We start from the raw sequence: 114,219 nt of genomic DNA on the forward strand, positions 1-114,219 counted from the left end.
GTGCGGATGTCTGTGATGCTGGTGTCTTGGGCGGAGTGAATAGCTACTCGAAGACTAGAATCGGATTCATGAAATACCGACCTGTCCTGATCGTGGCCATGATCGGGGGCTTGATCGGCACAATACTGTCGAGTCCGTTCGCCGTGTACTTCGGCTTCGGCACTCCTGTGCTCGCTACCGCTATTGTTGGCGTGGGAATCTTGCTGGCGGGAGGCATAGGATTCGGCGGCCTGTGCGTTGCCCTGGCGTTGGCCGTCAGGGCTGACCGGCGCAGCGGTGGTTACCGCTGTCGCGGTAAGAGCCGGGCATAACTTTCCGAAGCTCCGGCCTGGCGGCGGTACGGCCAGGCAGCCGTGTAGGACACGGTAATCGGCTACTTCCGTGCGGCGCCCAACCACGGCGCTGTTGCCATCTCGTGCCGAGCGTCGCAAAGGTCATCGGCGGTAGTGCGCGGCGACGGAGTCCTGTCCGGTGTAGTTCGGTCCTGCGTGGTTGTCGGCGCCGAGGTACCGGAACTCCCAGCGGGGCAGGCCATATCCGGTGCGGGTGAGTCGATGGTTCCTGGCGTCGTACTGGAATCCGTTGCGACGCAGCGAGGTAGTGAATGGCCTACCGATTGGTGAACCGTCGTCCCACCGGATCGAGGAGGCATCGAAGTTGGCGACGAGCTGTCCGTCGGCGGTGAGCCAGGACGCCATCCGAGTCAGCGCGGCGATCTTGTCACCGACGTAGTGCAAGACGTGGACTGCGGTAATGAGTTCCACTGGTGCCTGCGGCTGCCACGTCAGCACCGACCCGGTGAGCAGGTCGACTCCGGGGCGTGAGGGTCCGGCGAAGAAGTCGACGAGGTCCAGGCCGATGATCTCGACATGCCCGGACAGTGACGCCGCCGCGTCGAAAAGAGCTCGGCCACTACCGCATCCCACATCCAACCACCGCTGTGGTGCCGGCCGCGCTGTCAGCCATGCCGTCGGATCGAAGCCGAGCTCTCGGCGATATGCGCCGATGCGGCGCTCGCGGTTCATCTCGGAGTTCGCCACTACCGCAGTCCGTTCCAAACGAGCGTCGTCGAGCAACTCGGTCACATCGACATCCTTCCCTGCCAGCCGATCGAGTGCACCGCCGACACCTATGCTCTGTATGGAAAAGCGACGTTCGCCCGCTGTGACATGCCCATTCGGGTAGCGCGCTACGCGGCATTTCAGTGCTTTCGGGCGGTCCCGGATGTCGATCCGATGTGCTCGGTGCCGAGGGCCACCTCGCCGCGCGGCAAGGATGGTCGCCAGTGGTAGCAAGTCCGGTGATCTGCCGACCCTGGCGGACCGGCCCGGCGAGCCGCTCGGATGTCAACGGAGCCACGGGAATTCCGCGCTGAGGACAGTGGGTCGATCAGGTGTTCCAGACGATCGATTAGTTGTCGGTGGGGTCTGCCACCATGACCCATATGGCGACAACTGATCCCCTGGCCCCACTCCAGTGGCTCAACGCATCCGAGAGCCAAGCGGACCCGCTGGGCGAGATCTTCAGTGTCGGCTTCTTCCGAAACCTTGACCCGTCGGAGGTGGTGCGCCGCTTCAGCAAAGGCGACGACTCCGGCCAGGAGTCGGACTTCGAAGAGCTCAACGACAGGATGGTCGAGTTCCTCGGCAAGACTGGCGGTGTGCACGGAGGCGGTCACGTGGGCGTGTTTCGGGCCGGTGCATGGAGCGTGGCCATCGAACCGGTCGGGTGGTGGATGACTGACCGCAAGACGCTGGCGGAACTATCGCGAGACTGTGAGGTCCTGGCGATCACCATCCACGGCTACGCCGAGCACAGCCTCGAGTACGCGATCGACGGGACGATCGTGACCGGCCACCGACTGGAGTACCCGCATATCCGTTGGGGTTGCGACCCCGACCGGCTCAACGACTACATGCGCGAGCTGGGCATGGAGCTGGACATGACCGACGATGACTATGTTTATGACGCCGATGAAGACGAGAGCGACTCGGACGCCTGGGACATCAGCTACAGCGCCGTCGTGCCGAGAGCCTTCGCCCTGGCGGCGAAGGTCACTGGAGTGTCGTTCACGGCAGACATGCTGGACCAGCCCATGCTCATCGGACCTATCGCCTACCGCATGTCGTACAGGTCGGGATAGTCACCTCCCGACCACACCACCGCTTGACCCGGTGCGCTTGCTGGTACGGCCGGTGAAGTCGTAGAACGCATCTCGTTCCGCTCTACATCCACCTGCCGGGCGACGTAGTCGACCGCAGCGTCGGCGATCTCGGCCCGGGCACGCGGAAACCGGCTCCGCTTGGTATAGAACCGCAGCATCAGCCCGAACCCGAGTTTCGTCGCGCCCCGCTTGGTGGCGTCCAGCTCTGGTTCCTTGCCCAGCCACGTCCACCGGTCGATCAGCTCGTCCTGGCCCAACTCCCTCATCACGCGGCAAGCTGTCTGCCTGGTGGTGCCGCGAAATCGTTCGATTCTCGATACTGGCGGGTTTCAAAACCATCCTGCATTCGGCATTTCAGGCTGCTCCGACCAACTCCGTGGTAGCGATGTGATCGAAGGCCGATCTGGAGGCTTCCGTCCGCGCCGGACCCGGTGTCCCCGGGGCCGCGGACCGGCGGGTAGCGGTTCCCCGACTGCCTGACCGATCAACCACGATCCGCGCTCTCACCACGCCGAATCATGGGGCCGCCTGCAAAGAGAGGTGACATCGTCGTCTGCCTCCCGTGTACGGGTATTCGAGGAGTGTGTAACCGACATCTCACCCCCGGCCAGATGTGCGCACTACGCCGATTCAGTCAGCGCCCAGGAGGCATTTCGAGTGCCAGACAGGCTGTCCGGCCGCACGATAGGCGGCCACGGATGGTCGAGATGTCATGTAGCTGAGGCCATGTAGGCGGACAGGATGTAGTCCAGGTGGCCTACCGAGCCGATCCAGAGATACGATTCCGTCGTACACAGGACATGTGGCTGGGTCTGCCACCAGGGGTACGCGCGTCCTGCGGCATCATCAGACGGTCTGCACCGCAGTGGATCTCACTGTCCAGATCGTCCGCCCAGCGGCATCAGCGGATACTTCCTCGGCGTTGGATCAGCTGACGGCAGGTCGAATCAGAGCCGCCTGCTGATCAGGCGACGACCATCGTTGTGGAAACCGCGTGCGAGATAGTATGCGAACAAATGCCCGACATCGCGGCCGTTCGGCGCGATGACCAACTCCAGACACCGGCAACCTCGCTCGCGCGCCCACCCGACACTGTCCTCGATGAGCTGTCCGGCCAGCCCGCGGCGCCGCTCAGCAGGCACCACGAACAGATCCTCGAGTTCGGCAACCAGTCCACTCTCCAGACCGAAGCTGGTAGTGGTGACGGCGAACCCGAGCAGCCGATCCGCAGAATGCGCCACCGCGACTCGCGCCGCAGGCGAGGCGAGCAACGTCGCGAGGTTGCCACGCAACTCGGGTTCGCCGGTGGCGAAACCGTCCTCGGAGTAGAACGCGACGGCCAACGCCAACACAGGCGACAGATCGACGGGACCGGCGGCACGCACGGTGGCAGATGTGATCGTCATATCGTCAGTACACCCGAGCCGCCTGGATCGGAGAACCGATTTCCACTCGCCGCGTGGTCCCAATCGCCGGGCGCCCGCCGCTACTTGTTGCGGAGTAGAAGTACAACCATCACTCGAAAGGACGGCGCCTGATCATCGACATTCGAGGATGCTTGCCGACTTGGTGGTAGCGATGTGGTCGAAGACCGATCTGGGGACATCCGTCCGCGCCTGTTCCGGGTCCTCGGACCGGCGGCAGCGGTTCCACCACTGCCTAACCGATCCATCAGGATTCGTGCTCTCGCCGCGCCGAATCACGGGGCTGCTGTAGGGAGAGGTGACATCGTCGTCTCCCTCCCGCAGGCGGGCATTTGAGGAGTGCGTAACCGACATGTCACCTCGGCCAGATGGCACACTACGTACTCCATGTCGCCTGAGCAGCGCGAAGAACAGCTCAGAATTCCTCTCTCAGTTCCACCACCAACCGGGTCGGCCGATTCAGTCAGCGCCCGGGAGGCATTTCGAGTGCCAGACAGGCTGTCCGACCGCGCGATAGGCGGCAATGTAAGTGCGTTCTCGACCCCCTGCGGTTGGCGCGAGCACGCAGGGGGCGGACGTTGCGGTGGATCTATTACTGCGAAGGTGGCGGTGCTGGCGTTAGGACACCACCCAGCGTGATTGTTATGAGTTAGCTGATGCACGATAGTTCCGGTATGTCGGAAAGCGGCGAACATGACGCCCACGAGACGGGCGGTGGGGGGCGTCCTGGTTGGCGAGGCCGGTTTCGGCGACAGACCCCGGGGGCCGGAGGAGGTCAGCCCGGTGCGCCGGCGCGGGGGTGGGTCGCACGGGTGGGCTGGCTGCTGCTGGTGGTCGCTGTAGTACTCGGGATCGTGGTGCCGGTTGGGCAATTGCTCGTGCTCGTACCGATTTCCTGGTCACATCCGCTGTTGAGGGTTTTGGCGGTGCAGGGGATCGTCATCGTCGTCGGCAATTTGCGTGACCTGCTGCGCGTCAGTCCGGCAGCCAGTGCAGCTCGTGTGCCAAGGTCTTGGCGACGGTACGGATGCGGCGGTGTAGTGGTGACTGCACGCGCGGGAGGACCAGGTGGATCGTCAAGGTGGGTGCGCCCCGCAGCGGTCGCCACGTGAGACCGGCCGGTGTGATCGTGACCGCGGCTTCACCGGCCGGGGCGAGGGTGAGCCCGTCGCGTAGGTCGCGCTGAGACGGGTCGAAAGAGACTGCGGGCGTGTGGAATCGGAGGTGTGGCCGGGTGTCGCGGAACACTGCGGACAGCTGATCGTGGATCACGGGGTTGGCGGTGCGGTCGGGGAGTCGCAGCGGATACGCGGCCGCATCGGCGATCTCGATCTCCGGGTGTTCGGCCAGCGGATGATGCTGCGCCAGCTGGACCCCGACGCGTACACGCCGCAGCAGGAACCGGCGCACGCCACGACCCGGCTGTTCACCGCGGGTGATCCCCGCATCGATGCGGCCGTCGGCGACCGCGGGAGAGATCTCCGGTGTCGCCATCGGGACCGCACCGACCTCGAGTCCCGGGCTGCTGCGAATGAGCCTGTCCACCAGGACCGGCGCCGTCTCGGCCCCCGCGCTGAGGCTGTATCCGATGCGCAGCGTGCCCAGTTCACCGGCCCCCGCATTCCGGGCGGTGTCCCATGCCCGGTCCAGCGCCGCCAGCGCGGGCGGCGCGGACTCCGCCAAAGCCGCACCGGCCGTGGTCAATACGACGCTACGCGTGTCACGAACCAGCAGGCTCGTACCGAGTTCCGCCTCCAATCGGCGCATCCGGGCACTGAGTGCGGGCTGCGCGATACCGATCCGTGCGGCCGCGCGGGTGAAGTTCAACTCCTGCGCCAGCACCAGAAAGTACCGCAGGCTCACCGTATCCGGCGCCACATGCCCTCCCCGTCGATTGATAACGATCCGTTCTGAGCCTATCGCGTCCCGGTCTTTCCCTCGACCACACATCAAGCCCTAACCTGCACATATGACGATTCAACCGACCGCGGTAGATGCAGGAGGCAGTCATGCATAAGCTGCTGGTCCTATATCCCAAGCCCGCCGACCCCGACCACTTCCGCGACTACTACGTGACCAAACACCTTCCACTGGTCATAGAGATGCCCGGCCTACTTGCGTGGCGCTACAGCTTCGACGTGGCGGCGACCAACGGAGAAGCGCCGTATTTCGCGGTCTTCGAAGCCGACTACGCTGACGCCGCCGCCATGGCCGCGGCGTCGGCGTCGCCGCAAGGCCAGCGGGCGGCCGCCGATGTCGTCAACTACGCCACCGGCGGTGCGGTCATCATCCACTATCCGGTGCAGGAGGGCACCGACTGAGGCAGGACGGCACGCTCCGGGACGCGTTCGGTCGGCCGTTGCGGCCAGGTCTGGCTCTCGGCGGAACGCCGTTCGCGGTTGCCGGTTCGTTGAGCGTCAAAGGTGGGCCGATGTCCTGGCCGGATGTCACGGTGGTTGATGCGCGCGTGCGGCTCGACGGCCGGGGCGGGAGCCCGCCAACCTCGGGCAGGCCCGGCATCGCCTTTCGAAGAACGGTCCAAGCGTTCCGAACCCAGTAAGGAATTCTGACTGTCAGCGGCAATATGGTGCGTTTGGCCGACCCAGATGTGCGGACATCCAGATCAGCGACGGCTATCAAACACCCTGCCAGCGCGTTAGTCGCTACGAGATACCGTGCCCTGAATCTGAGACGTGCTCGTTCCGCCGTAATCCGCATATTTGTAGGTCGCCGAAACCACCCGGCTACTGCCAGCCTCACAATTCGGAGCGCGCAGGTGAGTAAACGCGAACTCGTTGCCTGTACCAGGCTGATACAGCATCACTTCGGTTCCCGGCGGACCCGACCGTAATGGCAGCTCGTCTCGGAACGAGATCGCGGTCGGCGGGGTAGTTTCGACGCTGCCTGTGCCGTTACGCAGTGTGACCACGACCCCGAACACGTTGTCAGGCACATCCTTCGGCGGATACGACTGTGTCGCGCCGCCTGTGTAGACGGTCGTCTGTCCCTCGTCGGTCCAGTCCGACAAGTTCCTGCCGCAATGGGCGTCGGTGACGAGCCGAGCCAGGACACCGGACGGGGTGCCGCTGCCCGCGATCAGCGGCGGAATCGTGACCACCACACTGACGAGAATGGCAACTACCAGCACTGCTCCGCCTCGCATCGAGGCGGCGCGCGTCCGACCGGATCGGTTGCCATACAAGTGCAAGAAGGCTGCCGCGAACGCTGCGGCAAGTGCGAAGCACGCCGCGACGATGCTCGTGTCGAGGTGTCCGGATAACTCCGGCTTGTAATCGGACAAGTACAGCTCGGTCCCCACCCACTGAGCGAACAAACTGGCAACTACCCCACCCGCGATGGTGCCGCCAGGCGCGAACCGGTATGGCATCAGCCCGAAAATGCCAGTGACGACCAGCACCGGGCTAATCACAAGCAGGAACGGCCAATAGACCATGAGGTTGGCCGCGAAGCGGCCGCCCGCTTCGAACTCGAACCGTGGATCCGATCCCGGCTCCGAGTACAGTCCGAGCCCGATCGCCACCCACGCCACAGCCAGCACGCCGACGGCAACAACATGCAATAGGTACGCGAGACGGTTCAAGCGATTCCACGATGGATCACGAGCAAACACGCGGTCACTGTATCGACCAGTTGCGTCCGATCCGGTTACCAAATGTGGAGAAATCGTGTGGGTCCGGTAGGAGACTCCGAAGTCGCGGAGCCCGAACCCATTCAGAGGGCGTCGCGAGTGCAGCAGGATCGGCGGCAATTCAGGTATGCCCAGCGCGGGCCGAGGGCACCGACAATGGTGTTCGCCTCATGTCTTGGGCGGCACAGCGAATGCAGGTTGTTCGGGTCGTAGCGCTCGCCACCCATGCCCCTAGCCCTTTGAACATCCTCAACTCGGCAGAGGCGGACGTTCGTCAACCGCGCGCCCAGCGGCAGGAGAGTGCATTCTTCGGAACCAGTGCGCAGAAGCTCTCCTGGGTCCACAGCGCATCGCCCCCGATCCTTTCCACACGCCCACTGCTTGCCGAAGAACCAAACGACGGATCCGCGACGAATACGACGGAATCGAATACTGTTCGAGCATGTTCCCCACCTGGCGAATCGCTGCTGCCAAAGCGGAATTTCAGCACCGGCCCCGCCGTGCCACCATTGGGCTGGCGGGATGGATCGCGCTCCTCGGGTTTCCCGCAGCAGTCATCGGCGTCGCGGCTACAGCCGTATTTCCCTCCGCCGCAACCGAACTCATCGTTGGTGTCTGGCTGCTGATCGTGGTGGCCACCGTACTCGTCGCGGTCTGGCTCTGGGTGTGGCGCGTCAGCGAACTTGCCAGCAAGGAAAGCAGTGCACGCTATGACGTCCTGCGGGACATCGAAACCTCGCGGCTCACCCTGCGCCGACCGGCGCCGAAGGACGCAGTCCCGCTCGAGGCCACGATCGACGATGCGATGCTCGCCAGCAACGGTTGGACAGAACGAAATGGCCGGGCACTGATCAAGGCGGTCGGGCGCGGCCGCCCGACTCCCGGGCTTCTGGTGATCGAGTCGCGATCAGACGCAACCGTGATCGGTGGCGCGACTGTGCACCCCGGCGACGACCAGACGTCGTTCGCGTCGATCGGTTGGTGGATTGGCCCCAGTCACCGGCGAGCCGGCTATGCGAGCGAAGCGGTGGCCGCCCTCGTCGACGCGATCCACGACACCGGATACACCAGCGTAGAGATCGGCACGAACGAGTCGAATCTCGCGGTGCAGCGCATCTGCGACAAGATCGGCGCAACAGAAAAGGATCGGCGACCGCAGCCTTTGCCGGACGGATCGACCGTCCCTGGAATTTGGTACGAACATCACCGCGTGGTCACAGAACCAACGTGAATCAAGTGCGCTGTCCCAGATGTGAACGTGCCGCCGGTTCGAGCCGTTGCCGCTCGGCGGACCGTTAGCCGATTGCCAGTACGCATGGGTGGATCGCGTCACGAGCTGAGCACCTGACTTGGTGGTAGCAATGTGGTCGAAGACCGATCTGGGGACATCCGTCCGCGCCGGACCCCGTGTCCCGGGTCCGCGGACCGATGTTGGCGGTTCGACCACTGCCCAACCGATCAACCACGATCCGCGCTCTCGCCGCGCCGAATCATGGGGCTGCTGTAGGGAGTACGGGGAGGTGACATCGTCGTCTCCCTCCCCATACGCGGGCATTTGGGGAGTGTGTAACCGACATCTCACCCCGGCCAGCAGCGCCACCTCCTCACGCCGCAGCCCTGGCACCTGCCGTCGCACGCCGACGGGCAGACCGACATCGCGCGGTCCCACGCCAGCGCGCGCCTGCCGCAACAACGCGGCGAGCTCGATGCGGTCCATGACCCGATGATGCCGGACATCGGCGGCGGCGGGGTGGTACGGCCGATCCCAGGACATGGCGGTCCTGGCGCGCAGCGCGCCGCGCGGACACGCTCGGATCGTGAACTCCACCACGATCGCCCTGGTCACCGGGGCCAACAAGGGATTGGGCCGGGAGATGGTGCGCAGGCTGGCCGGACTCGGATGGCGCGTCTTCCTCGGCGCAAGGGACGCCGAGCGCGGCGAGCGGGCGGCGACCGAGCTTGCCGAATCGGGTCTCGACGTCGAATTCGTCGAGCTGGACGTGACGTCGGCGTCCTCCGTAGCCGCCGCCGTCGAGTCGGTCCGCGAGCGCGCCGACCACTTGGACGTGCTCGTCAACAACGCGGCGATCGGCGGCACTCTCGCCGCCCCGCCGGACTGCGTGGCCGCCGACTTCCGAGAAGTGTTCGAGACCAACGTCTTCGGCGTCGTCGAGGTGACCCACGCCTTTCTGCCGCTGCTGCGCGCGTCGTCGCACCCGCGAATCGTCATGGTCTCCAGCGGCATTGGATCGCTGACCCTGACTTCCGATCCCACCCGGCTGGAATCCACTCTGCTCGGCCTGCCCTACCCGTCGTCGAAGTCCGCGCTCAACGCGATCACCTCCCAGTACGCGCGGGCGCTGCCCGATTTCCGGGTCAACGCGGTCGATCCCGGCTATACCGCAACGGATTTGAACAACAACACGGGCGTGCAGACCGTTGCCGAAGGCACCGACGCCGTCGTGCGCCTGGCCTCCGGCGAACCGGGCGGACCCACGGGCGGGTTCTTCGACCGGCGCGGGCCGGTCCCTTGGTGAGGCACCGCTAGGATGCGCGCATGCATGTGCGGAAGTCGCGACGGCCGGACACGGTGTTCCGATCGATGCGGACGACGCTGGGAGTAGCGGCCGCCTGCCTGATGCTCGCCGTGATCTGCGTGGTCGCGATCGTGACCGGCACGGCGGTGATCGCGGGGAAGATCGGCGCACTGGTCTTCCTTGCGATCGGCGCCGAGATGGCGTGGTCCGGGCTGCGGCGCAGGCCGGATCTGGTCATCACCGACGAGGTCGTGGAACACCGGGCGTTCGGCCGGATCGCGTGGTCGATGGTGGATCACGTCCGGGTGCGCCGCTGCCCGAGCGGCGATGCCATCGATCTGGTACTCACACACCCGGATCAGGAGTTGGCGATCGCCACCGCGCCGTCGATTCCCATGACCTCGCTCTCGGTCCCGCTGCTCCAGGTCACCGAGGCGATGCGCAGGCACCGGCCGCACCTCGAGATCACCGCCGCCGACTGACCCGCCGCGCGCTCAGGCGGCCGCGTATTCGGTGAGCCAGGACGGGAATTCGGTCAGGTCGCCGAGAACGATGTCGGCTCCCGCCGCGCGCAGTTCGGCGGCGTCGCACGGTCCGGTGGTGACACCCACCGCGAACGCGTCGGCGGCTTTGGCGCCGCGCATGTCACCGGCGTGATCGCCGACGTAGACGGACGCACCTTGCGCGCGCAGCGCCTCGGCCTTGCCGGTGGACCACAGCCCGCCCGCCAGGTGGTCGATCCGCCAGCCCAGCTCGTCCAGATGGAGCTGCGCGTGCGGCTGGTACTTGCCGGTCACCACCATCAGCCGTCCGCTGCGCGCGGCCACCGCGGCCAGGGCCGCGGCCGCGCCGGGCATGGCGGGGATGCGTGGCACCACGTCCGGATACAGCTCGCGGTAGCGGGCGATGAGGGCGGGAATGAGCTCGTCGGGGGCGCCCGCGTCGGCCAGCAGCAGATCGAGCGGCGGGCCCAGTCGCTGCACGAAGTCGGCGCCGCGCAGCGGCAGCTGGAATTCCGCGGCGACGGTGTCGATGGCGAAAGAGACTCCCGGTCGCGAGTCGATCAGCGTCATGTCGAGGTCGAAACCGACGGTCCAGGTCACCCATCGACTCTAGAGGGGCGCGGCGGGACCGAGTCCGCCGGGAGCGCTGAAAGGGGAGGTGCGCGCGGGCCCGGTCAGTTCGTGCAACGGGTCCCGTCCGGGGGCAGCACGCCGTCGTAGAGGTAGGCGACGACGATGGCGTCCACGCAGGAGGAACCGTTGTCGAAGGCGATGTGACCGTCGTGTTCGTTGATCACGAGCACGGCGTCGGTCAGGGTGGCGGCGACGTTCTCGGCGTCTTCGAGCGGGGTGGCCGGGTCGCCGCTGTTGTTGAGCAGCAGGATGGGCGGCGCACCCGCCGCGTCCACGCCCTGTGACTTCTGCGTCGGCGGCACCGGCCAGAACAGGCACAGCGGGGTGCTGAACACGCGGTTCGCGCCGAACAGCGGTGACTGCCCGGCCACCCATTCGGCCTCGCGCGCCAGTTCCCCAAGGATCACGTCCTCGGACTTGGACCGCCACGCGTTCGGGTCGTCGTCGAGGCATTCCACGGCCCAGAACGCCGGATCCGACGAGCTGTAGCGCCCCTGGTCGCGGCCGACGTAGAGGTCGGCCAGCTCGGCGAGCCCGGTGCCGTCACCGCGCAGCGCGTCGGCGAACGCGCGCTCGAATCGCGGCCAGTAGCGTTCGTCGTAGGTCGCCTGGAAGATGCCGAGCAGCGCCAGATTGGAGCCGACTCTGCGGTCGTCGGTGGTGCGGATGGGCTCGGCGTCCACCCGGGCGATCAGGTCACGCAGCCGCCGCATGGCGGCGTCCGCGTCGTTGCCGACGGGGCAGTCCGTGCGCTGCGCGCACGCGTCGAGCATGGTGCGCACCAAGCGATCTCGCGGCGAGAGCTCGCCCGGTGCCGGGGTGCCGGACACGTCGAGCGCCTCCCACCGGTCGGTAGGCAGGCTCGGATCGTCCACGGAGTCGAGCACCATCCGACCGACCCGATCCGGGAACCGCTCGGCGTACAGCTGCCCGATCCGGGTGCCGTAGGAGAAGCCGAAGAAATTCAGCTTCGCCTCGCCGAGCGCCGAACGCATAATGTCCATGTCGCGCACCACGAACTCGGTGCCGACGAAACCGAGCAAGGTGCCGGTGTTGCGCAGGCACGCGGTGGCGTAGCGGCGGTGCGCCTCGGCGACCGACCGGCGGCCCGCGTCGTCGACCGGGGTGAAATCGGTGGCCAGGTAGTCGTCCATCGCGCGATCGCTCAGGCACTGCACAGGCGCGGTCCGGCCGACGCCGCGCGGGTCGAAACCGACCAGGTCGTAGCGGATGCGGAACTTGCGCAGACCGGTGTCCCGCGGGTCGAGCGCGGAAAGGACGTTCTCGTAACCGGATTCGCCGGGACCGCCGGGGTTGCTGGTGAGCACGCCGAGGCGCCGGGCGGGATTGGCGGCGCGTAAACGCACCAGCGGCATGGCGATGGCCGCAACTCCAGGGTGGTCGTAGTCGACAGGCACGCGGATCTCCCCGCAGTCCGCGCCCGGGTATCCGGCGCACGGCGCCCAGTCGATCCGCTGAGCCTCGTAATCCTGCAGTGTGGGCAGCGGGGCGGGGGAAGGCGTTGCCCGGCCATCCACCCTCGGCCCGATCACGCAGCCCGAGATCAGCAATCCCACGGCCGCAACCACGGCCACCAGTCCGCACCGATTCGCTCGCACTGTCGTCCCCCGATCCTCCGCGACGTCCTCCGGCGGATGTATCGCGCCGCGGCCACCGCGAATTGACGGCGAGCCCCTCTCGAAGATAGCGAGAAAGCGGCGATCCGCGTGGGTCTCAGCGCATCTCGGTGCCGGGGCCTGGTCGATCCAAGAGGTTGTTGCCGTTCGGTCAGTGCACGAAAGGGTCGAAGCGGCGCCCGGTGAGCCGGGCGGGGAGGGGCCCGTCGGCGACAGTGCCGTCCAGGTCCTGAAAAGTGGCGCTCGCCGTGCCGGTGAACTCAATATCGCCAACGGTCAGTTCGAATCGAACGACGCCCTTGCGTATCCGGCTCGGATCGTCGCGGTCGACCGTGAATTCCAGGAATGCGCCCGTGACCCGCGCTCCGTCGGCTCGCCAGACGCCCATGCCGTTGCTGTCGCTGGTGGCTCGGTTGCCGTGGTCGGGGTTCGACTGGAGTAAGGTGCCGTCCGCGTGAAATGTCATGACGTGGTGGGAGAACGGCGCGCCGTCGGCGACCACCTCCCACACGCCGATCACGCTCATCGCGACCCGCACAGGTCGGCCAGCAGGGCGATGCCGCGGTCGATGTCGTCCTGCGGCACGCCCGCGATGCTGAGTCGCATCGCATTGCGGGGCGCGTCGTCCTGGGCGTAGAACATGGTCCCCGGAATGAAGACCACCCCGGCCTCCCGCGCGGGCTGCGCGAGCGCCACGGCGTCGAAATCGGCGGGGCCCTCGATCCAGACGAACATGCCGCCGTCCGGGTCGGTCCAGGAGAAGCCGTCGGGGAAGTGCCGTTCCAGCGCGGTCGTGACCGCGTCCATTTCGGCGGCGTACACGGCGATGATGTGGTCCAGATGCGCGGATGCCGTTGCACTGTCGAGGAATTCGGCGGCGATCGCCTGGTTGAGGACCGAGGTCTGCATGTCGATGCCCTGTTTCAGGGCCAGCACCGGTTCGACGAGCTGATCCGGCAGCACGGTGATGCCGATGCGCAGCGCGGGGGCAAGGGTTTTCGACAGCGACGTGATGTAGACGGTGCTGTCGGGCGCGTAGAACCAGAACGCGGGCAGCAGCGCGGGGTCCGGCGCGCCTACGCCGAACGAGATCACCGTGGGATGGCGCGCCTGCGCGGCGAAGAGGTCATCGATCTGTCCGCTCGGGGCCGCCGCCCCTCGTTCGACGGTGACGCTCACGCGTGTGCCGGGGCGAGTTCCCGCCGCAACCGCGCGGCGATGTCGGCGGCCGCGATATCAGATTCCGGCGCCAGCACCAGATCGTCGCTGAAGAGCGGATCGGTGCGGATGTCGACGGCCGTCAATTCCTCGGTGTCGCTGAGGTTCACCGCCACGTGCACGACGCCCGCGGGGATGTAGGGGAATTCGCCGGGACCGTGCAGCTGCGGCGTCAGTTCCGGGCCGACCAGCGTCGCCGCTCGCCCCTGCAGGCACAGCACGATGGTCTCGCTGTGGGCGTGGTAATGCGCCCAAGCCACCTTGCCCGGCGCCATGGTGATCATGGCCGCCGAAATTCCCTCGGCGCCACAGGTTTCCGTCGTCACGCACGGGATCAGATGCTGGCCGTGCCTGCTTACCGTCATCGCGTGGTCCGCAGCGGCGATCACCCGTGCTGTCTTGAAGACATCGTTCATCGAAGCATTTCCCCAACATCAAGGCCGGTCGGTATGAGCCCGAACGTAAGTCATCCCGAGGTCCGGGGGAGAAGCCTCCCGACCCCGATTTCATCGGGCATTCGGCAGGACTTACCTCGGCGCAGACGGACGTTCATCTCGCGAGTGATCAAGATCAAATTCTCGGCGCCGCAAACATCAGCGCTACGAGCGGAACACGGCGACTGGAGCGGGCGGCCGCCACAGCAATGTCGTGGCATGCCAGACCGCCGCGACCACGGAGCGCGCGAACGACGGCGATCCGCGTGGATCTCCACGCGCGGCAGCGTCCGGCGGTACGTTGGTCTCCGACGCAGGTTTCGCCTCGCGGAAGGGCCGGAGATGGATTCGGATCTGCAGCAGCGGCTCGTGGCGTTGTTCCAGCGAACGGCGACGACCGTACCGGCCTATCGCGCCTTCCTCGACAGCCACGGCATCGACCCGGCGTCGGTCGCCGACGCCGCGGGATTCGCGCGAGTTCCGCTGATCACCAAGGAGAACTACCACCACCGCTATCCGCTGCCGCAGCGGTGCCGGGACGGCGATCTCGGCGCATGCGATCTGATCGCGGTGTCGTCCGGCTCGACGGGGACGCCCACCTTCTGGCCCCGTTCCGCCGCCGACGAAGCGGCCGCGACCCGGCGCTTCGAACAGGTCCTCGTGCACAGCTTCGACGCCACCCATCGGCGCACCCTCGCGGTGGTCTGCTTCCCGCTCGGCACCTGGGTCGGCGGTCTCTACACGCTGTCCTGCCTGCGCGGGCTGGCCGCCGAACTGGCCATGACGATTGTGGCACCGGGCAACAACAAGGCCGAGATCCTGCGCGTGGTACCGGAACTCGGTCCGCACTTCGACCAGGTGGTGCTGTTCGGTTATCCGCCTTTCCTCAAAGACGTTGTCGACACCGGCCTGCACGACGGCGTCGACTGGTCGCGCTTCGCGCTGAAGCTGGTGTGCGCGGGCGAGGTGTTCAGCGAGCAGTGGCGCGATCTGATGGGCAAGCGCGCCGGGCTGGATCCGGTCCGCGACGTCGCCGCGCTCTACGGCACCGCGGACGGCGGCGTGCTCGGCAACGAAACCCCGCTCAGTGTGCGCATCCGGCGGTTCCTCGCCGAGCATCCGGGTCCGGCGCGGGAACTGTTCGGCGGCGAGCGACTGCCGACCCTGTTGCAGTACAACCCGGCCGACCGCTATTTCGAAACCGTCGACGGCACACTGGCGTTCACCGCCGATTCCGGTGTGCCGCTGATCCGCTATCACATCGCCGACGACGGCGGCGTCATCCCGCACGAGCGCCTGGTGGAGTTCTGCAAGGCACACGGCTTCGAACCGGAGGAGGAGACCGGCCCGGATCTGCCGTTCGTCTTCGTCTTCGGCCGCGCCATCCACGCCGTCTCGGTGTTCGGCGCCAACGTCTTTCCGGAGACGGTGTCGCTCGGGCTGGAGCGGGCGGAGATCAGCGACTGGGTCACCGGGAAGTTCGTGCTGGAGGCGTGGGAGGACGCCGACCGCGACCGGCTGCTGCGCATCACGGTCGAGCTCGGGCCCGACGAGCCGAACACCGCCGACCGCACCCGGCTCGTCGCTGTCGCGATCCGTGACGAATTGCTCACGCACAACAGCGAATACGCGAACTACGTGCCCGCCGAGCGTCACCTGCCGCACGTCGAGCTGCGCCCGGCAGGCGACCCGGATTACTTCCCGGTGGGAGTCAAGCACCGCTACACGCGGTGACCGGGCCGAGATTCACACCCGTGCCAGATCGATCCGCCGAGCGGATTCCTACCGAAGACGCCTCAGCTCGATAATCGAGGCCGCCACAGCGCCCGACCTGATCACAGCCGGGTGCCGTTGACCACCAGCGCCACATCGATGTTGCCGCGCGTGGCGTTGGAGTACGGGCAGACCTGATGGGCCATCTCGACCAGCTCGATCGCCTGCTCGCTGGTGACGGAGGGTAGCGAGATCCGCAGTTCGACGCCGAGTTCGAAGCGGCCGCCGTCGATCGGGACAAGTGAGACCGATGAGTCGATCTGTGCGTCGTTCGCCTCGAGCTTGCCGCGCTGCCCGAGCAGGGCCAGTGTTGTGCCGAAACAAGCGGCGTACCCGATCGCGAAGAGTTGCTCGGGGTTTGTGCCCTCACCATCTCCGCCCAGTTCCTTGGGCTGGCGCAGGTCCAGATCCAATCGCCCATCGGATGTGCGCCCGTTGCCGTTCCTGCCGCCGGTGACGCGTGCCCCAGCCGTGTACAGCGCAGTGGCCATCGTTGAACTCCCTTCCTAGGTAACGCAATAGAACTTCTCACTTCTAAAATAGGAAGTCAATAGATCAATGTTTGGAAATGCCTAGTGGCGGAACGAAAATGCGGAGGATCGGCTACTTGCTGCCGACACGTGACCAGTCCGTACCGGGTGTGCATGAACCGAGGACGCCTGTCGTCCAGGCCCGGCGGGCGGAGGCAGCTCAGTCATTCAAGAACGAGAAGCGCGAAGTTTAGAGTGATGAAGTGGATCAGCGAACATACAACCAGTACTGCGCGACCGCGCGCACCCTCGATCTCGTCGGCGAGCGCTGGACGCTGCTGCTGATCCGCGAACTGCTGACCGGACCCAAGCGATTCAGCGACCTGCAGGCAAGCCTTCGCGGCCTCGGCACCGGTCTCCTCGCCGCCCGCCTGAAACATCTCGAACGCGAGGGGCTGGCCCACAAGATCACCCTCCCGCCGCCCGCCCGCACCCCCGCATACGCCCTGACCGACGCCGGCGAGGAACTCGAGCCCGCGATCCTCGCGCTGGCCAGGTGGGGTCTGAAGTGGGCGATGGGCGCACCGCGCCCCGCCGAAACGTTCCACCCGGGCTGGGCGGTCCTCGGACTGCGAGCCTGCTTCAACCCGCAGGCCGCCGTCGGACTCCGCGCGGTGTACGAGGTCCGCATCGATGACGAAGTCTTCCACGCCCGCGTCGATGACGGAACGATCGAAACGCTGCACGGCCCCGCCCAGTACCCCGACGCAGTCATCACCATCAGTGAGTCCGCGTTTCTCGACCTGACCAGCCAGGGCCTCACACTCGCCGAGGCGGTCGAAACCGGTGCCGCATCCGCGAGCGGTGACAGCGAGGCTCTGCGCAGGATCAAAGGGCTGTTCCGTCTGCCGCCACCACGCGCCCGAAAGGCAGACGAGTAGACCATCGACAACCAATTCTCGCGACGGCGCACGGATTCCGTCGGGGGTGCACGGATACCTCGATCGGCACAGTCGCGCCGGCGGACGGCAGGCCGAGCGCGATGAAAAGGCGAGGTTGACCAGGACTCTCGCGGTGCCGAGGGCCGTCAGTGCCGAGAGGGCGGTGACGCCGATGGCGGTGATCGCCAGGCCAAGTCGCCGCCGCCCTCGATCACGGCCGGGGTCGGTCGGCGGTCGCGGGGCCCAGGGTGTGCGTGCGGTCGCGAACCGGTAGCAGGTCGGGGCGTTTGGCGGTGCGGCCGTCGCCGGACGAGCGCCCGGTCAGCCTGCGGCCCAGCCAAGGCCCGAGAAAGGTTGCCGCCCAGCGCAGTTCGCTCGCCGCGGTGGACAGCGTGCCGCGGGCGGGCAGCGGCGGGTGCAGGGGTTCGGTCCAGCGGTCGTCGGCGCCGGGCAGTCGCAGCGCGTAGGCCAGGGCGTCGGCGATGCGCTGATGTCCGAGCGGGCCCGCGTGCAGCCGATCCGTGCTCCACAGGCGGGGGTCGGTGACGACGGGGTAGGGGGTCGTATCGGCGACGACGACGCCGTGCCGTTCGGCGGAGGCGCGGATGCGGTCGTTCATGGCGGTGACTCTGGCGCTGATCGGGCGCGCGAGCGGGGTGATTCGCGCGGCGTCGGGGAAGGTCAGCGTGGCCACGACCGCGCCGTGGGCGGTGAGCGCCGCGAACATGGCGTCCAGGTGCCCGGCGACCTCGTCGGCGTCGAATCCGGGGCGCAGCAGGTCGTTGAACCCCGCGACCACGGTGGCCAGATCGGGGCGCAGTGCCAGTGCGGCGTCGAGTTGTTCGGCGTGCACCTGATGGGCGAGTTTGCCGCGGACGGCGAGGTTGGCGTAGCGCAGGTCCGGGTCGATCGCGGCGAGCCGTTCGGCGAGTCGGTCGGCCAGACCGCGCACTCCGGTCCGGTCATCGCCGTCGCCGACGCCTTCGGTCTGGCTGTCGCCGAGAGCGACGTATCGCGAATAGGCGGTCATGCGGCACGCGCCGTCAGGTGCGGATGGTCGGCAAGCATGGCAAAATAGTAACTTACTCAATTATTTGCCTAAAGGATGGCTGTCACGGACTTCCCGTCGGCCGTCGGTGGGTGGAGCCGATCGCTCCACCCACCGACGGCTGCTCGCTCAGAAGGCGGCTTCGCCGAGCTTCATCACGTCGCCGTCGAGGTTCGACAGCACGGCTCGGGTGGCCGACAGCATCGGTAGCACGGTGCGGGCGAAGAACCGCGCGGCCGCGATCTTGCCCCGATAGAACGGCACGTCCGGTCCCGCAGTGCCCGCTCCGGCCAAGGCCGCGGCGGCGATCTCCGCCTGGTGCAGCAGTTGCCAGCCGATGAGCAGATCACCGACCGCGAGCAGGAATCGCACCGAACCGAGCCCGATGAGGTACAGCTGAGCCGGATCCTGCTGTGCCGCCATGAGGTGTCCGGTCAGGGCACCGGCCATGGCCTGGACGTCCTGCAAGGCCGTCTCCAAGAGTTTTCGCTCGGACGCGAAGTCGTTTGCGCCGTTGTCGACGAACTTCTGGATCTGTCCCGCGAGGTGCGCCAACGCCACACCCTTGTCACGAATGATCTTGCGGAAGAAGAAGTCCTGAGCCTGGATGGCGGTGGTGCCCTCGTAGACGGAGTCGATCTTGGCGTCGCGAATGTATTGCTCGAGCGGGTAGTCCTGCAGATATCCCGAGCCGCCGAAGGTTTGCAACGATTCACCGAGGTACTGATAGGCGCGTTCGGAGCCGACACCCTTGACGATCGGCAGCAGCAGGTCGTTGACGCGCGCCGCGATATCCGCGTCGGCGCCGGAAACCCGTTGGGCCACCAGTGGATCCTGGTGTGCCGCGGTGTAGAGATACACCGCGCGCAGCCCTTCGGCATACGCCTTCTGCAGCATCAGCGAGCGTCGGACGTCCGGATGGGCGATCACGGGCACGCGCGGCGCGGTGGGGTCGCCCATCCGGAGCAGATCGGCGCCCTGTATCCGGCTGCGCGCGTAGTCGCGGGCGTGCAGATAGCCCGTGGACAGTGTGGCGATGGCCTTGGTGCCCACCATCATTCGCGCGTTCTCGATGATGCGGAACATCTGCGCGATGCCGGTGTCCCTTTCCCCGATGAGCCAGCCCTTGGCCGGGATGCCGTGCCCGCCGAAGGTGAGTTCGCAGGTGGCCGAGACCTTCAGTCCCATCTTGTGTTCGACGCCGGTGACGAACACGCCGTTGCGTTCACCGAGTTCGCCTGTCTCCGGGTCGAAATGGAACTTCGGCACGAAGAACAGCGACAGGCCCTTGGTGCCGGGCCCCGCGCCTTCGGGACGGGCCAGCACCAGGTGGGCGATGTTGTCGAACAGATCGTCGGAGTCGCCCGAGCTGATGAACCGCTTGGCCCCTTCGAGATGCCAGGACCCGTCGGGTTGGGCGATCGCCTTGGTGCGCGCCGCGCCGACGTCGGATCCGGCGTCGGGTTCGGTGAGCACCATGGTGCCGCCCCAGCCGTTGTCGACAGCGGCGCGCACCATGCGCCGCTGCTCGTCGCCGCCGTGGTGGAACAGCGCGGCCATGCTCGGGCCGAGCGCGTAGATGAAGGCGGCGGGCTGGGCGCCGACGATCATCTCCGCCAGCGCCCAGTAGAGCGCCCTCGGCACGGGAGTGCCGCCCAGTTCCGCCGGAACCCCGATCTTCTCCCAGCCGATCTCGCGCAGCGCCCGGTAGCTGCGCTTGAACGACTCGGGCAGCGTGACCGAGTGCGTGTCGGGGTCGAACACCGGCGGCTCGCGGTCGGCGGCGGCGAACGACGCGCTCAGCGGACCTTCGGCGACGCGGCGCATTTCGGCGAGCATGGCGCGCACGGTGCCGGTGTCGAGGTCGCCGAACGCCTCGTCGTCGAGCAGTGCGTCCAGGCCGAGGACCTCGAACAGGTTGAATTCGAGATCGCGGAGATTGCTGCGGTAGTGGCTCGGGCTGGTGTCGCTCGAGGTCACAGGTCGAGCTCCACATCGCTGATCGGATAGGCGACACAGGAGTGGGTGTAGTCGAACTGCGCGTCGGAGAGGCGGAGTTTGGCCTCCTCCGCGGTGTGCACCTGGCCTTTCACGACGCGCACCCGGCACAGGCTGCATTCGCCGGAACGGCACGCCGCTTCGGGGCGAAGGTTGTTGTCCTCCAAAGCGTCCAGCAGCGGACGGTTGCGCGGTGTACGGAAGGAGGCACTGCCGACGGTGACGGTGACCTCACCGGCCGGATCCACCCCGGCGGGCCAATGCGGTTGAGCGGTGGGGTCGTTCGGAGCGCCGTTGGCCTCGAAGCGGATTCGCTTGCGCGCTTGGCCGAGCTCGGTCAGCTGGGCGAGGGCGTAGGGGTAGAGGGCCTGGGGGCCGCAGACATAGACCATCCGATTGTCGAGGGCGCCCGCGAGGGAGCGGATGGTGTCCGCGGTGAGAAAGCCGGTGGCGCCGATCCATTCGGCGTCGGGCTCCGCGATGACGTGGTCGACGTCGATGCCGGGGTGCGCGGCGGCGAGGGCGTCGAGCTCGGCACGGAAGATGACATCGCCTGCGTCGCGGGAACCGTAGATCAGGTGGAAGGTGCGGTCCAGGCCCGCCTCGGCGATCTCGCGGATCATGCTCATGGCGGGCGCGACACCGGAACCGCCCGCGAGGAAGACCACATCGTTGCCATGGAAGAGCGGGTTGAAGTGGAAGGTGCCCATCGGTCCTGTGCTGGTGAGCACCTGACCGACCTGGACGGTGTCGATGAGCAGGTTGCTGATGCGGCCGCCCGGCACCCGGCGCATGGTGAGGTCGTAGTGATCCAGCCGGGTGGGACTCGACGAGATGGCGTACGGGCGGCTGGTGCCGTCGACGAACAGGTTGACGTACTGACCGGCCAGGAACGGTGGCAGCGCGGCCTGGTCGTGGGCCTGTAGCCGGAACGTCTTGGTGGTGGCGGTCTCGTCGATGATCTCGGCGACGACCAGCTGCAGCCGCTTGGGGTGGTACGCGTCTATCGTGGCCCGAGTCTCGGCGAGGTAGTCACGAGTGTCGGGGATGCGGGAGTCGATCTCGGCGAGGATCTCGGCCGCGCCGTCGAATCGTTCTGCGAGAGGGTGTGACATCGGAATCCTCAGGGGTCAGGCGGCTTTGGTGCGCAGGAGACGGCGGGCAACGCGAGCGCCCGCTTCGAGGGTGGGTTGGAAGCCGCCGATTCCGGACCAGGATCCGGCCAGGTGCAGTCCGGGAACGTGGGTCCGGCGTTCGCTGTTGCGGAACAGCCAGCCCTCGGTGGAGTCCTGGTCGTAGCCGTAGATGGCGCCGCCTGGGTGGCCGAGGTAACGCGTCATCGTCAGCGGTGTCGCGACGTCGACCTCTTCGATCGCGTCCCGGATGCCGGGGGTGATGTTCTCGCACAGGTCGAGCAGGGTCTCGGCGTAGGCGAACTTGGTGCGCGCGTACTCCGATGGGGCGACGTTCTTCCAGATGTCCGCGTATTGCAGCGTCATCAGGCTGACGTGGGTGGCTCCGGAGGGCGCGAAGCCGATCGGCGCGACATCGTAGGAGCTGACGCAGATTCCGCGCGCGGGCTCGAACGACCGCCACGCGTTGTAGGTGCGGTCGTCGTCGGTGTCCATGTTGACGAAGGTGGTGCTCGTGGTGAACCCGAGTTCGGCGGGGGAGGCGTCCAGGCCCATGTGCAGCACGAAGCCCGACACGCCGATTCGCCTGGTGGCCAGGTCGTCTCGCACCGCGGCGGGCAGGTCGATGCCCTCGAGCATGCCGTAGGTGGTGGGTAGCGAGGCATTGGAGACCACATCGGTCGCGGTGACCTCGGTGCCGTCGTCCAGTCGCACGCCGAATGCTCGCCCGCCCGCGGTGAGGATGGCCTCCACGCCGGTGTTGAAGCGCACCTCGCCACCGGCGGCGAGGAAGGTGTCCAGGATGGCGGTGGACATGGCCTGCGAGCCGCCGCGCACGTGCCATGGCTTGAACTCGAAGTAGGCGAACAGCGTCAGCGCCAGGTCCTGGAACCGTAGTTTCGACGGCGGCTGCCCGAGATAGGTCCAGTACATGCCGAGCGCGACCTTGATGCGGTCGTCGTCGAAGTACTCGTCGAGCACATCCTTCAGCGGACGCAGCCCGTACTCGAACAGCACCGGGTCGATCTGTTCGACCGGCATGCCGCGCATGGCGGCGATCTGCCAGAAGGTCACCTGCTTGAGCAGTTCGAAGAACTTCGCGGCCCGATCCCGGTTGCCGGGGAACTCGGCCTCGATGGCGTCGACGGCGGCATCCCAATCGGCGGGCAGGGTCAGATCCAGCTGACCGGGAATCACCGCCCGGTAGAGGTCGTGCTCCTGCACGAACTCCAGTTTGTCGGCGATGCCGAGTTGCTGGAACAAGCCCTCGCGCAACGAGATCGGCTGACCCTCGACGCCCACGCCGGACAGCTGGTGCAGCGCCACCTCGAACTCGAACCGGCCGCGGCGGAACGAGGTGCCACAGCCGCCGGGGATGTTGTGCCGCTCCAGCAGCAGGGTGCGCGCGCCCGCACGCTGTAGCGTCGCCGCGGCGGTCAGGCCGGCATTGCCCGCGCCGATGACGATGGCGTCGTAGTCGGTCATGCGCCGGTCGCCTCTCGCTGGAGCTGCGCGGTGGCCTCGGCCTTGATGCGCTCGAACTGTTCGCCCATCCGCGCCGCCAGTGCCTGCGCCGCGGAGAGCGGGCGCACCATGACCATGAAGTCGTCGATCTTCCCGTCTTCGTCGAAGTGCAGGAAGTCGCAGCCGGTCAGCTGCTTTCCGTCGACCTTGGCCTCGAACACGAACGCGTGGTCGCGACCGTTGGCGTCGGCGATCTCGCGGACGTAGTGGAAGTCCTCGAAGACCCGGATCACCGCACGCAGGATGGCCGCGGTGATGGCCTTGCCCGGGTACGGCTTGAACGCCACCGGACTGGTGAACACCACGTTGTCTGCCAGCAACGCCTCGATGGCGGCGTCGTCGCGAGCTTCCACGGCTGCCCGGAAGGGATGCATATCCCACCTCTCATGGTCAATTAGTTGACTAATTGATTGGAACCGTAGTCCGCATTCTCAGGCATGTCCAGAGGTTGTGGGACAAATATTTGAATATTCTCCCTTAGTGGTAGCCTGGATGGATGGCGCTACGAAACGCGGTATTGGCCGCCCTGCTGGAGGGCGAGGCATCCGGCTATGACCTGGCCAAGGGCTTCGATGCCTCGGTGGCCAATTTCTGGATGGCCACGCCTCAGCAGCTCTACAAGGAACTGGAACGGATGGCGGCCGAAGGTCTCATCGAGACCCGGGTCGTGCAGCAGGAACGCCGTCCCAACAAGCGGCTGCACGCCATCACCCCGGCCGGGCGGGCGGCGCTGCACGAGTTCATCGCCGAGCCGGCCAAGCCCACCGCCATCCGCGACGAGCTGATGGTGAAGGTACAGGGCATGGACGCCGAGGACGCCCCGGCCGTGCGCGCCACGGTGTCCGACAAGCTGGCCTGGGCACAGGCGAAACTGGAACGATACGAACGCCTCCGCGCCCGGCTGCTCGATGGACGCAGCGAACAGGCGTACCTGGCCGAGGCCGATCGCGTCGGCCCCTACCTCACGTTGCTGCGGGGAATCTCGTTCGAGCAGGAGAACATTCGCTGGGCGGAGTTCGTGCTGTCGGTGATCGATCGGCGGATCGCCGCGCACGTGTAGCGCTCTCGCGCACACGGCTGTGCCGCCGACCGGATTTCCGGTGGCGGCACAGTCGTTTTCAGTGCGCGGTTTTCGCTGGGTCTTGGGTTGGCCTCGCGGCGGAGTGGACCGTTGCCTGGCGAGCGCGACCTGACCGGTGTCGTGCGTTCAGGTGCTTAACCCTCCAGGGGGGTGAGCCCTCGCGGGTGCGGACACGGATGGGGCCGGCAGGGGTGGTCGATGCCCGGCGAGTTCGATGGCCTGCGACGATGGTGAGTGTCGTTAGGATCGCGGCATGGAGAGTCGCATTGTCGATCGAACGTCTGGTGAGTCCGTCCGGCGTTCGGTTGTTTTGGGTGGGGGCGGCGTCGTCGGGGCGGCGTGGATGGGGGGTTTGGCCGCTGAATTGCGCCGCCGTGGAATCGATTTGGGCTCGGCCGACTCGATAGTCGGCACGTCCGCAGGCGCGATCGTCGGGGCCGCGCTGATAGCGGGGCGGGATCTGGACTCGTTTGCCGACGATCCACGTCCCCCCGACAGCACGCAACCACCGTCGGTGTTGAAGCCCGAGCTGCTTGCCACCGTTTTCTCGGTGCTGTCGGACCGGACGTTGGATCGTGATACGGCGCGGCGCAAGGTGGGTCGACTGGCGATGGCCGAGGAGCCTGCGCAACCGGCGCATATCGAACCGATGGAGTGGCTGGTCGGCGGCAACGACTGGCCGGATCACAGGCTGCGGATCGTCGTCGTGGACGCGGCCAGCGGTCAGCGCCAGGTCTGGGACAGCGCTAGCGGTGTGCCCCTGGCGACCGCCGTCGCCGCGAGCCGTTCCCTTCCGGGAGCCTTCCCACCTGTCGTTGTCGGAGACCGCTACTACATCGATGGCGGGGTCTGGTCGCCCACCAACGCGGACCTCGCCGCGGACTCGGACGTCGTTCTGGTCGTTGAGCCGTTTGCGCACCGGGTCCCGCCCGCACTGGTTCGGGCCGAACTCGCGACGACGGTGGCCGATACCGTCGTGCGGTTCAGCCCCGATGCGGCCACGATCGACATATTCAATGCGTCCGCGACCGATCCGGACGTTCTCGCGAGCTGGTCGGAAGCGTTCCAAGCCGGCATTCGCCAGGCAGACGGCCTGGCACAGCAGTTGATCGACGCGGGCTGGTTGTCGCCGAAGCGTTGATACGCACCCGGGCCGCACGATTGGCTTCGCAGGTCGGGTGCTGGTACCTGGTCGTGCACCAGCTCTCCGGTCACCGTTCTACGCAATATCCACTGCCCCAACATATTTCATAACTCTTAGGCGGGGGTGCGCATATGACACCAGACGCCAACGGTCCGCCGTCTGATGCTGAGCCCGCCAAGCCGAAGGCGCGAGTTGGGCTGACGTCGTTGTGCATTCGATCACTTGGTCTCGTGAAACGACTCGATCCCTACTTCATCCTGGATCGCTCGGCTTAGCGTCCTATCATGACCGGGTCTTCGCCAACCTCTTCACCACGGAATTCGTATTACACGCTACCCAACGAATGGGATTTCGCTGACGAACGCCTTGCACTGCTGGGCGCAGCCTACGACCCGGAAAGCATCGCGCTTGCTCAGCGACTGGGCGTGGGTGCGGGATGGCGATGCCTGGAAGCTGGAGCCGGCGGCGGGTCGTTCGCGCGATGGCTATGCAGTGCCACATTGCCAGGTGGTCGAGTCCTCGCGCTGGACGCTGACCCACGACACCTGACAGACCTGCCCGACCGTGGCGGCGAAGTAGCCCAGATCGACCTCGTCGCCGACGAACTCCCCGAAGGCGCATTCGATTTCGTCCACACACGATTCGTGCTGCTGCACATTGCCCACAGAGACATTGTTTTGCAGCGACTGGTCCGGGCGCTGGCGCCAGGCGGCGTTCTCCTGCTCGAGGAAGGCGACGGGCTCGGCGTCCGCAATGAAATGCCGGGCGCGTTCGGGGAGGTCTGGCGAGCCTTTGGACGTTCGACCGAGACCGCGGGTGCGGACCAAGCCTGGGCCCGGAACTTGCCCACACACCTGGACGCGCTTGGGCTCGTCGACGTCCACGCCGATGCGCAGATCCCGGTGTTTCGCGGCGGTTCGCCGATGGCGCGCATGTGGAACCTCACCTGGGCGCAGGTCCGCGAAACCTTGGTAGCGCTCGGGGTCTCACACAAGGTCATTGCCACTGCGCAGGCCGAGTTGCAGGACGAGCAGCGCTGGTTCTACGCCCCGCCCACGGTCCGCGCATGGGCCCGAGCCCCCCGAAAGCCATAGGGGTGCACGACACCGGCCAGGGGTGGTGCCGACGGATCATCGACCGGAAGGATCGGCCAGCGACTGCCACGAATACACGACGGTTCAATACGCGCCCCTGCCAGTCCGGAACCCCCTTCGGCCCCCAGATGAGTCTTCGACCGAAAGGTATGCCCTGGCGATGTACGACACCTGAATGCCCGAACTCGACATCCCTCTCGCCGAACAGCGAGTACGCGCCCGAGTAGAACGCGCCAAGGCCCGTGTAGCCCGTTCTCCTGGGCCGGTCAACGACGCCCGGCCCAGGAGCAACACCCCGTCGGTTTCAACCGCGGTGGATCGCCGCGAGAACGGCCTCGGCTTGGAAATCCGCACCGGCAGCATTCGGATGCAGCGGAAACGCGATCAGCCCCGGATTCCTGATCGAGAACGGGACAAACCCTTCGATGTAGCGCACCGTAGGCGCCTGGCACACGTCGTGGCCGACGCTCGGGGTGTAGACGTCGACCAACTCTGCGTTCGAAGCAGCCGCCTCGCGCGCCAGCATGTCGTTCAGCCGCGCCAATGTGTCGCGCAGGTAGACGACGTCGATGTCGGCCATCGGAATGAACGGCCGGCATCCCGTGCCGTCCACCGGCGCGACCGTGAGGTAGTTGACCACCAGAATCCTGGCCTGCGGCGATCGTTGCCCGATCTCGGCCAGCGCGGCGGCGATCTTCGGCGCGACCGCGGCGATGTTGTCCGCCATCCGGTCGACCCCGCTCCTGGTGTATTCGGCGACACAGCTGTCCTCCGGCGGCAGCACCGCGGCGGGATCGAGCGCCTTCGGATTCACGCACTCCGCCAGCAGCTCCTCCAAGCCGATGTCGTTGCCGCCGATGCCGATCGTCACCAGGTCGGTGGTCGCGGTCAGCCGATCGAACTGGGGCGGGTTGACCCCGAACGGCACTGTCTGCGGACCGGCCATATCCACGGTCCGCGCCCCTCCGCAACTCGCGTCACGGAACGTCTCGATCGCCAGCGCCGCCGCGACCTGATGCGGATAGTCCGTCGGCGACTGGTCACATCTGACCGGCGTCGATTCCGTGTTGGGCGGTAGCCCGGTGAGGACATCGGCGGTGTGCGAATCACCCAGCGCGACATACTCGCGATAAGTGGTCACGTCCGCTCCGGCGGATGGTGCGCCGGTTATGCAGGCGGCGACGAACAGAGCAACGATTGCGGGGGTCGATCTGATTCTGATCACGGATGTTTGATAACCACACCACCCCTGGTCGTTACCGATGTACATCACCTGGCGAACCCGACACAAGTGAACTAAATATCAAGCCGCACAATCGATCCGGAACTGGTGTATCTGGAAGGTATCGCCGGAGACGATCGAGCCGACCGTGTGGTGCTACTGGCAGATCCAAGGCTCCGCTGACCTTCTCCCACTAGCCCCGCGGCCGAACAGGGTTGTTGCGTCTACGAGGCGGGTGGCTCACCCCCTCGCGAAGCCGTATTCGGGACACGTAGTATCCCTATTCATGTTGATGAGCGAGGGAGTCGAGTGGGGCTTGCACTGCTGCATGGTGCTGGTGTGGCTCGATGACCGGGCGCCGATCTCGACCGCCAGGCTGGCGGAGATGTTCGAACTGCCGCCGGAGTATCTGAAGAAGCGGCTGCAACCGCTGGTGCGCGAAGGGATTCTCGAATCCACTCCCGGATCACGCGGTGGATACCGGTTGGCGCGGAGTCCGGAGCGCATCACGTTGATGGATGTCGTCGGTGCGGTCGAGGGGAGAACCGAAGCGTTTCGTTGCACCGAGATCCGCCGCCGTGGAGCCGGTTCGGCGGCGGCGAGCTCGGAATTCGCGAAGCCTTGTGGCATCGCAGGCGCGATGCGTCGCGCCGAGTTGGCGTGGCGCCGCGAACTGACGAAGCAGACCATCGCCGATCTGGTCGCCGACGCTCCGGCCAACGCGCCGACGCGGGCGCGGCGCTTCTACGATCGCCTCACCGCCTAGCGGCGATCACCGCGTCTGCGAAAACCACCCGGCCTTCCGGCCGGGTTTTCTTCGAAGGAGAACCGGGACAATGGGTATCCCGAATATGCAACTCCAGATGGGAACCGCACCTCGGATCGCCGAGTCGCCGAATGGGTTGCAGCGCACGGTGATTCTGGCGTTGGGCACTTTCGCCGTCGGCACCGATGCGTTCATCCTGGCAGGATTCCTTCCCGACATGGCCACAGCGCTGGGGGTGTCCACGGCGACCGCCGGTGCGGCGGTGACGGTGTTCGCGGCGGCCTACGCACTGTTGTCGCCGGTGCTGGCCACCGTGACCGCGCAGCTGCCGCGCCGGGCCCTGCTGGTGACGGCGCTGGTGGTGCTCGGTCTGGCCAATCTGGGGTCGGCGGCGGCTCCGAGTTTCGCGGTTCTGCTGGCCACCCGGGTGCTGGCGGCGGTGGGTGCGGCGGCGTTCACCCCGAACGCCGGCGCGGTGGCCTCGGCCCTGGTGCGTCCGCAGGCGCGGGCGCGCGCGTTGGCGGTGGTCGTGGGCGGGTTGACGATCGCGACCGCGCTGGGCGTGCCGCTCGGTGATGCGATCGGGCAGTGGCTGGGTTGGCGTGCGGCCTTGGTCGCGGTCGCGTTCGTGTGCCTGCTGGCCGCGGCGGGAGTGGCGGTGTGGGTGCCGTTCGTGCCCGGAAATTCGCCGGTGCGGCTGGCCACCCGGCTGGCGGTAGTGCGAGACCGATCGGTGGCGAAGGTACTGCCGCTGACCGTGCTGGGCATGGGCGCGGCATACGTGGTCTACGCCTACTGCGTGCCCGCGCTGGCGGCCTCGGGCATCGACGCGTCCGCGACGGCCTGGGTGCTGGCGCTGTATGGATTCGGCGCGATAGCAGGCAATTCGGCATCCGGGTATGCCACCGACCGGTGGGGCGCGACCCGGGTGCTCACCGGCGGCTACGTGGTGATGGCCACCGCGCTGGGGCTCATGGGTACGCTGGCGGCCACTCACGTCAGGGCGGCGTGGCTGGTGGGCGTGCTCGCCGCGGCGTGGGGTGCGGCCAGCTGGTGCCAAACCCCGGCGCAGCAGCATCGCCTCATCAGCGCGGCCCCGCAGGAAGCGGGGTTGGTGGTGGCGCTGAACGCCTCCTGCATCTATCTGGGCATCGGTGCGGGCACGCTGCTCGGCGGTTTCACCATCGGGCACGGTGCGACCGCCATGTATGCCCTCGGCACCGCCTTGGCCCTGGTGGCACTGGCATACCTGCACATCACCGCGAGGGCGGCGGCAGCACCGCGTCCACGCCCGCTGAGATGACGCCTCGCCGTTGTCTGGCAACGACATTCAGTGCTCGACCTGAACCGTCGAACCGCGACGCCCGAGGCGGCGGTGGGCCCGGCCGAGGTGGTGACCGTCAAATGTCAAGGGCGGCGCGGTGGCGTGGGAACTGCTGCGCGCGGCAGCTCCGGCGCGATCGTCGCGCTGGAGCTGTCTGTGCGCCGCGGCGAGCTCGTCCGCACGCCTATCGCGCACGAGCCGCCGCTGACCGCGCGGCCGAGTCAGTCCAGGCAGAACTCGTTGCCTTCGGGGTCGGTCATCACGATGAAGCCCGCGCTCAGCGGCGGTTCGGGCTCGTGGCGACGTTCCCGTTTCGCTCCCAGCGCGACGAGCCGGTCGCACTCGGCCTCCAGCGCCGCCATCCGCTCCTCGCCTTGGAGCCCGGGAGCCGCACGGACGTCGAGGTGGACGCGATTCTTGGCGACTTTGTCCTCCGGCACCTGCTGGAAGAACAGTCGTGGGCCGTGCCCGTCCGGGTCCTCGATGGCCGATCTCGTATTGCGCAGCTCCGGCGGTACGCCGATACGAGCGAGGAACTCGTCCCATGCGGCCAGCGGGTCGGCGCCGGCGGGCAGGTCGACTCCAGGCGGCCCGGGGTGGACATAGCCCAGTACCTCGCGCCAGAACGTCGACAGCGCCTTCGGATCGTGGGCGTCGAAGGTGATCTGGAGGTGGCGGCTCATCGAGTTGCTCCGTTCGCGGTGGGTTGCGTGTGCAGGTAGAGGTCGCGCAGTAGACAGACCTCGGACAGGTGGTGGATCAGTTCGCGGTGGATGTGTAGCACCAGGTCGGCCATGGACGCCTCAGGATAGGGCTCCTTCGGACCGACCGGGAGCCGCAAACCGGCGTCGCCGAGGTTGCGTACCCCGGCGAGCCACACGCCGAGCTGGGTGTCGAGCTGGTCGAGTGCGGCGGCCGCGTTGCCCGCGTATGTCCAGGTTTCGTAGGACGCGGCCGGAGCGCCGAAGTGCGCCGCGTTGCGCGCGGCGAGCACGCCGACGATGACGTGACCGAGTCGCCACGCGATCGTGGTGAACGCCGCGGGACCCGGCCCGGGAACGGCGTAGTCGATCGTGAAGTCTCCGGCGCCCGCCTGCACGGGCGCGGTCGAACTGCCGCGCGGCCGCACATTCCAGGCGTCGGGCACCGGCGACCAGAAGTACTCGTCGTCGGTGAGACCGTCGAGCCTGCCGCGCAATTGATTGTCCCAGTGGACCTCCCACTGCTCGCGCAGCGTGCGGTTCCATTCGAGTTGGTCTGCGTCCATGCGGCTACCCTGACATCGAAACCGGACAGCATCGGTCCGCTATTTCCGGCAGGCTTGGCGAGGTGGACATGGCAGGCGGCGACGAGCGGGGTACGACCGAGCGGGTGCTCACCTTGCTCGGGTTGTTGCAGCAACGCCAGGTGTGGACCGGTCCCGAGCTCGCCGACCGGCTCGGCGTCACGCCGCGCACGGTACGGCGCGATGTCGAACGACTGCGCACCCTCGGCTATCCGGTGCACGCCTGCCAGGGTGTCGGCGGCGGCTACCGGCTCGGACCGGGACAGGATCTGCCACCACTGCTGCTCGACGACGAGGAAGCAATCGCCACCGCCGTCTCGCTGCTCGTGGGTGCGGGTGGCGCGGTCACCGGCGCCGGCGACGCCGCGCTGCGGGCGCTGACCAAACTCGACCGGGTGCTACCCGCCCGGCTACGGCGCGAGGTGCGCGCGCTGGCCGACTCGGTCGAGTCCTTCGGCGCGGGCCGCACTCCGGTGGATCCCGAGGCGTTCATGACGCTGGCCAGAGCGTGCCGCGACGAGGTCGAGGCCGGATTCGACTACCCGTCCGCCAATCGGCCGACGCGGCGGCGGGTCGAGCCCTATCGTCTGGTCGCCTCCGATCGGCGCTGGTATCTGCTCGCCTACGACCTCGATCGCGACGACTGGCGCAGCTTCCGTGTCGACCGGATGACCGATGTGGCCGCACGGACCTGGCGGTTCCGCGCGCGCCCTGCGCCCGACGCGGCGACGTACGTGCAGGAGGGCGTGGCGAGTCGGGTCTACCCGCACCGGGCGCGCTTTCTCGTGCACGCGTCGGCCGACACAGTGCGCGCGCAGATTCCGGCGTCGGCGGCGGTCGTGCACCAGCGCGACAGCGAGCGCTGCGAGGTCGTCAGCGGGGCCGCCAACCTCGACGCCGTACTCATGCACGTGCTCCTGCTCGGGCACGCCTTCGAGGTACTCGACCCGCCGGAGCTGGCGGCGCGCTGTCACGTGCTGGCGCAGCGGCTACGGACGGCAGGCGCGACGATCTCATCGATGCCGGACGTGCCGGGTACGTGAGCGGCGACGAGTGTGATCCGGGACCCCGATCCATACCGCCGCACCGGTTTTCGGCGGCTTCCCGAGAGAGCGCCCGACACGGAGCGCTGCGACCGATGCGCCACCGGCAAGCCCTCGCCGAATTCCGTTGGAAACCGTTGTGATTCACGTGGAACTCCGGTTGCACTCGATGCCACGATGAGGGAAAGCCGCCGCGCGACAGCGGATCCGCATCGAGTGCAGAACGGCATCGCGTGTGCTTCCGCGCGCCGGAGATCGCTGGCAGTGTGGACGCCCATGACCCTCGGTTCCGACACCAAGATCCTCTCCATCGGCCTGCATCCCAGCCAGCTCGACTACAGGAAGCACGCCGGACTGGACGAAGCCGAGCTCACCGCGCGCGTCGAGGCGGGGACGGCGGCGCTGCGCGATTCGGGCCTCGACGTCGTGTCGTGCTCGGTTCCGGCCGATCCCGACGCGGCCGAGGACCTCGTCAAGAGCAGGCTCGGGGAGGCGACCTACGGGCTGGCGATGATCGGCGGCGGCGTCCGGATGCTCCCGGAGCAGACCTTGCTGTTCGAACGCATCGTGAATGTGCTGACCGAGTCGGCGCCCGGCATCAGGCTCTGCTTCAACACGTCCCCGGAAACGACGGTGGACGCATTGCTGCGCTGGGTGCAGCCCGCCGGGCGCGGCTAACTCGCAGGGCCTGTGGGAACGCGGGCCTGGGACGTCTCGGACGTGGCGAAGGTCGAATGCCTGCGTCCGTACCCGAGGTAGACCGCGACGCCGACCGCGACCCAGACGGCGAACCGCACCCAGGTCAGCACGTCGAGGGTGAACGCCATCAGCGCGCATCCGATCAGCGCGAGAATCGGCACCAGCGGCACGAGCGGGGTGCGGAACGGACGTTCCCGGTTCGGCTCCTGTTTGCGTAGCACCAGCACGCCGACGCACACGACCGCGAATGCCGACAGCGCGCCGATGTTCACCAGTTCGACCACGATGTCGATGGGCAGCAGTCCGGCGATGGCGGCGCAGCACACCCCGAGCACCAGCGTCAGCCGCACCGGCGTCGAGCGCTTGCCGGTCGCGGCCAGCCTGCGGGGCAGCAGACCGTCGCGGCACATCGCGAAACTCAGCCGCACCTGGGCGTAGACGATGAGCAGCAGACCCTTGGTGAGCGCGATGACCGAGGCCACGATGATGACGTTGCCGATCCAGCCGATGTGCAGCGCGCCGAAGGCGGTGGCGATCGGTGCGCCGTTGTTCAGGGTCGGGAACGGGGCGACGCCGGTGAGCACGGCGCTGACGAGCGCGTAGAGCAGCGTCGCGATCAGCACGGTGCCGATGATGGCGAAGGGCACGTCGCGCTTGGGGTTGCGCGCCTCCTCGGCGGAGGCGGCGACCACGTCGAAACCGAGGAAGGCGAAGAACGCGATGGCCGCGCCGCCGATGACGCCGCTCCAGCCGAACGGCGCGAACGGGACCCAGTTGCCCGGGTCGATGTGCGGTGCGCCGACGGCGATCACCAGCACCAGCACGCCGATGGTCACCGCGACCAGCGCCTTGGTGATGCGTGCGGTGAGCGACACTTCGCCGACCAGCACGGCCACGATCGCGGCGATGATCAGCACCGCGGGCAGGTTCACCACCCCGCCCTCACCGGGCCCCGCGGTGATGGCGTGCGGCAGCGTGATGCCGAACATCGAGTCCAGCGCCGACACCGTCGTCCCGGACCAGCCGATCGCCACGGCCGCGCCCGCGATGACGAATTCGAGCAGCAGATTCCAGCCGACCAGGAACGCGGGACCTTCACCGAGCGTGGCGTAGGTGTAGGTGTAGGCGCTGCCCGAGACCGGGACCATCGCGGCGAGCTCGCTGTAGCACAGCGCGACGAGCACGCAGACCAGACCGGCCAGTCCGAAGGACAGCACGATGGCCGGTCCCGCCTTCTCCGCGGCCGCCACGCCGGTGATGACGAAGATGCCCGCACCGACGATGGTGCCGACGCCCATGGCGGTCAGGTCGACCCGCCCGAGGCTCCGTTTGAGCGCCACGCCGGACGGGTTCGAGTCGGGCGCGCGGCGGCGCCACCGTTGTTCAGCTGCGCGGGTCATCGATTTCCTCTCGGGGCGTGGTCCACCCCAGTACGAAAAATGGATCCTCGGCTCGGCCTTCGTGGGCCGGAGCCGGGGACCCATTCTCGTGGGTGCCGCGACGGCAGCGATAACCGGGGGTTTGCAGGCGCTGCATACAGGCAGCGGGCGCACCCCGGCGGCGCGCGCTCAGCTGGACGACGAGGTTGCGAACGGAGTGCCGACGCGGACCGGCGCCGCGCGGTGCGGATGCCGCCACAGACCCTTGCGCTCCAGGATCGGCAGCACCCCCTCGCCGAACCAGTACGCCTCCTCGAGGTGCGGATAGCCGGACAGGATGAAGTGGGTGATGCCGAGGCGCGAGTACTCGACCAGCCGCTCGGCGACCTCCTCGTGCGAGCCGACGAGCGCGGTGCCCGCGCCGCCGCGCACCAGTCCGACACCGGCCCACAGGTTCGGCGCGATCTCCAGCCGCTCGCTGCTGCCGCCGTGTAGCTCGAGCATCCGGCGCTGCCCCTCGGACTCGCTGCGGGCGAGGTTCGCCTGCACCCGTTCGACGTCGGCGGGATCGATGCCCTGTAGCAGCCGCTCGGCCTCGGCCCACGCCTGTTCGGAGGTGTCGCGACTGATGACGTGGATGCGCAGGCCGTAGTCGAGGACGCGGCCGTGGTCGACGGCGAGACGCCGGATCCACTCCAGCTTCCTGCTCACCGCGAGCAGCGGCTCGCCCCAGGTGAGGTAGGTGTCGGCGTAGCGGGCGGCCACCGGCCCGGCGGGCGCCGACGAGCCGCCGAAGAACACCGGCGGGATCGGGTCGGGCCGGTTGCTCAGCAGGGCCTCGCGGACCCGGATGTGCTCGCCCTCGAAGGTCAGCGGCTCGGTCGATCGCCACAGCTCCCGCACGACGTGCAGGAATTCGCCGGTGCGGGCATAGCGCTGATCCTTGTCGAGGAAATCGCCGTAGGCCTGCTGCTCGTGCGGTTCGCCGCCGGTCACCACGTTGAGCAGCAGCCGGCCGCGCGAATGGCGCTGGAAGGTGCCCGCCATCTGGGCGGCCAACGTCGGGCTGATCAGGCCGGGGCGGAAGGCGACCAGGAATTTCAGCGTCTCGGTGGTCTCCACCAGCATCGCGGTGGTGAGCCAGGCGTCCTCGCACCAGGCGCCGGTCGGCGTCAGCACCGCCTCGAAGCCGTTGTCCTCGGCGGCGGCGCCGATCTGATTCAGGTAGCGCAGCGAGGCAGGACGGTCGCCGGACATGAAGGTGCCGTGGCCGCCCGCGACCAGACCGCGCGAATCACCGTAGGTGGGCAGGAACCAGTGGAACGACAGACTCATGCGTGCGTCACTTCCTTCGGGCGTGGGAGTCGTGGGCATGCCGCAGTGGTTCATGGTGCTGACCGCACGTCCTGGGGTCACGGTTTGCGACCACCATGGTTTTTATCGCCGATCAGGGGATTCGCGTTATAGACGTTACTTCTAATAACATGTACCCTCGATGAACACGCTCGGACGACGTCGCCCGGGTGCGAGACCAGACGAAACGAGTACCTCAATGACGCGGCATGTCGACGTACTGATCATCGGCGCTGGCCTGTCCGGAATCGGGATGGCCTGCCATCTCACCCGCGAGCAGACCGGACGCAGCTACGCGATCCTGGAACGGCGCAGCGCCATCGGCGGGACCTGGGACCTGTTCAAATACCCGGGCATTCGCTCCGACTCGGACATGTACACCTTCGGCTACGGCTTCCGCCCGTGGCACGGCACCAAGGTGCTCGCCGACGGACCGCACATCCGCCAGTACATCGAGGACACCGCCGCCGAGTACGGCGTCACCGAGCACATCCGGTTCGGCCGCAAGGTGACCGTCGCGCGCTGGTCCAGCGAAGCCGAGCTGTGGACCGTCACCGCGATCGACGAGCGGACCGGCGCGACCGAGGAGTGGACCAGCAACTTCCTGGTCGGCTGCACCGGCTACTACGACTACGACAACGGCTTCCGCCCCGAGTTCCCCGGCGAGCAGGACTACCGCGGGCAGATCGTGCACCCGCAGCACTGGCCCGAGGATCTGGACTACCGCGGTAAGCGCGTGGTCGTCATCGGCAGCGGCGCCACCGCGATCACCCTCATCCCGGCGATGAGCGAAGACGCCGCGCACGTGACCATGCTGCAGCGCTCGCCCACCTACATCACCGCGTTGCCCGCCGACGACCCGGTCGCGGTCGGCATGAAGGCGGCCAAGGTGCCCGCGAAACTCGCCTACCGGATCGGCCGCGCGCGCAATATCGCCTTGCAGCGCGCCAGTTTCCAGCTCTCCCGCACCAATCCGGCGGCGGCCAAGAAGCTGTTGCTCGCCGCAGTCCGGCTGCAGGTCGGCGCGGATCTGGACATGCGCCATTTCACGCCGTCCTACAACCCGTGGGACCAGCGCCTGTGCGTGGTGCCCAACGGCGACCTGTTCAAGGTGCTGCGCAGCGGTAAGGCCTCGATCGTCACCGATCGCATCGAGACCTTCACCGAGACCGGCATCCGGCTGGCCTCCGGCGAGGAACTCGAGGCCGACATCGTCATCAGCGCGACGGGCCTTTCGGTACAGATGCTCGGCGGTGCGTCGCTCGAGATCGACGGCGAGCCGGTGGTGACCCGCGATCGCGTGGTCTACAAGGGCGCGCTGCTCGACGGCGTGCCCAACGCCATGATGGTGCTCGGCTACACCAACGCGTCGTGGACGCTGAAGGCCGATCTGGCCGCCGAGTACTTCTGCCGTCTGCTCAATCACCTGAAGTCCAAGGGCCTCACCAAGTTCGTCGCGGTGGCCGAGGAGGGCGACCGCGGCGCCGCTTCGGTGATGGGCGGCGCGCTGACCTCGGGCTACATCAAGCGCGGCGACGCGGTGATGCCGCGCCAGGGCACCAACGGCCCGTGGCAGGTGATCAACAACTACTTCCGCGACCGCGCCCTGTTGCGCAAGGCGTCGCTCGAGGACGGCGTGCTGCGCTTCAGCGGAGCCACCGACCGGCCCGCCGCGCTGCTGGACAGCCGCAGCGCCTGATCCACTCCGACCACCGCTCTCGGCCCGCCGACTCTTCGGCGGGCCGAAGTCGTGTCACGGCATGCCGAGCAATGTCTCGGCGATGGTGTAGACGTTGCGTAGATACGCGTCCCACACCGCCGCGTCCGCGTCGCGACGTACCAGTGCGCCGCGGGTCAGCGAATACCCGACGGTCTCGGCGACCACGCGCGGCTCGGCGACCGGCGAGATCGCCGCGGCCTGCTGTTGGCGCTCGATCCACCGGGTGAAACGGCGGGTCGGACGCTCGGTGATCTCGCCAACGAGTCCGGCCAACGCCGGATCGATGGCGCCGCGCTCCTCGAGCATCCGCAGCAACGGACCGGTCTTGCGGACCGCGATCGCGAAGGCGTCGATGGTGGCGCGCAACGTCTTTCGCGGATCGTCGCCGGTGAGGCCGGGTTCTTGCGCGGCGAGGAAGTCGTCACGCACCCGGACGGCGAGCGCGTGGAAGATCTCGTCTTTCGAGGCGAAGTACACATACAGCGTGGCGCGCGCGACGCCCGCCTCCGCGGTGATGGCCGCGACGGTGGTCTCGGCGTAGCCGCGCGCGGTGAAGACCCGGGCGGCGGCGTCGAGCAGATCACGGTGGCGGTCGGTGTGCGAGCGTTCGCGCGCGCCGCGAACCGACCAGGCGGAGGAGGTCACGACAATATGGTCATTGACGTTGACGTCAATGTCAACGAAACTGGGCGGCATGTACGTCGTCGTGGCCAATAGAGGAGAAATCGCGGTCCGCGTCCTGCGGACCGCCCGTGAGCGCGGATACCGCACGCTAGCGGTGTACACCGCCGACGAACGCGAGGCCATGCACGTCCGCCTCGCCGACGACGCGGTGGAACTGAACGGACACGGCGCGGCCGCCTACCTGGACGTCGCGGGCATCGTGGCCGCGGCGCGGAAGGCCGAGTCCGGCGCGTTGGTTCATCCCGGCTACGGATTCCTCAGCGAGAGCGCGGATTTGGCGGCCGCGTGCGCCGCGGCGGACGCGGTGTTCGTCGGTCCGTCGCCGGAGGTGTTGCGCACCTTCGGCGACAAGACCGCCGCGCGCGCCGCGGCCGAACGCGCGGGCGTGCGCGTTCTGCCCGCCACGCCCGCGGGTTCCGGCGTGGACGAGATCACCGAGCTGCTCGCCCGCTATCCGGAAGGCGTCATGGTCAAGGCCGCGGCCGGTGGCGGCGGGCGCGGCATGCGCGTGGTGCGCGACCCCGCCGAATTGCCCGCCGCCTACGAGTACTGCCGGGCCGAGGCGCGCGCGGGATTCGGCGACGACACCGTCTACGCGGAGGCGCTGGTGCCCGCGGCCAGGCACATCGAGGTGCAGGTCGTCGCGGACGGCGCCGTGGCGATGGCGCTCGGCGACCGCGATTGCAGCGTGCAGCGGCGCCACCAGAAACTGATCGAGATCGCGCCCGCGCCCGGGCTGGACTCGGCCGTGCGCGAGCAGTTGCACGCCGATGCCGTCGCGCTCGCCGAATCGGTGCGTTGTCGCGGCGTGATCACCGTCGAATTCCTCGTCAGCGGAACGCACTACTGGTTCCTGGAGGTGAATCCGCGGCTCCAGGTGGAGCACACCGTGACCGAGGAGGTCACCGGAGCCGACCTCGTCGCGCTCCAGTTCGATCTGGCGCGCGGCGCCTCGCTCGCCGAGCTCGACCTGCCCGATCCCGCGCCACGCGGCTGTGCCGTCCAGGCCCGGGTGAACGCCGAAATCGTCACGGCCGGTGGGGAAGTGCTGCCTGCCTCCGGCACCGTCACCCGGTTCGCCGCGCCGACCGGCGTCGGTGTGCGGGTCGACACCGGCCTGTACGCCGGACTGCGGCACGGCGTGCACTTCGATTCGCTGCTGGCGAAGGTGATCGCGCGCGCGGGGTCGTATCCTGCCGCGCTGCGGCGCTGCGCGGACGCGCTGGCCGAGACCGTCGTCGCCGGAGTGGACACCAACGCGACCGTGCTGCGGGCGGTACTCGACGAGCTCGGCCACAGTGGCGCGGTCACCACCTCGTGGTTCGAGCAGCATGCCGCCGAATTCGCCGCGCGCGCAGCCGATCTCGCCACCGCACTGCCCTCGGTCGATACCGCCGCCGATACCGTGGCCGCACGCGAGCCCGACCCGCTGTTCGACGGCGAGACAGCGCTGTCGACGCCGATGGGCGGCACGGTCGTGAGCCTGGTCGAAGCGGGCGCCGTCGTCCCCGCCGGTGGCGAAGTGGCGGTGCTGGAAGCCATGAAGATGCAACACGTGCTGCGCGCCGAACAGCCGCTGCGCGTGCTGCGGCACCTCGTCGCGCCCGGCGACACCGTCGACCCGCACGCCGCGCTACTGGTCTGGGCCGCGAGCGAGCACGACGGCGAAACGGACGACGTCGCCGCCGTCGACCTGGACGCGATCCGCGCCGATCTCGCCGAAGTCCACGAGCGGCATCGCATCGGCCTGGACGCCGCCCGGCCCGAGGCCGTCGCCAAACGCCACCGGCTCGGCCGCCGCACCGCCCGCGAGAACATCGCCGATCTGGTCGACGCGGACAGCTTCCTCGAATACGGGGCGCTGGCGGTCGCCGCGCAACGCTCGCGCCGCAGCCCTGAGGACCTCATCGCCAACACACCGGCGGACGGCCTGATCACCGGCGTGGCGACGATCAACGCCGACAGTTTCGGCGCGGACGCGGCCCGCGCGGTCGTCCTCTCCTACGACTACACGGTGCTCGCGGGCACCCAGGGCATGCGCAACCACGTCAAGACCGACCGCATGCTGGAACTGGCTCGTGAACAACGACTTCCGGTGCTGTTCTTCACCGAAGGCGGTGGCGGCCGTCCCGGCGACACCGACTACGCGGGCATCTCGGGCCTGGACGTCACCACCTTCCGCGCCATGGGCGCGCTGTCCGGCAGGGTGCCGCTGATCGGCATCGTCTCCGGCCGCTGCTTCGCGGGCAACGCCGCCCTGCTCGGCATGTGCGATGTCGTGATCGCCACCCCCGACGCGAACATCGGCATGGGCGGGCCCGCCATGATCGAAGGCGGCGGCCTCGGCGTCTATGCGCCGGAGGACATCGGGCCGATCGAGGTGCAGCGCCGCAACGGCGTGGTGCACCTGGTCGCGGCCGACGAAGCCGAAGCGGTCGCCCTGGCGCGCCGCTATCTGGGCTACTTCCAAGGCGGCGAGACCGAATGGACGGCACCCGATCCTCGGCTCGCGCGCCATGTGGTGCCCGAGAATCGCCTGCGCGCCTTCGATATTCGCGCGGCCATCGCCTCGATCGCCGACGTCGGTTCGGTGCTGGAATTGCGCAGGGACTGGGGCGTCGGCATCGTCACCGCCCTGGTGCGCGTCGAGGGGCGGCCGTTCGGGTTGATCGCCAACGATTGCCATCACCTCGGCGGCGCCATCGACGCGCCCGCCGCCGACAAGCTGGCCATGTTCCTCCGGCTCTGCGACGCGCACGGGCTGCCGATCGTGTCGCTATGCGACACACCGGGTTTCATGGTCGGGCCGGAGGCCGAGACGCACGCGACGGTCACCAAGTTCAGTCGCCTGTTCGTCGACGCGGCCGCGCTGTCGGTGCCGTGGGGCACGGTGATCCTGCGCAAGGGATACGGCCTCGGCGCGCAGGCGATGGCCGCAGGCTCGTTCCGCGCGCCGCGATTCGTGATCGCCTGGCCGACCGGCGAGATCGGCGGCATGGGCCTGGAGGGTGCGGTGCGCCTCGGCTTCGCCAAGGAGCTGGCCGCCATCGCGGACCCGGACGAGCGGCAGACGGCCTTCGACAACCTCGTGCAGCTCGCCTACGCCAACGGCAAGGCGCTCACTGCGGCGACCGTGCTGGAGCTCGACGACGTCATCGATCCCGCCGACACCCGCCGCTGGCTGCGCACGCTGCGTTGACGTGCCTCGACGCCGGTTGTCGGTGGGCGCTGGTAGACAGGATCGACCGTTGTCGACCGAGTTGGGAGGTGGGGCGTGGCACGTGAACTGGTCGATCTGCCGTTCGCGCGGTACCTGACGCCGTTCGAGGAGGACCCGGAGCGCGAGGGCGATTACGACTGCGTCCATGTCGACGATCGCCAACTCGAACACCTCGGGGCCGAGCACGTGCGTTTCGCCGAGTCCGCGTTGACCTCGCTCACCGTCACCCGGGGCAGCTTTCGCTACGGGCGGTTCACCGACGTCTGGTTGCGCGCCGTCTCCTGGATCGGCACCGATCTCTCGGATACCTCGTGGCAGGACGCCGAATTCGTCGAAGGCGTGTTCTCCGGCGTGGACGCGGGCGGCACGGTGCTGCGCCGCGTCCGGTTCGAGGGCTGCAAATTCGACTCGGTCAACTTCCGCCGCGCGAAGCTGCGCGAGGTCTCGTTCGTCGACTGCGTCCTGCGGCACACCGATTTCGGCGACGCGGATCTCACCACGGTGAGTTTCCCCGGCTCGACACTGACAGACCTTTCGCTCAACAAGACCACAATGCTCAAGGTCGACCTGCGCGGCGCCACACGAATCGGCATCGCCGACGGGCTCGACGGTCTGCGCGGCGCAACCATCACACCACTGCAATTGATGGACCTGGCCCCAAGCTTCGCGAGCACTCTCGGCATCACCGTCGCCGACGAGCAGTAGGTCCGTGGGCGAATTGGTGGAGCGCGTCGATGTGGGAGCCTTGCAGTTCGCCGGTGAGGAATTCCAGGCCGATGTCGGAGGCTTTCAATTGCTCGGCGAGGGCGGCGAGTTCGATTCCGCGGCCGAGGCGTTTGTGTTCGTGCACGACGAGGGTGGCCGCGACACCGGAGGCTCGCAGTTCCCGGGCGAGGGTGACGGCGTTGTCCAGTTCGGGGCGGGTGGAGATCTTCTCGGCGAAGACCCGACCGACGCCGGGGAACGCCCAGGACGCTCCCCGCCGGAGCCGGGTTTCATAGGTGACCGCCTATGAAACACCCCATCCTCGTCTTGGGTGAGATAAGGATCGTGTAGGAGCGGAAGTGCGCCACGAGATGGCAATCGGTGCACTGAGTTCGACCAACTGTCACGCCTGAAGCATTGTCACGGGAGTTGGCTCAGGATGGTTGGGTCGGTGATTTTTGTGTCGTTGGCCAGAAGCAGGGCTTTGCTGAGGATCACCGACAGCATCCGGTCACCGTCGAACGGCAGGAACGAGTCCGGTTCGGTTGTTCGTGCCGAGGGGACGATGCACAGGTAGCGGTTGTTGGGGTCGATCAGGACATTTCCTGAGCCCAGGTGGATCCGATACGAATGCTTGGTACCTCGCACGTGCAGGAATCTGTCTTCCACGGTGCATTGGTGGCCGATGTCCAGTCGGGGCAGCAGCCTGGTCAGCAGGTCACGTCTGGTTTGTGCAGTCTGGTTCAGGTCGCCGAAACTGTAGTCGGTCCAGTAGTCGGCGAACCTGCCGTTCGGACCACCGTCGTACCATGTCGGATCGTTGCCGATGCTGGCCACACCGACGAACAGGTCCACGTCGCGCAGTACTTCGCTCAGGACCAGTTCGGGCACGTCCGACAGTGGCAGTGGCTCGGCCGACCCATGGAAGCCGCCATGGAAAGCGCTGTTGGCAAGGTTCTGTGGTGCGTCGATCGGGTAGAACCGCACCTGGTCGGTGCGCAGGCGTAGGTAGCTGCCGGACTCCGTGATGTCGACGTCCCCAATGTCGTCGCGGTCGCCCTCCACCCAGTATTCCGCGCGCACACCCCACTGCGGCAGTTCACGGGTCGGTGGCGGCACGGAGGTGTCGGCATCCAGCAAGAGCTTGTTGCGCCATCCCCGGACAGCGGCCAACGCGTGGAACTGGTGTTGGCGCAGGATGTGCGCCGCGAAGCGGTTCGAGTAGGTACCGGTGTGGCGTTCTGCGTCGGTGAGTAGGTAGACCTCGCGATGGGTTTGTTTGAACGGCTGCCGGATATTCTTGCATTCCAACCAGTCTCGCCATGCGAGGATCTCCTCCGTCGAGCGACCGAGCGGGTGCCACAGCTCCACGACGTCACCACCCACCGGGTTGTCCGCCACGTCGCGCAGCGCGCCGTCTGCGTAGCCGCAGGTGACCCCGTCGACTGTCCACAACAAACGGCGGGCGATCGTGCCCACCAAGGGGTGGTCGATGTAATACTCCCGCCACGAGGGGTAATCCCAGGTGCGGCGCTCCAGGAACTGGCGATCCAGCCGTTCGACTTGGGCGGTCAGCATCTTGCCGATGTCCTTGGCCGCCGCCTCGAGTTCTTTCAATTCCTCGGCATGGTCGCGTTTCACCGCGGCCGGGACGCTTTTCACCGGTTTGCTCGTGAACCAGCACAGCACCGCCTTGGTGCCGTCCACGGTCACCGTCGCCGACGCGGCGCCGAAGGCGAATTCCGCCGTGCCTACCGACGTCAGGCCGTAGGCGGGCACGGCCATCTCCTCGATCTGAGTGCGGGTCAGCCCGAGCGCGTGTGCCTTGGTCTCCAGCGCGACGTTGATCAGCTTCAACGTGCCCTTGTAAGTCACTGTGGCGGCCAGGCGGGCCAGCTCACCCAGCGCCGCCTCGCCGCTCACCTGGCTCAGAGCGTAAACACCGGCGTTGGCTATCTTCGGGTTACGTGGTCCCAGACCCTTGATTTTGCGCAGCGACGTTTCCACCAGGCCGCCCAGGATGCGGGCGGTCGTCGGCTGCGGGGGCCGATACGTCAGCAGCCACAGCAGACCGCGCACAGCGTTCGCGTTGAACGGGTCGTACTCATCGTTGAGGCCGGGATCTTCGGCGAGACGATGCCGCAGCGGTAATGTCCTGGGTCGGCCAACCAGTTCCAACAACGACAGCACCTTCTCGTCGAAGGAATCCACCTTCGCCAGCAGCGCTCGACCGGTCTTTTCCCACTTGGCGTTCGGTCTTCCCATCGTGGCGGTTGTGGCGAAGGCCAGCAGGTCGTGCCAACCCGGAGACGAGCACGCCAACTCCAGTGCTCGGTCCGCCCATTGCTCACCCACATTGACCACTGGTTCGGGGCATTGCCGGGCGACCTCTGCAACACGAGAGTCCTGGTACCTCTCGCAGGCTCCGCGGCGGTACACCGCGACGACCTCAGGGCTCAAGATACGTCCTGACGCCAGTTCCGCTAGGGCCAGAGATGAGTCGATCGCGAAAAGGCTTAACCTGCCGTGGTGGTTCGACAGGGTTTCCAGCACTGCTCGCCGTTCTTCGACCAGGATCGGCAAGGTGGGTGCGATGGTCGACGCCAAGAGCAGCAGAGAGTGCTGCTCGCGCTCGGAAGCGGTAGGGAACGCAATCGCGCAAGCGCGAGCAAGCCGTTCGACCGTCTCGGTCGGCAGTTCACGCACCTTGGCGAACAGGGCATGCCACAAGGCATAGTCGGACGCCATATGGGAGGACTCGGCGATCTGGTGTACCCGCACAATCTCGGCGCACAACCTGCCCATATCGTCCGCCGCGATGGCGTCGAGGACCGCTGTCTTGTACTTGGAAGGGACGATGCTCTCTTGCAGATACTTGATCCCGTGTCGGATGTGCTCGGAAGCGGCCGGGGCCGCTGCGGCGCAGACGCGAGCCAACCGCTCGGAGGTCTCGTCTGGCAACACGCGTGCCATGTCCGATACCGCACCCCACACGTACTTGTCGGTCTTTGTCTGATACGCCTGCAGATAGGTGTCGAAGAAGGCGTCCATATCGTCCGCAGCGATGGCGGCCCGCGCCGCGGTCTCGTACTCGGACCTCGACATTCAGCCACCCACCAATGCGACGAGCTTCAGGAATGTGATTTCCACACCCAGTGGCAGCGCGACCACCTCGTCCAACTCCTCGATCTGTCGTTCGCCGACCAGAACCACGAAACCGTTGCGCCCGAAAGCCTGCAACGCCGCCTCGCACTGGCGTTCCGGATCGACACGACCAGTCGTGCGGAACCCGCCGCGCACCACCTCGGCATCTGCCGGCCGTACCAGACCACGAAAGGCACCACGAGACGCGCCGGCATTGTGTTCGGCGACCTCCTGGAATACTCGCCGCCGGATGATCTCCTGCAGTGGCAGCCGCTCCTCGGTCACCTCGAACATCCAGCCTTCGTCGCGACCCCCGGATGCCGTTTCGTCGACGACCTTCACACTCACCATGACGACAGGGTAGGCACGACCCCTGACAGAACTTGAGAACAGTTTCCTACCAGTGGCCTGCTCCAAGAATTCGTCGCTGCCACGGTGCCGGCTCGGCCGAGGTCGAACGCGCGCCACGGCTGATGGCCGCTGGGACAGCGCTTGCACCCCGGACAGAGGCCATCAAGATGCTTGCGGATAAGCCTCCCGCTCTCGATTCAGATCCAGGCGGGTAGTCATGTCGAGCCGGAAGCTGGCCGGTGAGGTTTCCCGAAGAACGGCGCTTGCGGGCCATGTCAGACTGTGCAGCTCGCTCGCCTCGGATGGCATACCGGCCTGGGCGCAGAACTGCTCGACCAGCGGCGCGCACTCGTCCCAGCTCATCAACTGCGCGTGCAGGTTCGCATACGAGTCCGACCCTGCCACCGCGATATCACCGGAGCGCAGCTCGGCCGCCAGATAGGAGAACACGCACACCGCCAGATGCCGCCGCGACATCCTCGGACGGCGCTTGTCCCGCAACACCTTCCGCCACAACTCGCTGGCGAAGGAGTCCACATCCACCCGCACCACCGACTTAACGCCATCGCGTTCAAGCACCACGGTCTCGCCGATCCAGTCCCCGCGCCGGTTCCGCACCGCACGCACGAATTCCACTGCGTCGGCCACGGCGCGCTCCGCGGTCACCGGCTCCAGCTCGATCGAGTCGACCAGCGTGAACAGGTGCGATCGATCGAAGCCACGAAACCACCCGGAACAACAACACCACCAGAGCACCCGAACCCTAACCGGCACCACCCGCCACACCGACATCGGGTCTCTCACCGGCCACTATGGCCTCAACGGCAGGTTTCTGCCGTATTCCGGTCGACCCTCCAGAAGGCTCGGATGCCCATCGAGTGGCAGACGGCCATGTCCAGAGGCTGGCTTGCCGCGACGTGGATCACGTGTTCGGTTGTCACGCCGAGTTTTTGGTGTGCATGCCGGAAAAGCTGTGGGTTTGGTTTGTAGTGACGGGTGATTCGCCGGGCTCAACTTTCGTGGTGGACGGTAACGGTGTTGTTCCGATCCCACACGGCAACAAGCAGCTGGTCGGTGGGCTTGTCAGCGCCGATCGCGAAGTCGAGCGCGAGAACACGTTCCGTCGCCGCAGGGCTGATCGCAATGCCGACGACGAGTAGATGGTCGAGGAAGACCTTGTCGGTAACAGCCTCACAGGTGTCCACGTCGAACAAGTCGCACGCCATCTCTTCGGGGATCTCCTCGAGATGAACCTTGCGAAACAATGAGGTCGTCGACCGGGGATCGGTCAGCTCGGCGGCGAAAGCGACGAAGGCCGCAGCGACCAGGGCCTTCACATCGAGGAGAGCGGTCTCGGCCTTGTCGAGTTCGCTTTGGTTCAGAGTCTCGTCACCGTGAATCCAATACCAGGCACCGGCTCCGAATCCGTCTATTCCAGCAGGTAGCACGGCACCGGCCACCGAGTCGTCGCCGAAATCGAGGTGCCCCGCGAACCGGCTGGTCAGGTGATTCATCGTCCGATCGTGCCATCCATGAGGGACAGGGTTCCGGACTGGCATCCCGCGACACTCTTTTGCCAGATTGGCGTCGGCCGAACTTCTCGGAGCCGGGCGGCGCCGGTGACCCCGCAGCGCTGCACAGAGACCTGGACAGCGTTCAGCGAATGTCGGCCTCCGCGAAGGACCGACCTACCGGACGGTGATCTGCAATTGCAGTGCGCCGTCCGGGGTCGTGGCGTGCAGGGCCTGGGAGATCAGGCTGCCGAGGTCGACCTTGCCGAGCACTCCCGTTGTCAGTGCGAGCAGTGGCTGGACGACCGGAAACAGTTCGCGCAGTTCGGGGCCGAGGAGATCCAGCTTCTGGGTGAGGGCGTCGAGGAACGGGAGCAGTCCGATCACGTCCTCGGTGTCGGTGAGGTAGTCCGCGGGGGTGTCGCCGATCCGCAGGACGCGCGCGATCGCCGCGGCCACGTCGCTGACCCGCGGACCGAACTCGGCCCACGGTCTGGAGGCGGCGGCCAATTCGCCGCCCGCCCATGTCATATCGGTGGCCTGGGCCTGCATGTCGACCAGCAGCCTGCGAATCAGGTCGGTGCGGCTCAGTAGTGTGGCCGCCAACAGGTCGCCTGCCCTGGACAGTTGCGGGATCACCGCCTCGGTGCCCGCGAGTCCGGTGCTGAAGTTGTCGATGATGGCGGCCACGGTCGCCGGGTCGATCTGTTCGAGGAGCTGGGTCGCGGTGCGGGCGACCTCGGGGATCGACACCGGCCGCTGCACCGACGCGGCCGCGAGCCGGTCGCCGTCGCGCAGGTACGGCGCGTCCGCGACCGTCGGCCGGAACTCCAGATACGGCTCGCCCAGCGCCGAGAGCGTCTCGATGCGGACCGAACTGTTCGCGGGCACCCGGTATTCGGCGTCGTAACGGAAGGCCACATCGATGCCATCGCGGGTGTGCGTCACCGCGGTGATCTGCCCGATCTGGATACCGGAGAGCAGCACCTTGGATCGCGGCAGCAGACCACCGGAATCCGGGACCGTCATGGTGGCCTCGGTGTACTCGGTGAACCAGCCGACCCGCACCACGCCGAAGCTCAGATATCCCACGCCGATCAGCAGAATCGCCGCGATCGCGGCCAGCGAAGCGAGCGGGCCGAGTCGCCGCAACACCTCGTCGGTCGCGCTGCCCACGGGATTCTGGGGGACGTAGCCGGGATAGGCGGTTTCGGTGGCGACGTTCATCGCACGACTCCGATCATCCTGAGGGTGGCGATGATTCGAGCCACCTGCTCGTCGGTGGCGACCGGCGTCGGCGCCCCGTCCACCGTTCCCGTTCCCTCCACGAACACCTGGCCGACGTTCAGCTTCGGCCCGCGCTCCACGAACGGAATGATCTTGTCGCGGATCAGCGACACCACCCGGTTCAGATTCGACGGTGCGCTCAGATCCAGCGGCCGGTCCGCGAACAATAACGGCACCAAGGCTTTCGCGGCCTCGTCGCCCGCCTCGAGCAGCGGCGCGAGCCAGGCGATCGCGTGCCCGACGATGCCGAGCCCGCCGACCACGCCGAGCGTGAGCACCAGTGATGTCGCGTCGGCGGGGATCTCCACCGCGCCACGCTCGCTGAGCAGCGCGTCGAGTTCCCGCGGATTGCGCAGCGCCACATCGAGATCGCGCTGGATCGAGTCGAGGAACCGGTCCACCACCACCATGTGCTCGGCCACGTCGGACACGTCGCGGCCGAGCACCTCGAAGATCCGCGCGGTCTCGGCGGGCCGCTCGGGCAGCGTCGCGTTGACGCGGTTGACGATGGCCTGCATCTGCTGCATCGCGCCGCCGCCGACGAAGGTCGACATGCCCGCCAGCAGGTCTTCCACCTGAAGCGCGGGGCGGGTCCGCGCCAGCGGTATGGTGCCGCCCGGCGCGATGACACGGTCGAAATCGCCGGTGGGCGTGCTGAGTCCGATGTAGATGTCGCCGAGGATGGTGTTCTGGCGCAGCTGCACTGTGGTGGTCACCGGCAGTCGCACCGCCTCGGCGATCTCGACGACCGCCTCCACCCGGCCGGGCTGCTCCGGCGTCGGGTCGACCACTCGCACCTCGCGCAGGCTGCCGATCTGCGCGCCGTTGGCCACCACCTTGGCCTGGGCGGGCAGGTTCAGTGCGTTCGCCAGCTCGATCCGCACCTGGTAGGTCGGACCGGACACGGTCGCGCCGGGCACCGGCACCTGGGCGGGATCGAATCCGCATCCGGGCAACAGCAGAGCGGCCGCCAGTGCGACAGCGAGCATGGCGTGGCGGACCGATCGCGTAGTCATCGAGCACCTACCGTTCCGAGCACCAGGGACACCAGATTCACGTCGGCCAAACCGTTTTCGGCACCGTCACAGTGGCCGGGCCGCAGCGCGTTGAGCGCGGCGCAGATCCGATCGGCCTGCTCGCGCGGCAGCCCGACCTTGGGCGCGGCATAGGTCAGCTGCGGCCGCCCGGTCGCCGGGTCGATCACCTGCTCGAAGAACTGCACGATCGGCGGGACCATCGACACCAGCTGCTGGAGCGACCCGACGTTCGCGGAGAGCAGCCGCAGGCCCGGTAGCGCGCCGTCCAGCGCGCCGAGGATCGGCCTGCCGTACTCACGGGCGATGCTGTTGAGCCACGGCAGGATGACCAGCAGCGAGTCGATCAGCTGCACCACGCGGTCCCAGAGCTCGTTGATGAAGGCGATGCCCTCGCTCGCCTGCACCAGCACGATCTTGATGTCCTCCCAGTTCAGCGCGATGCTCGACATCAGTGAGCCGTAGGAGTCCAGCAGCCCGCCGATGCGCCCGATGGCCGCGTCCGGCGCGCGCAGGGCATCGCCGAGATCGGTGATCAGCTTGTTCAGCTCCGGACCGGTGCCCGAAGTGGCGGCCTCGAAGGCGACGACGCTGTCCCGAATCCTGGTCTGCTCGCCCGGATTTCCGCCGCCGGTCAGCTGGGCCGCCAGCTGGGAGAAGCCCTGGAGTGTTTGGCTGATGCTCTTCGGCGTGAAGGTGTTCGTGATGCACGTCGAGCGATCCCACGGCGCCGCGCCCGGCTCGCCGAGGACCGCGAGGGCGCGATCGGCGACCAGGGTGTCGGAGACCGTGGTCGCGGTGACCTCCCCGCGCAGCACGCGCTCCGCCTGCACCTCGAAGTCGACCCGCACCGCCGTGCCCTCGGGTCGCACCGCGTCGACCGTGCCGATCGGAATGCCGAGCGCCGTCACGTGATTGCCCGGATACAGGCCGACGGCATCGGGCATGATGGCGCAGTAGGCGACCGTCTTCTTCACCGGATCGAACACCACCAGATACCCGATCGCGGCGACCAGCGCCAGCACCAGCGCGCCGAGCACGGTCACGAAACCCTGGGACCGCAGGATGCGCGTCATCGCTCAGCACTCCCATCCCGGCAGCGGAATACACACCGTCGCCGTCAGCGCCGACTGATCGATGACGACACCGTCCTCCGAAGCGGTCATCGCCACGAGTTGCTCGCGCAGCCGCTGCCACTGCGGAATGGCCACATCCAGTTGCGCGGCCAGCTGTTCCAGCTGCGGCAGCAGCTCGCGCAGCTTCCCGGCCAGCGGGGCGAGCACCTCCCGCCAGGACGGCTCGATCGCCGCGATCCGCGACAGCAGCGAAGCCGCCACGGTCAACGCCGATTCGATCTCGGCGCGCTTGCCGAGCCCGACCGTCATCAGGGTGCCGACCTCGCGGACGAACGTCCCGATCAGCGACTTGTTCACATCGATCGCGCGCACATACTCGTCCAGCACCGCGAGCGCACGCGACACCTCGAGGTTCTGCCCGCGCAGGATGTCCACGAAGGACTGCATCGCGGCGCCCATCTGGCGCAACGCGTCGGGGCTGGTGTCGAGGGAGTGCTGGAGGGCGGCCAGATTCTGCCGCAGCGTTTCCCCGTCGACCTGAGCGACAGGTGCAGCGGCGTCCTGCAGGATGCGCACCAGGCTGTAGGGCAGCCGCACCCGGTCGGGCGGGATCGGCCGGGAGCCGAGGGCGCGCTCGCCCGCGGGGAACACCGCGACGTAGTGGCCGCCGACCGCGGTGAGCATGCGGATCTCCAGGCTGGTCGCGTCACCGAGAAACACGTCGCGATCCACCGTGAAGGTCATTCGCACCTTCGTCTCGCCCAGCTCGAGCGCGGTCACCGAGCCGACCGTGATGCCCGCGAGGCGGACCTGGTCGCCCACTTTGACCGAGTTCGCCTCCGCCAGGTCGGCGGTGTAGCCGGTCTTGCCCAGCGGGACCAGATAGATCACCGCGGTGGCCAGCAGCAGCGCGGCGACGAACAGTGCGCCGAGGATACCGAGGCGGAATTCCCTGGCGTTCTTGGCCGCCTCGTGCCGATCGTGCGAAAACCCGTGCGCCGCGAGCTGATTCAGCGCACGTTGGATCATCCGTTGCATATCGCGATCCTTTGTCCGGCGACCAGCACCGAAAGCACCTGGGGGAGTGCGACCGAGCCCTTGGAGCAGCTCATCGGCACCGGACCGGCGGCGCCAGGCGCGGGCGGTAGCGCGGCGCTGAGCGCTTGGAGCAGGCCCGGCAGCCTGCCGAGCGCGTCCAGTGCCGCCTGCGGGTCGGGGAACAGCAGCCGCAGGTCGGTCATCAGATCGGGATTGCTGGTCTCGGTGAACCCGAGCGTCTCCATCAGGCTGTTCAGCGGTCCCATCGCCGAGGGCGCCACGGCGGCGAAGTCGAGCAAACCGTCCAGTTTCACCCGAAAGGCGCTGAATACGTCCGCGATTCCCTCCAACAGGGTGGCCAGATGCGGTGAGCGCCCGCCGACCTGTGTGGAGATGGCATGCAGATTGGCCACGATCGTGGCGATCACCGCCTGCCGATCGGAGGTGTAGCGACTGAGTTTCTCGATGGCGTCCAGCGCGGGGCCGATGCCGGACCCGTTCCCTTCTATCACCGCGAGCACGCTTTCGGTGAACTGGTTGAGCGCGCCGGGGGAGAACTCGGCGATCACCGGCTGCAAGCCGTTGAACAGCTGGGTGATGTCGAAGGAGGGCATCGTGCTCGACACCCCGAACGCCGCGCCGGGCGGCAGCGGCGTCCCCGGCCTATCCGGTTGCCGCACATCGACATAGCGCTGGCCGGTCAGGGATTGGTAGCGAATGGCGATGACGCTGGCGTCGTAGACGGGGCGGTCGCGCTGGACGGTGAAGGTCACCCGGGCGTTGTTGCCCGCCCGCTCGATCTCGGCGACCTTGCCGACCGACACGCCGAACATCCGGACGTCGTCGCCGGTCTTCAGTCCGCTCACGTCGGTGAATTCGGCGGTGTAGGAACCGGTCTCGCCGTCCACCGGGCGGGTGATCGCCTGCACGACGACGGCCAGCAGCACGACCATCGCGGCCGCGAACAGCCCGAGCCGCCACATCACGGCGCGGATCGGCAGGGCCGTCATCGCGCACCTCCCGCGTTCAGCGCCGCGAATCCGGACGGTCCGAGCAGCGGCACCGCGAGCCCCGGCATCCCGCGCAGGGTCACGGCCACATTCAGCGCGGGCCCGTCGGGTGTGTCGGAGAACAGGCGCTCGAGCCGATCGATCAATGCGGCGGTCTCGGCGCGCGAGCGTCCCGGCTCGGGCAGCGTGGCCGCGAGCGCACCGACGAGCGGCGTCAGTTCGGCTGTGTAGCTGTGCAACTGCCGATTCGCGGCGTCACCGAGCAACCCGATCTTGGGCAGCGCTCCGTCCACGACCATGGTGATGGTGGCGTCGTAGCGCGGCCGGTCGTTGCGGAAGATCTCGATGTTCATGACCGCGTGCAGGAGCCGGAAGGTCGCGGAGGCGAAATCGCCCGCGCCGCCGAAGAAGGCCGCGTACTGGTCGATCAGGTACGGCGCGGGGTAGCGCTGGGTGTCGGCCACGGCGCGACTCAGCGCGATGATCGCCTCCCAGAGCGGGGCGAACGAGCTCATCTCGCTGTTGACCGTGGCGAGCAATTCCGACAGCTGCGGGGTGAGCACCTCGGTGGAGGTGGCGGTGAGCGCGCGCAGCAGGCTGCCCATGGTCACGTCGGTGACCTTGTCGGCGTGCGCGCCGGCGAGATCGATCAATCCGCCCTCGGCGAGCGGTGCGCCGCCCACGGCGGCCCGCAGCGTGAGAGCGCTGATCCCGAACAGGTTCTCCGGCGCGTAGTCCACGGTGAGCGCGTCGGTGAGGCCCGCTGTCTGTGTCTTGTCGAGATCCAGCGTGATCAACTGGCGTCCCTTGCCGACGGCGGCGATCTCGGTGATCTCGCCGACGGTGACGCCGTCGTAGCGCACCCGCGTGCCCTCGATGACGCCTTCGCCGATCTGCTCGGTGCGCAGCTGGACCTGGAGACGGTCCGGCGGCCGGTCGTCGAGGCCCGCGCGCCAGGTGAGTCCCGCGGCGACCGTCAGCGCCAGCGCGGCGGCGCCCAGCGCACGAGAACCGCGCCTGCTCATCGGCACGCCGGGCAGTCCGTAGTTCGGCATGGGATCACCCCGGGAATTCGATGGCGGAGTTGATGCCCCAGAGCATGATGGTGAGCACCATGTCGAGGGCGATGATGGCGACGAAGCTGGCCCGCACCGCGCGACCGGACGCGATGCCGACGCCCTCGGGTCCGCCGGAGGCGAAAAAGCCGTAGTAGCAATGGATCAGGATGACGGTGACGCCGAACACCAGGATCTTGACCACCGCGGCGAGCACGTCGTAGCCACTGGTGAACTGGAAGAAGTAGTGGTTGTACACGCCACCCGCCTGACCGTGCAGCAGGACGATCACCGCGGAACAGGCCAGATAGCTCAGGATCAGCGCGATGAGGAAAGTCGGCACGATCGCGACGGCGCCCGCGATGACCCGCGTGGTGACGACGAAAGGCACCGAGCGCAATCCGAGGGATTCGATGGCGTCGATCTCCTCGGAGATGCGCATCGAGCCGATCTCCGCGGTCATCCGGCAGCCCGCCTGCGCGGCGAAGCCGATCGCCGCCGCGATCGGGGCGAGTTCCCTGGTGTTGGCGAAGGCCGACACCACGCCGGTGACCGGCCCGAGGCCGATCAGGTCCAGCGCGGCGAAGGACTGGATGCCGACGCCAGCGCCCATCGCGACGCCGAGCACCACCAGCATCGGCACGGTGCCGCCGCCGACGATGACCGACCCGCGCCCCCAGGTCATGTCGGTGATGGTGCGCATCGTCTGGGCGCGGTAGCGGCGCAGCGTCAGCGGTATCGCCCACAGCGCCTGAAAGACGAAACCGAGCAGGAAACCGGTGGTTTCGATCGGGGCGAGGATCCGGCCGCGGTTGCGGGCGGCGCGATAGGCCCAGCCGAGGCCTTTGGGTGCGTAGGGTGTCGCGGTCATCTCAGGCCACCCGCAGTGGCAGGAACATCGTCACGATCTGGGTGATCACCAGGTTGACCACGATGATCGAGGCCACCGAGATCACCACCGCGGCGTTGACGCCGTCGGCGACGCCGCGCGGCCCGCCCTTGGCCTCCAGCCCGCGCTGGCAGGCGATGATCACCACGAGGAAGCCGAACAGCATGGCCTTGGCCAACGAGATCCACACGTCGGCGACGACCGCGAAGGAGCCGAACGTCGCCCAGTAGCTGCCCGGCGTCACGTTCTGCGCGCTGATCGCGACCGCGTAACCGGAGACCACCCCGACGAAGATGATCAGCACGTTCAGCAGGGGAGCGACGAACAGCATCGCCACCACCCGGGGGATGACGAGCCGGTGCACGGGACTGATTCCCATGGTGCGCAACGCGTCGATCTCCTCGCGCACGGTCCGTGCGCCGAGGTCGGCGGCGATGGCCGAGGCGCCTGCCCCGCCGAGCAGCAATCCGGTAGCGATCGGCGCGCCCTGCTGGATCACGCCGAGCCCGCCCGCCGCGCCGATCATCGAATCGGCGCCGAGTTGGTGGATCAGGTTGCCCACCTGCACCGAGACCACCACACCGAACGGCACCGCCATCAGCACCGCGGGCAGGGCCGTGACGGTCACCAGATACCAGGCCTGGCGCAGCATCTCCTGCCATTGGAACCGCAGGCCGATCAGATCGGAGACCGCGCCGCGCACCGACTCGATGCCGAGATCGACCGCCCGGCCGAACGTGCGCACGCTGGAAACCGCGGTGCCGGTGACGTTTTCCCGCGCGATCCGGATCGCGCCCCCGTCCGCGACGGTCGGTGCCGCCTCCTTCATCGTTCCTCCATCCCCCGTTGCGCACGCACCGATCCGCCTCGGCGCGGGTCGCCGACATCCGGGGCTTCTGGGGTAGCCCGATGTCGCGATCACCTGTGACCATCAGCACTTCCACCGATCGGAAGTAGTCTGCGTCACATACGAATACAACGACGTCAATTTACCTCCGTAGCTCCGTCGCCGCCGTAGGATTCGATGAAACTGATTGTCTCCGTGGACAAACCGACGGGCGATGAGCTCGCATTCCGGCGCGACTCGCCCCGCTGAGCCTCCGGCTGCGTACACTATTCAATCGGGTGACCAGTTCGCTGGGGGAGTGCTGACGCTCGACGACCGATCACGATGGAGGCGAAGGTGTCAGCGCGACGCGACCAGATCCTCGACGCGGCACGCGATCTCATCCTCCGCGAGGGCTACACCCAGGCGAGCATGCACGCCGTCGCCCGAGCCGCAGGCCTGACCAGGCCCGCGCTCTACGCCGAATTCGGCGACCGCGACGGGCTTTTCACCGCACTGCTCGACCGGGAGGAAGAACGCGCGCTGGACATGGCGACCGCGTCCATTCCCGAAATCCGGCCCGGAGCCGATCCCGCCCAGGTCGCGGCCGAGGCCACCGACCTGTTCCTGGACATAGTGCTCGCCGCACCGGCCACGTGGCGCTTCGTGCTGCTGCGCGACCAGGCGCTGCCGCCCGCGGCACACGAACGGGTGGCGCACGGCCGTGCGGTGCTGCGCGAGCGCTCCGAAGCCATGATCCGCCTGATCGCCGCCATGGGCGAGCGGGAGATCGACGCCGAACTCGTCAGCTACACCGCCATCAGCACTAGCGAGACCGCCGCCCGCTTGGTGCTCGACGAAGGGGGCGCCGAGCGCCGCGACGCCGTCGCCTCGACATTGCGCTGGCTCGCGCGCCGGGCCGTGGCCGCCACGGGCATCGGGGAGGTGGCCGGTGGCGCGGGCCGGTAGCGACGCCGCCCGGCCGCGCCGCAGGTACGCCAAGCGCCTGCAGCCCGCCGATCGGCGAGAACAGCTGCTCGACACGGCGTTACGCATCCTCGCCGTGTCCGGTTTCGCGGACGTCACGATCGCCGCGGTGGCCGAGCGGGGCGGGGTGACCCGCCCGGTGGTGTACGACCTGTACGCCAACCGCGACGACCTGCTCCGCGACCTCATCGCGCGCGAGACCGCCCGCATGGTCGCCGCCACCTCGAATGTGGCCGAGCTCGCCGCCGCGCCCACCGATCCCAAGGCGGCGCTGCTCGCGGGACTGGCCCGCTTCCTGAGCGATCTGAGCTCCGTCCCCGACAGCTGGCGGCTGGTGTACTACCCGATCGACGGGGTGCCCGTCGCGTTGCGCCCGCCGATCGAGCGGGCGCGCGACGAACTACGCGCGCCGCTGCGACGGCTGCTCGGCGCCTGGCTGGCGAGCCGACCGGCCGACGAACACACCGACGAGGTGGACCTCGACGTTTTCGTCGAGATCGTGCAGGGCGCCGTCCAGACCGTGGCGCGACAGATGCTGGCCGACCCCCGCCGCTTCGACATCGACCGAATCCTGCGCGTCGTCGACCTGTTGCTCTATGAAAACCCGTCGGCGAAAAGCTCTTCCGAGCCGTAACGGTGCTCCTCCCGCCCCTGTGCGGCCCGCGTCGAACGGTTCCGTCTGGGACGCATCGCGCTCGATTGATAGACAACCGTGTTCACCGACACTTATGGTCTAGCCATGACGAAGTTCGACGGCAAGAGCTGCCTGATCACCGGGGCGGCCAGCGGCCTTGGCCGAGACACCGCCCGTGCGGTCGCGGCCAAGGGCGCGTCACTGATTCTCACCGACATCGACGAGGCAGGCTTGCAGCGTACCGCCGGGGAGTTGCGCGAGGCGGGCGCCACCGTGCACCTGGCCGAGGCACTCGACGTCAGTGACCACGCCGCCGTCGTCGCGTTGGCCGCGAAGGCGCACGACACGATCGGCAGCGTCGACATCGTGATGAACGTGGCGGGCATCGCCACCTGGGGGACCGTCGACCGTCTGACCCACGATCAGTGGCGGCGCACCATCGACATCGACCTGATGGGTCCGATCCACGTCATCGAGGAGTTCCTGCCGCCGATGATCGAGGCGGGACGTGGCGGGCACCTGGTCAACGTGTCCTCGGCCGCGGGCCTGTTCGGTCTGCCGTGGCACGCGCCGTACAGCGCAAGCAAATTCGGGCTGCGCGGCGTCTCGGAGGTGCTGCGTTTCGACCTGCGCAGGCACGGGATCGGCGTCAGCCTGGTGTGTCCTGGCGCGATGTCGACGCCGATGGTGAACCGGGTGGACATCGCGGGCGTCGACCGCGAGGCCGAGGCCGTGCAAGCGGGGCTGAAGCTGTTCCTGCGGCACGCCGTCACGCCCGAACAGGCGGCGAAATCCATTGTGCGCGGGGTGGAGCGGAACCGGTATCTGATCTACACCTCGCACGACATCCGGATCGGGCACTGGGCCCAGCGCTACTTCCCGCCCTCCTACAACCTCGCCATGCGCGGCCTGAACTGGGCGATGCAACGGTACGTCGACAAGCCGGGCGTGCTGCGCGCACGATAAGACACGAACCTCGGAGGGGGATCGCCATGGTCGAGCCGCTGACCAGCGCTACCGGCGCGCTGCCGGACGCACGTTTCGACATAGGGCCGGCGCGCTACCCGAAACTACATGCGTCCTCGACGATTCCGATCCCGATGTCGGACGGCGCCGTGCTCAGCGCCGACGTCCTGCGTCCCGGCGACCGGTCCGGGCCGACCGCCGAGCCGCTCCCGGCGCTGATCAACTTCACCGCCTACAACAAGATGCTCAACCGGCACGGTATGCGCGCGAATCGGGCGCTGCGCGCGCTGGCGATGCGTGTCGCACCGTCGGACCGAGGCAGGATGACGGCACGCGACGTGCTGCGCACCCCGGCGGGCGGGATCTTGGAGCCGTTCGCGATCAACCGCACCGCCGTCTCGCGCGGGTACGTGGGACTGATGGTGGACGTGCGCGGCACCGGAAGTTCCACCGGCACCTGGGATTTCTTCGGCCCCCGCGAACAGCGCGACTACCTCGAGGTGCTCGAATGGGTCCGCGCGCAGCCATGGTGCGACGGGCGCGTCGCGGTGACCGGACTCTCCTACGGCGCGATCTCGGCGCTCATCACGGCGGGCCTGCGCCCGGAGGGCCTCACCGCGGTGTTCGCCATCGAGGCGGGCGAGAACCCGGTGCGCGAACTCGGGCTCACCGGCGGTGTGCCCACGCCGGGCATGCTCGCGTGGATCCTGTTCGTGCACGGGGCCGGACGCGTTCCCGCGCTGCCCGGCCTGGTGCGCAACGGGCTGCTGGGCCACTATCTGCGCGATCGCGTCACCGCGCGCTCGGACTGGGTGCGCAGGGCGCTGCGGATCGCCCTCGACATCGACCATCCCGACGGCTATCTCAATCCGGAATGGGCGGCGCGGCTGGCCCATTTCGAGGAGATCGACGTGCCCACCTGGATCCACGGCGGCTGGCACGACGTCTACAACCGGTCGAATTTCCGCATCTACGACCGTATTCCGGTCGCGCCGGGACCCAAGCAGGTCCTGGTGGACGACTCCTACCATCTCACGCCCGGCTCCGGCTTCGGCGATCCGGGCAACCCGCAGGCGCTCGACGAACTCCAGTGCGCGTTCTTCGACCGGTGGGTCAAGGGCATCGACAACGGCATCGACGGGTACGGACCGGTCACGGTGCGCAGGCAGGGCGACGGGCGGTGGGTGCAGCGCGCCGAGTTTCCCGACCCGGCGACGGGCGTACGCAGGCTCTATCTGACCGACGTGCCGAGCGGCACCGCGGGGCACGCCGCGCTGGACGGCGGATTATCCTCCGCGCCAACCGATACCGAGCTGTCCCTGCCGGTGCCGACCGGCCGGGTCAGCGCGGCCTCCAACAACACCGCGGTGATGACGATGGGCGTCGCGCTGCTGTTCGGCGACCGTTTCGGCAACGACGACCGGCGCAGCGAGGCCACCGCGCTCACCTTCACGAGCGCGCCGTTCGCCACCGATACGGTGCTCTCCGGTCCGATGAATCTGCACCTGCTCGCGACGGCCGACGGCGCCGACGCATTCTGGTCGGTCATCGTGTGCGACGTGCGGCCCGACGGCGCCTCGGTGCCGCTCACCCGCGGTGCGCTGCTGTCCACACTGCGCGCGGTCGACTCGGCCGACAGCTACTACGCCGAGGGCGAGCTGCTTTTCGCCGTGCACCCCATGACCGCCGATTCCGCGCAACCGGTGGAACCGGGCCTCGCTTTCGAGATCGACATCGAGATCAACCCCACCGAGGCCCTGCTCCGTGCCGGGCACCGGTTGCGAATCTCGGTGAGCCGCACCAGTTCACCCCGTCACCTGATCCCGCCGTGGAAGCAGCGCCAGATCGCGGGTCAGCGCGTTCTGCTGCGTCCGGACAACCCGAGTTACCTGAGTTTCCGCGCGCTCGGCGGCGACGACTGAGACCCGGCGGCGGCGGCCGGACGGTGGTCGTTGCTGTGCGGTCGCGAGAGCGAGAAAGCAAGGGGGAGCGCAACGCAGCGGCCTACCGTACTATCGCGTGCGGAGACACCGGCCGGGTAGACGAAGGGGGGACGGTGTGGGACCTCGCCTTCCGGCGACCGCGCGCGACGGGGCGGCGTGGGTGCGACGCTTCGCGCGCACGACACCAGGTCTGATCGGTGCGCTCGCACTGGTGACGGTCACGCTGTGCCTGCTCGCGGGCTTCACCGGAGCAAACCAGCTGAGCGGCAAGATCGATCGGCGCGACGCCGCCCTCGCAGGCACCGAACCACTGGCTTACGCGGCGCAGAACCTGTACGTCTCGCTCTCGGCGGCCGACGCGGCCGCGGCGGAGGCCTTCCTGACCGGCGGTATCGAGACACCGCAGGTGCGCGCCCGATACCAGCAGGCACTCGCCGACGCGGCCGACGCGCTCGCGCAGGCCACCGCGGGCGCCTCCGACGAACGGACCCGCCGCATCGTGGCGGCCATCAGCGCCGAATTGCCCGCGTACACGGGGCTGGTCGAGACCGCGCGGGCGAACAATCGGCAGGGCTTCCCGGTCGGCTCGGCCTACCTGCGCGAGGCCTCCGACATCATGCAGGACTCGCTGCTGAAGAACGCCGAGGAGCTCAGCGCGCTGCGTTTCGCCGCCGTGCACCAGGACCAGCGAGCGATCGGCGCGTTGCCGTTCGCCACGATCACGACGCTGTTGCTGGTGCTCATCGCTTGCGGCGCGGGCTCTTTCGTGCTGCTGCGCCGGACCAACCGGCGGGTCAATCCGGGACTCGTGGTCGCGGCGGCCGCGGCAGGTGTCGCGCTGATATGGACGGTGCTCGCGACCTCGGTGGCCGCGACGGCATTGGAGACCGGACGCGACGGTGCGGCGGTTCGCTTCCAAACCCTGGCCGAGGCAAGGATTCTGGCGCAGCAGGCGCGTACGGCGGAGACTTTGCAGCTGGTCACCCGTGGCGATATCGCGGCGGGGGAGGAGACGTTCAATCGCCACACCGCGGCGTTGCGCGACCGCCTCTCGCAGGTCACCGGCTCGGATTCGCCCGCAGCCCTGCGCTTCGAGGGCTGGACGTCCGGTCACCGCCGTCAGCTCGCGGCGTACCAGGCGGCCGACTATCCGGCCGCCGTGGATCAGGCCATCGGCGCGGGACCGGAGACCTCGGCGACCCGATTCGCCGAACTCGACGAATCCCTGCGCGCGGACGTGCAGCGGGTGCGCAGCGATCTGCGCGGCGGTATGGACGCCGCGGGTGACGCACTGACCTGGAGCCCCTCCGGAGTCCTGCTGCTGATGCTGTTCGCGGCGGGCGCCGCCGTCGTCGGACTGTGGCCGCGGCTGAAGGAGTTCCTGTGAGAAGACGGCTGTGCGCGCTGGTCGTCGCCCTGGTTGTGGTCGGCCCGCTGCTCGCCGCGTGCAGCACCGACGCCTCCGTGCCCGCGACGCCGCCCGCCGCGGCGGTGAATCCGGCTCCGCCCGAGTTCGCCCCGATCACCACGCCCGGGCAAGCCGAGGACGAATGCGACGCCGAGGCCAGCCTGCGGCCGGGGCCGCTGCCGCCGCCGGGTGCGATGCCTGCGGGATCGCCGATGGCCGCGATCGTGGCCAATGGGCGGGTCCGGGTCGGCGTCGACCAGAACACCTACCTGTTCGGTTTCCGCAACCCGACCACCAACGAGCTCGAGGGCTTCGACATCGACATCGCCAGGGAGATCGCCAGGGCGCTGTTCGGCGACCCCAACCGGATCGAACTGCGCTCGGTGACCGCCGAGGAGCGCATCTCCGCGCTGCGCGAGAACAAGGTCGACCTGATCGTGCGCACCTTCTCCGCCACCTGCGAGCGCCGCCGCGACGTGGACTTCTCCGCCGTCTACTACCGTGCGGCGCAGCGCATTCTGGCGCCCAAGAACTCCGGCATCAGGTCCAGCGCCGATCTCGGCGGCAAGCGGGTGTGCGTGGCCAGGGGAACGACCGCGTCCGGCCCGCTGTTCGCGCTGCCCAAGCGGCTCACCGTCTTCGGCGTGACCAACTGGACCGACTGTCTGGCCGCGCTGCAACAGGGCCACGTGGACGCGATCAGCGCCGACGACCCGATTCTGCACGGTCTGGTCGCGCAGGACCGGAATCTCGAGGTGGTCGGCGAACCCATCGGCTCCGGCGCCTACGCCATCGGGGTGGCCAAGGGCGCGCCGGAGCTGGTGCGTTTCGTCAACGCGGTGCTCGAACGCATGCGGGCGGACGGCACCTGGCAGCGGATCTACGCCGCGCACCTGAGCGTTCTCGGTCCCTCGCCCGGCCCGCCGGAAACCCGGTACACCGCGTGATCCGGGCGACCATGCAGCCGCTCACCCTCGCCGAGATCGATCGCGAACTGGCCGCCCGCACCGCCCAATTCGACGCGATCACCGCCACACTGCTGGAATTGGACCGCCATCCCGGCCTGACCCTGCTGCGCCGTTTTCCGCCGACGGGTCTCACCGAACGCCGGTGGACGCCGATCCGCGCCGAGCTCGACCTGATGTGGCAGGACCTGGCCCGGCTGCAAGCCATCCTGGACGCGGCGCGCACCGTGCGCGGCGCCCGGTCCCGGCTGGACGCCGAGGCGCGCGCCGAGCTGACCCGGCTGCTGCACGGGCGGCCGCACGAGGCCTCCCGCACACCGATTCCCCTGGCACAGCGCTCGCTCACCGGCCCAGGCGAACGGGTGCTGTTCGTCGGCCTGGCCGACACGGTGGACCGCATGCGCGCGACCTTTCCCCGGATCGCCGCCTTCCTCGACGAGGTCGGCGCGGTCAACGACAGGGTGATGTCCGGGCTCGCGCCGCTTCAGGCTCGGGTGGACCAGGCGGGCGCGGTCACCACGGAACTGCGGGACATCGGCGAGGCGATCGCCGAGCTGTTGCGCCGATCCGCCACCGATCCGCTGGCGCTGACACCGCCCGAGATCGACGCTCGCCTGGCCGATATCGGCACCCGCCTGGACCGCGCTTCGGACCTGCTCGCCGAACTGGCGTCGATCACCGCGAACTGGGATGCCGCCGTGGCGGCGACCCGCGACAGGCTGACCGCGCTCGCCGAAACGGAGGCGCGCGCCGAACGCGCGCGTGCGGAAGCCGAGCGCAAGATCCGCACCGGTCCGTTGCCCGTGCTCGAGACGGCGCACCGGGCGCTCGGCGGCGAATTGGCCGCCCTCGCTGCCACGCCGGGCGCGGGCGCGGCGTTGCACGAGCTGCGCCGCCGGATCGCCACGGCAAGCGCAGCGGCCGCAGGCGCGGCAGAACTCGCCCAAGGCTTGCTCGACCGCCGCGCCGAGCTGCGCGGGCGGCTCGCGGCCTATCGGGCCAAGGCCGCCCGATTGGGCGTCGGCGCGGACGACGAGCTGGCGGCACGGGAGAAGCGCGCGACCGAGCTGCTGTCGTACCGCCCGTGCGATCTCGCGGCGGCCACCCGCGCGATCGCCGACTACCAGCGACTCATCGCGGAAAGAGCGGGGAGGAGATCATGACCTGCACCGAACCCGGCTGCGACGAGCCGGTCGAGGACGGTTATTGCACGGTGTGCGGCACCGCACCCGCTGCCGCCGCGCCGGAGACCACCGCGCCGGAGGCGATCGAGTCACCGTCCGCGCGCGCCGACGCCTGCACCGAACCCGGCTGCGACGGCACGATATCCGGCGGCTACTGCGACACCTGCGGCACCGCGCCCGCGGCGACCGGAACGGTCGCCGCCTCGGCCCGGACCACCGGGCCGGGGACCAGGGGCTCCACCCGCTCGGTGCGCACCGGCCGCTCCGCGTCGTCGAAGTCCAGCGCGCGCGGACGGCTCGGCGCCGGACTGGTCGAAGTGCCGCGAGTGCCCCGGATCCACCCGAGCTCGGCGATCCTGGCCGACCCGATGGTTGCCGAGCCGAAGCGTTTCTGCGGCGCCTGCGAGCGCCCGGTGGGCCGAGGACGCGAGGGCGCACCCGGCCGCACCGAAGGCTTCTGCCCGAACTGCGGCACCCACTTCTCCTTCGCACCCAAGCTCTCCGGCGGCGATCTCGTCGGTGGTCAGTACGAGGTGGTCGGTTGCCTGGCGCACGGCGGCTTGGGCTGGATCTACCTGGCCACCGACCGCAATGTCGGCAATCGCTGGGTGGTGCTCAAGGGTCTGCTCAATTCCGGTGACCTGGACGCCATGGCGGCGGCGGTCGCCGAGAAGCGGTTCCTGGCCGAGGTCGAGCATCCGAGCATCGTCAAGATCTTCAACTTCGTCGAGCACGCCGGAGCGGACGGCGTCGCCGTCGGCTACATCGTCATGGAGTTCGTCGGCGGCACCTCGTTGAAGCAGATCCTGCGCAAACGACGCGACACCGACGGTGGTTACCTGCCCGTGCCGCAGGCCATCGCCTACATTCTGGAGATGCTGCCCGCACTCGGACACTTGCACTCGCTCGGGCTCGCCTACTGCGACTTCAAGCCCGACAACGTGATGCAGACCGATGAGCAACTCAAGCTCATCGATCTCGGCGCGGTGATCGCCATGGACGATCAGGACAGCGCCATCTACGGCACGATCGGATATCAGGCGCCGGAGATCGCGACCACCGGGCCGACGGTCGCGACCGAGGTGTACAGCGTCGGCCGCACGCTGGCCGTGCTGATCATGCACATCCCGCAGGAGGACGGGCATTTCGGCGCGCTACCGGGACCGGACGCCGAACCCTTGCTCGCCCGCTACGACTCGCTGCACCGGTTCCTGCTCCGCGCCACCGACGCCGATCCCGAGGCCAGGTTCGCCTCGATGGAGGAGATGACCGACCAGCTGACCGGCGTGTTGCGCGAGGCGCTCAGCGCCGACGACGGGTCGCCGCGCCCCGGCATGTCGGCGTATTTCGGGCCGCCGCGCGCGGTCTTCGGCGTCGGCTCCGCGGTCGCGCCCGAGGACGTCGTCGCCGGTCTGCCGGTGCCGCTGGTCGATCCGGGCGACAGCGGCGCCGCGCTGCTCGCCACCACGGCGGGGACGACGCCGGAGGAACTGGAACGCGCCTTCGCCGACGGCCTGCGTTCGGTGGTCACCGGCCGCGCCGAATCGGTGGAGATCCCACTGCGCCTGGTGCGCGCCGCCCTGGACATCGGCGACCCGGCGCAGGCCGAGCGCAGGCTCACCGAGCTCGCCGACCGGCTGCCCGGCGACTGGCGACTGGCCTGGTATCGCGGCCAGGCCGGGCTGCTCGCCCGCGATTTCGCCGCGGCCCGCGCCGAGTTCGAGGCCGTCTACGCCGCGCTACCCGGTGAACCGGCGCCCAAGCTGGCGCTGGCCGCGGTAGCCGAACTCGCCGGCGACGGAGCCGTCGCGGCGCGCTACTACGACACCGTCTGGCGCACCGACCGCGCCTTCCCCGCCGCGGTGTTCGGCCTGGCGCGGGTGCGCCGCGGCGCGGGCGACCGCGATGGCGCGGTCGCCGTCCTCGACCAGGTCGACCGATCCTCGTCGCTGTACACCGAGGCGCGCGTGGCCGCGGTGGACGCCTTGCTCGCCGAGCGCACGGCTGCCGAGCTGAACGAGTCGGTGCTGCGCGATGCGGGCGGCCGGGTCGGCGCGCTGGCGCTCGACTCCAAACGCCGCGGGGCCGAGGTGCGCATGCGGGTCTTGGACGCCACGCTGGCCTGGCTGAGCGGCGGCAGGGCGGCGACGAATCACGCGCCGCTGCTCGGCGTCTCGCTCGACCACGAGGGAGTGCGCACCGGATTGGAGCGCTGCTACCGCGACCTGGCGCGCGAAACCGACGATATGTGGGCCCGTTTCGAGTTGGTGGACCGCGCCAACGCCATCCGCCCGAGGACCACGCTGTGAACCGCGAGCGGGGCAGCGAACCCGCAGAACCCGCCGAGCCGAACCCGCCCGACGATCCCGGCTCAGCCGCCGAGCCCAGCGCGGCGCCGAACCCACCCGACCAACCGACTTCGACCGTGAGTGCCGACGTGACCCCATCTGTGAGCGCCCCTACGACCTCCCCGGCGGACACCGTGCCGACCATGCCACTGGCGACGCCCGCCGCGCCGCCGCCTACCTCGCCGCGCTGCCCTGACTGCCAGGAGAGCGTCTCGGTCACCGATCGGTACTGCGAAGCCTGCGGTCGCGAACTCGGCGCGCGCCGGGTCGCGCTGCCGCACCCGGAATCCGAGTCCGCGCCGCCGCGCCCGTGCGACGCGTGCGGCGCGCAGCAGTACGACGCCGACGGCTACTGTCGCGGCTGCGGCCAATTGCTGGCCCCGCGTGACCGTTTCGAGGCCGATTTGGGCGCGGTGTGCGTGGCCACCGACCGCGGCATCGCGCACGCGCGCAACGAGGACTCGGTCGCCGCCGCCGTGGTGGACGGCGCCGCCGGGCCGCAAACCGTCGTCATCGTGGTGTGCGACGGCGTCTCCACCTCCGAGGATCCGCAGGCCGCCTCCGGCACGGCGTCCCGCTCGGGTGTGGACGCGGCGCTCACCGCGCTCGCCGAAGGCCGCGACGCGCCCGATGCCGCGCTGGCCGGACTGGCCGCCGCGGCACAAGCGGTCCGCGATATCGCGGAGGACGAGACCCACGCTCCCTCCTGCACGTACGTCTCGGCGATCGTGCGCGGCTACGACGCCGACACGGTCGAGATCACGGTCGCGAATGTCGGTGACAGCCGCGCGTATTGGCTCGTGCCCGCACCCGGCGCGCCCGACATCCCGCCCTCGCAACGGCTCACCGTCGACGACTCGTGGGCTCAGGCCCTGGTCGACGCGGGCGCGATGGACGAGCAGACCGCCATGAAGGACCCCAGGGCGCACACGCTGTTGCGCTGGCTCGGCGCGGACTCCGGCGAACGTCCCTGGTCGGACACCTGCGTGCGCGCCTTCCGCACCCGAGGTCCCGGCCTGCTCCTGCTGTGCAGCGACGGACTGTGGAACTACCAGCCCGACGCGCACGGGCTCGCCGCGCTGGCGACAGCGGCCGAGCCGATGCGGGCGGCCCGCGACCTCGTCGAATTCGCCCTGCGCAGCGGGGGCAGCGACAACATCACCGTCGCGCTCGCGCGGGTGCCCTGATCGACCAGCCAGGAGAAGTACTGTGAATTCTGTTGCCGACAACGGCATCTCGGTGATCGTCGACCAGAACGAGTACCTCGCGGAAGGCGTGAGCACGGTCGACGCGGTGGTCACCGTGGAGACCGGCGCCGATTTCGTCGCCGCCGGGCCGCCGCCGGAGCGGGTGGAGATCCTGATCATCGACTGTTCGGGATCGATGGGCAACGCCAAGAAGCTCGAAGGCGCCCGCGGCGCCGCCATGGCGGCGCTGGACGCGCTGCCCGACGGCACCCGCTTCGCGATCGTGCAGGGCACGTCCATGGCCCGCCTGGTCTTTCCCACCGACGTGCCCTCGCTGCCCGCGGACGCGAACACACGCGCGGCGGCGCGCCGAAAGCTCGACAAGCTGCGCGCCGACGGTGGCACCGCCATGGGCACCTGGCTCGGCTTGGCCCGGCAGCTGGCCAAGAAGCACGAAGGCGCCATGGTGCACGCCATCCTGCTCACCGACGGCAAGAACGAGCACGAGTCCCCGGAATCCCTGGCCGCCGAGATCGCCCAGTCCGAGGGCGTGTTCACCTGTGACTGTCGCGGTGTCGGAACCGATTGGCGGGTGGACGAATTGCGCGCCATCGCCTCGGCGTTGCACGGCACCGTCGACATCGTCGCCGATCCCGCGCACCTGGCCGCCGATTTCACGGCGATGACCCACAACGCGATGGCGAAGGCGATTCCCGAACTGACGCTGCGTGTGTGGACTCCGGCCGGGGCGACGGTGCGTTTCGTCAAGCAGGTCGCGCCCGCCATCGAGGATCTCACGGCCCGCCGCGTCGAGGCGGGTGCGCAGGTGGGTGAGTATCCGCTCGGTGCGTGGGGCGCCGAGGAGCGCGATTATCACGTGCAGGTGCGGGTGGAGCCCGCCGCGCCGGGCCGGGAGAAGCTCGCGGCGCGGGTCAGCGTGCTCGCCGGCGACGAGGTGGTCGGGCAGGGGCTGGTGCGGGCGGTGTGGACCACCGAGACCGAGCTGTCGGCCCGGATCAGCAGGCGCGTGGCGCATTACACCGGCCAGGCCGAGTTGGCCGACGCCGTACAGGAGGGTCTGGCAGCCCGTAAGAACGGCGATGTGGAGACGGCGACGGCCAAATTGCGGCGCGCGGTGCAGCTGGCCGCGGAATCGGGCAACGAGAGCACCGCGAAGCTGTTGCGCGGGGTGGTCGAGGTGGACGAGCGCAACGGCACCGTCCGGCTGCGGTCCCGCGTCGCGGCCGCCGACGAGATGGCGTTGGACGCTCGCTCGACCAAGACCGCGCGGGTCCGCAAGGAGTCCTGATGGTGACCTGCCCCGAAGGACACCGTTCGACGGCGCTCGACTACTGCGATGTGTGCGGAGCGCCGGTCGGGGAGCCGCCGACGACGGTGGCCGCGCCGCGCTGCCCGGCCTGCGGCGCGCCGAGCGGTGGACGATTCTGCGAGGCCTGCGGTCACGATTCGGCCCTGTCGCCGTTGCCCGATCCGCCCGCACCCGACCCGTCCCCGCGCGAGTCGAGATCGGTGGCCGCCGAGCCCGCGACGGTGCGGGTATCGCCGGTGACGTGGATCGCCACGGTCACCGCCGACCGCGCCTTCTACAACCGCGTGCTGGCGCGCGAGGGGCCCGACGCGGACCGCGTCGAGTTTCCCGCCCACTATCCGCCGCGCCGAATCACCTTGCAGGGCAGCGAGATCCTGATCGGCAAGCGCAGCGTCTCACAGGGTCTGCACCCCGATATCGATCTCGGCATCGCTCCCGCCGACGCGGGCGTCTCCCGCGCCCACGCGCTGCTGCATCTGACCCCGACCGGTCTCACCGTCACCGATCTGGGCTCCACCAACGGCACCAGCCTCAACGACAGCGATGATCTCATCCCCGCGGAGCAGCCGGTCGCGCTGCGCAGCGGCGACCGCGTCCACGTCGGCGCCTGGACCACCATCACCCTTACCGCCGAGCCGGCCTGAGGTCTGCGATCATGGCCGGATGGCCTCCGCCGTCTATCTGATCACCGGTATTCAAGCCGCGGGCAAATCCACGGTGGCGCAAGCGCTCGCCGAGCGCCTGCCCCGTTCGGCGCACGTGCGCGGGGACACCTTCCGCAGATTCGTGGTGAGCGGCCGTGCGGAGATGAGCCAGGAGCCGTCGGCGGCCGCGCTCGATCAGCTTCGGCTGCGCCACCGGCTCGCCGCGTCGGTCGCCGACGAGTACGCCGCCGCGGGCTTCACCGCGGTCCTGCAAGACGTGGTGCTCGGCGAGTTCCTGCCGTACACCGTCGACCGGATCCGCACCGATCCGCTGTACGTGGTGGTGCTCGCACCGAGCCGCGAGGCGATCGCCGCCCGCGAGGCGGCGCGCGGCAAGGACGCCTACGACACGTTCACGGTCGCGGCACTCGACGCCGCACTGCGGGACACCACACCCCGGCTCGGGCTGTGGCTCGACACATCGGAGCTCACCGTCGCGGAGACCGTCGACACCATCCTCGACACCGCCCGCCCGATCGAGCGAAAACCGGCCGAATTCTGAGCCTGCCGCTGCTGGACACCAGGCGCGCCGAAAAGCTGCGTGAGCGTCGGCAGTTCGAGGAAAGCGCTCTGGCACGCCAGCTTCCGTCGCTGGGTCTGCCCGAACAGACAGTGCAGTCACTGGTACACCTCTGGTGGGAGGGATGCGCACACGCGGTCGCGACCTAGGAGGTTCACGGTCACACTCACCCGGCGAGCTACAAGCCGGCTGCTGGCTGAGCCTACCCGTTCCCTACCTGCGCATGAGATCGAGACTTGGCGTAATGCGTTGCGCACGTTCTGGATCGACGTGGGCAGTCTCGGTGAGCAAGGCGCGGACCAATGCGTCGAAGGCGGCGTGCAGCCGTGCCGGGTCGAGGCCGGTGACAAGGGTGGTCTGCAGGTCGGTGAGCAGTTCGGCGGGCAGATCGTCGTGACCGCGGGCTTGCACCGGGTTGGTGTGGTTCCGCAGGCACGCGAGAACGAGCACCTGCTCGCGTAGCCCGTCGAGCATGTGCTGGGCCTGCCAGATTCGACCGCGCGCCAGGGACGATCGAGCGTGCAGGGCATACAACCAGCCGGTGCCGATGACCTGCGCGGCGTCGGGATCCGGGCGGGCCGGATGAGGACCGCCGTCACCATAGACGAGGTGAAATGCCGGCAGCGTGCCGAATTCGAGTTCGGTGGCCCAGAAAGCAAGATCTATCTGCAGGCTGTCGGCGCGCAGGAACACCCGGAAGCGGGTCCTGCCTCGAAAAACGTCGAGATGGTCGACGACATCGAAGTCGTCGTACATGCGCCGAGTCCAGTCGGCGACAACGTCGGTTTCGTCGGCGTCGGCGGACAGCCGGAACGCGAGATCGATATCGGACCAGCGGTCTTCGCGGCCGAGGGCCACCGATCCGGTGACTGCGGCCGCGGTGATGCGCACGTCGGTTTCCGCAGCGGCGATCAGGGCTTCCCGAATGCGCGCTCGTTGTTGCTCGTCGAACACCATGTCAGCAGCATCTCACGATGCCTGGGGCGAGTCCGGGGTGCGGGGAGTCCACCCGCTTACGTCATGGTGCTCGCACCCTGGTGGGACCCCGGCACGGAATCTTCGAACGGACTCTCGCGCAACTGCTCGATCGACCCGCCGACGCTTACTTCGTGACCCCGCGGGTGGCGCTACATGTCCTCGCGCAGCACCGCTCGGCGCGCGAGCGGCTTGGTGGCGGGCCCCTCCAGCACCGTGCCGTCCGGCGCGAAGCGCGAGCCGTGTAGCGGGCAGTCCCAGGACCGTTCCGCGTCGTTCCACCGCAGGATGCCGTACAGGTGCGGGCAGATGGCCGAGACCTCGGTGGTGATGCCGTCGACGGTGCAGATCCCCGAAGGAACCAGCCCGCGGCGCTCGACGCGGCCGCAGCCCTCCTCGGGTACGGCGGCCTTGCCGCCGCCGATCATGTGCAGCCATCCCGTCGAGAGCTGTTGGACAACGGCGGTGTTCGCTCGTGCGCCGGAGAGCAGCGAACGCAGTTCGGCGGGCTGCCAGGTGGCGAACGTGGTGGACCAAGGCGGCGGCTTGCCGTTGAGCCTGCCCTCCAGCGCGAGTGCGGCGGCCACGCCGTTGGTGAGGCCCCATTTGGCGTAACCGGTGGCGACCAGGATGTCGTCCCGGCCCGGCAGCAACGGACCGACGTAGGGCAATTCGCCCACCGGGTGATAATCCTGGGCGGACCAGCGGTGCAGCACTTCCGCACCGGGGAACCACGTGGCGGTCCAGTCCAGCAGTTCGTCGGCGTGCGCGGCCGCGGCGTCGGTCCGCCCGACCGCGTGCCCGCTGCCGCCGACCAGCAGCAGATCGCCCTCGGGTGTCGGATGGTAGCGCACCGAGCGGATGGGCTGTCCCGCGCTGATGTACATATCGTGCGGGACCGGCTCCGGCGTACGGAACGCCGCGAGATACGAACGCTCGGCCGTGAGTCGCGCGAAGAACCCGCCGCGGTCCAGAATCGGGGTCCCGGTGGCCAGCACGACCTTGTCCGCGGTCAGGTCGCCGTGTTCGGTCTGGACGACCAGCCTGCCGTCCTCGCCGCGCACCCCTTGCGCGCGAGTCGATTCGTAGATCGGGGCGGTGTGCGCCTCGACCTCGGCGGCGAGCGCGGCCAGCACGGTCATCGGATCGATCTGCGCCTGCTCGACGAGCCGAACCCCGCCGTAGGCCGGGAACGGCGTGTCGAGCTCGTCGACCAGCTCGGTCGGCAGTCCCGCTGCCCTCGTCGCATCGAATTCGGCTCGTACAGTGTGTTTTTCGCTTTCGGACTGGGCGTAGGTGACCGCCGCGCTGTGCTGATACGCGATCCCGCGCTCTTCGCAGAACCGCAACAGCCAGTCCTGCCCGTCGCGATTCGCGGCGAGGTACTCCGCCAAGACGCCGATGCCGTGGCGTCCGGCGATGTGCTGCGCGCGAGTTCCCTGGAGCAGACTGATCTTTCCGGTCGTGCCCCCGGTCGTCCCGACCCCGACGCGCCTGCCCTCGACCACCGCGACCTGAATGCCGTTCTGGGCCAACAGTAGCGCCGTCACGAGACCGGTGATCCCCGCGCCGATCACGACGGTGTCGTAGCGCGATCCGGGCGTGAGCCGCAGCCGCGCCGGTACTTGGGCGTCGTTCAACCACAGGGAGGTCATAGTCGGGAGATAGCCCATCGACTCGGCCCGAAACCCGGCGCTGACCGGGCGAGCTTCTCGTGAGCGGCGGTGCGTGATCCCGTCATGTCCCGGCTCACTTCGGAACGAAAATGCCGGTCAGATCTGCTTTCCGGATGGGCGTGTCCGGATTGGCCTGCGCGGTGCACATCAATTCGATCGAGGCGATGGCGGCGTCGACCATCTGGTCGTCCGGCGCCTCCTGACCGCTGCGCTCCTGTTCCAGGAACTTCGTGACGGTGGTTCGCTGCTTGTCCGCGTCCTGCTCGACGAACTCGTTGCACGGCGTGTCGCCGCCCTTGTTCACGGCTTTCTCGGCTTCCGCACAGCCTACCGCGAACACCGCGGTCGATGCCAGCGCCGCGACGGCGAAACTACGCATTCTCATCGGAACTCCTGTTTCGGGGCGGTTCAGAAACCGGCGAGGCCGGAGGCGAGATCATCGATGTCCAGCGCCTCCATCACCTGCTGACGCACGTCGGGGCACTGCTGGATGGTCGCGGTGTCGATGATGGTCTGATCGGCGATCACCGCGTCGTTGAGCCCTCCGTTGCGTATCGCCCAGTTGTGCACGGTGGCGTTGAAGCTGACCCGGCCGACGACCGCACCCTGCTCTTTCCAGTTGCCGACCTCCGCGCGCATCATGTCGCACAGCTGCGCGGCCGCGGCCGGTGTCACCTCGTCGGGATTCGGCACCTCGGCGCTGGTCGGTGACGGGATGGTCAGCGAGACGCTGCCCTCGGTGGGGGTGGCAGGCACCAGAGGGGTGTCGCCGTCGCCGCCGCATCCCGCGACGAGCGAACCGGCGATCACCAGTCCCGCCACCGCGATCGAGCTCCGGCCGAGCAGTCGAGTTCCGTTGAATGTCATCGTGTTTCCTTCCGCGCACCCCGTCGGTGAGGTGGTGCGATCAATGCCCGCGGTCGTCGTAGAGCGCGCCGCTCTGCTTCTTCTGGACGCGCTTGTGCTCGGCGAAGACCATGGCCGCGCCGACGACGATGCTCAGCACCGCGGCGATGCCCGCGACCACCGCCCAGCCCTCGTAGCCATAGCCCGCGGCGGTGAGCGTCAGCGCGACGAGGACGATGCCGAGGCCGACCAGGACGATTCCCGGCCAATTCTTGGTGTCCTCGATCGCCTCGCCCGCGTGGGTACGCGTGGTCCGATGGTGGTCTGGGAACTCACCTTTGGGCGATTTGTCGTGGTTCTCGGCACGCATAGCGGTCTCCTTCCGGTCCAACCCTCGGACGGGCGCCGTTCGACGGATACCCCGGAAATCACAAGGCAATCAGTCCGGCCGAGCGGCGTCAGCCGATGGACGTGCTGTGGCGATCGCCGACGAGAGTGCCGAACAGCCGATCCCAGGTGTGCAAGAACTCGGCGAGACCGAAATTGGCTTGGGCCCACTGCCGTGCCGCCTTGCCCGCCAATTCGGCGAACATCGGCTCGTGCACGAACTGGCGGACCGCCTCGGCGAGTATCGCGGGCTCGGTCGAGACCACCCCGGCCTCGGGCGGAATCGAGGCGGAGACCTCGGTGGTGCCGAGCGCCACGATCGGCATGCCGAGATACATCGCCTCCAGCACCGACATGCCCAGCGACATCCAGCGCGGCACATGCAGGAACACGCGGCGGCGGGCCAGCTCTTCGTGCAGCCGGTCCTGGGCGAGATCGCCCGCGCCTGCGATTCGATCGGCTGGACAGTGCAGCGCGTCGGCCAGCCGTTCGGTGCCGGAACCGTAGACATCGATCGGCGCGGCGTCGGAGAGCGGCGCGAGCAGATCGGTGCCGGTGATCCGGCAGCGGCGCACCGGATCGTGGATGATCGTCGCCGCCCGTGGCAGTTCACCGGTGTACAGGTGGCCGGGATCGGGAATCCCGTAGGGGATCACCATGCTCGGGCACCGGCCGTTGTCCCACATCAGCCGGTTGAACTGGGTGACGTGCACCAGCGGGATGTCGGAGCGGCCCGCGAGCGGATGCCTGGTCAGCGCCGCGTGCTGGTGCGGAGTGTTGTGTTCGACGTACACCGCGGGCACGTCGGTGCCCGGCGCGCGGCCGAGCCATTCGTGCGCGAGATCGATTTCCCTCGGGCGTTGCAGAACAACGAGATCGATGTCGGTGTCGACCAGGTCGGCGGGTGCGATGTCGACCGCGTTCGCGGGCCAGGGACGACCGCACCGGCCACGCGCCCATTCACCGCGGCGTGCGTCATAGGGCACCAGATAGCGATGCCCGCCCTGGACGAATGCTGTCATCCAAGGGCTGTGCGCGTGCCACACCAGGACGTTCAGCGGTCCGGTCGCCCCGTTCGAAGTGATCGTCGGAGCTTCCATACGGCCCGTGTGCCCCAGCAGCCCCGCCCGAAACCTGGCCGCCTCGCCGCGCCGGGCGTATCAGGTGGTGACGGCCCGCTGCCTGGCCGGTTCCAGCTCGTAGATGGCGTAGGCCGCCCGGATCACCGGCTCGGCGACATTGCGCACCCTGATGCCGCCCGGTGTGGTTCCGCGCTCGGTGCCCGCGTGCGCGTGGCCGTGCAGCGCCAGATCCGCGCCGAACTCGTCGATCGGCTCGCCGAGCAGATAGGAACCGAGGAACGGGTAGATCTCTCTCGGCTCGCCGTGCAGGGTGTCGCTGACCGGAGAGTAGTGCGTCAGCACGATGGTGACGTCGGTGTCCAGCTCGGCCAGTGCGCCGCGCAGCGAATCGGCGAGTGCCACCGTGTGGCAGGCGAATTCGCGCATCACCCGCTCGCCGAAGACGCTGGCGCACTTGCCCGCGAACCCACCGCCGAAGCCCTTCGTGCCCGCCACCCCGAGGGTCTGCCCGTCGATCGACACGGTGGTCGAACTGCCCTCGAGCACGGTGATGCCGTAGTCGGTGAGCAGGGCGGTGATGTCGTCCTGGGCGTCGCTGTGGTGGTCGTGGTTGCCGAGCACGGCGATCACGGGCACGCCGAGGTCGGTGAACTCCGTCGCCACCACGCGCGCCTCGTCCAGCGTGCCGTGCCTGGTGAGGTCTCCGGCGAGCAGGAGCACGTCGGCGCGCAGGGGGAGTTCGCGGAGCACGGGTCGCAGCTGGCCGGAGGATTCGGCTCCCAGATGTACGTCGCCTACCGCGGCGATCCGCATGGCGTCAGCTCCCTTCCTGCGACGACAGGTGTTCGGTTCCGGTCGGCGCGGTGGGCACCGTGACGTGCACGTCGTTGTGGATGACCACGCCGGGCAGTTGCTCGCGCACCACCTTCTCCATCTGCTGTTTGCAATGGGCGCTCGTCACTTCGCCGTCGAGCACCACCACCTCGCCGCGGATGGTGACCTGTACACCGAGTTCGGCGGTGCGCGGGTCCTCGGCGAGTGCGCGGCGCAGACGGGCGACGAGATACTGGGGTTTCTCCATCGGCTCAGCTTTCTTCTCGAGCCCGATGCCCTGCGCCGGTCCAGCCCGCATCGGTGATGCCGAGGTCGTCGACCAGGCCGAGAAAGGCTCGGGCATATGGCGATTCCTTCGTCTGACTGCGCACCACGGCCCAATCGACCTGCTCGCGCAGATCCCGCGCGATGTGCAGCAGCGGGCTCAGATCCAAGCGGTGCGCGTCGAAGACGAGCAATTTGTCGATCATCAGATCGGTCGCGCTGATCACCGGCGCCACCGTGGGGCCGACCCGCATGACCGTCGCCCGGTCGAGCAACTCGTCGGTGACGTCCCGGCAGTTGGGCCGGTAGATGACATCGACGAGGGTGTCGCCGTCATAGACCTTGGACAGCCAATCCTCGGGCGGCTCGCACACCCGCAGCCCCGCCTTGGCGAGCGCTTGGATGGCCTGCGAGATATCGGCCGGTTTCACGAACAGATCCACGTCGTGATCCGAGGTGGGACCGCCGCGGGCGTACACCGCGCAGCCGCCGGCCACCGCGAACCTGATCTCCGCCTCGTGCAGGGTGTTCGCGGCGCGGGTCAGCGCGTGCAGCAGTTCGTCCATGGTGGCGACCATGTTGCGGTGGTACCCGGCCGATACCCGGTTAATCAGGGGCTGAGCGGGTATGCGATGGCGTGCAGCGGGTCGGGAGACGACCGTGAGGGTACCGATGCGGAAGGGGTGGTGAGATGCCGAAGACCACCCGGCGCGGCGACACGAAGAAGTCCGGGCTGCCGAGGGGGCATCGCCGGAAGACCGCCCGTGCCCGACGATGACGACACCTCGGATCGTGCGGGTCGACACCACGACGAGGGCAGGGACGAAACCGAGCTCGAACGACTGGACCGCAACTGGGCCAGCCTGATCCAGGAGTTGCGCGTCGTGCAGACCGGTGTGCAGTTCCTCATCGGCGCGTTGCTGCTGCTGCCGTTCCAAGCCGGGTTCGCGGCGTTGTCGCACCAGATGCGGGTGCTCTATCTGGTGACCGTCTGCGCGGCGTTCGGCGCGACGGTGTTCCTCGTGGCACCGGTTTCCTGGCATCGCATTCTGTTCCGCAGGCATCGGCTCGGCAATGTCGTCGCGGCCGCGCACCAGTGCGCCATGGCGGGGGTTGCGCTGCTCGGCGTCGCACTGATAGGAGCGTTGATCCTCGTGGTCGACGTCGTTGCGGGCACCACCGCGGCGGTGGTCGCGGGCGTCGTCACCGCGGCGCTGTTCGTCCTTACGTGGTTCATCGCGCCGTGGCGGTGGCGCGCCCGGAGCCGGCCGCACCCGTGACGACCGCGGCACGCGCGGGCGCGGCGCGGCGGTAGGCCGCCATCGTGGCTGCGGCCACGCGATCCCAGGAGTAGCGGCTGCGCGCCCGTTGCCAGCCCGCCGCACCCCAGGTTTCGCGCAGCGTCTCGTCCTCGAGCAGCGGGCGCACCGCGCGGGCAACGGCCTCGGGTTCGGCCGGGGCGACGAACCTGCCGGTGACGCCGTCGACCACCGTGTCGAGCATCCCGCCGACCGCGGTCGTCACCACCGGCTTGCGACAGGCCATCGCCTCCAGGGGCACCAGGGCGAACGGCTCGTACCACGGCGTGCACAGCACCACGTCGGCCGAGCGGTAGAGCCGGGGCATGGCGCTGTGCGACACCTGGCCGAGCAGCCGAACCCGTTCGTGCACACCACATTCCGTGGCGATCCGGCGCAGCCGCTTGAACTCGGCGTCGTCGTCCACGTCATCACCCACCGCACCGCCCGCGATCACCAGTTCGGTCTCGGGCAGGCCGGGCAACGCGCGCACCGCGAGGTCGAAACCCTTCCTGCGCACCAGTCGTCCGGCCGCGAAGAGCCGGTGACGCGCCTTGCGGGCGGCGGCGGCTCCCTCGGGACGGAATGCCGCGAGGTCGACGCCGCACGGCGCCACCGAGATACGGAAGCGCGGCACGCCCATCCTGACCAGTTCGATGGCCTCGTCGGCGCTGGTCGCCAGCACGTGCGCGGCCCTGGTGGCGATGAGCCGCTCGAATCGGATCCGCGAGCGCGGGCTGGTGTCGGCCAGCCCGTGGTGGCGGCGCTCGACGGTGCCGAGCGCGTGGAAGGTCACCACCACCGGGATGTCGTGCGCCCTGGCCGCCAGTTCGGCGGCGAGCGCGGAGATCCAGAAGTGCGCGTGCACCAGATCGGGGGTGTCGCGCGCCCAGTGCTTGCGCAGGAAGGTGCCGAATTCGCCGAGGTGGGGCAGCGTCCGGTCGCCGCTGAGCGGCCGCGGCGGTCCGGCGGGGACGTGCACGACGCGGTATCCGTCCCTGGTCGTCACCTCGGTCCTGATGTGCGGGTCGTCGCGCCGGGTGTACACCGTGACCCGGTGCCCGGCGCGGGTCAGTGCCGCCGAGAGTGCCGCGACGTGCACTTGTTGACCGCCCGCGCCGCCGCCGGGATCCGCGAGCGGACTGACGTGTTCGGAAACCAGGGCGATCTTCACGGCTGCTCCGTTCGGTGCGAGGACGGGCGCACGACGTCACCCGGCGCGACCACGGACCGGGCGTGCCGTCGGCGATATGTGCGAGATATGCCCGCCCGAGCGGCCCGCAAACGGAGCGTCGCGCGCTTTCGGTGCAGGGCGGCGGCCGCGAAAGGCTCGATGAGCTCGGTTTACCCGCATCGAATGCGGGCAGTCGGCGGGACGAGAGGGATCGACAGCAGGGCAGGAGGAGACCAGTGGACGAGCGATCGGGCAACGGCGCGGGCAGATCCGGCGCCGATCCCAAGCAGCGACAGCTCGACGCACACCGGGTCGACCGGGAGCGCGGTTATCTGACGACCCAGCAGGGCGTGCGCGTCGAGAGCACCGACGACGCGCTGGCCGCCGGGGACCGCGGCCCCACCCTGATGGACGATTTCCACGCGCGGGAGAAGATCACCCACTTCGATCACGAGCGCATCCCCGAGCGCGTGGTGCACGCCCGCGGCGCGGGCGCCTACGGACACTTCCAGCCCTACGACAACGCGCTGTCCGACGTCACGACGGCCACGTTCCTCACCGACCCCCGCGTGCGCACCCCTGTCTTCGTTCGGTTCTCCACCGTCGCCGGATCCCGCGGCTCCGCCGACACGGTGCGCGACGTGCGCGGTTTCGCCACGAAATTCTATACCGCGCAGGGCAATTACGATCTGGTCGGGAACAACTTCCCGGTGTTCTTCATCCAGGACGGCATCAAGTTCCCCGATTTCGTGCACGCGGTGAAACCCGAACCGCACAACGAAATTCCGCAGGCCGCCTCGGCGCACGACACCCTGTGGGACTTCGTCTCGCTGCAACCCGAGACGCTGCACGCCATCATGTGGCTGATGTCGGACCGGGCGTTGCCGCGCAGCTACCGGATGATGCAGGGCTTCGGTGTGCACACCTTCCGCTTGGTCGACGCGCGCGGCAAGGGCACCTTCGTCAAGTTCCACTGGAAGCCGCTGCTCGGCGTGCACTCCCTGGTGTGGGACGAATGTCAGCAGATCGCCGGACGCGACCCCGATTTCAACCGCCGCGATCTCTGGGATTGCATCGAGGCAGGCCAGTATCCCGAATGGGAGCTCGGCGTCCAGCTGGTGCCCGAGGAGCGCGAATTCGACTTCGATTTCGACCTGCTCGACGCGACCAAGCTCATTCCCGAGGAGCAGGTCCCGGTCCGGCCGGTCGGGCGGATGGTGCTCGACCGCAATCCGGACAACTTCTTCGCCGAGACCGAACAGGTCGCCTTCCACACCGCGAACCTGGTGCCCGGCATCGACTTCACCAACGACCCCCTGCTCCAGCTGCGCAATTTCTCCTACTTGGACACCCAGCTGATCCGGCTCGGCGGTCCCAATTTCGCCCAGCTGCCGATCAACCGGCCGGTGGCCGAGGTCCGCAATCACCAGCAGGACGGCTACGGCCAGCACGCGATCCCAGGGGGCCAGGCGGCCTACACCAAGAACAGCATCGGCGGCGGCTGCCCGTTCCTGGCCGATTCCGGTGCGTTCCAGCATTACCCGCAACAGATCGACGGTCAGGCGCTGCGCAAACGCGCGGAGAGCTTCAAGGAGCACTACCGGCAGCCGAGGATGTTCTGGCGGAGCATGTCACCGCCCGAGGCCGAACACATCATCGACGCGTTCGCCTTCGAACTGGGCAAAGTCGGGCGACCGGAGATCCGCGAACGGGTCATGGAGCATCTGGTCCGCATCGACTCCGCGCTGGCGGTGCGGGTGGCGGGCAAGCTGGGCGTCTCCGCCCCCGCGCTCGACGTCGACACCACCGACGCATTCGTCTCACCGGCGCTGTCCCAGGCCAACACCGCGATGGACACGATCCAGACCCGCAAGATCGCGGTACTCGCCGCCGACGGCGTCGACGCGGCCGGGGTGCGGGCGCTGCGCACGGCGCTGACCGAACGCGGCGCGATCGTCGAGGTGCTCGGCCTGCACGGTGGCGCGATCAGGGGTGACGGATCCGACGGCGATCAGCTCGCCGTCGATCGGGCGCTGGTCACCGCCGCCTCCGTGCTCTACGACGGCGTCGTCGTCGCGGGTGGCTCCGCGGCGGCGGAGACGTTGGCGCGCAACGGTTCCGCGGTGCATTTCGTGCTGGAGGCGTTCAAGCACGCGAAGGCCGTCGCGGCCTTCGGCGCGGGCGTCTCGGTGCTGCGCATCTCCGGGATCGTCCCCGACGCGCCGACAGATCGCGATCTCGGCATCGAACACGGGGTGATCACCACCGAGTCGAGCGGCGGCGCGCTGCCGGGCGACTTCGTCGACACGTTCGCCGACGTGCTGGCCAGGCATCGCAGCTGGCGTCGCGCGACCACCGCCGTACCGGCCTGAGAAGAGGGGCCGATAGTCCTCGGCGAGGCCGATCTGCTCGCCGCGTGCCCGGCGAAGACGGATACTTTTCCTGTGACGGAGAGTGGGTCGATGCCGCCCGGCGACGCGTTCGTGCTGAACCGGGTGATCGGTATGGGAACGCCGCAGAATGTCGGCAGTTTCCGGTTCTGGTTCGCGGACGAGCGGTGGGAGTGGTCGGACGAGGTTGCCGTGATGCACGGGTACTCGCCGGGAACGGTGCGCCCGACGACGGAATTGTTGCTCTCCCACAAGCACCCCGACGATCGCGATCAAGTCGCCACGCGGCTGGCGAAGTCCATCGAGACCGCCGAACCGTTCTCCAGCAGGCACCGGATCATCGACACGAAGGGGGTCGTGCACCACATCATCGTGGTGGCCGACCGGATGGCCGACGAATCCGGCGAGGTGGTCGGCACCGCGGGCTACTACGTCGATGTCACCGAAACACTCGAGGAGCATCGACAGGAGACGCTGGACGACACGCTGCCGGAGCTGTACGAGGCGCGCGCGGTCATCGAACAGGCCAAGGGCGCGTTGATGCTGGTTTACGGCGTCAGCGCGGAACAGGCGTTTCGCGTGCTGAGCTGGCGTTCCCAGGAAACCAACGTGAAGCTGCGTGCGCTGGCCGCCCAATTGATCGCCGAGATGAGCACCGTGACGCAGGCCGCCGTGGGCGTTCGCACGGAATTCGATCACCTGTTGCTCACCGCGCACGAGCGGGTGCGGCGGTAGGGTTGGAACCCACGTCGGCGATGACCGGCGTTTCAGTTCGTGTCCGACGGGTAAGTGCAACGATGAGGGACGCCGCGGTCGCCCGATCACCAGGGCTGGCGATTGTTGCGCGGTAGCCTGACGGATCGGCCGCGCGAAACAAGGTGGTGATGGGTGATGGGGGAGTGGACCTCGCAGTCCTCGACGGAAACGACGACCATAGGTGTTCGCGTGCCCGCGCGGCTCGAGCAGCTGACGATGCTGCGCGCCCTCGCCGAAACCGTGGCTCTCATCGCGGATTTCGCCATCGACGAGGTCACCGACATCCGCCTCGCGCTCGACGAGGTCGCCACCGTGCTGATCTTGGACGCGGTGCCGGGCTCGGACATCGACTGCGCGTTCACTTACGACGAGAATCGCATGTTCGTGCACGTGTCATCGATCGTGACGACCGACTCGATAGTGGAGCAGGCCGGTTTCGGATGGCACATCGTACGGACCCTCACCGAATCCATCGCCGCGCAGCAGGAGCCCTACGACGGGGAGCTGTCGGGTTATCGGACGGTTGTCGACTTCGCCTGGGTGCGAGGGGGCGCCGATGGCGGGTGAATCGAGGTCGGCGGGCGACAGCTACGACAATATCGAGCCGCTCTTCGAGAAGATCGATGCACTCGCCCCGGGCGACCCCCGCCGCGTCGCCCTCCGGGAAGAGCTGATCGGACGCTGCCTGCCGCTGGCCGAGCACATCGCGCGCAAGTTCTCCGGGCGCGGCGAGGTCTTCGACGATCTGCTCCAAGTCGCGCGGCTCGGGCTGGTGCAGGCCGCCGACAGGTTCGACGTCAGCCGCGGCTCGTCCTTCCTCGCCTTCGCGGTGCCGACCATCATGGGCGAGGTCCGCAGGCATTTCCGCGACAACACGTGGGCCGTTCGGGTGCCGCGGCGAACCAAGGAGATCCAGCTCAGCATCGGCGCGACGGTGGAAGCGCTGTCGCAGCGGCTCGGCCGGATGCCGCGCGCCCGCGAGATCGCCGACGAGCTCGGCGTCGACCTCGTGGAGGTCACCCAGGCGCTGATCGCTGGCAACGCGTACCAATCGTCGTCCATCGACGCCGTCGCGGGCGACGACATCGACAGCGCGCCGCTGCCGCTGTTGGAAAGTCTCGGCGCCGAGGAGCCCTCCTACCACCTGGTGGAGGACTTCATGGCGGTCAAGCCGCTCATCTCCGAGCTGCCCGATCGTGAGCGGCAGGTGCTGATCATGCGGTTCTTCGAGGGCAAGACCCAGACGCAGATCGCCGACGTGCTCGGCGTCTCGCAGATGCACGTTTCCCGGATTCTCGCCAAGACCCTGCGCTGGCTGCGCGAGGAGGCGCTGCGCGACTGACGCGCGTCCTCACTGCGGATTCGGCGGTGCGGGCGCCGGATCGGGCCCCGGTATGGGGCGCCCCGGCCCCGGCTCGGGCGGGGGAGCGGGTTCGCGCGGGTCCGGGCCGGGCGGCGGCGTCGGCCGGTCGGGTTCCGGCGGAAACGGGTGTCCCGGCTCCGGTTCGGACGGCAGCGGGGAAGGTCCTGGCTCGGGCGGGAACGGCGGCGGAAACGGGTGCGGAGCCGGATCTGGGTTCGGAATCGGCTCCGGCTCGGGCGGCGTCGGCACCGGGTCGGGCTGCGGATTCGGGGGTATGGGATCGGGTATCGGCTGTGGCGTGTGGTCGTCCATGCGGCATCTCCTGGGTGGTGCCCTGACCCGCACCGTCGCGAACCTCGGCGGCGAAGGCCGATCATCCAGCGGATACCCACCGCACACCGGACGAATCGGTTGCGGCATACGCCTCACTCCCGTTTGCCGACGTTCCGGTTCGGGTACGTGGTGAGACAACCGGACAACGAGATACGAGGGCGCAGAGGGAGTCGTCATGGACTATCAGCGACGACCCGCCATCCGGGCTCCGCACGCCGGACCGGGGCATTCGAGGTCGCTGCAGCAGGCACAGGAGATCACGTCGCCGACCCAGCGCCCGGACCGAGCGGGCCGTACCCTGGTCACGCGCAACCACGAGGTGATCAGGCGGTGGGCCGAGCAGCGCGGCGCTCGCCCCGCCACCATGCCGGGCAGCGAGTACAACGGCCGTCTCGGCGTGCTGCGCTTCGACTTTCCCGGCTACGGCGGCGCGGTGCTGCGCCCCGTCGGCTGGGACGAATGGTTCGCGACCTTCGACGACCGGCGGCTGCGCTTCCTGTACCAGGAGCAGCGGGCCGACGGCTCACCGAGCAATTTCAACCGGCTGGAGCGTTCGCGCCACGAGGACGGTTGACCCGTTTCGGCGGCTCGCCAGCGGAAACCCCTCGAGCATGACCGAACTTTCCGGCGGAGAGCCGCTCGACGACACGTCGTGGACCGACGAGATCCCGTCCACGACCGAACAGCTCGACGAGGACGAACTCGACGCCGATCCGCTCGAGGCGGCGATGGACCCGCCCGACGCGTGGTCGGCCGCCGAACGCTACGCCGAACCGCCCGCCGTGCTGCGCGCGGGCGAGTCGATCGGCCGGCGTCTCGACGCCGAGGAACCGGACGTCGTCCCGGACGAGCCTCCGCTCACCACGGGTCCGGACGAGTCCTGACCGGAGCGAGCCGAGGAATCGGCGCGGGCCACAGTGCCGCGCCGATCATCGGACTGCCGGTTTCCGATCGAGAGTGCCTGTCCCCGAACGAATTCCAGTTGGTCGAAACGCGCGGGTCAATCGTCGGCGGCGGGCGCGGGCAGGAAGCGGGGGAGCACCACCGAACCCGCGGTCGCCGCGGCAGCGGTCGTCGCGGCGATGGTCCAGCCGACCGGGCCCAGCGGGGTGCAGCCGAAGTAGTTGCACACCCCCGGCGTCATGACCACCGCGGCGAGCACCGCGCCGCTGGCCGCGGTGGTGACCCAGACCAGCGGGCTGTCGTGGCCGGAGAGCAGGGTCTGTCCGAGCTGGGTACCGATCAGCGCGACCAAGCCGATGGTGGCGGCGCGCCGGTGCGAGCCGGTGTAGCGGCCGATCGTCCACGCGGCCGCCGCGCCTGCGGCGGTGGCGATGCCGCGCACCGCGATGGTGTGCGTGAGTTCCGACCCGAGTCGCGCGGGCGGGATGTCGGAGAGCTGACGCGCCCGCTGCTCGGGATCGGCGGCGTTCTGCTCCTCGCGGTCGGGGGACAGGGCGAGCGCCAGCGCGGGGAACATGTCGGTGAGCATGTTCACCAAGAGGAACTGGCGGGTGCCGAGCGGGGCGTGACCGCTCACGGCCGTGCCGTACAGCGTGAAGGCGACCTCGCCCGCGTTCCCGCCGACCAGCACGCCGACGGCGTCGTTGATCCGCTGCCACATGCCGCGCCCCTCCACCAGGGCGTGCAGCAGCGCGGTCGGGTCGGGGTCGGTGAGAACCAGATCGGCGGCGTTGCGGGCGGCCGCGGAACCGTGTGCGGCCACACCGATTCCGACGTCCGCGCTGCGGATCGCGGCCGCGTCGTTGCTGCCGTCGCCGGTCATGCCGACGACGTGCCCGCCGCGGCGCAGCGCGGCGACGATGCGCACCTTCTGTTCCGGAGCGACCCTGGCGAACACCGAGGTCTTCTCGATCAGCTTGGTCTGCGCGCTGTCGTCGAGCCGGTCCAGATCCGCGCCGGTGGCCACCGACTCCGCGTCGATGCCCAGCTGCCGCGCGACGGCCGCGGCGGTCACCGGGTGATCGCCGGTGATCATGCGGATGCCGATCCCGTTCTCGCGCAAGGCATTCACCAGCGGCAGCGTCTGCGGACGCGGTGTATCGGCCAATCCGAGGAAGCCGAGCAGGGTGAGTTCGTCGACCGCCTCCTCGACATCCTCCGGCTCCTCGTCCAAATCCCGGCGGGCCACCACCAGCACCCGCAGACCCTGTTCGGCCAGATCCCGCACGACTGCCTGCGCGTGTTCGCGCTGTTCGTCGGTGAGCGGCTGCTTGTCCTGTTCGCCCGTGCGCACCTTGGCGCAGCGCGGGAGCACCACCTCGGGGGCGCCCTTGACCACCAGGCGCAGCCTGCGGGTGGTGTGGCCGAGCGCGGCGGCGTAGCCGCGGTTGGACTCGAACGGAATTTCCTCGATCGGATCCCATTCGTGCGCGTCGTCGCCGAGCACGTCGGCGGCATCGACGACCGCGCGGTCCGTGGCGTGCAGCACCGGACCTTCGTCCTGGTCGGGGCAGGCGCGCGCGGCGGCACGCAGCAGACGGCGCGCGGCGTCGGAATCAGCGTCGGGCTGCCACTGGTCGTGCAGGTCGGCGAGAGTGGTCAGCCGCAACCGGCCTTCGGTGAGTGTCCCGGTCTTGTCGAAGCACAGGGTGTCGACCCGGCCGAGCGCCTCGACGGTACGACTGGCCCGCACCAGGACGCCGTGCTTGGAGAGCCTGCGCGCGGCCGCCAGCTGTGCGACGGTGGCGACCAGCGGCAGGCCTTCCGGCACCGCCGCGACGGCCACACCGACGCCGTCGGCGATCGCGGTGCGCAGCGGTTGTCCACGCAAGCCGCCCAGCGCCGTCACCGCGCCGCCGCCGGTCAAGGTGAGGGGCAGCACACGATCGGTCAACCGCCGCAATTGCGCTTGGACGCCGCCCTTTTCGGGCGGCGCCGCGCCCGCGGTCGCGCGGCCCGCCTGGGTGTCGGCCCCGACGGCGACCACGACGGCGCAGGCCGCGCCGCTCACCACGGTGCTGCCCTCGAAGACCATGCACGCCCGGTCGCCGAGCTCGGCGCCCGGCGTCGCGGCCAGCTGCTTCTCCACGGTCACCGATTCGCCGGTCAATCCCGATTCGTCCATCTCGAGATCGTCGAGCCACAGCAGCCGCGCGTCGGCGGGCACGATATCGCCCGCCCGCAGCGCGACGACATCACCGAGCGCGAGGCGGTACGCGGGGACAACACTTTCGTCGGCGCGGTCCGTATCCGGTTCGGCGCCGCCGTCGTCGATCACGGCGCGGTCCAGCAGCCGGGCGGTCACCTGTTCGTCGGCCATCAGCCGGTGCAGGGCGTTCTCGGCCTTCTGGCGCTGCCGCGCGGAGACGAGCGCGTTGACGGTCAGCACCGAGGAGAGCAGGACGGCGTCGGACGGCGAGCCGAGGATGGCGGTGGCGACCGCGCCGACACCGAGGATCGGGGTGAGCGGGTCGGCCAGCTCGCGGCGAAGCTGCCCGGCGAACGAGACCAGCCCTGCCAACGGCGCCAGGATCGCCGGGGCGCGAGAGGCTTCGGCAGCTCGCTCGGCCAGGGCCGGTGGTCGCGGCAGCCGGGAGAGGACCTCATCGGATTCCAGCGCGTGCCAGGGCAGCAGCGGAGCCAAGGTGCCAGGCGGTTCGGCGCGCACGGCCCGCCAGCCCGCGACAGCGCCGTTGAGCAGGCCGACGCAGTGCGCGGTGACCATCGGCGAGTAGCGGCCGCGCCGGGCGGGTCCGGTCGCCAGCAGCAGTCCACCGAGTGCGCAGGCCGAGAGGGCCAACGCCCGGCCGCGTTCGCTGGCCTGCCTGGCCGGGGCGACGGCGGCGAGCACCCGTTGGGCCTGGGTCAGATCGCGGCAGAGCAGGTCCGCGCTCCACGGTGGACGCATCGACCCCCAGTCCCCGCCGCACAGGCCGATCGCGACGTCGGCCCAGGCCAGCGCCTTGTGCGCGCGGGGGCTCAGCACCGCGACGACGTGACCGTCCTGCTGCGCGCCGTGCACCAGCTTGCTCATCGACACCCCGGCCGAGGCGAATTCGTCGGCGAGGGAACGCAACTCGGCGACGTCCTCGCCGCCGACCAGGGTCACCCGCAGACCCGCGCTCCGTGCCGCGCCGAGCACGGCGTGGGCGCGGCGGTCCAGCTCGCGACCGATCAGGACCCGGCCCACCGGCCGGTCGCCGTCGCGCAATTCGCGCCAGACCGGGCGTAGGGTGGCGCCGCGGTCCGGCAGCCCGCTCGTGGGGTGCACCAAGCGCAAGCCGTGCGTATCTTGCTGCTGTGCTTGGTCTTTCGTGCCAGGGGCTCCCTCGTCCTTCCCCGGGCGGAGCAGACGCTGGGCCGCACTCCACACGTGGGCCGCAGCCCGCTGTTCGTTTGCTTTCACCCGCTCGCCCAGGTCGTCCTTCGCGGGGCCGGACCCGTTGCCCGACACTCGGCGCGCCGCGTCCTCCGACGTGGCAGGCGGCTCGGCGCCGTCGCGGGTGGCCCCGTCGGCGCCGTCCGTGCCGGCCGACGCCCGGCCCGGCCGGTGTCGCCGGTGCGGGTCTCGCCACCGCGGATCGATGGCCTCGGCGGCCAGCACCAGACGGCCTGGGGTCAGCAAGGATTCGCCGTCGACTATGAGCGCGCTGAGGCGGTCCAGCCGTCGCCAGACGACCGGTTCCAGGGTGAGTACGCCCGCGCGCGACAGGGTCGTCGAGACGGCGGCGGCGTAGGCCTCCCTGGTCGCGCGGGCGGCTTTGGGCGCGCCTAGTTCGAGCGCCTCCGCCGCGGCGCTTCCGCTCCGTGACGCGCCGAACGCCGCGGCGCTCAGCAACGCGGCGGCCGAGGTCTCGTCGCCGACCCGCTCCACGGGTCCGTGCGGCAGATCGGCGGGCCTGGTGTGCGGGGGCAGCGGCTCGTCGACGGAGAGCGCCGTGTGCGTGGTGAGCTCGCACTCCCAGCTGTGCCACTGGGCGCGCCGCGCGACGACTTCGGTGAGCACCATCGTGCGCTGCACGGTGTCGGCGAACAGGTTCGCCATGCCTTCGGCCGGCGCGTTGCCGAGTGCGTTGCCGAACGCCGTCGCGGTGCTCAGCACCAGATCCGTTCTGGGACGGCCCAATCGATCCTCCAGCATGCGCCGCAATCGCGGCTGGGAGTCGGTGAACGCGGCGATCGAACGCAGCGCCCGCACCGGCGGCCGGATCGGCAGCAGCCACGCGGCGCTCGCGACGGCCATCGCGCACAGATCTCCGGCGACCTGAATTCCGGCGACCAGCAATGGTTCTCGATCCGCGGGAAACTCCTCGCGGCGGCTCCACTCGCGGTCGGCGACCTCGGCGTCACGCTCGGTTCGCTCGACCTCGGCGAGCAGCGCGGGTAGGTCCGCCGCGCCGTGCGCGAGCGCCGCGACGACCCGTCCGGTGACCGCGTTGACCTCCCACCAGCGCACCGCGCGCAGGCGATCGAGTCGCTTGCCGAGCGCCCGCGTGATGGCCGGGTTGTCTTCGTCGGTGAGCCCGCGCACCTCGACGGTCGCGCGGTCCTCGCTCACCGCGATCCGCCGCTGGGTCCGTCCGGCGTGCGGATCGACGAGGTCGGCCAGATCGTCGCGCAGGTGGCCCGCCGCGTCGGGGAGCACCAGTTCGGCGCCCGCGACGGCGGCACGCACGCCCGTCTCGGCGACGCGGACCGGCACGGCGGCGACCTTCATCCCGGTGTCGAACGCCAACCCGGCTCCGGACCGCGCGACATCGACCGCTGTGCCCGCGACGGCGGAGACCAGCGGGTTGAAGACGACTCCTCGCACCGATAAGCCCATATCGGTCAGCTACCCGGCAGGGCACCCGGCAAACAGCTACCGAAGGCCCTTCCGGCGCTGCTCCGGGCGGTTTTGCCGCGCGCATTCGGCGGCCACCACCCGGGCGGCCGACTGTGTCGTAGATCACCGCCGACTTGCGATCGCCGCGCCCACCGGCAAGGGTGGAAAACCGGACGCACACCAGAAGCCCGGCAATCCGGACACGGAAAGGGAGCCGCAGATGCGTGGAACGGTGACGACGCTGTCGACACTGACTGTGGCCGCCGCGCGGACCCGGGCGACACCGTCGGTGTTGGCGAGCTCACCTCGCCGACCTGGATGCGCGTAATGGTCAGGTAAGACCAGCTCACGGCGGTCTTCGCGACCGTCAGGAGCGGCCCCCGCCGGCTACCCGATGTTTACCGAGCGGTCGCTACGGGTATTTGGGTGGTCGGCAAGCTGCTCGAAGCGGACTGTCGCGTCGTTGGGCATGCGATTTCCGCATCACGCCGCGCTTCCGCCTGTCTGCAAGGGATGAGGTCTTGAGCGCGAACCTGATGATCGTGGACGACGACGACCAGATCCGCGGGGCACTGCGGATAGCCATGGAGGACGAGGGGTACGACGTCGCCGAGGCGCACGAAGCCGAGGACGCGCTGACCCACCTGCGCAGCAACGGCGCCCCCGACGTGATGATCGTCGAGCTGATGCTCGGGGACATGGACGGATTCGATTGCATCCGGGAGATCCGCCGCGACCACGACGTGCCGATCATCGTGATCAGCTCGCGCGACGACACCCACGACGTGGTCGCCGCGCTCGAAGCGGGCGCCGACGACTTCGTCACCAAACCTTTCGAAATCAAGGAAATCTCCGCCCGCATGCGCGCATTGCGCCGCAGGGCGCGGCTGGCCGCCGAACGCGACGCGCCGCGCGAAACGGTGCTCGACGCATATCCGGCCGCGCCTCTGGTGCTCGACCGCGACGGCGGGGCGGTGCGCCGGGGCGACGAGGAAATTCGCTTGACCATCACCGAGTTTCGGCTCCTCTGCGAACTCGCGGAATCGCCGGGGCGTGTGCTCAGCCGCACACTGCTACTCGAACGTGTTTGGGACGACGGATTTTTCGGCGACGAACGCATTGTAGACGTCCATATGCGCCGGCTGCGCACCAAGATCGAACGCGATCCTTCCGATCCCTGCGTCGTGGTGACTGTGCGCGGTCTCGGATATCGCCTCGACGTGCAACGCTGATCACATTTTGTTTGGCCTCGTGATCTGTTCGTAATACAACCGCAAAGAGATCGACCACTTCAGCTCAAAGTTGGTTCGTAAGCCTGGATGAGTACTGCAGACCCGACCTGGGAGTTGTATGTCACTGCCAACCTTGTCCACGGAAACGATCGATCGCGCCGGCCTCGCGCCGGCATGGCGCAGATCCGACCGAATCGGTGCTCCGCTCCTGCGCGCGCCACAGCTGGGTGACGCCGCCCAGATCTGGCGAATCGCAAAGGATTCGCACGTGCTCGACACCAACTCGAGCTACGCGTACCTGCTGTGGTGTCGGGACTTCCCCGGAACCACGGTGGTCGCCGAGGTGGACGGCAGAGTCGTCGGCTTCGTCATCGGCTACCTGCGCCCGCAGGCGCCGGACACCGTATTCGTTTGGCAGGTGGCGGTTTCGCACAGCGAGCGCGGCCGGGGCACCGGTAGCGCGCTGATCGAGCGACTGCTCGACACCGTCGCCCCGCACGGGGTCACCGCGCTGGAAACCACCATCTCGCCGGACAATCCGGCCTCGGTCGCGATGTTCGCGGCAGTGGCCCGTCGCCGTGGCGCGCGAATGACCAAGCGCCCCTTGTTCGATCCTGGCGTCTTCCCCGACAACCACGCCGCGGAAGACCTCTATCGCATCGTGCCGACCGCACAGCGAAAGCCCGAGAAGGAGCTTCGATGATCACCGCCGAAACCACCGTCTTCGAGTCCCTGGAGTCGAATGTGCGCGGCTACTGCCGCGCCTGGCCCACCGTGTTCACCACCGCGAAGGGCGCCTGGCTGCGCGACGAGGACGGCAAGGACTACCTCGACTTCTTCGCAGGCGCAGGCGCGTTGAACTACGGCCACAACAACCCGATCCTCAAGCAGCCGCTGCTGGACTACATCGCCGGTGACGGCATCACCCACGGCCTGGACATGTCCACCGCGGCCAAGCGCAAACTGCTGGAGACCCTCCGCGACACCGTCTTCGCTCCCCGCGACCTGGACTACAAGGTGCAGTTCCCCGGGCCGACCGGCGCCAATGCCGTCGAGGCCGCGCTCAAGCTGGCCCGCAAGGTGACCGGCAGGGAGACCATCCTCAGCTTCACCAACGCCTTCCACGGCATGACCCTCGGCGCGCTGTCGGTGACCGGCAACGCCGCCAAGCGCGCGGGCGCGGGCGTGCCGCTGGTGCACGCGGCGCACATGCCCTACGACGGCTACTTCGACAACACCACCGCCGACTTCCAGTGGATGGAGCGGGTACTCGACGACTCGTCCTCGGGCTTCGACCGTCCCGCCGCGGTCATCGTGGAGACGGTGCAGGGCGAGGGCGGCGTGAATGTCGCTCGCGCGGAATGGCTTCGGCACCTCGCCAAGCTGTGCGAGGAGCGCGAGATCCTGCTGATCGTCGACGACGTGCAAATGGGCTGCGGCCGGACCGGTCCGTTCTTCTCCTTCGAGGTCGCCGGGATCACCCCCGACATCGTGACGCTGTCCAAGTCGATCGGCGGCTACGGATTGCCCATGGCGCTGGTGCTTTTCAAGTCCGAGCTGGACCAGTGGGCGCCCGGCGAGCACAACGGCACCTTCCGCGGCAACAACCCCGCCTTCGTCACCGCGCAGACCGCGCTGCAGCACTACTGGTCCGACGACACGCTGGAGAACGCGACACAGGCCAAGGGCACCCGCATCGCGCACGCGCTCGGCGAGGTCGCCGATCACTTCCCCGGCCTGTCGACCCGCGGCCGCGGCCTGGTGCACGGCATCGCCTTCGACGACCCGTCGCAGGCGGGCAAGGTCTGCCAGGTGGCCTTCGAACGCGGCCTGCTGGTGGAGACCTCCGGTTCGACCGACGAGGTGGTGAAGCTGTTGCCGCCGTTGACGATCACCGACGAGGAACTCGACTACGGTCTGCAGCTGCTCACCGGCGCCATCGACACGGTGTGCACCGGTTGGGGCCGTCTGCACCACCGCGGCCCGGCCGAGGGAGGTGAGCTGCGGTGATCGTGCGCAGCACCGCGGGGATCACCGGCACCGACCGCGACGTCGCGGGCACCGGCTGGCGCAGCAAGCGGATCGTGCTCGGCGGCGACGGTGTCGGCTTCTCCTTCCACGAGACCACCATCGAGGAAGGGACCGTGCACGAGTTCCACTACCGCCACCACGTGGAAGCGGTGTGGTTGATCGAGGGCGAGGGCACACTCACGGACTTGGACAACGACGTCACCTACGAGCTCGCCCCCGGATCCATGTACCTGCTCGACGGGCACGAACGCCATCGTCTCGAGGTGCGCAGCGCCATGCGGATGATGTGCGTGTTCAACCCGCCGGTCACCGGGCAGGAGGTTCACGACAGCAACGGCGTCTACCCGCTTGTCGCGGCGCCGGTCGGCTGAGAGGAGCGGCGAGAAGTGTTACCACAGACCATCGAGCGCGACGAGGTCGAGCGCATCGATCGGTATCCCACCCGCACCGGGGCGCGCACCGCGCACATCGAACGACCCGATCCGACGGTGTGGGGCAGGATCGAGTCCGAGGAGCTGACCACCTTCGACCGCGACGGCTTCGCGGTCGTCGAGGATCTGCTCGGCCCCGACGAGGTGGCGTTGTTCGGCGCCGAGATCAGCAGGCTCGCCGCTGATCCGGCGCTGGCCGAGGACGACCGGCTCATCGTCGAGAAGGCCTCCCGGCGGGTCAGGTCCATCTTCGAGGTGCACAAGCTCAGCGGCGCGGTCGCCGATCTGGTGCGCGAATCGCGGGTGGCCGGATTGGCCAGGCAGGTGCTGGGTTCGGAGGTCTACCTGCACCAAACCCGGATCAACTACATGCCGGGCTTTCGCGGCACGGGCTTCTACTGGCACTCGGATTTCGAGACCTGGCACGCCGAGGACGGGATGCCGAGCCCGCGCGCGGTGAGCCTGTCCATCGCGTTGACCGACAACCACCCGGTCAACGGGAGCCTGATGGTGATGCCGGGCTCGCACCGCACCTTCGTGCCGTGCCACGGCAGCACGCCCGCCGAGCACTATCGGGAGTCGTTGCAGGAGCAGGAGATCGGGGTGCCGAGCACCGACGACATCGCGACGCTGGCGAGCAAGTACGGCATCATGCAGTTCACCGGTCGGGCGGGGTCGGCGCTGCTGTTCGACTCGAACATCATGCACGGCTCGTCCAACAACATCACCCCCTTTCCTCGCTCGAACATCTTCCTGGTGTTCAACAGCGTGGAGAACGCCTTGGAGGAGCCGTTCGCCGCACCGGCGCGGCGACCCACCTACATCGGCAGCCGGGATTTCACGCCGGTGTAGGCGGACCTGTCGCCGCGCACTGCGTGATCCGGCACCACGCAGTGCGCGGCGCGGCACCGAGACGAGCCTCAGCCGTAGATGTTCATCGTGACCGTGAGGGTGGCGAGGCGGGTGTCCAGCCGGAGCTGGTGAACCCGTCGTTCGAGCGTCTCACGGTCCGCGGCAGGCAGCTTCGCCCACGCCTCGCCGAGTCGGGTCTGCGTTTCGGCGTCGATCTCGGCGAGGATGCGCAGCAGCGCGGGCCAGAGCCTGGCCTCGGTGACGATCGCGGGCAGCTCGACGAGCAGCGAGTCGTCCGATTCGAAAAGCCGCCTGCCCCAGCGCCGCGTCGCCTCGGCGTCGGTGCGCTCCAAGAGGTTCACCAGACCGCGCAGTGTCGAGGTTTCGGGCCGCTCGGCGACCTCGGCCACCAGCGCCGACATGACGGCGTGGTCGCCGGTGACCGGATTGGCGGCCAGTGTGTCCAGCGCCGAGGGGCCGAGATGCCCGATGAACGTGAGCAATTCGCGGATCGCGCCCGCCTCGACGGCGACCCGGACGATGTCGGCGTTCTGCTCGGCCGAGCCGACGTCGAAGAGGATGTCGCCGAGCGCGGCGATCACATCCTCGTCGCAGCGCGCGAACACCGACAGCGCGATCAACCGCAGCTCCGCGGAGCCGGACAAGACGGTGGCGGTCAGGCGCGGGATTCGTTGGGTGGGACCGTGCAACATGTGCCGGATGATGGCGCTGATGTTCGCGCCCGAATAGGCGTAGGCGGCCGACCGGATCATGCCCTCGTCGTCGGTGACCCCGGCTTCCACGGCGCGGATGAGAGTCGGTGTGGCATAGGCGAGGAACGGACCGGCGGTGACGTAGTCGCCGCGGCGCAGCAGCTCGTTGGTGATGGCGACGACCGGCCCTGGCGGCGCGACGTCGGCCAGCGCGCCGACCGTGCGCGGATCCACGTACGGCACGCAGTCCGCGGCGTAGGAGACGTCGAGCATGGCGAGTGCCTCGGCGGCTTTCTTCGGATGCTGGACGCCGACCGCGCCCGCGGCGCGCCCCGCCATCGTCGGCGGCACCACGCGCCGGACCAACGGCAGCGAGATGCTCAGCGGAATCACCGGAACCAGCATGGCGAGGCGCCGGAAGGTGGCCGCGTGTTCGTCGAAGATCCGGCTCGCGACGCGCTGTTGCAGTTCGTGTAGCCGTGCGGCGCCGAGTTTCTCGAGGTGTGCGAGGCGCTCGGCGGGGACGTGCAGGGTGCGGGCGAGCAGGACGATCTGGGCCCTGATGACCAGGTCGCTCATCAGCCGAGCCGGTTTCCGAACATGATCTTCTTCGCCGCCGTGCGCAGCGGCCACGGCAAGGCGCCCACGATCGCGTCGACGGAGTCGGCGAGAGTGGCGGTCTCGGTGCGCAGCGCGGCGTCGACCGCTGCGGCCAAGTCTCCGATCTCCTGATCGGTCAGCAGATCGAGGGCCGCTAGCGGTCCGCCCAATTCGCGCTCCAGGTCGGCTCTGGCGGTCATCGTTCTCCCGTCGTGCGGCCCCGTCGACCTGGCGCGGCCGCGAAGCTTTTCTCGATCACATTGTGCAGGTCCGCACGAAATACGGGACGGATTCCCAAATTTGGACATTTGACCGAAAAGTCACCGGCACGTCCCTGGCGCAACACCGGGCCTTGACCTAACTGTTACCTGTCGGTACAAATACGTGACCACGCCGATCCGCGCACGCGGATGGGCCGGAGAGAAATGCACACAGTTGGTTACCGATGTCATCACCGTTGATGCCGAGTACGCAGTCGACCGCACGGCGATGTGGGATCTGCTCACCGAGACGCAGACCTACTCGCGAATGTTTCAGGGGGTCGGATCGTGTGAGCGCGCCGAAACATCAGGAACGCAAACGGTTCTGATAATCCGCGCCGGTGGACCCGACATCGACGTCACCGTACCGCCCATTCATCTGGTTGTCGCGCGGAAGCGCGAAGTTCTCGAATTGCAGTGTCCCGGCGCGGGCGGATTCGCCTCGGTGCGGCTGCGCGGCGACACGCGGCACACCCGGGTCACGGTGACCTATGTCGGTGTGGGACGGGTACATCCGAGCATCGCCGCGTTCGACAAGTCGCAGGTGATCGCCTGGACCAAGGCGGGCATGGACCGGATCGCCGACGTGGTGCGCGCTGCGCCGACCTCGGTGCTGGTCAACGGCGAGGACTCCGTGGCGCGCTTGCAGGTCGGCATCGCCAGACAGCTGCTCAGCACCGGCGTCGTGCGCAGTTACCGGCCCGACCGCGGTCTGAAACAGCTGGGCGGACTGGCCAAGTGGGGCTTTACGCTCGCGGGCGGCTACGCGGCCGCCGCGGCCTACACCCCCAATCGACCCGCTCTCGTCGACGCGCACACCACCTACAGCTTCACCGAGGTGCACAGCCGCACCCATCGGCTCGCCGGTGCGCTGGTGGCGCTGGGGATGGGGGAGGGCAGCGCGATCGGCGTGCTCTGCCGCAACAGCGCCGCGATGGTCGAGTGCATGGTCGCCGCGGGCAAGGTCGGCATCGACGCCCTGCTGATCAACACCGGACTCTCGGCGCGCCAGATCCGCGACGTGGTCGAAAAGCACGAACTCGCCGCGATATTCCGCGACGACGAGTTCGATCCGCTGCTGCGGTCGGTGGCACCGGAGCTGCCACGCTACTCGACCTCGGACCCGTATCAGGGCGGCCCGGCGACGGTCGACGACCTGGTCGCGTGGGACACCCCGCCATTCACCAGACCCGCGCAGCCGGGACGACTGATCGTGCTCACCTCGGGCACCAGTGGCGCGCCGAAGAGCGCACGCCGCCCGCAGCCCAAGGGTTTCGGCACCGTCGCCGCCCTGCTCTCGCGCATCCCGTTCCGGATGGACGAGACGATGCTCATCCCGGCGCCGCTGTTTCACACCTGGGGTCTGGCCGCGCTGCAGATCAGCACGCCGATCCGGGCGAGCGTGCTGCTCACCGAACGCTTCGACGCCGAGGAATGCCTGCGCCTGATCGACGAATACCGCGTCAGCGCGATGGTCGTGGTGCCGGTGATGGTGAACCGCATCCTGGACCTGCCCGCACACGTCAAGGCCCGCTACGACACCTCGAGCCTGCGGATCGTGGCCAGTTGCGGTGCGCCGCTCGCGGGTTCGGCCGTGCTGCGGTTCATGGACACCTTCGGCGACGTCCTCTACAACATCTACGGCTCCACCGAAGTGTCCTGGGCGACCATCGCCGACCCCGCCGATCTGCGCGCCGCGCCGACCACCGCGGGCCGCCCGCCGCTCGGCACGAAAGTCGCGGTGCTGGACCCGGATCTGCGCCCGGTGCCGCGCGGGGTGACCGGACGCATCTTCGTCAACAACCACATGCTCTTCGACGGCTACACCGATGCCGCGCCGCCCACCGAATCCGGCGGCATGCTCGACACCGGCGATCTCGGGTACGTCGACGCGGACGGTCTGGTGTACGTCGCGGGCCGCGACGACGAGATGATCATCTCCGGCGGCGAGAACGTCTTCCCGCGCCCGGTGGAGGAGGCGCTGCTGCGCCTCCCACAGGTCAGCGAGGTGGCCGTGGTCGGCGTGCCCGACCGGGAGTTCGGCCAGCGCCTCGCCGCGTTCGTGGTGACCCGCGAGGGTTCCCGGCTCGACCGCGACATGGTGCGCGACTACATCCGGCATCGGCTCAGCCGGTTCTCCGTGCCGCGCGACGTGACCTTCCTCGACGCCCTGCCGCGCAACGCCACCGGCAAGATCCTCAAGCGCGCCCTGGTGCAGCCCGGCTGATCACCGCGGGACGATGCGCTGCAACGCCACCAGATCCTTCTCCAGCATCCGGAACAACCAGTACACGCCGACGAAGGCCGCGGCGCTGCCGACGCACAGCACCCGCAGCGCCACGATGACCGACGGAATGTCCTCGGCGGGAATGAAGGTCGCGCCCGCGACACCGAGCAGCGGCACCGCGGCGGCGAGGGCGAGGAAGTAGTTGCTGCGCCGGTCCAGCGTCTCGAGCTGGTCGGCGTCCGCGCGGCCGAGACCGCCGTGCGGCAGGAACATCGGATACAGGCTGCGCACCGCGTAGAAGCTGACCAGGAAGTACGGGTAGGCCATCGCGATCGCGCCGCACACGATCTGGGTGACGAAGAAGTGCAGGTAGGCGTCTGTGGTGAGTCGACTGCCCGAAGCCTGCACCGTCACCGGCACGACGATGCCGGACAACGCCCACAGCCCGAAGCAGGTCAGCACGTTGCGCTGCGCGAGTCGCAAGGTGTCCGAGCGCGCCTTGGCGAGCCGGGCCGCGTCGTATTCGCGCCCGCGGTGCAGCCCGAAGGCGATGACCAGGGGCCCGGCGATCAGCACATTGGTGACGATGAAGCCGATCAGGAAGCACAGGCCGTAGGCGTTCGGCGCGATCTCGCCGAATTGCCGCTGGGCTTGTTCGTCCATCTTGTCGATGATCAGCGTCCGGTTGTGCTGGTAGCTGTAGAAGATGGCGAACGAGTTCGGGATACCGATGGCGACGGCCATGACCGGAACGATCCACAGCCGGGCCCGCAGTCGCCAGCTGCCGGGCGGCGGATCGACCAGGTCGCGGGCGCGGGCGTCCAGGCAGACGTCGAACTGCTGGGCCATGTCCGCGCCGGTCGCCCAGCGGCGGTCGGGATCGGGTTCGAGCGCCCGCACCAGTGCGCGGCGCAGCGCGGCCGGGCAATCCGGCGGCAGATCCTCGTAGGGCAGCGCGTCCGGGCCCGCGGCGCGGCGGCCCAGCATGCCGTCCAGGGTGGTGCGGTCGCCTCCGGTCACCGACTCGTCGTGGAAGGGCTTGCTTCCGGTCAACAGCTCCCACAACACCACGGCGAGCGAGTACAGATCGCTGCGGGTATCGAGATCGGCTGCCGTGGTGGACATGTCGGGATGCACCGCCGCCAGCTGCTCCGGCGACATGTACGCCAGCGATCCGCCGAAATAGGCCACTGGGCTGGCGCCGGAGACGTTGCCGCTGAAGCTGATGTTGAAATCGGCGAGCTTCGGAATCCCCTCCGCGGTCAGCAGGACGTTGGCGGGTTTGATGTCGCGGTGCAGTACTCCGCTCCGGCCCGCGTAGTCGAGCGCCTCGGCCAGCCTGCGGCCGAGCCAGGCGATGGTCTCCGGCCACGACAACGTGGCCAGTTCGGCGCGCACCGACGACTCGACCGGAGTGATCTCGCCCTTCGCCGCCAGCACCGCGTCGATGACCTCCAGCATCATCGCGCCGCTGCGTTCGGCGGGCGGCGTCACGCGCACCCGCTCCAGCACCGAATACAGTGTGCCGCCCGGCACGTACTGCATGTAGAGCAGGCGCAACCGGCGGGAAGGCAGCACCCGTTGATCGAAGACCCGCACGATGTACTCGTGGTCGAGCTGGGCCAAGGTCTGCGGCTCCGTGCCCTTGTTCTGCGAGATCTTCAACGCGACCAACCGCTGCATGGACCGTTGCCTGGCCAGGAACACCTTGGCGAAGGCGCCGCGGCCGAGGCTGGTCATCAGGTCGAAGTCGTCGATGCGCTGGCCGACGTCGATGTCGTCGAGGCCCACCGGTTCGGTGGCGGCCGTCATCATCGTGCTGTGATAGTCGTCGGTCGCCAGCATCTCCGAAAGCTCCTGGGCCTGAGCCGGATACGCCGAGGTGTACTCACCGACCTGCACCGAGCTGCCCGCGTTCCTGCGCACGTGGAACTCCTCGTAGATGAGGTCGGGCGGCAACGGCCAGGTGCTCAGCTCGGGCAGTTCCGCGACGTACTCCGCGAGGCGCTTGGGTTCGGTGTTGCGCGACCACCGGTTCACCAGATCGACCTTGATCAGCTCGATCAGCGACACCCGGCGGATGGCGGGAGAGTCGGGCAGGAAGGCGGGCAGGTCCGGCGGCGTCGGCCCGTCCCGCCACGCCTCCGCGAACCGGGCCACCACCTCGGCGACACCGGTGCCGCGCCCCGCCACGGCGGGCGACGAGCCCCCCGCGACCGCCGCCCCCGGTACGGGTGTAGCGGGGTGCGCCATCTCCGCATACTATCGCCGCGCCGGGGCGGCGACCCGCGCATTCTGGAACGAGATCGGTGAACCGAGGGCCGGTCCTCCGGAAAATCGGCCGTGTGCAGGACGCCGATCCGGCAACGTCGCGCGGCCGGGCGACTGGCGAACTGCCGGTTCGCGGCAACGGATGGCGACCGACCACCGCACGTGCGTCACAACAGCGCCCGATGGAGGTCGATCCACCGCGCCGGATCGACGGTTCCCACCGGTTCATCGACCGGCACGCCCGCGGTCCGGCACGCCGCACGCACCCGCCGGGACGGGAACTCGGTCGCCAGGGACGCGGCCAGCGAGCCGCCGACGCCGGAGAAGCCCAGCTCGACCAGCCGCCGATACTCCCGCAGCGCGCCAGGCCCGAGCAGCGGTCGCGGCCGGTTGCGCAGATGCAGCACCGCCGAGTCCACCCGCGGCACCGGCCGGAAGCACGTGCGGTCCACGCGCGGGCCGAGCGCGAACTCGGTGATCGGCCAGTGCGTGATCGTCAGCTTGCTCCAGCGTCCGTAGCCGCCGGAGTGCTTGCGCGCGAATTCCCGCTGGGTCAGCAGGGTGGCCGAGGTCAGGTGTCGCGCGGCCAGACACCAGCGAACGATGTCGGTTGTGCTGGCGAACGGGATGTTGGCGACGACCGCGAACGGCTCACGCGGCGCGGTCACCGCCCGGAAATCCGCCTGGAAACAGCGGACCCTGGCGTCGCCCGTGTAACGCTTGCGCAGCAGCGCCGCGTAGTGCGGGTCGATCTCGTAGGCCAGCACGCGACCGGCCGCGTCGGCCAGCTGACGGGTCAACATGCCCGAGCCGGGGCCGATCTCGAGCACGAGGTCTTCGGCGCCGATACCCGACGCGCGCACCAGCAGGCGCGCGGTGCCCGCGTCGGCGAGGAAGTTCTGGCTCAGCCGCTTGCGCGGGCCGATGCCGGGGTGGTCGCGCGCGTCGCGGGCGCGCGGCAGGGAACGATTGCGGGACATGGGTGTCCTCCGAACGGAGTGGCCGAATCAGGAAAAGGTGATTCGCCCGGACCCATGCCAGGGCACATGCGACAGACCGCCGAGTGCGGTCGTCGGGCGGCGCGATCAGCGCCGAGAGAGCCGGATCAGAGTGATACCGGAGCGGTGCGGTCCGCTGGCAAGGCCCAGGCCTCCGCGCGCAGCCGGATGAAGTACGCGCCGACCGCGCACGCTCCGTTGATGCCTGGACCTCCCATGGCCGCCAACCTACCGAGCCGCCCGGACCCGATGCCACTTCTTTTTCCGGCGCCCCGGGTCTCGATTAATCGGAGGCGTTGGCCGTGCCGGTCGGGCAGACTCGCGGCCATGCGTTCGGTCGAGGATCTGATCCGTTTCAAAGCGGCGGGTGGCGCCGTGAAGTATCTGCCGTTCTGGGGCCATCGTCCGCAGGACGACGGCAGTGTCGGCAAGGGCTGCTTCAGTCAGTGGTGGCCCGCGCCGTTCGAGGCGCACGGCGCATTGTTCCCGACGGCCGAGCACTACATGATGTGGCGCAAGGCGCTGCTGTTCGGCGACGCCGAGACCGCGGCGAGAGTGCTCACCGTCGAGCACCCCGAGCAGGCCAAGGACCTGGGCCGCCTGGTGCACGGCTTCGACGAGAAGCGCTGGGAAGCCGAGCGTTTCGAGATCGTCGTCGCCGGAAATCTGGCGAAGTTCGGCAGCAACGACGATCTGCGCCGATTCCTGCTCGGCACCCGCGACCGCGTGCTCGTCGAGGCCAGCCCGGTGGACCGGATCTGGGGAATCGGGTTGGCCGCCGATCACCCCGATTTCGCGGAGCCGACGCGCTGGCGTGGAGCCAACCTGCTCGGTTTCGCACTGATGCGGGTGCGAGAGGAGTTGCGGGAACGGGACGAGCCGAGCGCGGTTCAGTAGGGGCCGACGGCCTGACCGGCTTCGGCGGCTCGCTCTTCGGCCGCGCGGGCGCGCCACATTCGGGCTTCCGCATGATCACCGCGCCGGTCGAGCAGTTCGGCGAGCCCGGCCATCGCGCGCAGGTCCCGCAGTTCGGCGGATGTGCGCCACCAGCCTTCGGCCGCGACGAGATCACCGCGCCGGAACAGCACGACGCCGAGATCGTAGCCCGCGCCGGGATGCCCGGCCTGGGCCGCCTGCGCCCAGAGTCCGCACGCCTGGTCTTCCTCGCCGCGGCCGAACATGGCGACCCCGAGATCGTAGAGCGCGCCACGATATCCGGTCTCGGCTCCGCGTTCGGTGGGCAGTCGGCGCTCGTCGGAGTCGCCGAGCGGATCGGCCGTGGCCACGGTGGACCCGGGTGTTTCCGGTACGGCCGTCGGCGAATGCCGGTTTGTCGCAGTGTTTTCCATGTCCTCGACATGCGCTGGTGCGGCGATGGTTCTCCTCGGCGTGGTGGTCGCGGAGGACGACGTCGCGGCGTATCCGGCCGGCGTGCCGTTGGGATACGGCACGGAGCTCGGAGTCACGGCGGTCGGCATTTCGGTGTTTGTAATTGTTTCTGCCACAGGTTCTTTCGGTGTTTCGACAACGGGGGCGGCCGTGGTACCCAGACCGACGACCAAATTGGCGAAGTTGGGCGGCCCCTCGCCGACGCTGCACCACAGCGCGATCCGGCCGTCCGGGGTGTCTTCGACGAGGATGCCGTAGTTGCCCATCCACGAGCGCTGCACGCCGGAGCGGTCCACCCAGACCGGCGTGAGCGTGAACAGCGCGTCGGGTCCGGTCGGCACGAGCGTCACGGTGGTGCCGCGGGCAAGCGCGTCGCTCCACAGGTCGATGCCTTCGAGCTTGCGCCCTTCGAGGTCGATGTACCCGTCGATCACGGAAAGGCCCATGCCGTGGCCGCGCAGTCCGGCGGGCGGCGCCGCGGACAGCAGCGTCATGCTGAGCAGGGTGGTGGCGTGCCCGAACCGCTCGGTGTACATCGGGTAGACCATGCTGCCGTTCCAGCGAATCGGATCGGCGCTCCGATAGCGCGCGGCGAGAGGTGGGTCGGTGGCCGAATTCTGGGCATGCCACTGCGAATACGGCTCGTTCATGTGCTGGCGTCCCGCCTTTCCGCCGGATGCTCGTCCTCATCTGCGCCTCACGGCGGGCTATACCGTACTAGCCGAGACCACCGTCGGCGGCCCAATCCGGCGCCGATCGGCCCTCGCGCGCAGGACTGTTACGAAGATGAGTTCTTTGCCCGCTCCGGAGGCGATTTCGCGGCGTGGCACGCGGCGCCGGATCCTTCCCGAAACCGGGCTCGATACGAGAGAAGTGCGTGTAACTTCAGGTTACATGTAACCCCGGGTTGCAGATAATGTTCTTCCGATTTCGAAGATGCCGAGCGGCTGACGCGCCATCATCGGGCGCTTGATGGTCCTCACGGTACCCCAAGCACACCGATCCCGCCCACCGAAAGTGAGCTCGATCTCGCGAACCGGCGGACACCGAACCAAGCGCTTGCTACGCTCGCGCGATGATCCCCACGATCGTCTGGGGCACCGGCAATGTCGGCCGCGCCGCCATTCGTGCCGTCGACGCCCACCCGGCGCTGGAACTGTCCGGCGTGCTCGTCCACGATCCCGCCAAGGTCGGGCGCGACGCGGGCGCGCTCGCCGATCTCGACCGCGAACTGGCCGTCACCGCCACCGACGACATCGATGCGGTGCTCGCCGGCCGCCCCCGCGCAGTCGTCTACGCCGCCTCGGGCGACGTTCGGCCCGGCGACGCCCTCGCCGACATCGTGCGTGCCATCCGCGCGGGCGCTGTCGTCGTCACCCCGGCGCTCTACGCCCTCTACGACCCGCGCAGCGCGCCAACGGAATTGCGCGATCCGGTGCTGGCCGCCATCACCGGGGGCGGCGGGTCGCTGTTCGTCTCGGGCGTCGACCCCGGCTGGGGCAACGACGTGCTGCCTCTGCTGGTCAGCGGACTCGCGAGCACGGTGGACGTGGTGCGCTGCCAGGAGATCTTCGACTACACCACCTACGACCAGCCCGACTCGGTCCGCTACCTCGTCGGCATGGGCCAGCCGATGGACTACCAGCCGCCGATGCTCGCCCCGACGGTGCCGACCATGGTGTGGGGCGGGCAGATTCGGCTGATGGCCCGCGCTCTCGGAGTCGAACTCGACGAGATCCGCGAGACCCTGGACCGGCGCGCGCTGGAGACCACCGTGCAGACGGCGAAGATGGGCGAGTTCGCGGAGGGCACCCAGGGCGCGGTGCGTTTCGAAGTGCAGGGCATCGTCGGCGGCGAACCGCGCATCGTCATCGAGCACGTGACCCGCATCCACGCCTCCTGCGCACCCGACTGGCCCGCGCCGCCCGACGGCGACGGCGCCCACCGGGTGATCATCGAGGGCCGCCCGCGCATCGAGGTGACGGTCGAGGCCGCCGACGAGGGCGGCAATCGCTCCGCAGGAGGCAACGCCACCGCGGTGGGCAGGCTGGTCGGCGCGATCGACTGGCTCGTCGCCGCGGAACCAGGACTCTACGACGCACTCGACGTCCCGCTGCGCCCAGCGGTCGGCAAACTCGGAAGGAAACACCCATGATCGTCGACATCCCCGAGGGCAAGGATCCCATCGGCTACGTGTGGGGCGAGATGGTCCCCGGCATCGGCATCGCCGCGTCCGGCTTCTCGCTCGCGGTATACGAGCACAGCACGCTGGGCCTGCGCGAGTTCGAGGCGGCCCGGCTGCGCATCGCCCAGATCAACGGGTGCATCTTCTGTCTGGACTGGCGCACCGAGCGCGACGGCGTCAAGGTCGAGGAGGAATTCGCCGACGCGGTGACCGACTGGCGCACCACCGACGCTTTCGACGACCGCACCCGCCTGGCCGCCGAGTACGCCGAACGCTACGCTACCGACCACCACAATCTGGACGAGGAATTCTGGGTGCGGATGAAGGCTCACTACAGCCAGACCGAAATCGTGGAGCTCAGCATGAGCATCGGTTCCTGGCTCGCGTTCGGGCGGCTGAATCACGTACTCGGCCTGGACACCGCCTGCGTGCTGCCCGGCCACTCCTGATTCCGGTCTATTTCCCTTCCCGAATCCACTCCACGCGGTCCAGCGTCGACCAATCGTCGTTGGCCCATTCCCAGATCAGCTGCGCGACAAGGCGTGGATCGGAGAACACCGCGGCGAAGAAATGGTCGGTGTGGGCGCTGTCGTGGATTTCCAGGGTGTAACTGGTCGGCGCGTCACGGTAGGTCTGGATGAAAGTCTCGCGGTCGGCGGTGCGGCTGGCGATCAGAAACGGCGTCGAAGCGAGTTCGGCGAGCTTCGGAATCCACGAGAACACTTGGCTTTTCGTCATCGAGCGATAGTTGCGTTCGCCGCCGATATCGACATCGACGACGCGAAATTCCGGCGCCGGAGTGAGGGTGCGCTGGAGCCCGTCGTACAGCTCGTAGTCGAAACCCGTGATCAGATCCTCGAGCAGCTGCCGGACCGGACCTGCCGCGTAATCCACCGCCGACCCCCTGCTCCGCCGACGATCCAGATCGTCGGCGGCGGTGACACGGACCGCGGCGCCCGCCGCCTCGATCCGTACGGCGGCGTGCCGCCGCGCGGCCGGGATCGCCGCATTCCACGCCACCAACCCGGCGAGCACGACGATCCGTAGATCGTCGTCGACGGGCCGCCCCTGTTGTGACCGGAAATAGGACGGCACTTCGACCGCCGATGCGACGACCCCCGCGGGTACGACGACGTACTCGTAACTCACCCAACCAAACTAGCCGCGCCGCGCCGCCGATGCACCCTGGCGAATATGTGAAATACACGGAGCCACAAACTTTTACGCGATCCTTAGCGCTGCGGAAAGTTCGCTCGTCGAATCGCTAACAATTGGCAACGGCGGCGCGGTCTTGTCAGCCGCCGATCGCGGCCAATGCCTGTTCGGCCATCTTCTGCATGCCGAGCGCGTTCGGGTGGATCGGCACGAAGTTCGTACCCCACACGGCGGGTTCGACCCAGCGGGTGCCGATGGGCTTGCAGGCGTCGTGGCCGACGGAATTCTGCATGCTGACGAAGGTGGTGCCCGTCTCGTCGGCGGCGCGCTTGACGACACCGTTGAGGGTGTCCTCGATGTTGTTGATGTAGGGGACGTCGCCCTTGGCGATCGGCATCGTCAGGAAGCAGTTGCTGTTGTCCGCGGGCATGACCTGGGGGTACGCCAGAATGACGACCTTCGCGGACGGCGCCTTGGCGTGGATGTCCACGAGCGCCTTCTTCACGTCGGGGTAGGTCTTGTTCAGGATGTCGTTGGTGAACTTGTCGCCGTAAAGGGTCTCGCAGGGGTTGCCGAAGCCGGCGGTCCCGGTCCCTGCGGTGATGCAGGAGGAGATCACCTTGATCAGGGTGTCGTTGTTGTTTCCGCCGATGGTCAGGGTGACGAGCTTGGTGTCCTTGGTGACGGCATCGAGCTGCGGGATCAAGCTGGGATATTGCTTCCCGTAGAAGTCCTGGGTCTTGGCGTTGGCGCAAGTGACGTCGGTGAACGCCTCGATGCCGAGGGCATCGGCGATGAGGTTCGGGTAATTGCGGGTGGTCCGCGCGCACACCGGGGTGACGGTGGGATCGGTCGGAAGGATCCCCGATCCCGCGCTGTAGCTGTCGCCCATGGCGACGTAGGGGCTCAGGCTCGGAGCGGCCTGGGCCGGGGCGGCCGCAGCGAGGGCGAGACCCGCGGTGATTGCCGTAGCGAACGCAGCAGCGATCCGCGTGCGAACGTCCTTGACCATGTAAAACTCCTGCATCAGACACTCTCGGTTACCGATCGGTAACGATTTGGCGGAGGAACTGTGACACGGCGCACACAGCATGTGCAACTGGCATCACGAGAGGTCTGTTTACTTAATCGGCGCTGCGGTGCGGCGAGCTTCCCGGAAGGGGGCTACCGAATGACAGCCCGGCTGGGTCGTCACCGGAATCGGTTGCCGCCGAACGCATCAGGCTGCAGATCGCGTAGTGGACGCACAGGTGGCCGTAGACCTCCTGGATCACGCCGTCGGGCGTCTTCGACCGCAACACCCCACCGCGGCCGTGCTGATCGGTCTCGAGCCTGTCGAACGCAGTCTCGATCTCCTGTCGCTGCGCATACAACCGGGCCAGCTCGTTCGCGGGTGCCGTCTCGGGATCGGTGATGGTGGTCAGCAGTCGGTGAATTCGCTCCTCGTCGGCGTCGGCCGTGGTGCCCGCGACCTTGATGACGCGCACGGCGATCCCGTCGATGTCGTCGTGGCGCGTCCTCGTTCCGGGATACACATGGGAAGCGAAAGATCCATCTGGATAACGTTTTTCGACAGGAAGTACAGAATCGGACGGCATTCGCCACAGCAGGTCCGCGCCGGAGGACCAGCACAGGTCCCACAGGCGGTCACCGAAGAAGGCGCGGTCGGCCAGCAGCAGCATTCCCGGGCGCAGCGATCGCACCACCGATTCGGCCAGGGCCTGCACGCGATGCTCGCAGGTTCCCAGCGCGACATCGACGATCGCGTGCGAACCGCACTCGACCAGCCCGAGGACCCGCACCCGAGGGAACGTCCCGCCCCGGCCATCCCGAAAAGACGGCGGCCGTCCGAAGTGCTCGATATTCGCGTTACTGGCGGGCGCGTCCATGGTTGATTCGTGGATGCTCATCAGCCGCCAGGACCGGTAGGAACTTCCCGGAACCCGCGCCTCGGACAGCGGCACCGCCACCTTCTCGTACACCGCGCGCAGCGGTTCCGAGCCGAGGCGCTTACGGGCCTGGAACAGGGCAGCCTTCGTCGGGATCGTCGACTGGTGGGGCCATATGGACGCCCACTCGAGCCCGGACACGAGCTTGCGCATCACGTCCTCGTATGAGCAGGACGGGAACAGCGCCAGCGCGAGCACGTAGTAGACCACCACCCGAGCGGGCAGCAATCGGTTCCGGCGCTCGACCCGTCCGCGCTCGATCAGCACCTCGTCGACCACCTCGGGGGTGAAAACCCTGGTCAACACGCCCAACGCGAGGTGATCGGACAACCGCTGATCGGTCGCCAGCTGCACCCATCCCGCACGCGGCACAGCTGCGAAAATACCGACAAGTCGGTTCTAAGTAAACAGAATCGACGTCAAGATTGTGTCTCATCCAGTGTGGCCGACGATCGGCGACGGCGGCGCGGGTGCGACCCGCGCCGCCGCGCGTCAGGCGACGACGGGTGCCGCGTCGCCGGTCGGATCGGTGGGTTCACCGACCGTGCGCTTGGGCCCGGTGAACCAGCGGCGGGCCGAGGCGAACCACCAGATGGCGATCGCGCCGACCACGCCGACCAAGGTCAGTGGCGCGTAATTCACCGTGGTCCACGTGAATTCGCTGTTCCACGGATAACCTCGGTCGTCGGTGGGCAGGATGAACAGCACACTGATCGCCGCGATCCAGAGCAACGCGACGATCCCGACGGGCCGATACCACGTCCCGAGCTGCCACGGGCCGGTCTGGAATCGCGCACCGTGCCGCTGTCGCAGCAGAATCGGAATCCCGTAGGCGATGTAGAGGCCGATGGTGGCCACCGAGGTCGCCGCGGCGTAGGCCGTCGGCGCGTTCGCCGCGGGCACCAGCATCGAGGGAATCAGCAAGACGAACGCGAAGAACGAGATGAACAGCACCGCGTGCACCGGCACCTTCTTCGCCGAGAGCGTCGACCAGTAGGCCGAACCCGGCACCGCGCCGTCGCGGGAGAACGCGAACAGCATCCGCGAGGCGGAAGTCACCGAGGCGTATCCGCAGAACAGTTGCGCGACGGCCGCGATGATCAGCAGCAGACCCGACCAGAACGAGTCGAGCGAATTCTCCAGAATGTAGATCACCGGATAGCCGCTGTTCTGCGCCGGATCCAGCGCGTCGTTCAGATTCGGAATGGCGAAGGTGACGGCCATGATGAGCAGATAGCCCGCGACCGCGGAGACCAGAATGGTGTTGATGATGCCCTTCGCCGCCGCGCGCGCCGCGTCGTGGGTTTCCTCGGACATGTGCGCGGAGGCGTCGTAGCCGGTGAACGTGTACTGCGCGTGCAGCAGGCCGAGCAGGAAACTGAACGCGACGCCGCCGAAGCCGACGGCGCTGTTGTCCACGGTCTCGGTGAACACGAAACCGGCGCTCTGATGGTTCTTCGCGCCGAAACCGAGCACCAGTACGAAGATCGCGACGCCGCCGACGTGCCACCACGCCGAGATATTGTTGATCACCGCCGACAGGTGCGGGCCGACCGCGTTCAGCACCGCGTGCAGCACCAGGATCACCGCGAAGACCAGGAAGATCGCCGTACGGTCGGTGCCGATATCGATGCCGATCACGTTCAACACGACGGTGGTGAAGATCGCGGCGCCGTAATCGATGGCGGCGGTCACCGCGATCTGGCCGATCAGATTGAACCAGCCGGTGAACCACCCCCACACCGGGCCACCCAATTCCGAGGCCCACCAGTACAGGCCGCCGGAGGTGGGGTAGGCCGAGGCCAGTTCGGCCATGGCCAGACCGACGAACAGCACCATGATCGACACCAGCGGCCAGCCCCAGGCCATGGTGATCGGGCCGCCGTTCGCCAATCCGATACCGTAACTGGCCAATCCGCCGGTCAGAATGGACACGATGGTGAAACTGATGGCGAAGTTGGAGAATCCGGACCAGGATCGCGCGAGATCCTGTTTGTAACCGAGTTCGGCGAGCCTGCGTTCGTCGTCAGACGGGGTTTCGGTCATGATCGCTCCCGAAGTGAAAACGCTGCCCTCATACAGCGTTTGCCAGAAGCTCAGTGTGAAGTAAACCCGGGTCGTTCACAGTGCAAACGGATGACCGCGGCGTAAACCGGCATTCGGCTCAGCGGGCCGGATCGCCACCCGCACGCGCGCACTCATCGGTGGTCCGGTGCTCCCAGCCGAGCTTCGCCGCCGGGACCGGGCACGGACCGTCCGGCTCGCCGCCGCCGGGCGAACGCACCGGAACCAATCCCGCGACGGAGGCGACGATGCCCACCGCCGCAAGCACCAGACCGAGATCGACGAGTCTGCGGTCCCAGCGCGCGGCCGGATCGGTGTGCGCGGCAAGCGGATTCGCCAGCCGCCAGCTCGCGGCCAAAACGAAAGCGACCGCGGCGAACACCAGCAGCGGGATTCCCACGCCCGCGAGCAGTACCCGTGCGCCGTCCATCGACCTTCACCCCTGTTTCGTCCGGGCGAATCCGGACGACCCGCGGCGACCCCCGGCGGCGGCCGTCCCGCGGACGACCCCGCCCCCAGCGACGGGCAACCTATCGCACCCGTATCCGGCCCGCAAGCCGCGGCGGCCCGCCACGTAGCGTGACCGTAGTGAGCGAACGGAGTGAGCGAACCATGTGCCAGCGCGCTTCGCGCATGCCCGAGCCGAGCGTCAGCGAGGCGCGGGCATGAGCGAACGGAGTGAGCGAACCATGTGCCAGCGCGCTTCGCGCATGCCCGAGCCGAGCGTCAGCGAGGCGCAGGCATGAGCGAACGTCTGGTCGTCATCGGCGCGGACGCGACAGGTATGTCGGCGGCCTCCCAGGCCCGCCGCATGGCCGGTCCGCGCGAGCTGGAGATCGTCGTGTTCGAGCGCGGCGGCTTCACCTCCTATTCCGCGTGCGGGATCCCGTACTGGGTGGGCGGTCTGGTCGCCGAACGCGACGCCCTCATCGCGCGCACCGCCGCCGAACATCGCGCCCGCGACATCGATCTGCGCCTGCACACCGAGGTGCTCGAGATCGATGTGGCCGAGCGACACGTTCGAGTCCGTGACCTCGGGTCCGGCCACGAATCGTGGACCGGCTACGACAAACTCGTGATCGCCACCGGCGCACGCCCGATCCGTCCCGCGCTGCCCGGCATCGACGCCGCCGGTGTGCACGGTGTGCAGACCCTCGACGACGGGCAGGCGCTGATCGACACGCTCACCTCCATCGAGGGCAAGCGGGCCGTCGTGGTCGGGGCGGGCTACATCGGCGTGGAGATGGCGGAGGCGCTGATCCATCGCGGGTACGAGGTGACGGTGCTCGATCGCGGCGCCGAACCGATGTCGACGCTGGATCCGGACATGGGCGCGCTGGTCCGAACGGCCATGTGCGGGTTGGGCATCGAGATCGTCGGCGAAGCGGAGGTCACCGCGATCCGGACCGACGAGGCGGGCCGCGTCCGCGCCGTCGCCACCGCCGAGGGCGACTATCCCGCCGACGTGGTGGTGCTCGGCATCGGCGTGCGGCCCGAGACCACGCTGGCTCGCGTGGCGGGTCTGCCGCTCGGCGAGCACGGCGGGCTGCTCACCGATCTGTCGATGCGGGTGCGCGGCCACGAGAACATCTGGGCGGGCGGCGACTGCGTGGAGGTGCTCGACCTGATCTCCGGCCGCAGCCGCCACATCCCGCTCGGCACCCACGCGAACAAGCACGGCCAGATCATCGGCGCGAGCATCGGCGGGGGATACGCGACCTTCCCCGGCGTGGTCGGCACCGCTGTCAGCAAGGTCTGCGATCTCGAGGTGGCCAGGACCGGGCTGCGCGAAAAGGACGCGCGGGCGGCGGGATTGCAGTACGTGACCGTCACCGTCGAGTCGACCAGCCGCGCGGGCTACTACCCCGACGCCGCGCCGATGACCGTGAAGATGCTGGCCGAACGCCGCACCGGGCGATTGCTCGGCGTGCAGATCGTCGGCCGCGAGGGTGCGGGCAAGCGGGTCGACATCGCCGCGGTCGCGCTCACCGCCCGGATGACCGTCGAAGAGATGACCGCCCTCGATCTCGGCTACGCGCCGCCCTACTCGCCGGTGTGGGATCCGGTGCTGGTGGCGGCGCGCAAGGCCGTGTCGGAGGTGCGGCGGCGCGGCTGAGCCGGGTCAGGCCGCGCTGCGCCGGACGCCGACTATCGGGATGACGCGGGTGGTCTTGCGGCGGTACTCGCCGAAGGCGGGCATGAGCTCCACCATCCGGTCGTAGAGTTCGTCGCGTTCGGGTCCGGTGACGAACTCGGCGGCGGCGCGGAACTTTTCGGTGCCGACCTCGATGGTGAGCTCCGGCGTCGCCCGCAGGTTGTGATACCAGGCGGGATGGCGATCGGCGCCGCCGTTGGACGCGACGAGCACCATCCGGTCGCCGTCGGGCAGATAGACCAGGGGATTGGTGATCTGCCGTCCGGACTTGGCGCCGGTGGTGGTGATCAGCACCATGTTGGTCCTGCCCTCGAACATGCCGCCGACGCGGCCGCCGTTGGCGCGGAATTCCTCGATCACCTGTGCGTTGAAGTCGCTCATCTCGTTCCTGTCCGGTCGCGGTTGCTCCACGGCCAACCTCGGGCCGGCCGTGGAAATTCCGCCCGGCTCAGTCGAGCGCGTCGAGTAGCTCCGTCTTGCCGAACATGGTCGCCGCGTCCCTCGCCGACGGTGTGCCCGCGTCCGGATCGGCTCCCGCGGCGACGAGCAGGCGGACGATCTCGTCCTCGCCTTTGAACACGGCGCCCGCCAGCGGTGTCTGGCCCTTGTCGTTGGCGCGGTTGGGGTCGGCGCCGCGTACCAGCAGTACCGCGACCGCGTCGCGGTGACCGTGGTAGCTGGCGAGCATGACGAGGCTGTCGCCGTGGTCGTTGGTGAGGTCCGCGGGTACTCCGGCGTCGACGTGAGCGGCCAGCGCGTCGGCGTCGCCGTGACGCGCCAGGTCGAAGACCTTGCTCGCCGATTCGATCACTTTGTCCGCATCGGAATCGTGGCTCACCAGCCCTTCCTACCAGGTTCCCGGTTTCGCCGGGCCGACGTCGGGTACCGCGCCAGCAGATCACGCCGTACCACGACAACCAGGAGGTGAGCTCGATGCCGGTATGCGACACCTGCGGCAACGATTACGACAAGACGTTCACGGTCACCAGGAACGGCTCGTCGGCGACGTTCGACAGCTTCGAATGCGCGGTCACCGCGCTGGCGCCGACCTGCGAGCACTGCTCGTGCCGGATTCTCGGTCACGGCGTGCAGGCCGGCGAGCGGATCTTCTGCTGTGCGCACTGCGCGCGGGTGGCGGGTATCAAGGAACTCGTCGATCACGCCTGAGGCGAGCGCGTTTCCTGAAGCGGGTCGAGCGTCGGGCCGAGCGTGGACGATCCGCGCTCAGCCCGCGCCGATCGCGGCGCGCACCGCCCGCAGATCCGCGACGAACCCTTCGTAGGCCTTCGCGCGGTCGGGTGCGCGCAGCACCGCCGAAGGATGCACCGTGGCGACGACTCGATAGTCGTCGGCGAACACCACTTGGCCGCGTTCCTCGCTCACCTTGAACGAGGAACCCAGCACCGCTTTGGCCGCGACCGCGCCCAGGCAGACCACGAGCTCCGGCCGCACCGCGTCCAGCTCGGCGGTGAGCCACGGCGTGCACGCGACCACCTCGGTGCGCCCGGGCGTCTTGTGGATGCGCCGCTTGCCGCGCTCCTCGAACTTGAAGTGCTTGACCGCGTTGGTCACATAGACGGTGTCGCGAGCGATGCCGACCTCGTCCAGCGCCTTGTCCAGCAGACGCCCGGCGGGGCCGACGAAGGGGTGTCCTTCGATGTCCTCCCGGTCGCCTGGTTGTTCACCCACCACGACGACGGACGCGGTCGCGGGACCTTCGCCGAAAACGGTCTGGGTCGCGTCGCGATACAGCAGGCAACCGTGGCAGCCGCACGAGGCCGCGCGCAGCGTGTCCAAGTCCGCGCCTTCGGGGACGAATTCCTCGGCGCCCGGCACTTTTCGGGTAGCCATCAACGGCTCCCTCCGCCGACGATCGGCAATTACCTGAGCGGGCTACCCGCGCCTGCCTCGCCGAAACCGAGCGGCGGCTCCTCGGGCAGCGCACAGCCCTCCAGGGTGGCCTCGGACAGTTCGGCGATCACCGCGGCGACGTCGTCACCACCGGCACGGAAGGCGCGCAGCTGACGCATCGCGCCGTTGCCGCGCTCGAGCACCGCGGCGATGGTGTCGGCGACGAACTCGCGATCGCCGAGTTCCTTCAGGGCGGGTTCGACGTGTTCCACCAGTTCCGCCAGCAGGTCGCGGGCCGGCAGCACGCGCCCGTCCATCGGCGCGACCGCGTCGCCGTCGATGCCGCTTCTCGCCGCCTTCCAATAGGCCGCGCGCAGCATCTCCGCCGCGACGGCCGGTGCCGTCCTGCCCTCGTCCAGCGACTGGCGCGCCATCATCACCGTCGCGCGCACCAGGGTGGCGAGCAGCGTCGTCTCGGCCACCGTCGCGGGCACATCGCTGACCCGGATCTCCACGGTCGGATAGGTGATCGACCGGCGCACGTCCCAATAGACCATCCGCTCGTCGAGCATGATGCCGCTGGACAGCATCATCGCGACCAGGTCGTCGTAGTCGTCCGCGCAACGGAAGTACGGCGGCGGTCCCGCACTCGGCCAGCGTCGCCACAGAATGTTGCGCCAGCTCTTGTACCCGGTCTCCGCGCCGCGATAGATCGCCGAATTGGCGGTGAGCGCGAGAAACAGCGGCAGCCACGGCCGCAGGTAGTTGCTCACCTGCACGGCGGTCTCACGATCGGGCACGGCCACGTGCACGTGGCAGCCGCACAGTCCCTGCTCTTGGGCGAGCATCCCGAAGCCGTCGGCGATGCGGCGGTAGCGCGGGGTGTCGGTGACGGGGTAGTGCAGCGGAATCGTCGGCGGGATCGCCACGGCGAGCAGGCGGGCGTCGTTCATCTCGGCGCAGGAGGCGACGCCGCGGCGCAGATCGCGCAGTTGCTGTGCGAGATCGCCGGTGCGGGTGTGCACGCCGGTGTTCGTCTCGATCTGACAGCGCGTCAGCTCCAGCTGTAGGTCGAGCCCGAGGTCCCCGGCGGTCCGAGCGACCGCGTCGTTCTTGGCGGTGGGCGCCCCTGTGCGTGGATCAGCGAGGAGGAATTCCTCCTCGACTCCGACCGTAGACGAGTCCACGTCCATGTGGGTAGGTTACCGCGCTGACCTGAGCTTACGTATCGAGCTCCTGCTATTTCGCACGTCGGCCCCGGTAGAATCGGACCAGTCGGTCACGCGTCGGCCGTGCACCCCTTCGGCCTGCGCAGCCACGGGAGAGTGGGATATGAGCGCACGCGACGGCCTCGGTCTGCGGCGGTTGCCGCGCGGCATTCGGGTACTGGTGATCACCGCCGCGCTGTTCGTCGCGACGTTGCTGATCCTCCCGCGATTGGTCGGGGTCTACGTCAACTGGCTGTGGTTCGGCGAAGTCGGATTCCGC

At 68.5% G+C, this 114,219-nt stretch carries 109 protein-coding genes (1 of these 109 only partly in view); 49 read left to right on the plus strand and 60 right to left on the minus strand.

What is annotated here, in order from left to right; genetic code table 11:
- A partial coding sequence (locus tag AC3EO7_RS21630) for a hypothetical protein (RefSeq protein WP_435592234.1) occupies positions 1–311 on the plus strand: 311 nt, incomplete at its 5' end.
- 123 nt (positions 312–434) lie between these two features.
- Here the strand turns inward: AC3EO7_RS21630 and AC3EO7_RS21635 are convergent.
- Positions 435–1,085, minus strand: a complete 651-nt coding sequence (locus AC3EO7_RS21635) for a class I SAM-dependent methyltransferase (protein WP_431970025.1) — start codon at positions 1,083–1,085, stop codon at positions 435–437.
- A 359-nt stretch (positions 1,086–1,444) separates the two neighbouring features.
- On the opposite strand from AC3EO7_RS21635, the gene AC3EO7_RS21640 reads away from it, so the two are divergent.
- Positions 1,445–2,143: a DUF6461 domain-containing protein gene (locus AC3EO7_RS21640; RefSeq protein WP_435592235.1), complete on the plus strand. Its 699-nt coding sequence runs from the start codon at positions 1,445–1,447 to the stop codon at positions 2,141–2,143.
- Here the strand turns inward: AC3EO7_RS21640 and AC3EO7_RS21645 are convergent.
- The 3 genes from AC3EO7_RS21645 to AC3EO7_RS21655 all read right to left on the minus strand — a co-directional run bounded on the left by AC3EO7_RS21645 (position 2,116) and on the right by AC3EO7_RS21655 (position 5,466).
- On the minus strand, positions 2,116–2,430 hold the full coding sequence (locus AC3EO7_RS21645; protein WP_488186283.1) for a hypothetical protein: 315 nt from the start codon (positions 2,428–2,430) through the stop codon (positions 2,116–2,118). The genes AC3EO7_RS21640 and AC3EO7_RS21645 overlap by 28 nt on opposite strands.
- Before the next feature lie 681 nt (positions 2,431–3,111).
- A complete protein-coding gene (locus AC3EO7_RS21650) occupies positions 3,112–3,570 on the minus strand; it encodes a GNAT family N-acetyltransferase (protein ID WP_431972736.1) in 459 nt (152 codons plus the stop codon).
- 993 nt (positions 3,571–4,563) lie between these two features.
- On the minus strand, positions 4,564–5,466 hold the full coding sequence (locus AC3EO7_RS21655) for a LysR family transcriptional regulator (protein WP_435592237.1): 903 nt from the start codon (positions 5,464–5,466) through the stop codon (positions 4,564–4,566).
- A 131-nt stretch (positions 5,467–5,597) separates the two neighbouring features.
- Here AC3EO7_RS21655 and AC3EO7_RS21660 point away from each other — a divergent pair, with 131 nt between their 5' ends.
- Positions 5,598–5,909 (plus strand): EthD family reductase, encoded by a 312-nt coding sequence (locus AC3EO7_RS21660; RefSeq protein ID WP_431972722.1) that lies wholly within the window; start codon positions 5,598–5,600, stop codon positions 5,907–5,909.
- 335 nt (positions 5,910–6,244) lie between these two features.
- On the opposite strand, the gene AC3EO7_RS21665 is transcribed toward AC3EO7_RS21660, so the two are convergent.
- Complete coding sequence (locus AC3EO7_RS21665; RefSeq protein WP_435592238.1) at positions 6,245–7,219, minus strand: hypothetical protein; 975 nt, start codon at positions 7,217–7,219, stop codon at positions 6,245–6,247.
- Between the two features lie 460 nt (positions 7,220–7,679).
- Here AC3EO7_RS21665 and AC3EO7_RS21670 point away from each other — a divergent pair, with 460 nt between their 5' ends.
- From AC3EO7_RS21670 to AC3EO7_RS21680, 3 genes are all read left to right on the plus strand, one after another.
- Positions 7,680–8,468, plus strand: a complete 789-nt coding sequence (locus tag AC3EO7_RS21670) for a GNAT family N-acetyltransferase (protein ID WP_435592239.1) — start codon at positions 7,680–7,682, stop codon at positions 8,466–8,468.
- Between the two features lie 586 nt (positions 8,469–9,054).
- Positions 9,055–9,774 (plus strand): SDR family oxidoreductase, encoded by a 720-nt coding sequence (locus tag AC3EO7_RS21675; RefSeq protein WP_435592240.1) that lies wholly within the window; start codon positions 9,055–9,057, stop codon positions 9,772–9,774.
- Between the two features lie 20 nt (positions 9,775–9,794).
- A complete protein-coding gene (locus tag AC3EO7_RS21680) occupies positions 9,795–10,256 on the plus strand; it encodes a hypothetical protein (RefSeq protein ID WP_431965426.1) in 462 nt (153 codons plus the stop codon).
- A gap of 12 nt (positions 10,257–10,268) precedes the next feature.
- Here AC3EO7_RS21680 and AC3EO7_RS21685 read toward each other — a convergent pair whose 3' ends face one another.
- The 5 genes from AC3EO7_RS21685 to AC3EO7_RS21705 form a co-directional block, all read right to left on the minus strand.
- Positions 10,269–10,877, minus strand: coding sequence for an HAD family hydrolase (locus tag AC3EO7_RS21685; RefSeq protein WP_431965428.1), 609 nt, complete (start codon positions 10,875–10,877; stop codon positions 10,269–10,271).
- 74 nt (positions 10,878–10,951) lie between these two features.
- Complete coding sequence (locus AC3EO7_RS21690; protein WP_435592241.1) at positions 10,952–12,487, minus strand: alpha/beta hydrolase; 1,536 nt, start codon at positions 12,485–12,487, stop codon at positions 10,952–10,954.
- Between the two features lie 211 nt (positions 12,488–12,698).
- Positions 12,699–13,073, minus strand: coding sequence for a hypothetical protein (locus AC3EO7_RS21695; RefSeq protein ID WP_435592242.1), 375 nt, complete (start codon positions 13,071–13,073; stop codon positions 12,699–12,701).
- On the minus strand, positions 13,070–13,726 hold the full coding sequence (locus AC3EO7_RS21700) for an aminotransferase class I/II-fold pyridoxal phosphate-dependent enzyme (RefSeq protein ID WP_435592243.1): 657 nt from the start codon (positions 13,724–13,726) through the stop codon (positions 13,070–13,072). The genes AC3EO7_RS21695 and AC3EO7_RS21700 overlap by 4 nt, the downstream gene beginning before the upstream one ends.
- Positions 13,723–14,181, minus strand: a complete 459-nt coding sequence (locus tag AC3EO7_RS21705; RefSeq protein ID WP_431965432.1) for a cupin domain-containing protein — start codon at positions 14,179–14,181, stop codon at positions 13,723–13,725. Before AC3EO7_RS21705 ends, AC3EO7_RS21700 begins: the two co-directional genes overlap by 4 nt.
- A 360-nt stretch (positions 14,182–14,541) precedes the next feature.
- Here AC3EO7_RS21705 and AC3EO7_RS21710 point away from each other — a divergent pair, with 360 nt between their 5' ends.
- Positions 14,542–15,933 (plus strand): phenylacetate--CoA ligase family protein, encoded by a 1,392-nt coding sequence (locus AC3EO7_RS21710; protein ID WP_435592244.1) that lies wholly within the window; start codon positions 14,542–14,544, stop codon positions 15,931–15,933.
- A gap of 101 nt (positions 15,934–16,034) precedes the next feature.
- Here AC3EO7_RS21710 and AC3EO7_RS21715 read toward each other — a convergent pair whose 3' ends face one another.
- Positions 16,035–16,463 carry an organic hydroperoxide resistance protein gene (locus AC3EO7_RS21715; protein WP_431965436.1) on the minus strand — a complete coding sequence of 143 codons (429 nt, stop codon included), beginning with the start codon at positions 16,461–16,463 and terminating at the stop codon, positions 16,035–16,037.
- 242 nt (positions 16,464–16,705) lie between these two features.
- Between AC3EO7_RS21715 and AC3EO7_RS21720 the strand changes: the two genes are divergently transcribed.
- The gene (locus tag AC3EO7_RS21720; RefSeq protein ID WP_431965438.1) at positions 16,706–17,383 is read left to right on the plus strand and encodes a winged helix-turn-helix transcriptional regulator; all 678 of its coding nucleotides are present in this window, start codon (positions 16,706–16,708) and stop codon (positions 17,381–17,383) included.
- Positions 17,384–17,594: 211 nt separating this feature from the next.
- Here the strand turns inward: AC3EO7_RS21720 and AC3EO7_RS21725 are convergent, their stop codons facing one another.
- The 5 genes from AC3EO7_RS21725 to AC3EO7_RS21745 form a co-directional block, all read right to left on the minus strand.
- Entirely contained in the window at positions 17,595–18,413 is an 819-nt protein-coding gene (locus tag AC3EO7_RS21725) for an SGNH/GDSL hydrolase family protein (protein WP_431965440.1), read from the minus strand.
- A 147-nt stretch (positions 18,414–18,560) separates the two neighbouring features.
- Complete coding sequence (locus AC3EO7_RS21730) at positions 18,561–20,411, minus strand: acyl-CoA dehydrogenase (protein ID WP_435592245.1); 1,851 nt, start codon at positions 20,409–20,411, stop codon at positions 18,561–18,563.
- Complete coding sequence (locus AC3EO7_RS21735; RefSeq protein WP_435592246.1) at positions 20,408–21,544, minus strand: FAD-binding oxidoreductase; 1,137 nt, start codon at positions 21,542–21,544, stop codon at positions 20,408–20,410. Before AC3EO7_RS21735 ends, AC3EO7_RS21730 begins: the two co-directional genes overlap by 4 nt.
- A gap of 15 nt (positions 21,545–21,559) precedes the next feature.
- On the minus strand, positions 21,560–23,047 hold the full coding sequence (locus tag AC3EO7_RS21740; protein WP_435592247.1) for a phytoene desaturase family protein: 1,488 nt from the start codon (positions 23,045–23,047) through the stop codon (positions 21,560–21,562).
- The gene (locus tag AC3EO7_RS21745; RefSeq protein ID WP_431965448.1) at positions 23,044–23,460 is read right to left on the minus strand and encodes a nuclear transport factor 2 family protein; all 417 of its coding nucleotides are present in this window, start codon (positions 23,458–23,460) and stop codon (positions 23,044–23,046) included. Before AC3EO7_RS21745 ends, AC3EO7_RS21740 begins: the two co-directional genes overlap by 4 nt.
- A gap of 122 nt (positions 23,461–23,582) precedes the next feature.
- Between AC3EO7_RS21745 and AC3EO7_RS21750 the strand changes: the two genes are divergently transcribed.
- The 3 genes from AC3EO7_RS21750 (at position 23,583) to AC3EO7_RS21760 (ending at position 26,405) form a co-directional block, all read left to right on the plus strand.
- Positions 23,583–24,146, plus strand: coding sequence for a PadR family transcriptional regulator (locus tag AC3EO7_RS21750; protein ID WP_431965450.1), 564 nt, complete (start codon positions 23,583–23,585; stop codon positions 24,144–24,146).
- A gap of 274 nt (positions 24,147–24,420) precedes the next feature.
- Entirely contained in the window at positions 24,421–25,308 is an 888-nt protein-coding gene (locus AC3EO7_RS21755) for a patatin-like phospholipase family protein (RefSeq protein WP_431965452.1), read from the plus strand.
- Positions 25,309–25,595: 287 nt separating this feature from the next.
- Positions 25,596–26,405: a class I SAM-dependent methyltransferase gene (locus AC3EO7_RS21760; RefSeq protein ID WP_435592248.1), complete on the plus strand. Its 810-nt coding sequence runs from the start codon at positions 25,596–25,598 to the stop codon at positions 26,403–26,405.
- A 304-nt stretch (positions 26,406–26,709) separates the two neighbouring features.
- Here the strand turns inward: AC3EO7_RS21760 and AC3EO7_RS21765 are convergent, their stop codons facing one another.
- Positions 26,710–27,546, minus strand: a complete 837-nt coding sequence (locus AC3EO7_RS21765) for an SGNH/GDSL hydrolase family protein (RefSeq protein WP_435592249.1) — start codon at positions 27,544–27,546, stop codon at positions 26,710–26,712.
- A gap of 367 nt (positions 27,547–27,913) precedes the next feature.
- Here AC3EO7_RS21765 and AC3EO7_RS21770 point away from each other — a divergent pair, with 367 nt between their 5' ends.
- Complete coding sequence (locus AC3EO7_RS21770) at positions 27,914–28,393, plus strand: RrF2 family transcriptional regulator (RefSeq protein WP_435592250.1); 480 nt, start codon at positions 27,914–27,916, stop codon at positions 28,391–28,393.
- A gap of 70 nt (positions 28,394–28,463) precedes the next feature.
- Positions 28,464–29,696, plus strand: coding sequence for an MFS transporter (locus AC3EO7_RS21775; protein ID WP_435592251.1), 1,233 nt, complete (start codon positions 28,464–28,466; stop codon positions 29,694–29,696).
- A gap of 242 nt (positions 29,697–29,938) precedes the next feature.
- Here the strand turns inward: AC3EO7_RS21775 and AC3EO7_RS21780 are convergent, their stop codons facing one another.
- Positions 29,939–30,400: a VOC family protein gene (locus AC3EO7_RS21780; RefSeq protein ID WP_431965462.1), complete on the minus strand. Its 462-nt coding sequence runs from the start codon at positions 30,398–30,400 to the stop codon at positions 29,939–29,941.
- On the minus strand, positions 30,397–30,984 hold the full coding sequence (locus AC3EO7_RS21785) for a DinB family protein (RefSeq protein WP_435592252.1): 588 nt from the start codon (positions 30,982–30,984) through the stop codon (positions 30,397–30,399). Before AC3EO7_RS21785 ends, AC3EO7_RS21780 begins: the two co-directional genes overlap by 4 nt.
- A 68-nt stretch (positions 30,985–31,052) precedes the next feature.
- Here AC3EO7_RS21785 and AC3EO7_RS21790 point away from each other — a divergent pair, with 68 nt between their 5' ends.
- Both AC3EO7_RS21790 and AC3EO7_RS21795 read left to right on the plus strand, forming a co-directional pair.
- Complete coding sequence (locus AC3EO7_RS21790) at positions 31,053–32,045, plus strand: helix-turn-helix transcriptional regulator (protein ID WP_435592318.1); 993 nt, start codon at positions 31,053–31,055, stop codon at positions 32,043–32,045.
- Positions 32,046–32,321: 276 nt separating this feature from the next.
- Positions 32,322–32,723, plus strand: a complete 402-nt coding sequence (locus tag AC3EO7_RS21795) for a hypothetical protein (protein ID WP_435592253.1) — start codon at positions 32,322–32,324, stop codon at positions 32,721–32,723.
- Here the strand turns inward: AC3EO7_RS21795 and AC3EO7_RS21800 are convergent.
- Positions 32,720–34,144 (minus strand): amino acid permease, encoded by a 1,425-nt coding sequence (locus AC3EO7_RS21800; RefSeq protein ID WP_435592254.1) that lies wholly within the window; start codon positions 34,142–34,144, stop codon positions 32,720–32,722. The two genes, AC3EO7_RS21795 and AC3EO7_RS21800, sit on opposite strands and share 4 nt — an antisense overlap.
- 168 nt (positions 34,145–34,312) lie before the next feature.
- Positions 34,313–35,458, minus strand: coding sequence for an LLM class flavin-dependent oxidoreductase (locus AC3EO7_RS21805; RefSeq protein WP_431965472.1), 1,146 nt, complete (start codon positions 35,456–35,458; stop codon positions 34,313–34,315).
- Positions 35,459–35,675: 217 nt separating this feature from the next.
- On the opposite strand from AC3EO7_RS21805, the gene AC3EO7_RS21810 reads away from it, so the two are divergent.
- Positions 35,676–37,175, plus strand: a complete 1,500-nt coding sequence (locus AC3EO7_RS21810; RefSeq protein ID WP_431965474.1) for a flavin-containing monooxygenase — start codon at positions 35,676–35,678, stop codon at positions 37,173–37,175.
- Positions 37,176–37,229: 54 nt separating this feature from the next.
- Here the strand turns inward: AC3EO7_RS21810 and AC3EO7_RS21815 are convergent, their stop codons facing one another.
- Positions 37,230–37,841 (minus strand): TetR/AcrR family transcriptional regulator, encoded by a 612-nt coding sequence (locus tag AC3EO7_RS21815; RefSeq protein ID WP_431965476.1) that lies wholly within the window; start codon positions 37,839–37,841, stop codon positions 37,230–37,232.
- A gap of 49 nt (positions 37,842–37,890) precedes the next feature.
- On the opposite strand from AC3EO7_RS21815, the gene AC3EO7_RS21820 reads away from it, so the two are divergent.
- Together AC3EO7_RS21820 and AC3EO7_RS21825 are read left to right on the plus strand one after the other, a co-directional pair.
- Entirely contained in the window at positions 37,891–41,079 is a 3,189-nt protein-coding gene (locus AC3EO7_RS21820; RefSeq protein ID WP_435592319.1) for an acetyl-CoA carboxylase family protein, read from the plus strand.
- Between the two features lie 75 nt (positions 41,080–41,154).
- On the plus strand, positions 41,155–41,805 hold the full coding sequence (locus AC3EO7_RS21825; protein WP_435592255.1) for a pentapeptide repeat-containing protein: 651 nt from the start codon (positions 41,155–41,157) through the stop codon (positions 41,803–41,805).
- Here the strand turns inward: AC3EO7_RS21825 and AC3EO7_RS21830 are convergent.
- The 13 genes from AC3EO7_RS21830 to AC3EO7_RS21890 form a co-directional block, all read right to left on the minus strand.
- On the minus strand, positions 41,783–42,031 hold the full coding sequence (locus AC3EO7_RS21830) for a recombinase family protein (protein WP_488186285.1): 249 nt from the start codon (positions 42,029–42,031) through the stop codon (positions 41,783–41,785). The two genes, AC3EO7_RS21825 and AC3EO7_RS21830, sit on opposite strands and share 23 nt — an antisense overlap.
- Positions 42,032–42,225: 194 nt before the next feature.
- Complete coding sequence (locus tag AC3EO7_RS21835) at positions 42,226–44,910, minus strand: DUF4132 domain-containing protein (protein ID WP_435592257.1); 2,685 nt, start codon at positions 44,908–44,910, stop codon at positions 42,226–42,228.
- Positions 44,911–45,300: a hypothetical protein gene (locus AC3EO7_RS21840; RefSeq protein ID WP_435592258.1), complete on the minus strand. Its 390-nt coding sequence runs from the start codon at positions 45,298–45,300 to the stop codon at positions 44,911–44,913.
- 162 nt (positions 45,301–45,462) lie between these two features.
- Positions 45,463–46,092 (minus strand): hypothetical protein, encoded by a 630-nt coding sequence (locus AC3EO7_RS21845; protein ID WP_435592259.1) that lies wholly within the window; start codon positions 46,090–46,092, stop codon positions 45,463–45,465.
- 218 nt (positions 46,093–46,310) lie between these two features.
- Entirely contained in the window at positions 46,311–46,814 is a 504-nt protein-coding gene (locus tag AC3EO7_RS21850; RefSeq protein ID WP_435592260.1) for a hypothetical protein, read from the minus strand.
- 174 nt (positions 46,815–46,988) lie between these two features.
- Complete coding sequence (locus AC3EO7_RS21855) at positions 46,989–48,038, minus strand: MlaD family protein (protein WP_435592261.1); 1,050 nt, start codon at positions 48,036–48,038, stop codon at positions 46,989–46,991.
- The gene (locus AC3EO7_RS21860) at positions 48,035–49,114 is read right to left on the minus strand and encodes an MlaD family protein (protein WP_435592262.1); all 1,080 of its coding nucleotides are present in this window, start codon (positions 49,112–49,114) and stop codon (positions 48,035–48,037) included. Before AC3EO7_RS21860 ends, AC3EO7_RS21855 begins: the two co-directional genes overlap by 4 nt.
- Positions 49,111–50,208, minus strand: a complete 1,098-nt coding sequence (locus AC3EO7_RS21865; RefSeq protein ID WP_435592263.1) for an MlaD family protein — start codon at positions 50,206–50,208, stop codon at positions 49,111–49,113. The genes AC3EO7_RS21860 and AC3EO7_RS21865 overlap by 4 nt, the downstream gene beginning before the upstream one ends.
- A 3-nt stretch (positions 50,209–50,211) precedes the next feature.
- Positions 50,212–51,246 carry an MlaD family protein gene (locus AC3EO7_RS21870; RefSeq protein ID WP_435592264.1) on the minus strand — a complete coding sequence of 345 codons (1,035 nt, stop codon included), beginning with the start codon at positions 51,244–51,246 and terminating at the stop codon, positions 50,212–50,214.
- Positions 51,234–52,256, minus strand: coding sequence for an MCE family protein (locus AC3EO7_RS21875; RefSeq protein ID WP_435592265.1), 1,023 nt, complete (start codon positions 52,254–52,256; stop codon positions 51,234–51,236). Before AC3EO7_RS21875 ends, AC3EO7_RS21870 begins: the two co-directional genes overlap by 13 nt.
- The gene (locus AC3EO7_RS21880) at positions 52,253–53,311 is read right to left on the minus strand and encodes an MlaD family protein (protein WP_435592266.1); all 1,059 of its coding nucleotides are present in this window, start codon (positions 53,309–53,311) and stop codon (positions 52,253–52,255) included. The genes AC3EO7_RS21875 and AC3EO7_RS21880 overlap by 4 nt, the downstream gene beginning before the upstream one ends.
- A gap of 4 nt (positions 53,312–53,315) precedes the next feature.
- Positions 53,316–54,182, minus strand: coding sequence for an ABC transporter permease (locus tag AC3EO7_RS21885; protein WP_431965501.1), 867 nt, complete (start codon positions 54,180–54,182; stop codon positions 53,316–53,318).
- 1 nt (position 54,183) lies between these two features.
- Positions 54,184–55,029, minus strand: a complete 846-nt coding sequence (locus tag AC3EO7_RS21890) for an MlaE family ABC transporter permease (protein WP_431965502.1) — start codon at positions 55,027–55,029, stop codon at positions 54,184–54,186.
- A gap of 354 nt (positions 55,030–55,383) precedes the next feature.
- Between AC3EO7_RS21890 and AC3EO7_RS21895 the strand changes: the two genes are divergently transcribed.
- The 12 genes from AC3EO7_RS21895 (at position 55,384) to AC3EO7_RS21950 (ending at position 69,184) form a co-directional block, all read left to right on the plus strand.
- Positions 55,384–55,995: a TetR/AcrR family transcriptional regulator gene (locus AC3EO7_RS21895; protein WP_431965504.1), complete on the plus strand. Its 612-nt coding sequence runs from the start codon at positions 55,384–55,386 to the stop codon at positions 55,993–55,995.
- Positions 55,979–56,647 carry a TetR/AcrR family transcriptional regulator gene (locus AC3EO7_RS21900; protein WP_431965506.1) on the plus strand — a complete coding sequence of 223 codons (669 nt, stop codon included), beginning with the start codon at positions 55,979–55,981 and terminating at the stop codon, positions 56,645–56,647. Before AC3EO7_RS21895 ends, AC3EO7_RS21900 begins: the two co-directional genes overlap by 17 nt.
- A 105-nt stretch (positions 56,648–56,752) precedes the next feature.
- Positions 56,753–57,613 carry an SDR family oxidoreductase gene (locus tag AC3EO7_RS21905; RefSeq protein ID WP_435592267.1) on the plus strand — a complete coding sequence of 287 codons (861 nt, stop codon included), beginning with the start codon at positions 56,753–56,755 and terminating at the stop codon, positions 57,611–57,613.
- 26 nt (positions 57,614–57,639) lie between these two features.
- The gene (locus tag AC3EO7_RS21910) at positions 57,640–59,535 is read left to right on the plus strand and encodes a CocE/NonD family hydrolase (RefSeq protein ID WP_435592268.1); all 1,896 of its coding nucleotides are present in this window, start codon (positions 57,640–57,642) and stop codon (positions 59,533–59,535) included.
- A gap of 136 nt (positions 59,536–59,671) precedes the next feature.
- A complete protein-coding gene (locus AC3EO7_RS21915) occupies positions 59,672–60,943 on the plus strand; it encodes a hypothetical protein (RefSeq protein ID WP_435592269.1) in 1,272 nt (423 codons plus the stop codon).
- A complete protein-coding gene (locus AC3EO7_RS21920; RefSeq protein WP_435592270.1) occupies positions 60,940–61,911 on the plus strand; it encodes a glutamate ABC transporter substrate-binding protein in 972 nt (323 codons plus the stop codon). Before AC3EO7_RS21915 ends, AC3EO7_RS21920 begins: the two co-directional genes overlap by 4 nt.
- Positions 61,908–63,092 carry a hypothetical protein gene (locus tag AC3EO7_RS21925; protein WP_431965516.1) on the plus strand — a complete coding sequence of 395 codons (1,185 nt, stop codon included), beginning with the start codon at positions 61,908–61,910 and terminating at the stop codon, positions 63,090–63,092. The genes AC3EO7_RS21920 and AC3EO7_RS21925 overlap by 4 nt, the downstream gene beginning before the upstream one ends.
- Entirely contained in the window at positions 63,089–65,422 is a 2,334-nt protein-coding gene (locus AC3EO7_RS21930; RefSeq protein WP_435592271.1) for a serine/threonine-protein kinase, read from the plus strand. Before AC3EO7_RS21925 ends, AC3EO7_RS21930 begins: the two co-directional genes overlap by 4 nt.
- Before the next feature lie 182 nt (positions 65,423–65,604).
- A complete protein-coding gene (locus AC3EO7_RS21935) occupies positions 65,605–66,648 on the plus strand; it encodes a phosphatase (protein ID WP_435592272.1) in 1,044 nt (347 codons plus the stop codon).
- Positions 66,649–66,670: 22 nt separating this feature from the next.
- Positions 66,671–67,957, plus strand: coding sequence for a vWA domain-containing protein (locus tag AC3EO7_RS21940; RefSeq protein ID WP_435592273.1), 1,287 nt, complete (start codon positions 66,671–66,673; stop codon positions 67,955–67,957).
- Positions 67,957–68,622: a double zinc ribbon and FHA domain-containing protein gene (locus AC3EO7_RS21945; RefSeq protein ID WP_435592274.1), complete on the plus strand. Its 666-nt coding sequence runs from the start codon at positions 67,957–67,959 to the stop codon at positions 68,620–68,622. Before AC3EO7_RS21940 ends, AC3EO7_RS21945 begins: the two co-directional genes overlap by 1 nt.
- Before the next feature lie 19 nt (positions 68,623–68,641).
- On the plus strand, positions 68,642–69,184 hold the full coding sequence (locus tag AC3EO7_RS21950) for an AAA family ATPase (RefSeq protein ID WP_431965526.1): 543 nt from the start codon (positions 68,642–68,644) through the stop codon (positions 69,182–69,184).
- A 231-nt stretch (positions 69,185–69,415) separates the two neighbouring features.
- Here AC3EO7_RS21950 and AC3EO7_RS21955 read toward each other — a convergent pair whose 3' ends face one another.
- The 9 genes from AC3EO7_RS21955 to AC3EO7_RS21995 all read right to left on the minus strand — a co-directional run bounded on the left by AC3EO7_RS21955 (position 69,416) and on the right by AC3EO7_RS21995 (position 75,844).
- Entirely contained in the window at positions 69,416–70,159 is a 744-nt protein-coding gene (locus AC3EO7_RS21955) for a hypothetical protein (RefSeq protein WP_435592275.1), read from the minus strand.
- A 170-nt stretch (positions 70,160–70,329) separates the two neighbouring features.
- Positions 70,330–71,832 carry an FAD-dependent oxidoreductase gene (locus AC3EO7_RS21960; protein ID WP_435592276.1) on the minus strand — a complete coding sequence of 501 codons (1,503 nt, stop codon included), beginning with the start codon at positions 71,830–71,832 and terminating at the stop codon, positions 70,330–70,332.
- 94 nt (positions 71,833–71,926) lie between these two features.
- Positions 71,927–72,238, minus strand: coding sequence for a hypothetical protein (locus AC3EO7_RS21965; protein ID WP_435592277.1), 312 nt, complete (start codon positions 72,236–72,238; stop codon positions 71,927–71,929).
- Between the two features lie 23 nt (positions 72,239–72,261).
- Entirely contained in the window at positions 72,262–72,720 is a 459-nt protein-coding gene (locus AC3EO7_RS21970) for a hypothetical protein (RefSeq protein WP_431965571.1), read from the minus strand.
- A gap of 40 nt (positions 72,721–72,760) precedes the next feature.
- The gene (locus AC3EO7_RS21975; protein WP_431965573.1) at positions 72,761–73,069 is read right to left on the minus strand and encodes a hypothetical protein; all 309 of its coding nucleotides are present in this window, start codon (positions 73,067–73,069) and stop codon (positions 72,761–72,763) included.
- A gap of 88 nt (positions 73,070–73,157) precedes the next feature.
- A complete protein-coding gene (locus AC3EO7_RS21980; RefSeq protein WP_435592278.1) occupies positions 73,158–74,108 on the minus strand; it encodes a glycosyltransferase in 951 nt (316 codons plus the stop codon).
- Positions 74,109–74,246: 138 nt separating this feature from the next.
- Positions 74,247–74,981, minus strand: coding sequence for a metallophosphoesterase family protein (locus AC3EO7_RS21985; protein WP_431965577.1), 735 nt, complete (start codon positions 74,979–74,981; stop codon positions 74,247–74,249).
- Positions 74,982–74,985: 4 nt separating this feature from the next.
- Positions 74,986–75,249, minus strand: coding sequence for a BON domain-containing protein (locus AC3EO7_RS21990; RefSeq protein WP_431965579.1), 264 nt, complete (start codon positions 75,247–75,249; stop codon positions 74,986–74,988).
- 4 nt (positions 75,250–75,253) lie between these two features.
- Complete coding sequence (locus tag AC3EO7_RS21995; RefSeq protein WP_431965580.1) at positions 75,254–75,844, minus strand: nucleotidyltransferase family protein; 591 nt, start codon at positions 75,842–75,844, stop codon at positions 75,254–75,256.
- 186 nt (positions 75,845–76,030) lie between these two features.
- Between AC3EO7_RS21995 and AC3EO7_RS22000 the strand changes: the two genes are divergently transcribed.
- A complete protein-coding gene (locus AC3EO7_RS22000; protein ID WP_431965582.1) occupies positions 76,031–76,546 on the plus strand; it encodes a DUF6328 family protein in 516 nt (171 codons plus the stop codon).
- Here AC3EO7_RS22000 and AC3EO7_RS22005 read toward each other — a convergent pair.
- On the minus strand, positions 76,500–77,738 hold the full coding sequence (locus tag AC3EO7_RS22005) for a glycosyltransferase (protein WP_431965584.1): 1,239 nt from the start codon (positions 77,736–77,738) through the stop codon (positions 76,500–76,502). The genes AC3EO7_RS22000 and AC3EO7_RS22005 overlap by 47 nt on opposite strands.
- Positions 77,739–77,974: 236 nt before the next feature.
- Here AC3EO7_RS22005 and AC3EO7_RS22010 point away from each other — a divergent pair, with 236 nt between their 5' ends.
- From AC3EO7_RS22010 to AC3EO7_RS22035, 6 genes are all read left to right on the plus strand, one after another.
- Positions 77,975–80,110, plus strand: a complete 2,136-nt coding sequence (locus AC3EO7_RS22010; protein ID WP_431965586.1) for a catalase — start codon at positions 77,975–77,977, stop codon at positions 80,108–80,110.
- Between the two features lie 72 nt (positions 80,111–80,182).
- On the plus strand, positions 80,183–80,863 hold the full coding sequence (locus tag AC3EO7_RS22015) for a PAS and ANTAR domain-containing protein (protein ID WP_431965588.1): 681 nt from the start codon (positions 80,183–80,185) through the stop codon (positions 80,861–80,863).
- 210 nt (positions 80,864–81,073) lie between these two features.
- Positions 81,074–81,451 (plus strand): anti-sigma factor, encoded by a 378-nt coding sequence (locus AC3EO7_RS22020; protein ID WP_435592279.1) that lies wholly within the window; start codon positions 81,074–81,076, stop codon positions 81,449–81,451.
- Positions 81,441–82,226: an RNA polymerase sigma factor SigF gene (locus tag AC3EO7_RS22025; RefSeq protein ID WP_431965592.1), complete on the plus strand. Its 786-nt coding sequence runs from the start codon at positions 81,441–81,443 to the stop codon at positions 82,224–82,226. Before AC3EO7_RS22020 ends, AC3EO7_RS22025 begins: the two co-directional genes overlap by 11 nt.
- Before the next feature lie 529 nt (positions 82,227–82,755).
- Entirely contained in the window at positions 82,756–83,154 is a 399-nt protein-coding gene (locus AC3EO7_RS22030) for a hypothetical protein (protein WP_431965594.1), read from the plus strand.
- A gap of 37 nt (positions 83,155–83,191) precedes the next feature.
- Entirely contained in the window at positions 83,192–83,464 is a 273-nt protein-coding gene (locus AC3EO7_RS22035) for a hypothetical protein (protein WP_431965596.1), read from the plus strand.
- Between the two features lie 116 nt (positions 83,465–83,580).
- Here AC3EO7_RS22035 and AC3EO7_RS22040 read toward each other — a convergent pair whose 3' ends face one another.
- Positions 83,581–88,356, minus strand: coding sequence for a cation-translocating P-type ATPase (locus tag AC3EO7_RS22040; protein ID WP_435592280.1), 4,776 nt, complete (start codon positions 88,354–88,356; stop codon positions 83,581–83,583).
- 533 nt (positions 88,357–88,889) lie between these two features.
- Between AC3EO7_RS22040 and AC3EO7_RS22045 the strand changes: the two genes are divergently transcribed.
- From AC3EO7_RS22045 to thpD, 5 genes are all read left to right on the plus strand, one after another.
- Positions 88,890–89,600, plus strand: a complete 711-nt coding sequence (locus AC3EO7_RS22045; RefSeq protein ID WP_431965600.1) for a response regulator transcription factor — start codon at positions 88,890–88,892, stop codon at positions 89,598–89,600.
- A gap of 118 nt (positions 89,601–89,718) precedes the next feature.
- Positions 89,719–90,303, plus strand: coding sequence for a diaminobutyrate acetyltransferase (gene ectA, locus AC3EO7_RS22050; protein ID WP_435592281.1), 585 nt, complete (start codon positions 89,719–89,721; stop codon positions 90,301–90,303).
- Complete coding sequence (ectB, locus tag AC3EO7_RS22055) at positions 90,300–91,610, plus strand: diaminobutyrate--2-oxoglutarate transaminase (protein WP_431965604.1); 1,311 nt, start codon at positions 90,300–90,302, stop codon at positions 91,608–91,610. Before ectA ends, ectB begins: the two co-directional genes overlap by 4 nt.
- A complete protein-coding gene (locus tag AC3EO7_RS22060; protein ID WP_431965606.1) occupies positions 91,607–92,002 on the plus strand; it encodes an ectoine synthase in 396 nt (131 codons plus the stop codon). The genes ectB and AC3EO7_RS22060 overlap by 4 nt, the downstream gene beginning before the upstream one ends.
- Positions 92,003–92,017: 15 nt before the next feature.
- Positions 92,018–92,914, plus strand: coding sequence for an ectoine hydroxylase (gene thpD, locus AC3EO7_RS22065; RefSeq protein ID WP_435592282.1), 897 nt, complete (start codon positions 92,018–92,020; stop codon positions 92,912–92,914).
- 68 nt (positions 92,915–92,982) lie between these two features.
- Here the strand turns inward: thpD and AC3EO7_RS22070 are convergent, their stop codons facing one another.
- Positions 92,983–94,206, minus strand: coding sequence for a hypothetical protein (locus tag AC3EO7_RS22070; RefSeq protein ID WP_435592283.1), 1,224 nt, complete (start codon positions 94,204–94,206; stop codon positions 92,983–92,985).
- Positions 94,206–94,427 carry a hypothetical protein gene (locus tag AC3EO7_RS22075; RefSeq protein WP_431965612.1) on the minus strand — a complete coding sequence of 74 codons (222 nt, stop codon included), beginning with the start codon at positions 94,425–94,427 and terminating at the stop codon, positions 94,206–94,208. Before AC3EO7_RS22075 ends, AC3EO7_RS22070 begins: the two co-directional genes overlap by 1 nt.
- 235 nt (positions 94,428–94,662) lie before the next feature.
- Between AC3EO7_RS22075 and AC3EO7_RS22080 the strand changes: the two genes are divergently transcribed.
- Positions 94,663–96,714 carry an AMP-binding protein gene (locus tag AC3EO7_RS22080; RefSeq protein WP_435592284.1) on the plus strand — a complete coding sequence of 684 codons (2,052 nt, stop codon included), beginning with the start codon at positions 94,663–94,665 and terminating at the stop codon, positions 96,712–96,714.
- Here AC3EO7_RS22080 and AC3EO7_RS22085 read toward each other — a convergent pair whose 3' ends face one another.
- Together AC3EO7_RS22085 and erm are read right to left on the minus strand one after the other, a co-directional pair.
- A complete protein-coding gene (locus AC3EO7_RS22085; protein WP_435592285.1) occupies positions 96,715–98,967 on the minus strand; it encodes a serine/threonine-protein kinase in 2,253 nt (750 codons plus the stop codon).
- Positions 98,968–99,152: 185 nt separating this feature from the next.
- Entirely contained in the window at positions 99,153–99,965 is an 813-nt protein-coding gene (erm, locus tag AC3EO7_RS22090) for a 23S ribosomal RNA methyltransferase Erm (RefSeq protein ID WP_431965618.1), read from the minus strand.
- Positions 99,966–100,310: 345 nt separating this feature from the next.
- Here erm and ybiA point away from each other — a divergent pair, with 345 nt between their 5' ends.
- On the plus strand, positions 100,311–100,880 hold the full coding sequence (gene ybiA, locus AC3EO7_RS22095) for a riboflavin biosynthesis intermediates N-glycosidase (RefSeq protein WP_435592286.1): 570 nt from the start codon (positions 100,311–100,313) through the stop codon (positions 100,878–100,880).
- Here the strand turns inward: ybiA and AC3EO7_RS22100 are convergent.
- Positions 100,874–102,022: a tetratricopeptide repeat protein gene (locus tag AC3EO7_RS22100; protein WP_435592287.1), complete on the minus strand. Its 1,149-nt coding sequence runs from the start codon at positions 102,020–102,022 to the stop codon at positions 100,874–100,876. The two genes, ybiA and AC3EO7_RS22100, sit on opposite strands and share 7 nt — an antisense overlap.
- Before the next feature lie 425 nt (positions 102,023–102,447).
- Between AC3EO7_RS22100 and AC3EO7_RS22105 the strand changes: the two genes are divergently transcribed.
- Positions 102,448–103,527, plus strand: coding sequence for an NAD(P)H-dependent amine dehydrogenase family protein (locus tag AC3EO7_RS22105; protein WP_435592288.1), 1,080 nt, complete (start codon positions 102,448–102,450; stop codon positions 103,525–103,527).
- Positions 103,524–104,006, plus strand: coding sequence for a carboxymuconolactone decarboxylase family protein (locus AC3EO7_RS22110; protein ID WP_431965626.1), 483 nt, complete (start codon positions 103,524–103,526; stop codon positions 104,004–104,006). The genes AC3EO7_RS22105 and AC3EO7_RS22110 overlap by 4 nt, the downstream gene beginning before the upstream one ends.
- A gap of 7 nt (positions 104,007–104,013) precedes the next feature.
- Here AC3EO7_RS22110 and AC3EO7_RS22115 read toward each other — a convergent pair whose 3' ends face one another.
- The 5 genes from AC3EO7_RS22115 to AC3EO7_RS22135 all read right to left on the minus strand — a co-directional run bounded on the left by AC3EO7_RS22115 (position 104,014) and on the right by AC3EO7_RS22135 (position 109,155).
- Positions 104,014–104,706, minus strand: coding sequence for a hypothetical protein (locus tag AC3EO7_RS22115; RefSeq protein ID WP_435592289.1), 693 nt, complete (start codon positions 104,704–104,706; stop codon positions 104,014–104,016).
- 145 nt (positions 104,707–104,851) lie between these two features.
- Positions 104,852–105,724 (minus strand): SGNH/GDSL hydrolase family protein, encoded by an 873-nt coding sequence (locus AC3EO7_RS22120; protein ID WP_431965630.1) that lies wholly within the window; start codon positions 105,722–105,724, stop codon positions 104,852–104,854.
- A 112-nt stretch (positions 105,725–105,836) separates the two neighbouring features.
- Positions 105,837–107,033, minus strand: coding sequence for an IS4 family transposase (locus AC3EO7_RS22125; protein WP_431965632.1), 1,197 nt, complete (start codon positions 107,031–107,033; stop codon positions 105,837–105,839).
- Positions 107,034–107,153: 120 nt separating this feature from the next.
- Positions 107,154–108,707, minus strand: coding sequence for an amino acid permease (locus AC3EO7_RS22130; RefSeq protein WP_435592290.1), 1,554 nt, complete (start codon positions 108,705–108,707; stop codon positions 107,154–107,156).
- A 118-nt stretch (positions 108,708–108,825) separates the two neighbouring features.
- Complete coding sequence (locus AC3EO7_RS22135) at positions 108,826–109,155, minus strand: hypothetical protein (RefSeq protein WP_431965636.1); 330 nt, start codon at positions 109,153–109,155, stop codon at positions 108,826–108,828.
- 312 nt (positions 109,156–109,467) lie between these two features.
- Here AC3EO7_RS22135 and AC3EO7_RS22140 point away from each other — a divergent pair, with 312 nt between their 5' ends.
- Positions 109,468–110,841 (plus strand): FAD-dependent oxidoreductase, encoded by a 1,374-nt coding sequence (locus AC3EO7_RS22140; RefSeq protein ID WP_435592291.1) that lies wholly within the window; start codon positions 109,468–109,470, stop codon positions 110,839–110,841.
- Positions 110,842–110,847: 6 nt separating this feature from the next.
- On the opposite strand, the gene AC3EO7_RS22145 is transcribed toward AC3EO7_RS22140, so the two are convergent.
- A complete protein-coding gene (locus tag AC3EO7_RS22145) occupies positions 110,848–111,261 on the minus strand; it encodes a nitroreductase/quinone reductase family protein (protein ID WP_431965640.1) in 414 nt (137 codons plus the stop codon).
- Positions 111,262–111,328: 67 nt separating this feature from the next.
- On the minus strand, positions 111,329–111,718 hold the full coding sequence (locus AC3EO7_RS22150) for an ankyrin repeat domain-containing protein (protein ID WP_431965642.1): 390 nt from the start codon (positions 111,716–111,718) through the stop codon (positions 111,329–111,331).
- A 95-nt stretch (positions 111,719–111,813) separates the two neighbouring features.
- On the opposite strand from AC3EO7_RS22150, the gene AC3EO7_RS22155 reads away from it, so the two are divergent.
- Positions 111,814–112,047, plus strand: coding sequence for a hypothetical protein (locus tag AC3EO7_RS22155; protein ID WP_431965644.1), 234 nt, complete (start codon positions 111,814–111,816; stop codon positions 112,045–112,047).
- 57 nt (positions 112,048–112,104) lie between these two features.
- Here the strand turns inward: AC3EO7_RS22155 and AC3EO7_RS22160 are convergent, their stop codons facing one another.
- Positions 112,105–112,731: a UdgX family uracil-DNA binding protein gene (locus AC3EO7_RS22160; protein ID WP_431965646.1), complete on the minus strand. Its 627-nt coding sequence runs from the start codon at positions 112,729–112,731 to the stop codon at positions 112,105–112,107.
- A gap of 29 nt (positions 112,732–112,760) precedes the next feature.
- The gene (locus AC3EO7_RS22165; RefSeq protein ID WP_431965648.1) at positions 112,761–113,924 is read right to left on the minus strand and encodes a glutamate--cysteine ligase 2; all 1,164 of its coding nucleotides are present in this window, start codon (positions 113,922–113,924) and stop codon (positions 112,761–112,763) included.
- A 139-nt stretch (positions 113,925–114,063) separates the two neighbouring features.
- Here AC3EO7_RS22165 and AC3EO7_RS22170 point away from each other — a divergent pair, with 139 nt between their 5' ends.
- Positions 114,064–114,219, plus strand: the 5' portion of a protein-coding gene (locus tag AC3EO7_RS22170; protein WP_431965650.1) for a UPF0182 family protein. The gene runs 2,748 nt beyond the window's last position; only the first 156 of its 2,904 coding nucleotides appear in the window; its start codon is at positions 114,064–114,066; its stop codon lies off the right edge, out of view.

The sequence above is a fragment of the Nocardia sp. bgisy118 genome (genome assembly GCF_057708605.1).

Coding starts and splice junctions, on each gene's coding strand:
- AC3EO7_RS21780 (WP_431965462.1), bottom strand. CDS start 30,400: ATGAGCCGCCACCTCCAGATCACCTTCGACGCCCACGATCCGAAGGCG.
- AC3EO7_RS21775 (WP_435592251.1), top strand. CDS start 28,464: ATGGGTATCCCGAATATGCAACTCCAGATGGGAACCGCACCTCGGATC.
- AC3EO7_RS21745 (WP_431965448.1), bottom strand. CDS start 23,460: ATGCATCCCTTCCGGGCAGCCGTGGAAGCTCGCGACGACGCCGCCATC.
- AC3EO7_RS22085 (WP_435592285.1), bottom strand. CDS start 98,967: ATGGCGCACCCCGCTACACCCGTACCGGGGGCGGCGGTCGCGGGGGGC.
- AC3EO7_RS21660 (WP_431972722.1), top strand. CDS start 5,598: ATGCATAAGCTGCTGGTCCTATATCCCAAGCCCGCCGACCCCGACCAC.
- AC3EO7_RS21750 (WP_431965450.1), top strand. CDS start 23,583: ATGGCGCTACGAAACGCGGTATTGGCCGCCCTGCTGGAGGGCGAGGCA.
- AC3EO7_RS22105 (WP_435592288.1), top strand. CDS start 102,448: ATGATCCCCACGATCGTCTGGGGCACCGGCAATGTCGGCCGCGCCGCC.
- AC3EO7_RS22070 (WP_435592283.1), bottom strand. CDS start 94,206: ATGAGCGACCTGGTCATCAGGGCCCAGATCGTCCTGCTCGCCCGCACC.
- AC3EO7_RS21640 (WP_435592235.1), top strand. CDS start 1,445: ATGGCGACAACTGATCCCCTGGCCCCACTCCAGTGGCTCAACGCATCC.
- AC3EO7_RS21715 (WP_431965436.1), bottom strand. CDS start 16,463: ATGGCCACTGCGCTGTACACGGCTGGGGCACGCGTCACCGGCGGCAGG.
- AC3EO7_RS22035 (WP_431965596.1), top strand. CDS start 83,192: ATGACCGAACTTTCCGGCGGAGAGCCGCTCGACGACACGTCGTGGACC.
- AC3EO7_RS21945 (WP_435592274.1), top strand. CDS start 67,957: ATGGTGACCTGCCCCGAAGGACACCGTTCGACGGCGCTCGACTACTGC.
- AC3EO7_RS21990 (WP_431965579.1), bottom strand. CDS start 75,249: ATGGAGAAACCCCAGTATCTCGTCGCCCGTCTGCGCCGCGCACTCGCC.
- AC3EO7_RS21835 (WP_435592257.1), bottom strand. CDS start 44,910: ATGTCGAGGTCCGAGTACGAGACCGCGGCGCGGGCCGCCATCGCTGCG.
- AC3EO7_RS21770 (WP_435592250.1), top strand. CDS start 27,914: ATGTTGATGAGCGAGGGAGTCGAGTGGGGCTTGCACTGCTGCATGGTG.
- AC3EO7_RS22145 (WP_431965640.1), bottom strand. CDS start 111,261: ATGAGCGACTTCAACGCACAGGTGATCGAGGAATTCCGCGCCAACGGC.
- AC3EO7_RS21705 (WP_431965432.1), bottom strand. CDS start 14,181: ATGAACGATGTCTTCAAGACAGCACGGGTGATCGCCGCTGCGGACCAC.
- erm (WP_431965618.1), bottom strand. CDS start 99,965: ATGTCCCGCAATCGTTCCCTGCCGCGCGCCCGCGACGCGCGCGACCAC.
- AC3EO7_RS22100 (WP_435592287.1), bottom strand. CDS start 102,022: ATGAACGAGCCGTATTCGCAGTGGCATGCCCAGAATTCGGCCACCGAC.
- AC3EO7_RS21860 (WP_435592262.1), bottom strand. CDS start 49,114: ATGACTACGCGATCGGTCCGCCACGCCATGCTCGCTGTCGCACTGGCG.
- AC3EO7_RS22025 (WP_431965592.1), top strand. CDS start 81,441: ATGGCGGGTGAATCGAGGTCGGCGGGCGACAGCTACGACAATATCGAG.
- AC3EO7_RS21905 (WP_435592267.1), top strand. CDS start 56,753: ATGACGAAGTTCGACGGCAAGAGCTGCCTGATCACCGGGGCGGCCAGC.
- AC3EO7_RS21910 (WP_435592268.1), top strand. CDS start 57,640: ATGGTCGAGCCGCTGACCAGCGCTACCGGCGCGCTGCCGGACGCACGT.
- AC3EO7_RS21985 (WP_431965577.1), bottom strand. CDS start 74,981: ATGCGGATCGCCGCGGTAGGCGACGTACATCTGGGAGCCGAATCCTCC.
- ectB (WP_431965604.1), top strand. CDS start 90,300: ATGATCACCGCCGAAACCACCGTCTTCGAGTCCCTGGAGTCGAATGTG.
- AC3EO7_RS21955 (WP_435592275.1), bottom strand. CDS start 70,159: ATGGTGTTCGACGAGCAACAACGAGCGCGCATTCGGGAAGCCCTGATC.
- AC3EO7_RS22135 (WP_431965636.1), bottom strand. CDS start 109,155: ATGGACGGCGCACGGGTACTGCTCGCGGGCGTGGGAATCCCGCTGCTG.
- ectA (WP_435592281.1), top strand. CDS start 89,719: ATGTCACTGCCAACCTTGTCCACGGAAACGATCGATCGCGCCGGCCTC.
- AC3EO7_RS21810 (WP_431965474.1), top strand. CDS start 35,676: ATGACGCGGCATGTCGACGTACTGATCATCGGCGCTGGCCTGTCCGGA.
- AC3EO7_RS21790 (WP_435592318.1), top strand. CDS start 31,053: ATGGCAGGCGGCGACGAGCGGGGTACGACCGAGCGGGTGCTCACCTTG.
- AC3EO7_RS21845 (WP_435592259.1), bottom strand. CDS start 46,092: ATGTCGGTGTGGCGGGTGGTGCCGGTTAGGGTTCGGGTGCTCTGGTGG.
- AC3EO7_RS21875 (WP_435592265.1), bottom strand. CDS start 52,256: ATGACGGCCCTGCCGATCCGCGCCGTGATGTGGCGGCTCGGGCTGTTC.
- ybiA (WP_435592286.1), top strand. CDS start 100,311: ATGCGTTCGGTCGAGGATCTGATCCGTTTCAAAGCGGCGGGTGGCGCC.
- AC3EO7_RS22130 (WP_435592290.1), bottom strand. CDS start 108,707: ATGACCGAAACCCCGTCTGACGACGAACGCAGGCTCGCCGAACTCGGT.
- AC3EO7_RS21855 (WP_435592261.1), bottom strand. CDS start 48,038: ATGAACGTCGCCACCGAAACCGCCTATCCCGGCTACGTCCCCCAGAAT.
- AC3EO7_RS22155 (WP_431965644.1), top strand. CDS start 111,814: ATGCCGGTATGCGACACCTGCGGCAACGATTACGACAAGACGTTCACG.
- AC3EO7_RS21680 (WP_431965426.1), top strand. CDS start 9,795: ATGCATGTGCGGAAGTCGCGACGGCCGGACACGGTGTTCCGATCGATG.
- AC3EO7_RS21710 (WP_435592244.1), top strand. CDS start 14,542: ATGGATTCGGATCTGCAGCAGCGGCTCGTGGCGTTGTTCCAGCGAACG.
- AC3EO7_RS21970 (WP_431965571.1), bottom strand. CDS start 72,720: ATGACATTCAACGGAACTCGACTGCTCGGCCGGAGCTCGATCGCGGTG.
- AC3EO7_RS21935 (WP_435592272.1), top strand. CDS start 65,605: ATGCCACTGGCGACGCCCGCCGCGCCGCCGCCTACCTCGCCGCGCTGC.
- AC3EO7_RS21840 (WP_435592258.1), bottom strand. CDS start 45,300: ATGGTGAGTGTGAAGGTCGTCGACGAAACGGCATCCGGGGGTCGCGAC.
- AC3EO7_RS22120 (WP_431965630.1), bottom strand. CDS start 105,724: ATGGTCAAGGACGTTCGCACGCGGATCGCTGCTGCGTTCGCTACGGCA.
- AC3EO7_RS21960 (WP_435592276.1), bottom strand. CDS start 71,832: ATGACCTCCCTGTGGTTGAACGACGCCCAAGTACCGGCGCGGCTGCGG.
- AC3EO7_RS21930 (WP_435592271.1), top strand. CDS start 63,089: ATGACCTGCACCGAACCCGGCTGCGACGAGCCGGTCGAGGACGGTTAT.
- AC3EO7_RS21870 (WP_435592264.1), bottom strand. CDS start 51,246: ATGCAACGGATGATCCAACGTGCGCTGAATCAGCTCGCGGCGCACGGG.
- AC3EO7_RS21650 (WP_431972736.1), bottom strand. CDS start 3,570: ATGACGATCACATCTGCCACCGTGCGTGCCGCCGGTCCCGTCGATCTG.
- AC3EO7_RS22160 (WP_431965646.1), bottom strand. CDS start 112,731: ATGGCTACCCGAAAAGTGCCGGGCGCCGAGGAATTCGTCCCCGAAGGC.
- AC3EO7_RS21785 (WP_435592252.1), bottom strand. CDS start 30,984: ATGGACGCAGACCAACTCGAATGGAACCGCACGCTGCGCGAGCAGTGG.
- AC3EO7_RS21965 (WP_435592277.1), bottom strand. CDS start 72,238: ATGAGAATGCGTAGTTTCGCCGTCGCGGCGCTGGCATCGACCGCGGTG.
- AC3EO7_RS21820 (WP_435592319.1), top strand. CDS start 37,891: ATGTACGTCGTCGTGGCCAATAGAGGAGAAATCGCGGTCCGCGTCCTG.
- AC3EO7_RS21695 (WP_435592242.1), bottom strand. CDS start 13,073: ATGAGCGTGATCGGCGTGTGGGAGGTGGTCGCCGACGGCGCGCCGTTC.
- AC3EO7_RS22165 (WP_431965648.1), bottom strand. CDS start 113,924: ATGGACGTGGACTCGTCTACGGTCGGAGTCGAGGAGGAATTCCTCCTC.
- AC3EO7_RS21670 (WP_435592239.1), top strand. CDS start 7,680: ATGTTCCCCACCTGGCGAATCGCTGCTGCCAAAGCGGAATTTCAGCAC.
- AC3EO7_RS22140 (WP_435592291.1), top strand. CDS start 109,468: ATGAGCGAACGTCTGGTCGTCATCGGCGCGGACGCGACAGGTATGTCG.
- AC3EO7_RS21725 (WP_431965440.1), bottom strand. CDS start 18,413: ATGACCGCCTATTCGCGATACGTCGCTCTCGGCGACAGCCAGACCGAA.
- AC3EO7_RS21950 (WP_431965526.1), top strand. CDS start 68,642: ATGGCCTCCGCCGTCTATCTGATCACCGGTATTCAAGCCGCGGGCAAA.
- AC3EO7_RS21735 (WP_435592246.1), bottom strand. CDS start 21,544: ATGTCACACCCTCTCGCAGAACGATTCGACGGCGCGGCCGAGATCCTC.
- AC3EO7_RS21800 (WP_435592254.1), bottom strand. CDS start 34,144: ATGACCCGCGCAGCTGAACAACGGTGGCGCCGCCGCGCGCCCGACTCG.
- AC3EO7_RS21645 (WP_488186283.1), bottom strand. CDS start 2,430: ATGAGGGAGTTGGGCCAGGACGAGCTGATCGACCGGTGGACGTGGCTG.
- AC3EO7_RS22030 (WP_431965594.1), top strand. CDS start 82,756: ATGGACTATCAGCGACGACCCGCCATCCGGGCTCCGCACGCCGGACCG.
- AC3EO7_RS21755 (WP_431965452.1), top strand. CDS start 24,421: ATGGAGAGTCGCATTGTCGATCGAACGTCTGGTGAGTCCGTCCGGCGT.
- AC3EO7_RS21795 (WP_435592253.1), top strand. CDS start 32,322: ATGACCCTCGGTTCCGACACCAAGATCCTCTCCATCGGCCTGCATCCC.
- AC3EO7_RS21890 (WP_431965502.1), bottom strand. CDS start 55,029: ATGAAGGAGGCGGCACCGACCGTCGCGGACGGGGGCGCGATCCGGATC.
- AC3EO7_RS21740 (WP_435592247.1), bottom strand. CDS start 23,047: ATGACCGACTACGACGCCATCGTCATCGGCGCGGGCAATGCCGGCCTG.
- AC3EO7_RS21865 (WP_435592263.1), bottom strand. CDS start 50,208: ATGACGCGCATCCTGCGGTCCCAGGGTTTCGTGACCGTGCTCGGCGCG.
- AC3EO7_RS21880 (WP_435592266.1), bottom strand. CDS start 53,311: ATGCCGAACTACGGACTGCCCGGCGTGCCGATGAGCAGGCGCGGTTCT.
- AC3EO7_RS21760 (WP_435592248.1), top strand. CDS start 25,596: ATGACCGGGTCTTCGCCAACCTCTTCACCACGGAATTCGTATTACACG.
- AC3EO7_RS21805 (WP_431965472.1), bottom strand. CDS start 35,458: ATGAGTCTGTCGTTCCACTGGTTCCTGCCCACCTACGGTGATTCGCGC.
- AC3EO7_RS22110 (WP_431965626.1), top strand. CDS start 103,524: ATGATCGTCGACATCCCCGAGGGCAAGGATCCCATCGGCTACGTGTGG.
- AC3EO7_RS21980 (WP_435592278.1), bottom strand. CDS start 74,108: ATGACAGCATTCGTCCAGGGCGGGCATCGCTATCTGGTGCCCTATGAC.
- AC3EO7_RS21885 (WP_431965501.1), bottom strand. CDS start 54,182: ATGACCGCGACACCCTACGCACCCAAAGGCCTCGGCTGGGCCTATCGC.
- AC3EO7_RS22075 (WP_431965612.1), bottom strand. CDS start 94,427: ATGACCGCCAGAGCCGACCTGGAGCGCGAATTGGGCGGACCGCTAGCG.
- AC3EO7_RS21850 (WP_435592260.1), bottom strand. CDS start 46,814: ATGAATCACCTGACCAGCCGGTTCGCGGGGCACCTCGATTTCGGCGAC.
- AC3EO7_RS21975 (WP_431965573.1), bottom strand. CDS start 73,069: ATGCGTGCCGAGAACCACGACAAATCGCCCAAAGGTGAGTTCCCAGAC.
- AC3EO7_RS21995 (WP_431965580.1), bottom strand. CDS start 75,844: ATGGTCGCCACCATGGACGAACTGCTGCACGCGCTGACCCGCGCCGCG.